The organism is Collinsella sp. BG-O-102, assembly GCF_023656745.1.
Lineage (GTDB): Bacteria > Actinomycetota > Coriobacteriia > Coriobacteriales > Coriobacteriaceae > Collinsella.
This window is the reverse complement of sequence record NZ_JAMOKO010000006.1, coordinates 1-115,343: the sequence shown is the minus strand read 5'-3', so window position 1 is coordinate 115,343 and position 115,343 is coordinate 1. Positions and strand designations below refer to the sequence as shown.

General features: G+C 60.4%; 88 protein-coding genes, 1 tRNA gene, 1 rRNA gene and 1 other RNA gene (1 of these 91 running past the window's edge). 69 read left to right on the top strand and 22 right to left on the bottom strand.

The window, feature by feature from the left end:
• Together NBH09_RS04635 and NBH09_RS04630 are read left to right on the top strand one after the other, a co-directional pair.
• On the top strand, positions 1–886 hold the 3' portion of the coding sequence (locus tag NBH09_RS04635; RefSeq protein ID WP_006235618.1) for a transketolase family protein. 53 nt of this gene lie to the left of the window's left edge; only the last 886 of its 939 coding nucleotides appear in the window; its start codon lies off the left edge, out of view; the stop codon is at positions 884–886.
• Between the two features lie 11 nt (positions 887–897).
• On the top strand, positions 898–1,350 hold the full coding sequence (locus NBH09_RS04630) for a PTS sugar transporter subunit IIA (protein WP_250787211.1): 453 nt from the start codon (positions 898–900) through the stop codon (positions 1,348–1,350).
• Between the two features lie 782 nt (positions 1,351–2,132).
• Here the strand turns inward: NBH09_RS04630 and larE are convergent.
• Positions 2,133–3,011, bottom strand: a complete 879-nt coding sequence (gene larE / locus NBH09_RS04625; protein WP_138113575.1) for an ATP-dependent sacrificial sulfur transferase LarE — start codon at positions 3,009–3,011, stop codon at positions 2,133–2,135.
• 173 nt (positions 3,012–3,184) lie between these two features.
• Between larE and NBH09_RS04620 the strand changes: the two genes are divergently transcribed.
• On the top strand, positions 3,185–3,835 hold the full coding sequence (locus tag NBH09_RS04620) for an HAD family hydrolase (RefSeq protein WP_006235623.1): 651 nt from the start codon (positions 3,185–3,187) through the stop codon (positions 3,833–3,835).
• Positions 3,836–3,948: 113 nt separating this feature from the next.
• Here the strand turns inward: NBH09_RS04620 and NBH09_RS04615 are convergent, their stop codons facing one another.
• Positions 3,949–5,058 (bottom strand): LacI family DNA-binding transcriptional regulator, encoded by a 1,110-nt coding sequence (locus NBH09_RS04615; protein ID WP_250787210.1) that lies wholly within the window; start codon positions 5,056–5,058, stop codon positions 3,949–3,951.
• A gap of 312 nt (positions 5,059–5,370) precedes the next feature.
• Between NBH09_RS04615 and glmS the strand changes: the two genes are divergently transcribed.
• Entirely contained in the window at positions 5,371–7,218 is a 1,848-nt protein-coding gene (gene glmS / locus NBH09_RS04610; protein WP_250787209.1) for a glutamine--fructose-6-phosphate transaminase (isomerizing), read from the top strand.
• 112 nt (positions 7,219–7,330) lie between these two features.
• Here the strand turns inward: glmS and NBH09_RS04605 are convergent, their stop codons facing one another.
• Positions 7,331–8,032: a GntR family transcriptional regulator gene (locus NBH09_RS04605; RefSeq protein ID WP_250787208.1), complete on the bottom strand. Its 702-nt coding sequence runs from the start codon at positions 8,030–8,032 to the stop codon at positions 7,331–7,333.
• Positions 8,033–8,225: 193 nt separating this feature from the next.
• Here NBH09_RS04605 and NBH09_RS04600 point away from each other — a divergent pair, with 193 nt between their 5' ends.
• The 3 genes from NBH09_RS04600 to NBH09_RS04590 all read left to right on the top strand — a co-directional run bounded on the left by NBH09_RS04600 (position 8,226) and on the right by NBH09_RS04590 (position 11,403).
• Positions 8,226–9,260, top strand: a complete 1,035-nt coding sequence (locus tag NBH09_RS04600) for a YeiH family protein (RefSeq protein ID WP_250787207.1) — start codon at positions 8,226–8,228, stop codon at positions 9,258–9,260.
• A 266-nt stretch (positions 9,261–9,526) separates the two neighbouring features.
• The gene (locus tag NBH09_RS04595) at positions 9,527–10,744 is read left to right on the top strand and encodes a helix-turn-helix domain-containing protein (protein WP_250787206.1); all 1,218 of its coding nucleotides are present in this window, start codon (positions 9,527–9,529) and stop codon (positions 10,742–10,744) included.
• A gap of 278 nt (positions 10,745–11,022) precedes the next feature.
• Positions 11,023–11,403, top strand: coding sequence for a hypothetical protein (locus NBH09_RS04590; protein ID WP_250787205.1), 381 nt, complete (start codon positions 11,023–11,025; stop codon positions 11,401–11,403).
• Between the two features lie 55 nt (positions 11,404–11,458).
• Here NBH09_RS04590 and NBH09_RS04585 read toward each other — a convergent pair whose 3' ends face one another.
• Entirely contained in the window at positions 11,459–11,986 is a 528-nt protein-coding gene (locus tag NBH09_RS04585; protein ID WP_250787204.1) for a nitroreductase family protein, read from the bottom strand.
• A gap of 294 nt (positions 11,987–12,280) precedes the next feature.
• Here NBH09_RS04585 and NBH09_RS04580 point away from each other — a divergent pair, with 294 nt between their 5' ends.
• The 4 genes from NBH09_RS04580 (at position 12,281) to NBH09_RS04565 (ending at position 16,879) form a co-directional block, all read left to right on the top strand.
• The gene (locus NBH09_RS04580) at positions 12,281–12,571 is read left to right on the top strand and encodes a CDP-alcohol phosphatidyltransferase (RefSeq protein ID WP_250787203.1); all 291 of its coding nucleotides are present in this window, start codon (positions 12,281–12,283) and stop codon (positions 12,569–12,571) included.
• 147 nt (positions 12,572–12,718) lie between these two features.
• The gene (locus NBH09_RS04575; protein ID WP_250787202.1) at positions 12,719–13,147 is read left to right on the top strand and encodes a MarR family winged helix-turn-helix transcriptional regulator; all 429 of its coding nucleotides are present in this window, start codon (positions 12,719–12,721) and stop codon (positions 13,145–13,147) included.
• A complete protein-coding gene (locus tag NBH09_RS04570) occupies positions 13,147–14,871 on the top strand; it encodes an ABC transporter ATP-binding protein (protein WP_250787221.1) in 1,725 nt (574 codons plus the stop codon). The genes NBH09_RS04575 and NBH09_RS04570 overlap by 1 nt, the downstream gene beginning before the upstream one ends.
• A 1-nt stretch (position 14,872) precedes the next feature.
• On the top strand, positions 14,873–16,879 hold the full coding sequence (locus NBH09_RS04565) for an ABC transporter ATP-binding protein (RefSeq protein WP_250787201.1): 2,007 nt from the start codon (positions 14,873–14,875) through the stop codon (positions 16,877–16,879).
• Positions 16,880–16,990: 111 nt separating this feature from the next.
• Here NBH09_RS04565 and cysE read toward each other — a convergent pair whose 3' ends face one another.
• Complete coding sequence (gene cysE / locus NBH09_RS04560) at positions 16,991–17,695, bottom strand: serine O-acetyltransferase (RefSeq protein WP_250787200.1); 705 nt, start codon at positions 17,693–17,695, stop codon at positions 16,991–16,993.
• Between the two features lie 223 nt (positions 17,696–17,918).
• Between cysE and NBH09_RS04555 the strand changes: the two genes are divergently transcribed.
• Positions 17,919–18,566 carry a DedA family protein gene (locus NBH09_RS04555; RefSeq protein WP_250787199.1) on the top strand — a complete coding sequence of 216 codons (648 nt, stop codon included), beginning with the start codon at positions 17,919–17,921 and terminating at the stop codon, positions 18,564–18,566.
• Positions 18,567–18,855: 289 nt separating this feature from the next.
• Entirely contained in the window at positions 18,856–19,908 is a 1,053-nt protein-coding gene (locus tag NBH09_RS04550; protein ID WP_250787198.1) for a branched-chain amino acid aminotransferase, read from the top strand.
• A 559-nt stretch (positions 19,909–20,467) separates the two neighbouring features.
• Here the strand turns inward: NBH09_RS04550 and NBH09_RS04545 are convergent.
• A complete protein-coding gene (locus NBH09_RS04545; protein ID WP_006235641.1) occupies positions 20,468–21,019 on the bottom strand; it encodes a LemA family protein in 552 nt (183 codons plus the stop codon).
• 211 nt (positions 21,020–21,230) lie between these two features.
• Between NBH09_RS04545 and NBH09_RS04540 the strand changes: the two genes are divergently transcribed.
• The gene (locus tag NBH09_RS04540) at positions 21,231–21,815 is read left to right on the top strand and encodes a TetR/AcrR family transcriptional regulator (RefSeq protein WP_050766158.1); all 585 of its coding nucleotides are present in this window, start codon (positions 21,231–21,233) and stop codon (positions 21,813–21,815) included.
• Positions 21,816–21,817: 2 nt separating this feature from the next.
• Here the strand turns inward: NBH09_RS04540 and NBH09_RS04535 are convergent.
• Positions 21,818–21,907 (bottom strand) — tRNA-Ser (locus NBH09_RS04535).
• Positions 21,908–21,958: 51 nt separating this feature from the next.
• On the opposite strand from NBH09_RS04535, the gene tadA reads away from it, so the two are divergent.
• From tadA to NBH09_RS04515, 4 genes are all read left to right on the top strand, one after another.
• Positions 21,959–23,734, top strand: a complete 1,776-nt coding sequence (gene tadA, locus NBH09_RS04530; protein WP_250787197.1) for a tRNA adenosine(34) deaminase TadA — start codon at positions 21,959–21,961, stop codon at positions 23,732–23,734.
• 120 nt (positions 23,735–23,854) lie between these two features.
• Positions 23,855–23,950: signal recognition particle sRNA small type (gene ffs, locus NBH09_RS04525), an RNA gene on the top strand.
• 339 nt (positions 23,951–24,289) lie between these two features.
• Positions 24,290–26,152 carry an ABC transporter ATP-binding protein gene (locus tag NBH09_RS04520; RefSeq protein WP_250787196.1) on the top strand — a complete coding sequence of 621 codons (1,863 nt, stop codon included), beginning with the start codon at positions 24,290–24,292 and terminating at the stop codon, positions 26,150–26,152.
• The gene (locus NBH09_RS04515; protein WP_250787195.1) at positions 26,153–28,012 is read left to right on the top strand and encodes an ABC transporter ATP-binding protein; all 1,860 of its coding nucleotides are present in this window, start codon (positions 26,153–26,155) and stop codon (positions 28,010–28,012) included.
• A gap of 28 nt (positions 28,013–28,040) precedes the next feature.
• On the opposite strand, the gene NBH09_RS04510 is transcribed toward NBH09_RS04515, so the two are convergent.
• Positions 28,041–29,294, bottom strand: a complete 1,254-nt coding sequence (locus tag NBH09_RS04510) for an ATP-binding protein (RefSeq protein ID WP_250787194.1) — start codon at positions 29,292–29,294, stop codon at positions 28,041–28,043.
• Positions 29,295–29,653: 359 nt separating this feature from the next.
• Between NBH09_RS04510 and bilS the strand changes: the two genes are divergently transcribed.
• The 7 genes from bilS to NBH09_RS04475 all read left to right on the top strand — a co-directional run bounded on the left by bilS (position 29,654) and on the right by NBH09_RS04475 (position 39,874).
• Entirely contained in the window at positions 29,654–30,205 is a 552-nt protein-coding gene (bilS, locus tag NBH09_RS04505) for a flavodoxin family protein BilS (RefSeq protein ID WP_250787193.1), read from the top strand.
• A gap of 810 nt (positions 30,206–31,015) precedes the next feature.
• A complete protein-coding gene (locus NBH09_RS04500) occupies positions 31,016–31,573 on the top strand; it encodes a signal peptidase I (RefSeq protein ID WP_350446085.1) in 558 nt (185 codons plus the stop codon).
• Positions 31,574–31,643: 70 nt separating this feature from the next.
• Positions 31,644–32,402 (top strand): SipW-dependent-type signal peptide-containing protein, encoded by a 759-nt coding sequence (locus NBH09_RS04495; RefSeq protein ID WP_118267911.1) that lies wholly within the window; start codon positions 31,644–31,646, stop codon positions 32,400–32,402.
• Between the two features lie 89 nt (positions 32,403–32,491).
• On the top strand, positions 32,492–33,139 hold the full coding sequence (locus tag NBH09_RS04490; protein ID WP_250787191.1) for a hypothetical protein: 648 nt from the start codon (positions 32,492–32,494) through the stop codon (positions 33,137–33,139).
• A gap of 3 nt (positions 33,140–33,142) precedes the next feature.
• Entirely contained in the window at positions 33,143–38,602 is a 5,460-nt protein-coding gene (locus NBH09_RS04485; protein WP_250787190.1) for a hypothetical protein, read from the top strand.
• Position 38,603: 1 nt separating this feature from the next.
• Positions 38,604–39,173 (top strand): hypothetical protein, encoded by a 570-nt coding sequence (locus NBH09_RS04480; protein ID WP_117655348.1) that lies wholly within the window; start codon positions 38,604–38,606, stop codon positions 39,171–39,173.
• Between the two features lie 2 nt (positions 39,174–39,175).
• The gene (locus tag NBH09_RS04475) at positions 39,176–39,874 is read left to right on the top strand and encodes a hypothetical protein (RefSeq protein WP_117848708.1); all 699 of its coding nucleotides are present in this window, start codon (positions 39,176–39,178) and stop codon (positions 39,872–39,874) included.
• A gap of 703 nt (positions 39,875–40,577) precedes the next feature.
• Here NBH09_RS04475 and NBH09_RS04470 read toward each other — a convergent pair.
• Positions 40,578–42,878: an LTA synthase family protein gene (locus NBH09_RS04470; RefSeq protein ID WP_250787189.1), complete on the bottom strand. Its 2,301-nt coding sequence runs from the start codon at positions 42,876–42,878 to the stop codon at positions 40,578–40,580.
• A gap of 214 nt (positions 42,879–43,092) precedes the next feature.
• Here NBH09_RS04470 and NBH09_RS04465 point away from each other — a divergent pair, with 214 nt between their 5' ends.
• From NBH09_RS04465 to NBH09_RS04445, 5 genes are all read left to right on the top strand, one after another.
• On the top strand, positions 43,093–43,941 hold the full coding sequence (locus NBH09_RS04465) for a nitroreductase family protein (RefSeq protein ID WP_250787188.1): 849 nt from the start codon (positions 43,093–43,095) through the stop codon (positions 43,939–43,941).
• Between the two features lie 158 nt (positions 43,942–44,099).
• Positions 44,100–46,127, top strand: coding sequence for a KUP/HAK/KT family potassium transporter (locus NBH09_RS04460; RefSeq protein WP_250787187.1), 2,028 nt, complete (start codon positions 44,100–44,102; stop codon positions 46,125–46,127).
• Positions 46,128–46,187: 60 nt separating this feature from the next.
• A complete protein-coding gene (locus NBH09_RS04455; RefSeq protein WP_250787186.1) occupies positions 46,188–46,382 on the top strand; it encodes a hypothetical protein in 195 nt (64 codons plus the stop codon).
• Positions 46,383–46,496: 114 nt separating this feature from the next.
• Positions 46,497–48,122 (top strand): sensor histidine kinase, encoded by a 1,626-nt coding sequence (locus NBH09_RS04450; protein WP_250787220.1) that lies wholly within the window; start codon positions 46,497–46,499, stop codon positions 48,120–48,122.
• Between the two features lie 4 nt (positions 48,123–48,126).
• Positions 48,127–48,840: a response regulator gene (locus NBH09_RS04445; RefSeq protein WP_215693931.1), complete on the top strand. Its 714-nt coding sequence runs from the start codon at positions 48,127–48,129 to the stop codon at positions 48,838–48,840.
• A 95-nt stretch (positions 48,841–48,935) separates the two neighbouring features.
• Here the strand turns inward: NBH09_RS04445 and rlmKL are convergent, their stop codons facing one another.
• Positions 48,936–51,494 (bottom strand): bifunctional 23S rRNA (guanine(2069)-N(7))-methyltransferase RlmK/23S rRNA (guanine(2445)-N(2))-methyltransferase RlmL, encoded by a 2,559-nt coding sequence (gene rlmKL / locus NBH09_RS04440; RefSeq protein WP_250787185.1) that lies wholly within the window; start codon positions 51,492–51,494, stop codon positions 48,936–48,938.
• Between the two features lie 75 nt (positions 51,495–51,569).
• Between rlmKL and NBH09_RS04435 the strand changes: the two genes are divergently transcribed.
• Positions 51,570–52,397 carry an HAD-IIB family hydrolase gene (locus NBH09_RS04435; protein ID WP_250787184.1) on the top strand — a complete coding sequence of 276 codons (828 nt, stop codon included), beginning with the start codon at positions 51,570–51,572 and terminating at the stop codon, positions 52,395–52,397.
• Between the two features lie 45 nt (positions 52,398–52,442).
• On the opposite strand, the gene NBH09_RS04430 is transcribed toward NBH09_RS04435, so the two are convergent.
• Positions 52,443–53,234: a DeoR/GlpR family DNA-binding transcription regulator gene (locus tag NBH09_RS04430; RefSeq protein ID WP_117746828.1), complete on the bottom strand. Its 792-nt coding sequence runs from the start codon at positions 53,232–53,234 to the stop codon at positions 52,443–52,445.
• A gap of 359 nt (positions 53,235–53,593) precedes the next feature.
• Here NBH09_RS04430 and NBH09_RS04425 point away from each other — a divergent pair, with 359 nt between their 5' ends.
• The 5 genes from NBH09_RS04425 (at position 53,594) to NBH09_RS04405 (ending at position 57,606) form a co-directional block, all read left to right on the top strand.
• Positions 53,594–54,304 carry a transaldolase gene (locus NBH09_RS04425; protein ID WP_117564350.1) on the top strand — a complete coding sequence of 237 codons (711 nt, stop codon included), beginning with the start codon at positions 53,594–53,596 and terminating at the stop codon, positions 54,302–54,304.
• Between the two features lie 9 nt (positions 54,305–54,313).
• Complete coding sequence (locus tag NBH09_RS04420; RefSeq protein WP_195568982.1) at positions 54,314–54,760, top strand: PTS sugar transporter subunit IIA; 447 nt, start codon at positions 54,314–54,316, stop codon at positions 54,758–54,760.
• 76 nt (positions 54,761–54,836) lie between these two features.
• On the top strand, positions 54,837–55,112 hold the full coding sequence (locus NBH09_RS04415) for a PTS sugar transporter subunit IIB (protein ID WP_022094539.1): 276 nt from the start codon (positions 54,837–54,839) through the stop codon (positions 55,110–55,112).
• 71 nt (positions 55,113–55,183) lie between these two features.
• Positions 55,184–56,575 carry a PTS ascorbate transporter subunit IIC gene (ulaA, locus tag NBH09_RS04410; RefSeq protein ID WP_195568983.1) on the top strand — a complete coding sequence of 464 codons (1,392 nt, stop codon included), beginning with the start codon at positions 55,184–55,186 and terminating at the stop codon, positions 56,573–56,575.
• Between the two features lie 326 nt (positions 56,576–56,901).
• Positions 56,902–57,606: a transaldolase gene (locus NBH09_RS04405; RefSeq protein ID WP_250787183.1), complete on the top strand. Its 705-nt coding sequence runs from the start codon at positions 56,902–56,904 to the stop codon at positions 57,604–57,606.
• A gap of 226 nt (positions 57,607–57,832) precedes the next feature.
• Here NBH09_RS04405 and NBH09_RS04400 read toward each other — a convergent pair whose 3' ends face one another.
• Positions 57,833–59,980: a Tex family protein gene (locus NBH09_RS04400; protein ID WP_250787182.1), complete on the bottom strand. Its 2,148-nt coding sequence runs from the start codon at positions 59,978–59,980 to the stop codon at positions 57,833–57,835.
• A 473-nt stretch (positions 59,981–60,453) separates the two neighbouring features.
• Between NBH09_RS04400 and NBH09_RS04395 the strand changes: the two genes are divergently transcribed.
• Positions 60,454–61,692, top strand: a complete 1,239-nt coding sequence (locus NBH09_RS04395) for an IS110 family RNA-guided transposase (protein ID WP_250787181.1) — start codon at positions 60,454–60,456, stop codon at positions 61,690–61,692.
• A 259-nt stretch (positions 61,693–61,951) separates the two neighbouring features.
• Here NBH09_RS04395 and NBH09_RS04390 read toward each other — a convergent pair whose 3' ends face one another.
• The 3 genes from NBH09_RS04390 to NBH09_RS04380 all read right to left on the bottom strand — a co-directional run bounded on the left by NBH09_RS04390 (position 61,952) and on the right by NBH09_RS04380 (position 65,263).
• Complete coding sequence (locus NBH09_RS04390) at positions 61,952–62,992, bottom strand: Gfo/Idh/MocA family protein (RefSeq protein ID WP_225094016.1); 1,041 nt, start codon at positions 62,990–62,992, stop codon at positions 61,952–61,954.
• 66 nt (positions 62,993–63,058) lie between these two features.
• Positions 63,059–64,315 carry an MFS transporter gene (locus NBH09_RS04385; protein WP_250787180.1) on the bottom strand — a complete coding sequence of 419 codons (1,257 nt, stop codon included), beginning with the start codon at positions 64,313–64,315 and terminating at the stop codon, positions 63,059–63,061.
• 66 nt (positions 64,316–64,381) lie between these two features.
• Positions 64,382–65,263, bottom strand: a complete 882-nt coding sequence (locus NBH09_RS04380; protein ID WP_250787179.1) for an SDR family NAD(P)-dependent oxidoreductase — start codon at positions 65,261–65,263, stop codon at positions 64,382–64,384.
• Positions 65,264–65,495: 232 nt separating this feature from the next.
• Between NBH09_RS04380 and NBH09_RS04375 the strand changes: the two genes are divergently transcribed.
• Together NBH09_RS04375 and NBH09_RS10095 are read left to right on the top strand one after the other, a co-directional pair.
• On the top strand, positions 65,496–66,374 hold the full coding sequence (locus tag NBH09_RS04375; protein WP_250787178.1) for a LysR family transcriptional regulator: 879 nt from the start codon (positions 65,496–65,498) through the stop codon (positions 66,372–66,374).
• A 119-nt stretch (positions 66,375–66,493) separates the two neighbouring features.
• Entirely contained in the window at positions 66,494–67,585 is a 1,092-nt protein-coding gene (locus NBH09_RS10095) for a GGDEF domain-containing protein (protein ID WP_250787177.1), read from the top strand.
• 180 nt (positions 67,586–67,765) lie between these two features.
• Here the strand turns inward: NBH09_RS10095 and NBH09_RS04365 are convergent, their stop codons facing one another.
• The 3 genes from NBH09_RS04365 to NBH09_RS04355 are packed head-to-tail and all read right to left on the bottom strand — an operon-like array spanning position 67,766 to position 71,997.
• Positions 67,766–69,685, bottom strand: a complete 1,920-nt coding sequence (locus NBH09_RS04365; protein WP_250787176.1) for an ABC transporter ATP-binding protein — start codon at positions 69,683–69,685, stop codon at positions 67,766–67,768.
• Complete coding sequence (locus NBH09_RS04360) at positions 69,678–71,501, bottom strand: ABC transporter ATP-binding protein (RefSeq protein ID WP_250787175.1); 1,824 nt, start codon at positions 71,499–71,501, stop codon at positions 69,678–69,680. The genes NBH09_RS04365 and NBH09_RS04360 overlap by 8 nt, the downstream gene beginning before the upstream one ends.
• Complete coding sequence (locus NBH09_RS04355; RefSeq protein ID WP_250787174.1) at positions 71,494–71,997, bottom strand: MarR family winged helix-turn-helix transcriptional regulator; 504 nt, start codon at positions 71,995–71,997, stop codon at positions 71,494–71,496. Before NBH09_RS04355 ends, NBH09_RS04360 begins: the two co-directional genes overlap by 8 nt.
• 211 nt (positions 71,998–72,208) lie before the next feature.
• Between NBH09_RS04355 and NBH09_RS04350 the strand changes: the two genes are divergently transcribed.
• The 3 genes from NBH09_RS04350 to NBH09_RS04340 all read left to right on the top strand — a co-directional run bounded on the left by NBH09_RS04350 (position 72,209) and on the right by NBH09_RS04340 (position 74,901).
• Positions 72,209–73,033 carry a PfkB family carbohydrate kinase gene (locus NBH09_RS04350; RefSeq protein ID WP_250787173.1) on the top strand — a complete coding sequence of 275 codons (825 nt, stop codon included), beginning with the start codon at positions 72,209–72,211 and terminating at the stop codon, positions 73,031–73,033.
• On the top strand, positions 73,026–73,355 hold the full coding sequence (locus tag NBH09_RS04345; RefSeq protein WP_226812458.1) for a TIGR04076 family protein: 330 nt from the start codon (positions 73,026–73,028) through the stop codon (positions 73,353–73,355). The genes NBH09_RS04350 and NBH09_RS04345 overlap by 8 nt, the downstream gene beginning before the upstream one ends.
• A gap of 184 nt (positions 73,356–73,539) precedes the next feature.
• Positions 73,540–74,901 carry an ATP-binding protein gene (locus NBH09_RS04340; RefSeq protein WP_250787172.1) on the top strand — a complete coding sequence of 454 codons (1,362 nt, stop codon included), beginning with the start codon at positions 73,540–73,542 and terminating at the stop codon, positions 74,899–74,901.
• A gap of 157 nt (positions 74,902–75,058) precedes the next feature.
• Here NBH09_RS04340 and NBH09_RS04335 read toward each other — a convergent pair whose 3' ends face one another.
• The 3 genes from NBH09_RS04335 to NBH09_RS04325 all read right to left on the bottom strand — a co-directional run bounded on the left by NBH09_RS04335 (position 75,059) and on the right by NBH09_RS04325 (position 78,367).
• Positions 75,059–75,505 (bottom strand): low molecular weight protein-tyrosine-phosphatase, encoded by a 447-nt coding sequence (locus tag NBH09_RS04335; RefSeq protein WP_250787171.1) that lies wholly within the window; start codon positions 75,503–75,505, stop codon positions 75,059–75,061.
• Between the two features lie 33 nt (positions 75,506–75,538).
• Entirely contained in the window at positions 75,539–76,909 is a 1,371-nt protein-coding gene (locus NBH09_RS04330; RefSeq protein ID WP_250787170.1) for an ATP-binding protein, read from the bottom strand.
• Between the two features lie 195 nt (positions 76,910–77,104).
• Positions 77,105–78,367 carry an MFS transporter gene (locus NBH09_RS04325; protein WP_250787169.1) on the bottom strand — a complete coding sequence of 421 codons (1,263 nt, stop codon included), beginning with the start codon at positions 78,365–78,367 and terminating at the stop codon, positions 77,105–77,107.
• 251 nt (positions 78,368–78,618) lie between these two features.
• On the opposite strand from NBH09_RS04325, the gene NBH09_RS04320 reads away from it, so the two are divergent.
• The 23 genes from NBH09_RS04320 (at position 78,619) to NBH09_RS04210 (ending at position 110,308) form a co-directional block, all read left to right on the top strand.
• Entirely contained in the window at positions 78,619–79,488 is an 870-nt protein-coding gene (locus NBH09_RS04320; RefSeq protein WP_250787168.1) for a hypothetical protein, read from the top strand.
• Positions 79,489–79,567: 79 nt separating this feature from the next.
• Positions 79,568–80,461, top strand: coding sequence for an aldose 1-epimerase family protein (locus NBH09_RS04315; RefSeq protein ID WP_250787167.1), 894 nt, complete (start codon positions 79,568–79,570; stop codon positions 80,459–80,461).
• A gap of 263 nt (positions 80,462–80,724) precedes the next feature.
• Positions 80,725–81,651: a transporter substrate-binding domain-containing protein gene (locus tag NBH09_RS04310; protein WP_250787166.1), complete on the top strand. Its 927-nt coding sequence runs from the start codon at positions 80,725–80,727 to the stop codon at positions 81,649–81,651.
• 9 nt (positions 81,652–81,660) lie between these two features.
• Complete coding sequence (locus tag NBH09_RS04305) at positions 81,661–82,809, top strand: amino acid ABC transporter permease (protein ID WP_250787165.1); 1,149 nt, start codon at positions 81,661–81,663, stop codon at positions 82,807–82,809.
• A 22-nt stretch (positions 82,810–82,831) separates the two neighbouring features.
• On the top strand, positions 82,832–83,617 hold the full coding sequence (locus NBH09_RS04300; RefSeq protein ID WP_250787164.1) for an amino acid ABC transporter ATP-binding protein: 786 nt from the start codon (positions 82,832–82,834) through the stop codon (positions 83,615–83,617).
• A 72-nt stretch (positions 83,618–83,689) separates the two neighbouring features.
• The gene (locus NBH09_RS04295; protein ID WP_250787163.1) at positions 83,690–85,117 is read left to right on the top strand and encodes a M20/M25/M40 family metallo-hydrolase; all 1,428 of its coding nucleotides are present in this window, start codon (positions 83,690–83,692) and stop codon (positions 85,115–85,117) included.
• A gap of 298 nt (positions 85,118–85,415) precedes the next feature.
• On the top strand, positions 85,416–93,581 hold the full coding sequence (locus tag NBH09_RS04290; protein ID WP_250787162.1) for a Spy0128 family protein: 8,166 nt from the start codon (positions 85,416–85,418) through the stop codon (positions 93,579–93,581).
• A 748-nt stretch (positions 93,582–94,329) separates the two neighbouring features.
• A complete protein-coding gene (gene prfA / locus NBH09_RS04285; RefSeq protein WP_055252487.1) occupies positions 94,330–95,397 on the top strand; it encodes a peptide chain release factor 1 in 1,068 nt (355 codons plus the stop codon).
• A gap of 595 nt (positions 95,398–95,992) precedes the next feature.
• Positions 95,993–97,243, top strand: a complete 1,251-nt coding sequence (locus NBH09_RS04280; protein WP_250787161.1) for a N5-glutamine methyltransferase family protein — start codon at positions 95,993–95,995, stop codon at positions 97,241–97,243.
• Between the two features lie 210 nt (positions 97,244–97,453).
• Positions 97,454–98,197, top strand: a complete 744-nt coding sequence (locus NBH09_RS04275) for an L-threonylcarbamoyladenylate synthase (protein WP_250787160.1) — start codon at positions 97,454–97,456, stop codon at positions 98,195–98,197.
• Positions 98,198–98,210: 13 nt separating this feature from the next.
• Positions 98,211–99,752 carry a glycerol kinase GlpK gene (glpK, locus tag NBH09_RS04270; protein ID WP_117877415.1) on the top strand — a complete coding sequence of 514 codons (1,542 nt, stop codon included), beginning with the start codon at positions 98,211–98,213 and terminating at the stop codon, positions 99,750–99,752.
• Positions 99,753–99,875: 123 nt separating this feature from the next.
• The gene (gene upp / locus NBH09_RS04265; RefSeq protein ID WP_040359658.1) at positions 99,876–100,523 is read left to right on the top strand and encodes a uracil phosphoribosyltransferase; all 648 of its coding nucleotides are present in this window, start codon (positions 99,876–99,878) and stop codon (positions 100,521–100,523) included.
• Between the two features lie 281 nt (positions 100,524–100,804).
• A complete protein-coding gene (locus tag NBH09_RS04260) occupies positions 100,805–101,116 on the top strand; it encodes a hypothetical protein (RefSeq protein ID WP_022094264.1) in 312 nt (103 codons plus the stop codon).
• Between the two features lie 3 nt (positions 101,117–101,119).
• Positions 101,120–101,923, top strand: coding sequence for a F0F1 ATP synthase subunit A (gene atpB / locus NBH09_RS04255; protein WP_022094263.1), 804 nt, complete (start codon positions 101,120–101,122; stop codon positions 101,921–101,923).
• Between the two features lie 124 nt (positions 101,924–102,047).
• Positions 102,048–102,242, top strand: coding sequence for an ATP synthase subunit C-like protein (locus NBH09_RS04250; protein WP_022094262.1), 195 nt, complete (start codon positions 102,048–102,050; stop codon positions 102,240–102,242).
• Positions 102,243–102,257: 15 nt separating this feature from the next.
• A complete protein-coding gene (atpF, locus tag NBH09_RS04245) occupies positions 102,258–102,860 on the top strand; it encodes a F0F1 ATP synthase subunit B (RefSeq protein ID WP_006235712.1) in 603 nt (200 codons plus the stop codon).
• A complete protein-coding gene (locus NBH09_RS04240; RefSeq protein ID WP_006235713.1) occupies positions 102,850–103,326 on the top strand; it encodes a F0F1 ATP synthase subunit delta in 477 nt (158 codons plus the stop codon). The genes atpF and NBH09_RS04240 overlap by 11 nt, the downstream gene beginning before the upstream one ends.
• Complete coding sequence (gene atpA, locus NBH09_RS04235; protein ID WP_035138794.1) at positions 103,326–104,924, top strand: F0F1 ATP synthase subunit alpha; 1,599 nt, start codon at positions 103,326–103,328, stop codon at positions 104,922–104,924. The genes NBH09_RS04240 and atpA overlap by 1 nt, the downstream gene beginning before the upstream one ends.
• Positions 104,925–104,929: 5 nt before the next feature.
• A complete protein-coding gene (atpG, locus tag NBH09_RS04230) occupies positions 104,930–105,838 on the top strand; it encodes an ATP synthase F1 subunit gamma (protein ID WP_006235716.1) in 909 nt (302 codons plus the stop codon).
• Complete coding sequence (atpD, locus tag NBH09_RS04225) at positions 105,838–107,292, top strand: F0F1 ATP synthase subunit beta (protein ID WP_006235717.1); 1,455 nt, start codon at positions 105,838–105,840, stop codon at positions 107,290–107,292. The genes atpG and atpD overlap by 1 nt, the downstream gene beginning before the upstream one ends.
• A gap of 3 nt (positions 107,293–107,295) precedes the next feature.
• The gene (atpC, locus tag NBH09_RS04220) at positions 107,296–107,688 is read left to right on the top strand and encodes an ATP synthase F1 subunit epsilon (RefSeq protein ID WP_006235718.1); all 393 of its coding nucleotides are present in this window, start codon (positions 107,296–107,298) and stop codon (positions 107,686–107,688) included.
• Positions 107,689–107,776: 88 nt separating this feature from the next.
• Complete coding sequence (murA, locus tag NBH09_RS04215; protein WP_250787159.1) at positions 107,777–109,060, top strand: UDP-N-acetylglucosamine 1-carboxyvinyltransferase; 1,284 nt, start codon at positions 107,777–107,779, stop codon at positions 109,058–109,060.
• Between the two features lie 12 nt (positions 109,061–109,072).
• Complete coding sequence (locus NBH09_RS04210; protein WP_195247125.1) at positions 109,073–110,308, top strand: LCP family protein; 1,236 nt, start codon at positions 109,073–109,075, stop codon at positions 110,306–110,308.
• A 254-nt stretch (positions 110,309–110,562) separates the two neighbouring features.
• On the opposite strand, the gene pepT is transcribed toward NBH09_RS04210, so the two are convergent.
• Positions 110,563–111,810 (bottom strand): peptidase T, encoded by a 1,248-nt coding sequence (pepT, locus tag NBH09_RS04205; protein WP_250787158.1) that lies wholly within the window; start codon positions 111,808–111,810, stop codon positions 110,563–110,565.
• A gap of 120 nt (positions 111,811–111,930) precedes the next feature.
• Here pepT and NBH09_RS04200 point away from each other — a divergent pair, with 120 nt between their 5' ends.
• From NBH09_RS04200 to NBH09_RS04185, 4 genes are all read left to right on the top strand, one after another.
• The gene (locus NBH09_RS04200) at positions 111,931–112,353 is read left to right on the top strand and encodes a metal-dependent transcriptional regulator (RefSeq protein ID WP_040359600.1); all 423 of its coding nucleotides are present in this window, start codon (positions 111,931–111,933) and stop codon (positions 112,351–112,353) included.
• A 10-nt stretch (positions 112,354–112,363) separates the two neighbouring features.
• Entirely contained in the window at positions 112,364–113,257 is an 894-nt protein-coding gene (locus NBH09_RS04195; RefSeq protein ID WP_250787157.1) for a homocysteine S-methyltransferase family protein, read from the top strand.
• Positions 113,258–113,415: 158 nt separating this feature from the next.
• The gene (locus NBH09_RS04190) at positions 113,416–114,816 is read left to right on the top strand and encodes a phosphoglucomutase/phosphomannomutase family protein (protein ID WP_250787156.1); all 1,401 of its coding nucleotides are present in this window, start codon (positions 113,416–113,418) and stop codon (positions 114,814–114,816) included.
• Between the two features lie 407 nt (positions 114,817–115,223).
• Positions 115,224–115,343 (top strand): 16S ribosomal RNA (locus NBH09_RS04185); the annotation flags it as partial.

Sequence of the window (115,343 nt, the reverse complement as noted above, 5' to 3'; positions counted from 1 at the left end):
CGAGCTGGGCAATGAGCGCGATGACTTTGTGGTTCTCGATGCCGACCTGGCCGCCGCCACGCAGACCGGTAAGTTTAAGGCTGCGCACCCTGAGCGCTTCTACGACGCCGGCATTGCCGAGAGCAACCTGATGGGTCTTGCCGCCGGCATCGCGACCACGGGCCGCGTTGCTTTTGCGAGCACCTTTGCGATGTTTGCCGCCGGTCGCGCCTACGAGCAGGTCCGCAATTCCATCGGCTACCCGCACCTCAACGTCAAGATTGGCGCTACTCATGCCGGCATTTCGGTGGGCGAGGACGGCGCCACGCACCAGTGCTGCGAGGATATCGCACTCATGCGCACGATTCCGGGTATGACGGTGGTCGTTCCCGCCGACGACGTCGAGGCTCGTGCCTGTGTGCGCGCCGCCTATGAGTTTGAGGGCCCGGTTTACATGCGCTTCGGCCGCCTGGCAACACCGGTCATCAACGACTGCGAGGACTATGAGTTCAAGATTGGTCGCGGCGTGGTCGTGCGCGAGGGGTCCGATGTGACCATCATCGCTTGTGGCCTTATGGTCGCCGAGGCGCTTGAGGCTGCCGAGGCGCTCGCTGCCGATGGCATCGATGCCGAGGTCATCAACATGCATACGATCAAGCCGCTCGACGAACGTCTGGTTGTAGCCAGCGCCAAGAAGACCGGTCGCGTGGTCACTGCCGAGGAGCATTCGATTATCGGCGGTCTTGGCGAGGCCGTTGCCTCGGTGCTAGCGGAGCAGTATCCGGTGCCGATGCGTCGCGTCGGCGTGCGCGATGTGTATGGCGAGTCCGGCCCTGCGGTCGATTTGCTGCACAAGTACGGTTTGGACGCCGACGGCATCGAAGCTGCGGTCAGGTCTGTGTTGTAAGGAAGGTTTCCATGGGATTTGTATCTGCCAACCAAGTGACGATAGGGTATACCGCCGCCTCGCGCGAGGATGCCCTGCATTATTTGTCCGATCAGGCCGTCGAGCTCGGCTTTGCTGACGACGCATCTGCCGTAGAGACTGCCTTCATGGCTCGCGAGAACGAGGCCGAGACTGGCCTTGTCGCCGGTTTTGCCGTTCCACATGCCAAAAGCGATGCTATCCACACGCCGGGCGTTGCCGTGCTTAAGCTGGTCGAGCCCGTTGAATGGCCGAGCTTCGATGGTGTGCCCGTCGATGTTGCGCTCGCGCTGTACGTGCCTGCCGGCGAGGCAGGAACCACGCACCTGCGCTTGCTCTCCAAGGCTGCCGTGATGCTGATGGACACCGGCTTCCGTGACAAGGTGCGCGCGAGCACCGATCCCGTTGAGATTGCGGAGCTCATCAATAGCGGACTCGAAGACTAGAACGGTCATCCCGTTCAATCAATTGATCCTTCTCCAAGGAAAAGGGCCGCGACGCCGTATGGGTGTCACGGCCCTATTTGCGTTTCCCCAGATAAAACCTGCCAAAATAAACCTGTCCCTTTTTGGCAGGTTAATCGGGGACTATTTCACCGCAACTTAGGGCACGGTTAGGAAGTGTGCACCTTAAAGAGTGGAGCCCATGATTAGAGAGGTCGCGCTCATCTCGCTAAATGTCTCTCTAAAGAGAAGGTTGGTTAGAGAGATAGCATTAGGCAATCTAGCAGCGAATTCGATACATCTCTCTTAATGTCTCTCTAAAACAAGGCGCTCATCTCTCTAAAGTTAGAGAGATGAGCGCCTTGTTTTAGAGAGACGGAATGCCAAAATTCGTCCGTCAGCTACCATCTGCCAAAAATGACGGATAAAGGGCTCATCGAAGTAATGGGTTCATCGACGAGCCGCAACCGCCGCTATCGGAAGAAGTAGATGCAGCCGAATTGCCCCTCTATCGTCTCTCGAAGTTTGATGGGTGCTAGGGGAGCGACTGCCTCGCGATATTTCCCCAGATAAAACCTGCCAAAATAAACCTGTTCCTTTTTGGCAGGTCAGTTAACGCAGTGCAGGTTGAGCATATGCGAGCGAGCGGGCTCCGGGTGCGGTAAGGTGACGTGAAACAAGCGGGCGCTGACCTTTTGGTCGCGCCCGTGAAGTTGAGCGTCAGATTGCCGTGCCCGGGGCCTGCGCAGCGCCGAGCGGTTACGCCGTTTGTAAAACGGCGTAACTTAAAGATTCATGTTGCCGTGAATGTAGGGGGTGACCTCGGGGGAGATATGGTCGCAGCCCAGTTCGCGCAGCGCGGACTTGATAACGGCGGGCAGCGGGGTCTTGCCCTTGTCGTCGACGGCGGCACCGCCGAGGGTGGCAATCTTGGCGACATCTGCGGGTGCGGCCTCGATATGCATGCAGCCGCCGACCAGGCGCGCGCGTACCTGTGCCAGATCAAGATCGTGCAGGTAATCCTCGCAGGCGCGAATCAGGGAGACCTTCTCGCGCGTAAGCTCCTCGCCCGTGGGGACGCGCGTGGCAAGACATGCTCCCGCCGGCAGGTTCCAAACGGGATAACCCCATGCGCGCAGCAGCTCGCGCTCTTCGTCCTTGGTAAAGCCGACCTCCATAAGGGGTGAGCGTACGCCGAGCTCTTCTGCCGCACGCATGCCGGGGCGGTAGTCACCGCGATCGCTTGCATTGCTGCCATCGATGACGGTGGGAAAGCCGAGCGACTTGGCGTGGTTGACGATGGCGGTAAAGCCAGCGTGCTTGCAGTGGTAGCAGCGATTGGCATCGTTGCAGGCTACTTGGGGGAGCTGCAACTGATCGACCGAAAGATTGAGCACGGGGAGCTTAAAATGCGCCCCTTCATTGGCTTGTCCATCAACGGACTGCTCAAACGAAGCCTGCTCGGGCGTGCCGATGAGCGGCGTGGTGAGATGGACGAGGAGGGTATTGGTAGGCATGATGCGGGCGCATACGGCGGCCAAAAAGCTGCTGTCAACGCCGCCGGAAAACCCGATAGCCACGCGCCCGTATGCCAAAAGCAGCTGTTCGAGCGCCGATAGCTTGTCTTGAAGCTCCTCTGCGGGTGCCGTGGTGTCTAAAATCATGAAACGTTCCTTATCGCTGAGTACTCGATCGAAAACTATAATCCTAATGCGTTACTTGCCATAAGACTTCTATCTGTGTAACGAAAGTGCAATATGGTATATACGTTATATACAAGTTGCCAAATGCGGTAGAGTTGCAGCAACGCGACAGCGAGAGTCGATGGGGGACCGATATGATCAAGGCTGTTATTTTTGACATGGATGGAACGCTGGTCGATACCGAGCGTTTGGGGATTAAGGCCTGGAAGGCAGGCGCCGCTGAGCTGGGGCTCGCGATTGATGAAGCGCTGATCCATCAGTTTATCGGCCGCACGCTGCCCGATGTCATGGACATCCTTGATGAGCATTACGGCAGCCACGAAACCACCGAGGCGGTCTATGTCCGCCACAAGGAGATTCGCGACGAGATGGTCAAGACCGAACTGGAACTTAAGGCCGGCGCCGCCGAGTGCCTAGACGAGCTGCTGGCTGCGGGCTATCACGTTGGTCTAGCGACGTCGTCGCGCCTCGTTACGGCCGAGCGCAACCTTAAGATGGTTGGCCTCTTTGACAAGTTTGAAACGGTAACGTGTGGCGAGGACGTCGTGCACGGCAAGCCCGACCCCGAGATGTATCTGCTCGCCTGCGAGCGCGCGGGCTTTGCTCCCGAGGAATGTGCCGTGGTCGAGGATTCGCGCAACGGCTGCGTCTCGGGCATTACGGCCGGCTGCCATGTCTTTGCCGTCCCCGATATCGTGCCGCTGCCGCAGGACGTGGTGGATGGCTGCGAGGCCGTGCTCGATACGCTGTTCGATCTGGCGGCGGCGGTCAAAGCCGTGCGCTAGACAATTGCGGCGTTGAAACGAGCAATTGCTTACGTTTGCGCTTAAACAAAAGGGGTCCGGCAATGGTCGGGCCTCTTTTGCTTGAGCGGCGACTTAGCATACTTGCGGGCGTGCTATAGATACGCGCCGAGGTTGATGGCCGTGGCGTCGGTCTGGCTGCTTGCCCGGGTGCTGGCGCGTTCCAGCAGGAACGGACGTACCAGTTCTTGGCGGTTGATATCCTCGGCGGCGACTGCGGTGACGGTACGCGCTGCGGAGCCGACACGGATATGCTTGATCTTTGCCGGGGCCTTGTTCTCGATTTGCTCCATCAGCAGTTGGACACCCTTGCGGCCAATCTCGTAGCCCGGGGGCGCTACCGTAGTGAGCGGGACCGATCCGCTCCAAGCGAGCGGGTTGCCGTCGCATCCGGCCACGCGTACTTGCCCGGGGACAGAGATGCCCTTGTCGACCAGTGCCGAAACGACGCCCGAGGCCAACACATCGGTCAGGCCGACGACAAAATCGGGACGTTCGTCCGCGGGGCGCTCGGCGATTTGGTTGCCGATACCATAGCCGTCGGCCGCCGTGTTCCACTCGCCGGCGTCAATGACTTCGATCTTGATATCGGGGTGCAGGGCGAGCGCCTTATGAATGCCAAGGACGCGCAGGGTGAGTTGCATAAATACTGCTCGGCCGACGACGACAATATGGTGCGCGCCGCGGGCGATAGCAAGTTCGGCAATGATGCGACCCTGGGCCTCGTTGTCGGCCGCTACGTAGTAGCCGGGCTCGGAGCAATGGATGTCCAGATGGACGATCGGCACGGGCATCTTGGTCATGGCGGGGTGCCAGTCGGGGGATGCCATGGGCTGAACCATGACGCCGGACATCTGGGTGCCCATAAAGTAGCGCAGGTAATGGTCCTCGAGAATATCGTCGTTATCGGCGTTGGCGATGAGCAAGTCGTAGCCGTGCTTGCGGGCCTCGTTGTGGGCGCCGCTGGCGATTTGGAGCGAAAAGCCGTGATCGAGACGGGGGAGCACCAGGCCAAAGGACTTGGTGGCGCCGCCCGCGAGCTGACGAGCGCTTTGGTTGGGCAGGTAGCCAAGGCGACTGATGGTCTCGTTGATGAGCTTGAGGGTCTCGGGGCGCAGCTTTTCGGGATGGTTGAGCGCGTTGGAAACCGTGCCCAACGAAACCCCGGCTTCGCGCGCGACGTCGCTGATTTTAACCTTTGCCATAGCGGCCCCTTTGATGCGTTTCAAGTACAAGCCAGATTGTAGCATTCCAAACCTTCCAAAAAGGGACAGGTTTATTTTGGCAGGTTTTATCTGGGGAAACGCTGTTGCCAGCGCGACCACCACGAAGGGGGCAGGTACCTTTGTGGTGGTTTGGACCGGCTGGACGTGTGTGCATCGAGTGGTATCTAAGTTGAGATACCACTTCTGGTATATCAGCTTGCGTTTGCGTGAGTACAATACTCGAACGTTGTACGTCTCAGCGCCCTTTGTGCGTGGACGTCTTGCAGTCACGCGAACGAAGGGATTTATCTTATGTGCGGAATCGTCGGCTACACCGGCTCTGATATTGCAAAGAACATCCTGGTCACGGGCCTCAAGCGTATGGAGTATCGCGGCTATGACTCCTCGGGCGTCGCGCTCGAGGTGGGCGAGGACGCCGCGGTGCACCTCGACGTCATCCGCCGCGTGGGCAAGGTCGCGGGCTTGGAGAGCGAGCTTTCCAACATCGACAGCGACGCTACCTGCGGTATCGGCCACACCCGTTGGGCCACCCACGGCAAGCCCTCCGTCGTTAACGCTCACCCCCACACCAGCTGCGACGGTCGTATCGCCATCGTCCACAACGGCATCATCGAGAACTTCGCCGAGCTGCGCGAAGAGTTGGAGGGTCGAGGCCACCACTTTAAGAGCGAGACCGATACCGAGGTCTTCGCGCATCTGATCGAAGAGGCCTATGCCGAGACGCACGACCTGATGGCCTCCGTGCGCGAGGCCTGCACCCACGTGGTGGGCGCCTATGGTTTGGCCGCCGTTTCCGCCGATGAGCCTGGCGTGATCGCCGTGGCCCGCAAGGATTCCCCGATCGTAGTCGGCGTGGGCGAAACCGGCTCCTATGTTGCTTCCGATGTCATCGCGCTCATCGACGCAACCCGCGACGTCGTGGTGCTCGAGGACGGCCAGTTTGCCAAGCTCACGCCCGCAGGCGTCGAGTATACCGACGAGGCCGGCAATGTGATTGAGCCCAAGGTTACCCATATCGACTGGGATCTGGACATGGCCGAAAAGGGTGGCTACCCCGACTTTATGCTCAAGGAGATCCATGAGCAGCCGCGCGTCGTGCGCGATACCCTGGTGGGCCGCATGACCCCCGCCGGTGAGCTCGATATCGATGAACTGGGCCTTTCGCTCGAGGAGCTCAACGATATCGACCGCGTCTACGTGATCGCTTGCGGCACCAGCTACCATGCCGGTCTCATTGCCAAGAACCTTATCGAGGGCTGGGCTCGCATCCCTACCGAGGTTGAGGCGGCCAGCGAGTTCCGCTATCGCAATCCCATCATTACGCCGACGACGCTTGTCGTTGCCGTGTCCCAGTCGGGCGAGACGGCCGATACCCTTGCCGCCATTCGCGACGCGCGCATCAAGGGTGCCAAGGTCTTCGGCATCACCAACGTGGTGGGCAGCCCGGTGGCGCGTGAGAGCGACGGCGTCATCTACACCAAGGCCAACAAGGAGATCGCAGTTGCCTCGACCAAGAGCTTCATCGGTCAGGTCGTGAGCCTCACGCTTTTGGCTTTGCTGTTGGCGCAGGTCAAGTACCGCCTGACCACCAAGCAGGCGCGTATGCTGTTCCGCGAGCTTTCCGATACGGCCGAGCAGATCCAGTGGATTTTGGATACCCAAACCGAGGCCGTTCATGAGGCCGCCCTGCTGTGCAAGGACGCGCAGTCCGCACTGTTTGTGGGTCGCGGCATGGGTGCCGCTATTTCCTACGAGGGCGCGCTCAAGCTCAAAGAGGTCAGCTACCTGCACGCCGAGGCCTATGCCGCCGGTGAGATGAAGCACGGCCCCATTGCCCTGATCGACCTGGGCTTCCCTGTCATCGCTGTGGCCACCAAGAGTGCCACCTACGACAAGACCGTGTCGAACCTTATGGAGTGCAAGGCGCGCGGTGCCAAGGTCATCGTAGTTGCCACCGAGGGCGACGAGGAAATCAACAAGATCGCTGACTGCATTATTCGCGTGCCGGCCGTCCGCGACGTGTTCAGCCCCATCACGGCGAGCGTCCCGCTGCAGTTGCTTGCTCGTGAGGTAGCCATCCTGCGCGGTTGCGATGTTGACCAGCCCCGCAACCTCGCCAAGAGCGTCACGGTAGAGTAGTTGGTTCTGTCGTTCTAGCGACCAAGGCCCGGCTCCACATCAGGCGGAGCCGGGCTTTGTTGCATTTGCCCAGATAAAACCTGCCAAAATAAACCTGTCCCTATTTGGCAGGTTAGCGGAGCTTGCTGGTCTCGAAGTACTCGGGGAACTGGTCCAGGACCTCGGTCTGGTTGCGAAACATCATATGCAGGTGCTTGCTGACCAAAAAGCTCGCCTCGATAGGATCGCGACCGGCGATGGCGCGGCGGATTTGCTTGTGCTCGTTCACGATGTCCTGATTGTCGAGAACCTGCGTGGCGGCGCGCAACCAGCGGAAGCGCTCCAGGTCGGCATTGGTCTCTTCGAGCCACGACCACACGGTGCTGCGACATGCGATGCTAAAGATCATACGGTGCATGAGGTTGTCGCTTAAAAAGAATCCGATGCGATCCTCTTCGGTCATGGCCTTTTCCTGCAGCGCGATGGCCCGGTCGAGTTGCTCGATACCTGCCGAGGTGGCACGGGCGCAGCACTCCACAATCACCTGCTTTTCCAAGTGCTCACGAATGTAGCAGGCACTCTCGGCAAGGGTGAGGTTGATGGGCGAGACATAGGTACCGCTTTGGGGCACGGTGCGCACCAGGCCCTCTTGCGCCAGGCGCACCAGTGCTTCGCGCACAGGAGTGCGCCCCATATCCAGGTCGTCGCAAAGTTGCTTGACGCCCAGCTTTTCGCCCGGCTTGTAGTCCAGGTAGACGATTTTGCGTCGAATGGTGTGGTAGGACTGGTCCTGTAGGCTCGTTTCCTGCTCGCCGACGTGCATCGATTCTTCCATAGCGCCTCGCAACTGTTCTATCAAACTCATATGTCAGTTGTTAATTATGCCGCGAACCAGCTCTCCGCGGTGGGTAATTCGGCTGTTGCCCGAGAACTATTGCGGCATCTTAGTCTGTATTTGCGCAGGGCTGTGCTCAACATTGCCGTATCATAAGCCGTCGCAAACGTGAAATAGAAAGAAGGAATCTCATATGCAACTGGCGAATATCGTACGCGAGCGCTGGAAAGGCGTCTTGTTCTGCCTGATCATCGCCATTCCCGCGACGTTGCTCGGCAAACAAATTGAGGTGGTCGGCGGTCCGGTATTTGCCATTCTCTTTGGCATGGTCCTGGCGCTCGTCTTTCCCAAGAATCGTCGCGAACAGCTCGCCGCCGGTGTCACCTATACGTCTAAAAAAGTCTTGCAGTACGCGGTTATCCTGCTTGGCTTTGGCATGAACCTCTCCCAGATTCTGTCCAAGGGCGCCCAGTCGCTGCCGATTATCGTGGCGACGATCTCGACCTCGCTTGTCATCGCCGTCGTGCTCTGCCGCGTTATGAACGTGCCGGGCAAGATTGCGACGCTTGTGGGTGTGGGCTCGTCGATTTGCGGCGGTTCGGCCATCGCTGCGACCGCGCCCGTCATCGATGCCGACGATCGCGAGATTGCCCAAGCCATTTCGGTCATCTTCCTGTTTAACGTTATCGCGGCGCTCGTGTTTCCGACGCTCGGCGGCATGCTCGGGCTGACCAACGAGGGCTTTGGCCTGTTTGCCGGCACCGCCATCAACGACACCTCGTCGGTAACGGCTGCGGCGAGCGCCTGGGATAGCATGCATCCCGGCGCCAATGTGCTCGAAAGCGCCACAGTGGTTAAGCTCACCAGGACGCTGGCCATTATTCCCATTACATTGGCTCTCGCATGCTGGCAGATGCATCTGGCGCGCAAGGCCGGCGGCGACGCCAAAAGCACGTTCTCGCTTAAACGTGCGTTTCCCATGTTTGTGTTGTTCTTTGTGCTGGCGAGCGTGATCACCACGGTGCTTCAGCTTCCTGCGTCCATTACGGCGCCCATCAAGGAGCTGTCGAAGTTCTTTATCGTGATGGCCATGGCGGCTATTGGCTTTAATACCGATATCGTCGAGCTGGTCAAAAAGGGCGGCAAACCCATCGCGTTGGGCTTTTGCTGCTGGATTGGCATTGCATGCATGAGTTTGGGAATGCAGCACGTGCTGGGAATCTGGTAGAGAAGTAGCTGATTTGCGTGTTGCGTGCTGGCGAGCGCATACCTGCGGTGGAGCGATAGGAGCTCTTGCGGGTATGGCTTGTCCGCAGGTTGATAGGTCCCGAAGAGCTCTTATCGCCCCGCCAGGATGGCGATGCGGGGCAATTCATATACTCGCAGGACGGCGACTTTTGCCCTATAGTGTTTGGTGAGTAATATCGTTCAATTTTGAAACATTCGGTCGTGCGACCGTCGGCGGTTGCACGTCGCCGCGGACAGGGGCAAATCATGGATAGCGATGCCAAGCTGCAGATTCTGATTGAGGCATTGTCCGCAGCCGGAGTATCGGCGCTGGCAGTCGACGAGCGCGGTGGCGTTGTGATCTCGACTATGAGTGACGCGGCACTCGAGCAGGATATCGCCGCTTTTGTTTCCGAGCGTCTCGCTCGCGTGGGCGATGGGGCGCGCCTGGTGATGGGCCACGAGGGCGTGCGGTTGAGCTTGACGGTGCGCCCGACGGCCAAGGAGCGCGGAGCGCTTTGGGTGGTCGTGGCGCATGAGGTGCGCGCCGCTGCGACGCATGCGGGCATCGAGTGGCTCAATGCCGACGAAGTCGAGGCTCGCTACGCGTCGAGCACGTACGGCATCGTCGAAGATGCGGCGGCGGTCGCTGCCCCCGTACGTGGGAGCTATGCGCGTGGGGTGCCCCTTATGCTCGAGGGCGAGCTGGGCGCGGGGCAGGATCAGATTGCAAAACGCCTGTACCTGGATGGACCCTATGCCGATCAGCCCTTTGTGTCCGTTGCGCTCGATGAGCTTACGGATCGCGGCTGGCGCCATCTGCTCAAAAGTTCCGAATCGCCGCTATTCCAAACGGGGCTGACACTTTGCATGGGCGGCTGGCATGCTGTTGGCCCCCAACGTCTGCGCGAGCTCGTGTCCGCAATGATCGACACGGTGCTCGCAACTCGTTGCCATGTGGTGTTGACGGCAAACGATATGCCGGGCGGCGGCGAAAGCGATCAGGCTGCTTTTGTAACCGAGCGTCTGGCCTGTGCAGTGAGTGTGGCGCCGGCGATTGCCGAGCAGGGCGGCGCGTCGGAAAAGGTTGCGCGCTATCTGGGGTATCTGGCAGATATGTTTAAGACGGGTGCCCCCATGTTGTCCGCCGCCGCGGCAGAGACGCTCGATGCGTACCGTTGGCCCCGCAATTACCTGCAGCTGCGTGAAGTCTCTGAACGACTCTATATATTAGTGGGGGCGGGTACGGTGGAGCGTGCCGTGGCGAAAGAGGTGCTTGCCCAGGAGGACGTTATCAAGACCGCGACCTTTGGCGCCCCGGCGCTCGAAAGCGATTTGTACATCTTGCGTCCCCTGGCCGATACCGAGCGCGATGTCGCACGGTTGGTCCTGCAGCACCTTCACGGCAACAGGACACGTGCGGCAGAGGTGCTCGGTATAAGCCGCACGACTTTATGGCGCCTGCTGAAGGACAACGACCGCTGAGCGAGGCGCCGTGACCGCGTGCGGCGCGTGTGATACAGTCCAAAGAAGCATTGTTTCGATTGTGTTACGGCGTGCGGGGGAGTATGGCGGAGACTTCAAAAACGAACCGAACAAAGCGAAGTGCGGCGCCGGTCGGCCGGCGTACGACTTCGCGGACGTGGGGCAAAAGCGCCTCGGGGTTCGACGGCTCGTTCAAGCGCACAAAATATGGCTATCCTTCGGCAAGCGCTCGCTTGGCCATGCAGGCCGAGTCCTCGTTGTGGGGACGAAGGCGCGTGGTGGGCTCAAAGCTCAAGCACGATGGAACGCTTGGCTACATCAGCCGCGGTGCTGCCCGCCGTAGCGGCCTCAATCCTGCAGGCTGGCATCGTTACGTGCCGATCGTGGTCGTTGCCGCGATAATCGTCATCGCGCTCGCGGCGCTCGGATATGCCGGCGACGGCGCGAGTCTGGGCGCGATTTTCAAATCGCCTGAACTTGCGCATGCTGGCACGGAGCTTGTTGAAGGCGCACAAGACCAGACGGGTGTGGCGCCCCAGCGCGGTATGGTCGCAGCTGCTGCCACCATTGCCGATGCTCAAAAGGACGAAGGCGGGCAAAGCGACGACGCCGATGCGAGTCAGACGAGCGAAACGGCAACAACTCCATCGGCAAGATAAGTTGCGAGTGGGGCAGCAAATATGGGACGGGGCCTTTCAGCGGGTCCGCCGTTCGTTAGAACGGCGGAACATACACCACGTTTTCGCGGCGGGGCTTGGCCTCGGGAAGCGTGCCCTCGGCATAGCCCAGGATGCAGTTGCCAACACCGCGCAGGCTTCCGTCGGCGGACAGACCCCAGCTGGCCAGCAGCTCCAGGCCCTCGGGCGAATCGAAAACCTCGTGGGCGCGATGAATCCAGCATGAATCAACGCCCAGCGCATAGGCTGCGTTGAGCAGGTTGCCCATGGCGAGCGAGCCGTCTTCCAGGTGCGTGGGCACGCTGCGGTCGACCAGCACCACCACAACGGTCTTGGCGCCGTAGAAGGGATCTCCCTCTCTGCCCATAACTTGGGCGTTGAGCTGCGAGAGGCGCTCGACGGTCGCCGGATCGGTAACGGCGACAAACGTCACCGGCTGGCGCCCCATGCCGCTCGGTGCATACTGGCCGGCTTCGATAATGCGTGCGAGCTTTTCGGTCTCGACAGGGCGGTCGCTGTATTTGCGGCAGCTGCGGCGGCGGATGAGCGCTTCGATGGTCTCCATGGGTTCTCCTAGCGATGACGTTGCAGATGCTCCGTTCTTACCCGTCGTGCCGTAGCCGTAATCGCGCAGAGGGCCCAAACAGCAATAGCCACCAATCGGAAAAGTCGGCTTGCATAAAACTGCGGCAAGAATGTGAGAAACTGATGAGATGGTTAAACGTTTTATCCCGTCTACCCTGCGGTTTTTTACCACTTGCCTAAAACAGGGGCGCATATCAATTGATAAAGGTTTTACTAAAGGGGTACCAACGTTAATCAATGCGCTGTGGTGGCGCTGGGCCAGGAGGTAACTATCATGTTCCAGGCTGGAGATGTCGTCGAGACTGACTTCGAAGGATTTCTGAAGCTGCTGCGTTCCAAGACGCGCGCTTTCGTGTCGATCAACGATCACGAGTACTACATCACGCACACCGATGGCTATTGGCGTGTTCAGGATTGCGAGACCCTCAACGATAAGGGCCACTTTACTGATTGCTCCGAGCTGGTCAACACGGTCTGCGAGGTCGTCGAGCTACCTTGGATCTGCGGCAAGAGCCTGCACGACAGCTTTGCGGGCGCAACGGTCTACGAGGCCGTCGCTGCCTAACGGGCAAATACATCGCTATTCTCGCGTGACCGCCGGCGCCGCCCCCGCGCCGGCGGTCTTTTTTGTCGATATGCTTATGTAGAGCCGACCATAAACAACGAGCGTATTGACGATAGTCAAAACTCGGACTATCGAATGGTGGGAGAGATGAATAGTGCAGTTAGCCTGGTCGATTTCGACCGGATGCTCGTCGACACGAGTGCAGCGGGCGGAAGCGTTGCCGTGAGTCGGCTGACGAGTGAATGGTTCTACAGCAAACAGACCATCAATTCGGCGATCAAGACGCTTAGGGCGCGAGGGCTTGCGACGTTGGAGTTTGCCGAGGGCAGTCGTAAGAACAAGGTTGTGCGATTGACCGAAGAAGGCGTGCGGTTTGCCAAGCGCTACGCGTTACCGGCGCAAAAAGCCGAGCAACAGGCATTCGAAGCGCTCGAGCCGTGGGAACAGCGCGAGATCATGCGCCTGGTCGGTAAATTCTCCCATGTTCTGAACGAAGAGTGCGAGGCATTTAAACGGCAAGTGGCCGCCGAGAACGAGGCTGACGATAAGGGCGAGGGGGACACATGCGACTCTTAATGAGGTTTATGAGGCCGTACCGCGGTCTGATTGCGGTGACGCTGTTTGCGGTGCTGATAGATAACGTCGGTACGCTGTTGGTTCCCACGATGCTGGCGAACATGGTCAACACCGGTATTACCACGGGCGATGTCGACTATATTTTACGTAACGGCCTGTACATGCTTATCGCGACCGGCATGGCCAGCGGCGGCACGGTGCTGGGCTGCTATCTTTCGGCGCGCCTGGCCGCCAACGTGGCCTGCGATATCCGCAATGCCGTGTACGACAAGTCGCTCGAGCTGTCCGCCAGCGACTTTGAGCGCTTTGGCACGGGTTCGATGATCACACGCTCGCTCAACGACATCAACGTGATTCAGCAAGCTGTCCTTCAGACGATTCAGCTGGTGTTGCCGGTGCCATTCTTGGCCGTGGCAGGCATCATTTTTGCTTGGTTCATCGATCCCGCCATGGGCACGCTGCTGGGCGTGGTGGTTGCGATCGTGCTGGTGGCGGCGGTCTTTACGGTGGCTAACGCCGCGCCGATTTTTATGCGCCTGCAGAGCTTTATCGACCGCATGAACGTGGTGCTGCGCGAGAACATCGTGGGCGTGCGCGTCATCCGCGCATTTAACAAGGAGCGCCACGAGGAGCAGCGCCTGGACGAGGTGTTTAGCGATTACGCGGCCAACGCCATCAAGGTCAACCACCTGTTTGTGGGCCTCGACAGCTCCAGCTTCTTTTTGATGAACATCGCCGAGGTGGCGGTGCTGTGGGTGGGCGGCAACCGCGTGGGCGTCCACGCCATGCAAATCGGCAGCATTTCGGCCGTGTTGGAATACGCGATCCTGATTCTTTTCTTTGTGATGATGGCGCAGATGGTGATTCTGACGCTTCCGCGCGCCGCGGCGTGCCTCAACCGTGCGCAGCAGGTGCTCGAAATCGAGCCGAGCATCGTGGACGGCAAGGCTACGCTGGGCGACGGGGCGCCTGAGTCCGCAGACGGAGCCGACGCGGTCGCCGTGTTCGATCATATGTCGTTTCGTTTTGACGACGCCGACGAGGACACGCTGTGCAATCTGAGCTTTACCTGTCGCCGCGGTCAGACGACCGCGATCGTCGGCTCGACGGGCTCGGGCAAATCGACGGTGGCCAAGCTCCTGCTGCGCTTCCACGATGCCACCAAGGGCGCCATTCGCCTAGACGGCGTCGACCTGCGCGAGCTTTCGCAAGGCGAGATACGCGGGCGCATTGCCTATGTGCCGCAAAAGGCATGGCTGTTCTCGGGCACCGTGGCAAGCAATCTGCGCTTTGGCAATGAAGACGCAACTGAGGCCGACATGCTTCATGCGCTCCAGGTTGCCCAGAGCACCTTTGTGCTCGATCAGCCGCAGGGGCTCGATACGCCGGTATCCCAGGGCGGCACGAACTTTTCGGGCGGTCAGCGCCAGCGTTTGGCAATCGCCCGTGCGCTCATGAAGCATGCCGATCTGTATATCTTCGATGACAGTTTTTCGGCCCTGGACTTTAAGACCGATGCGGCACTGCGCCATGCGCTGCAGGACGAGACGCGCGATGCCGCGGTGCTCATCATCGCCCAGCGCATCTCGACGATCTTGCACGCCGACCAGATCGTCGTGCTCAAGGACGGCGAGGTTGTGGGCTTGGGCACGCATGGCGAGCTTATGGAAACCTGCGAGGTGTACCGCGCCATCGCGGAATCGCAGATGAAGGGAGGTGAGTAGCATGACCGAGGAGCTCAGGAAGCAGGCCAGCGTTGATGACGCCGTTGCCGCGGGACTGGTTGAGGAAACGGCTGCCGTAGCACCCGAGCTGGACGAGGCCGCCAAGGCTGCAGCCGAGCGCGAGGCTCGCCGCCAAGCGCTCTACGAGGAAAACGAACGCGCCGAGGACGAGCGCGCCCGCGCTGAGGCAGAGCGCATGCGCGATGTGGACGACGAGGACGAGGACGAGAAACCCCGCGACACCTGGGCGACGGTGCGCCGCCTGTGGAGCGAGGCTGCCGGTGACCATTGGCGCTTCTATATCGTGTTCGCGAGCATCGTGTTCTATGCCATCTTTAACACCGCTGCGCCGGCATATAGCGCCCGCGTGATCGATGAGCTGTGGGGCCACATTCAGGTGGCGTTTGCCAACGACACCACCTTCAACATCACCTGGGAGAACTGCGGCAGGACCATCTTCATCTACTTTATGATCTGGACGGCCGCTGCCTCGTTCTACGCGCTCCAGAGCTTTTTGATGTCGAGCGTGGCCGAACGCCTCAACCTGCACCTGCGTAACCGCATCGCTCAAAAGCTCAACCGTCTGCCGCTTGCCTTCTTTGATGCGCATCGTCCCGGCGAGGTCGTTAGCCGTGCGACCAACGACTTAGACAAGATGTCTGAGAGCATGCAGCGCGGCTTGCTGCAGCTTCTGGTGTCGATCGGTACCGTGGTGGGCGCCGTGAGCGTGATGTTCGTGTTTAGCGTGCCGCTCACGCTTGTCTTTTTGTTCTTTACGGCGCTTTCGCTGCTGGTGACGAAGGTCGTTTCGCGCCGCACGCACGATGTGACGGGCGAGCGCCAGGAGTGGGTGTCCAAGATTACGAGCGCGGTCGAGGAAGGCTACTCGGGCCGTCTGGTGATTCGTGCGTTCAACCGTGAGCGCCAGAGTTCTGCCGAGGTGCACGAGGCTTCGAAGGAGCTGGCGCGCGTGAGCACCAAGGCCGACTTCATGATTAACGCCGTCGGCCCCGCGGTGCGCTTTATCGGCCGCCTGGCGCAGATCGTGATTGCGCTGGTGGGCTGCAGCATGCTGGTTGCTGGCCACATGACCGTCGGCGTGTTCCAGGCGTTCTTCCAGTTTATCTACGAGGCATCCGAGCCCATGACGCAGCTGTCATTCACTTTCAACTCGCTGCAGAGCGCGCTGGCGAGTGCGGAGCGCGTGTTCGACCTGCTCGATGAGCCCGAGATGGAAGCCGATCCGTTGCCGGCGGCCGCCGCCAAGCTGCCGGGCAAGGTGGAGGGCCGTATTGCCTTTGAACACGTGCGTTTTGGCTATGCGCCCGACAAGCCGCTCATGCGCGACGTGTCGTTTACCGCCGAGCCGGGCCAAAAGATCGCGGTGGTGGGAACCACGGGTGCGGGTAAGACCACGCTCATCAATCTGCTCATGCGCTTCTACGAGATCGACGGTGGCCGCATTACCCTCGACGGTGTGGACACGAGCCGCATGGACCGCGGCGAGCTGCGCCAGCAGTTTGGCATGGTGTTGCAGGACGCCTGGCTGTTCGATGGCACCATTGCCGAGAACATCGCCTATGGCTGTCCCGAGGCGACGCGCGAGGAGATTGTCGCGGCCGCACGTGCCGCTCAGGTCGACTTCTTTGTGCGCACTATGCCGCAGGGTTACGACACGCGTGTGGCTAACGATGCCGAGAGCATCAGCCAGGGCCAACGTCAGCTGCTGACCATCGCGCGTGTGCTGCTCAACAACCCGGCGATCCTCATCCTGGACGAGGCGACGTCGAGTGTGGACACGCGCACCGAGCTCGCCATCGGCCGTGCTATGGACGCGCTCATGCGCGGGCGCACGAGCTTTGTGATCGCGCACCGTCTGTCGACGATCGTCGATGCCGACCTCATCCTGGTCATGGACCACGGCAATATCATCGAGCAGGGTACGCACAAGGAGCTGCTGGCTGCCGAGGGCGCTTACGCCGACCTCTACCTAAGCCAGTTCGCATAAGGTGACAAAGGGGCAGTCCCGCATGCCACATCGAAAAGAAGGCGCGCCGGGGGCGGATTCCCCAGCGCGCCTTTTGTGTTGGCGTTCATGCTGTGGCGGCTGCCCGCGGCCTTAGCGCTCGTCCACGAGCTTGGCGACGAGGGCTTTGAGCTCGGCCACCTCTTGCTCGAGTTCCTTGACGCGACGGGCGTTTTCGGTGATGCCCTGACGGTTGAGGGCGCTCTGCTCGGCGGCATCGTCGGGCATGTACTCGCGATGCTGCTTGGCGTCGAAGCTCTCCTCGAACACGCGGCAGCCGTTGCGCTTGATGATGCGCCCAGGCACACCCACGACGGTGCAGTTGTCGGGCACGTCCTTGACGACGACCGAGTTGCCGCCGATCTTGACGTTGTTGCCGATGCGAATGTTGCCGAGCACCTTGGCGCCCGTGCCCACGGTGACGTTGTTGCCCAGGGTGGGGTGGCGCTTGCCGGTCTCGTTGCCGGTGCCGCCGAGCGTAACGCCCTGGTAGAGCACGCAGTTGTCGCCCACGACGGTGGTTTCGCCGATGACGACGCCCATGGCGTGGTCGATAAAGAAATGCTTGCCGATTTGTGCGGCGGGATGAATCTCGACGCCGGTGATGTGGCGGGTGATTTGCGAGAGCACACGGGCGAGCGAGCGATGACCGTGCTCCCAGAGCCAGTGCTCGGGCACGTGGTTCCACTTGGCGTGCAGGCCAGGATAGGAAAGGAAGATGACCAGACCGCTTTGTGCGGCGGGGTCCTGCGCCTGGACGGTCTTGATGTCCTCGCGAATGGTATTGATAAAGCTCACCGGCCGCCCTCCCTTAGCGCCATGGCAATGCGATTCAATAAAGTATAGCGATTCGCTAGGGATTAGGAAGAACAATCTTGGCGGCTTTGCGCGACAGGTGTCAGTTATGCAAACTTGCTGGTAATGAAGTAAGACTTTTGAGGGGTTTGGCCCGTGCTCGCGCCGCAACCGTATACTGGTCAACTTGGACGTATCCGCGCCCACAACTGAGAGGTTTTACTTCATGGGTTTCATCAATTTCATTGCCGAGCTGCTTAAGGATCCGCGCGCTGCGATCGCCAGCTGGATCGCCGCCGGCCCGCTTATGGCCTACGGCTGCGTGTTCCTGATCATCTTCATTGAGACAGGCGTGGTGTTCTTCCCGTTCCTTCCCGGCGACTCGCTGCTGTTTGCCTCGGGCTTCTTTGCCCACAACGGCGGCTTTAACATCGTGGCGCTTCTGGCCACCGCATGGGCCGCAGCCATCCTGGGCGATCAGTGCAACTTTATGATCGGCCACTTCTTTGGCCGCAAGATCATCGCCTCGGGCAAGGTAAAGGCCATGACGCCCGAGCGCATCAAAAAGTCCGAGGATTTCCTGGATAAGTGGGGCCATCTGGCCATCTTCCTCGGCCGCTTCTTCCCGTTCATCCGCACCTTTGTGCCTTTTATCGCCGGCATGGGCGGCATGCATTGGCGCAACTTCGTTGTCTTTAACGTGCTGGGCGGCATTACCTGGTCGACGGTCTTTACGCTGCTGGGCTACTTCTTTGGCGGCATTCCCTTTGTGCAGGAGCACTTTGAGCTGCTGATTATCGGCATTGTCGCCGTGTCGATCATCCCGACCGTGGTCGGCTTGGTTAAGGCTAAGCTGGGCAAAAAGAACGCATAGCTCGAGCCGGCGCACAAATCGTGTCGTTGAGGCCCGTCACCGTTTACGGTGGCGGGCCTCTTTAGTTTCGGTCAAATGAAAATACTTTAGTTAGTTAAAGAAAAACGTTTTATCCGACGCGCGTGCGGAGTACAATCTCGTGCATGCGAATCGACGTGCCATTGGCTTTGATGCCGTTCGCGTGTCCCGTCCGGCTCTACGCTCCGGGCGTGCGACGTTGCGACGCGGTCGGCCTCGGTCCTTGCGTGCGAGTTCGCGAGTATGCAACTGTGTATGTAAGGAGCGACATATGACTGTCGAGAAGAAGGATATCGATTGGGGTAGCCTCGGCTTTGGCTACATGAAGACCGATTACAGCTACGAGGCTCATTGGAAGGACGGCGAGTGGGACGAGGGCGGCCTGACCACCGACCACACCTTGCATGTCTCCGAGTGCGGCGGCATCTTCCATTATTGCCAGGAGGTCTTTGAGGGCCTGAAGGCCTACACCGCCGAGGACGGCAGCATCGTCTGCTTCCGTCCCGACATGAACGCCGAGCGCATGTATAACTCTGCCCAGCGCCTCGAGATGCCCCCGTTCCCCAAGGATAAGTTTGTTGAGGCCGTCAAGCAGGTCGTTTCTGCCAACGCCGCTTGGGTTCCGCCCTTCGGTTCTGGTGCGACCCTGTACGTGCGTCCGTTTATGATCGGCTCCGGTGACGTGATCGGCGTGGCTCCCGCTCCTGAGTACACGTTCCGCATTCTCGTGACCCCGGTCGGTCCGTACTTTAAGGGCGGCCTCAAGCCCGTCAAGCTGCGCGTTTCCGAGTACGACCGCGCCGCACCGCACGGCACCGGCAATATCAAGGCCGGCCTGAACTACGCCATGTCCCTCAAGCCCACGATGGAGGCCCATCGCGAGGGTTATGCCGAGAACCTGTATCTCGACTCCGAGTCCCGCACCTATGTCGAGGAGACCGGTGGCGCGAACGTTCTGTTCGTGAAGGAGAACGGCACCCTCGTCGTTCCTCAGTCGCACACCGACTCCATCCTGCCCTCCATCACCCGTCGCTCGCTCGTTCAGGTTGCCGAGGATTTGGGCATGACCGTCGACCAGCGTCCCGTCGAGTGGGCCGAGGTCAAGGCCGGCACCTTTGTGGAATGCGGCCTGTGCGGCACCGCTGCCGTCATCTCCCCGGTGGGCGAGATCGACAACAAGGTCTACGGTGCCGATGAGACCGTGACCTTCCCGGCTGGCTGCACCGAGATCGGCCCCGTGATGAAGAAGCTTCGCGAGACCCTGACTGGTATTCAGTCCGGTGCTGTCGAGGATAAGCACAACTGGGTTTACACCGTCGCATAAGCTGCCTTGTATGTCCGGCCCGAGGGCAACCTACCTTTCCGGCGCGTCCTCGGACATGAAAGAACCTCCGCTGCGCACTTCGTGCGGCGGAGGTTCTTTCGTCCTGCGGAGTGCGCCGGAAAGGTAGGTTGCCCTCGGGACTGCGTTACCTCGGTACTGCCGTTACGGGCAATATAGATCTGAATTAAAGATGGTACGCGGCCTTTTGGCCGCGCTTTTGTTTTGCTTCGAGCCATGTGGGGGGTGGTGGCGACGTGCATTTTTGCGAGTATTCTGCAATCGAAGGCCCTTGCATACCGACCTCGGGCGAAAAATCGGGATTTATCGATGTTTTCTACGAATGATGGGCGGGGCTATGGGCTGATAGCGTTTGATTTGCAGGAATATTCGCGGTCTTTGGCATTTATCGTGGCGCTCGAAGCTGTCGGGCATGCTGAATACTCACAAAAATGCACGGCGCCTTGAGGGGGACCTTCGCGACAAAGGAAACCGCCCCGTCGAAGTATGCATTCGACGGGGCGGTTTATGCAAAAACGGTTGTGGATGCGTCAACGGCTCACTAGAACTTGACGGTTGGTGCCTGGCGGGCGGCCTCGGCGGCCTCGAAGCCCTGGCGCTCCTTAAACTGGAAGATGCCGGCAAAGATAACAGCCGGGAACGTCTGGATGGCGTTGTTGTAGCTGAGCACGCAATCGTTGTAGCTCTGGCGCGCGTAGCTCACCTTGTTCTCGGTGTCCTCGAGCGTGGACTGGAGCTGCGTAAAGTTGGTATTTGCCTTAAGGTCGGGGTAGGCCTCGGCGACGGCAAAGAGCTGGCGCAGCGCACCGGTCAGCACGTTGTCCGCTTCCATCTTGGCCTCGGGGGTGGTGGCGCTCACGGCGGCGTTGCGCGCGTTGACTACGGCGGCGAGCGTGTCCTGCTCGTGCTTGGCGTAGCCCTTGACGGTCTCGACCAGGTTAGGGATCAGGTCGTTGCGGCGCTGCAGCTGCGTGTCGATGTTCTGCCAGGCATTATCGATGCGATTGCGCTTGGTGACCATGTTGTTGTAGATGCCGGCGATGGCGCTGGCGATCACAACGACAACAACGATACCGATGATGACGGGAAGCATGATGTCTCCGTTTCGAATGGCAGCGGCGTTTTGCGCCGGCTGCCGTTGGTGTAACGCTACTAGTATACCCGCAACCTTTGGCGATACCGAACTTTCCGGTAAGCGTTATGTTTCCGCCAAGGAGGGGCCGCCAATATGGAACGGGTGGTACAGGTGTAAGATATGCGACAAATTAAGGAATGCTGTCTACACCTTGAGGATGGCGATATGGATGGACCTTCGCATCAAGAAAACCTATCGTGCCCTGTTCGATGCTTTTACCGAGCTCTTGGAAGAGCATCGGTTTGAGGATTTGACGGTTGCCATGCTTTGCGACCGGGCCCTGATTCGCCGCACGACGTTCTATAAGCATTTTCGCGATAAAAACGATTACTTTGCCTTCTATATCGATGAGCTTATGACGGGCTTGCCGCAAAACCGGACCGATGCAGCGGACGCGGAGCCGCTTGATGACGTACGGGCGCTTCGCCATGAGGTCTTTGACGATGCCATGAATATGATTCTGGCGCATGAGCAGCTCATGGATAACCTTTTGGCCAGCAGCATGTCGGGCATGCTGACCGGCATGATTTGCGACCGCATTGCGCGTTCCATCCGCGAGCGTGTGATGAGCTCGCTTGCCGAAGATGCCCTGGCGCCCGTTTCGCTCGAGACGACATCGGAGTTTATCGCCGGTGGCATTATTCGACTGTTCACAAATTGGTGGGAGTCGGGTCACGATCTTGAGCGTCGACCCGAGATAGCCGACGTGGTCGATGCGCTGTTTGAGCGCACCATGACGCCGGTGAATCACTAAGGTGGCGGAGAGAGGGGGATTCGAACCCCCGGAACGCTCTCGCGCTCAACGGTTTTCAAGACCGCCGCATTCAACCGCTCTGCCATCTCTCCGTGAGTCGTAATGATAGCATCGTTTTGAATTTGCAACAGGGAAGGCGAACGATGACGATCACCGAAATCGACGAGAAGTTCATGCGCGAGGCGCTGGCGGAGGCGCGCGCCGCCGCTGCGGTGGGCGAGGTACCGATTGGTGCCGTGGTAGTGCGCGCGGGCGAGATTGTCGCGAGGGCGCATAATCGCCGCGAGCTCGACCAGGATCCTTCGGCGCATGCCGAATTTTTGGCCCTGTGTGCCGCCGCTCAGACGCTTGGACGCTGGCGCCTTTCCGATTGCACGGTCTACGTGACGCTCGAGCCCTGCTGTATGTGCGCGGGGCTTATGGTTAACGCGCGCGTGGGGCGTTGCGCGTATGGCGCGACCGATGCCAAGGCGGGCGCGCTGGGTTCGCTGTACGACCTCAATGTCGATTCGCGCCTGAACCATCGGTTTAATGTGACCGCCGGCGTGCTGGCAGGCGAGTGCCGTGAAGTGCTGAGCAGCTATTTTGCTGGCCTGCGCGGTGTCGACGGCGTCGGTTGCGGTTTGAACCTTGAGGCGCATGCGTCTCACGCCGAGGCGCTCGCGGGTGTTGGAGATCTCACCGACGAGACGGTCGACTTTGGCCCCGTGCAGCGGCGGCCCCGCCGTGTGCTGCTGGCGATCGACTCCTTCAAGGGCAGCGTGTCGAGTGCGCAGGCGGAGGAGGCCGTTGCCGAAGGCGTGCGCCGTGTGTGGCCCGATGCCGAGCTGGGCGCTTTGCCGCTGGCAGATGGTGGCGAGGGAACGCTCGACGCCATCGCCGCACGCGGTGGCGAGCTTTCAACCTGCGAGGTTGCAGGTCCCTTGGGCGACCGCGTGTCTGCCCGGATGCTGGTGGACGGCGAGCACGAGTCCGCGGTCATCGAGATGGCCGAGGCGGCGGGTATTGGGTATTCACCTTGCACGGAGTCGGCGGCGTTGGCGGCCACAACCTATGGCGTGGGCGAACTGATGCTTCGTGCGCTTCGCGCGGGTGCAAAGACTATCTATATTGGTCTGGGCGGCAGTGCCACCAACGACGGTGGCGCCGGCATGCTGCGGGCGCTGGGCGCCCACCTTGTCGATGAGTGTGGCTGCAATATCGCCCCCGGTCTCGCGGGCCTTGAACACGTGACGAGTATCGATTTGGCACCGGCGCTTCGGGCGCTGAATGGCGCGCGTATCATCGTGCTTTCCGATGTCGAGAATCCGCTCGTGGGGCGTCGAGGCGCACTGGCGGTGTTTGGCGGGCAGAAGGGTCTGCCGACGGGTGATGCCGAGGTGCTGAGCAGGTACGACAGCTGGATGGTCGGCTACGGCCGCCTGCTCGATGCAGCGATTACCGGGGCGCGGGCTCAGGGGTTGTTGCGCGTGCCCGAGGGTGCACGGACATTTGGCTCGGTGCTCGGCGTGCCCGGTGCCGGTGCTGCTGGCGGCCTGGGTGCCGCGCTGCTGGCGCTCGGGGCGGAGTTGCGTTCGGGCGTTGAGACGGTGCTCGATCTCGTGGGGTTTGATGAGCGCGTGCGTGATGTCGACCTGGTCATTACAGGCGAGGGCAATATGGACGAGCAATCCGCCGCCGGTAAGGCACCGGTGGGCGTGGCGCGTCGCGCCAAGCGATATGGCAAGTCGGTAGCCGCTGTCGTGGGCGGTCGTGCTGACAACCTGGATGCGGTGTATGGGCAGGGCATCGACCTGGTTTTGCCAGTCTGTCGCAGACCCATGGGCCTTGAGCTGGCGCTCGATTCCCAGGAAGCCATAACCAACCTCATCTGCGCCGGTGAATCCGCCGCCCGATCCTACGACCTCGGCCGACTCTAGTAAAATGATCGTTCGGTTTAGCTTGGATAGCCAAAAAGTAGTCAAAAAAGCCCTGTCCCAAACTAGCTATCTTGCCGTGGCGAGCGAGAGCGGGTAAGATATACCGAGCGCCTAGCGCGTTCGATGGGTTCGGATGACGACATGTTCCGAATCTGGTCAGGTCCGGAAGGAAGCAGCCATAAGGAGCCTCTGTCGGGCATCCGAATCCATCGAGTGCGCAGGCGCTTTTTGGTGCCGCGGCTACCCGCGAGTGCCGGCAGGGCGCTTGGTGTCTCGCTGGTCCTCGGCTTCGCCTGCGGGATCGCGCGACTACCAAGCGCCCTGCCGGCACTCGCGGGTAGCCGACCAAAACCGCCTGAAGGGTCACATTTATCTGATAATTGAATCCCTGGCGTTATGCCGCTCGCTGGCGTTGCCAAAACATCGGCTGCTACATGCCTTGGGCGCTAGCGAACGTCGCCCTTACATCTGTAACGAGTTGCTTACGCATCTCCAGGGCTCTCCGTACTATCATGAATCAGATTGAAGAGAGATGATGATAGGGAGCGCCTATACATGATTGAGCTGCTCAGGCGTTTTGGTGGCAAGTTTCGCCGGTATATGGTGATCGGCCCAGCGTGCAAGCTGATCGAAGTGATCTTTGACCTGCTGACGCCGCTGGTGATTGCCCAGATGATCGATAAAGGTATCGGTGCGCACGACGTGAGTGCCGTCGTCCACTATGGCATGGTACTTGGCGCCATGGCTGTGATCGGTATCTCGTTTACGCTCGTCTGCCAAAAGATGGCGGCGCTGACCTCGCAGGGCATGGGTACTGATATCCGCGGCGCGCTCTACCAGCACATCAACAAGCTGAGCTATGCCGAACTCGACCGCTTCGGCACGCCGTCGCTCATCACGCGCATTACCAACGACATCAACCAGGTTCAGCTCGCCGTGGCGCTGGGCGTGCGCATGCTCATCCGCTGGCCCTTCCTGGCGGTGGGCTCTATGGTCGCAGCCCTTGCCATCGACCTTAAGCTCGGCATCATCTTTTTGATTTGCACGCCCGCCATCGGCCTGGTGTTCTGGTTTGTCATGGCACGCTGCATTCCGTACTACAAGCAGCTGCAGGCAAAGCTCGACCGCATTGCACTCATTTGCCGCGAAGGCCTTTCGGGCGCTCGCGTGGTCCGTGCGTTTGTGCGTGAAGATCACGAGCGCGAGCGCTTTGCTCAAGCCGCCGATGACCAGGCCAATACTGCCATCGCGGTGGGCAAGCTCTCGTCGATTCTCAACCCCGTCACGTTTCTTGTGATGAACCTGGGCGTGTGTGCCATCCTGTGGGTGGGCGGCATCCAGGTCAACGTGGGCGAGCTCACGCAGGGCCAGGTCATGGCGTTTGTGAACTATATGACGCAGACCCTCACCTCCATCGTGTACGTGGCCAACCTGGTCGTGGTCTTTACCAAGGCGAGCGCCAGTGCGTCACGTATCAACGAGGTGCTCAATTGCGTGCCGAGCATCACCGACGAGGGCAACCAGCCGGTCGCGCTGCCCGAGCCGGGCAATGTCGCTCCGACCTCCGCGCTGAGCTTGAGCCATGCGAGCTTCTCTTTTGGCGCCGGCGCTGCCAACGCCGTCAACGATGTGACCCTGGAACTCCCGCTGGGCAAGACGCTCGGCATTATCGGCGGCACGGGCAGTGGCAAGTCCACGCTCGTTTCGCTTATCCCGCGCCTGTACGATGCGGGCACCGGCAGCGTGAGCGTAATGGGCGCCGACGTGCGCACCTGGCCGCTCGATCAGCTGCGCCACGTGGTCGCGACCGTCCCGCAGCGCGCGTCGCTGGTGAGCGGCACTATTCGCAGCAACCTGAACTGGCGCGATGAAGCCGCGACCGACGACGAGCTCTGGGCGGCGCTCGATATGGCGCAGGCAAGCGAGTTCGTGCACAACAAGCCCCAGGGGCTCGACGCCCCGGTCGAGGCGGGCGGCAAGAACTTCAGCGGCGGTCAGCGCCAGCGCCTGACTATCGCGCGCGCCCTGGTGGGTTCGCCTCAGATATTGATCATGGACGATTCCGCCTCGGCGCTCGACTTTAAGACTGATGCGGCGCTTCGCCGTGCCATTCGCGAGCGCAGCATGCGCGGTGCCGCCGCGGGCGGGCTGCCGCTCACGACGGTGATTGTGAGCCAGCGCGTCTCGACCGTGCGCGACGCCGATATGATCTGCGTACTCGACCACGGCTCGGTTGCGGGCCTGGGCACGCACGATGAGCTGTACACGACCTGCCAGCTCTACCGCGAAATCTGTCAGTCGCAGCTTCGCCGTGAGGAGCTCGAGGGTCAGCAGGGGAGCGCGTCGCCCGCCCCCGCCCCAGGCGCCGCGCCCGCCTCGACTGCCCCCGCATCCGTCTGCACAAAGGAGGGCTGCTAGATGAATCCGTATACTTCCTCCGGTTCGGTCGCCACGATGACGGCCAACGTGTCCGGCAACGATAACCTTAACGACCTGGGCGACGGTCCGCGCCAACCCGGTGATCCCGAGCGCTATCCCGTGGGTGCGGTGACCCGCCGCCTGCTGGGCTATGTTCACCCGCACCGCGTCTCGTTTGCGGCTTCGTTTGTGAGTGCCGCCATCTCCGTTATCCTGCAGCTCTACACGCCTATTCTTATCGGTGAGGGCATCGACCTCATCGTCTCGGCGGGTCGAGTGGACTTCGACGCGCTGCTGCCGCTCGTCACCAAACTCGCGCTCGTCGTGGTGGGGGCCGCTGCCTTCCAGTGGCTGCAGGGCTACTGCGTCAACCGCCTGTCCTACGAAACGGTGCGCGACATGCGCGTGGAGGCGAGCGACAAGCTCAGCCGCATGCCGCTCAGCTTTGTCGACAGCCATGCCCACGGCGACCTTATGAGCCGCGTGGTCAACGACGTCGACCAGGTCGGCGACGGTCTGCTGCAGGGCTTTACCCAACTTTTCACCGGCGCCATCACCATTGTGGGTACGCTTGCGTTTATGCTTTCCATCAATCTGACCATGACGCTCGTGGTGGTACTCGTCACGCCGCTTTCCATTTTTGCAGCCGGCGCCATCGCCAAGCTCTCCAACAAGAGCTTTACGGCGCAGCAGCGCATTCAGGGTCAGCTTGGCGGCCATATCGAGGAGTATGTGGGCGAGCAAAAGCTGGTGGATGCGTTTGCCTACGGCCCGAACGCCCAAGCGCGCTTCGACGCGCTCAACGCCGAGCTCTATGCGGCAGGTGAGCGCGCGCAGTTTATGGGCTCGCTCTCCAACCCCGGCACGCGCTTTATCAATAACATCATCTATGCCGTGGTCGCTGTGATCGGCTGCGCGGGCGTGATCACGGGCGTGCCTGCGGCGCTCACGGTGGGCGGCGTGCAGATCTTCCTGTCCTACGCCAACCAGTACACTAAGCCGTTCAACGAGGTCACGAACGTCATCACGCAGATCCAGACTGCGTACGCCTCGGCGCGCCGCATGTTTGCACTGCTCGATGCGCGCGAGCAGGAGCCCGATGCGCTAGATGCCGTGGAACTTGCCGCCCCGCAGGGTGAGGTGACCTTTGAACATGTGGACTTTAGCTATGTGCCCGACCGCAAGCTGCTGCAGGATGTCTGCATCGAGGCTAAACCCGGCATGCGCTTTGCCCTGGTCGGTCCTACGGGCTGTGGCAAGACAACGCTCATCAATTTGCTGCTGCGGTTCTACGATATCGACGCCGGTCGCATTGCGGTCGATGGCCGTTCCTCGCGTGACTACACGCGCGCAAGCCTGCGCCGCGCCTTTGGCATGGTGCTGCAGGACACATGGCTGTTCGAGGGCACGGTGGCGGACAACATCGCTTACGGTTGCCCAGGAGCCGCGCGCGAGCAGGTTATCGAGGCCGCCAAGCGCGCGCACGCGCACAAGTTTATCGTGCAGCTGCCAGGCGGCTACGATACGGTAATCGGCGAGGACGGCGGCACGTTTAGCCAGGGTCAAAAACAGCTGCTGTGCATCGCGCGCGTCATGCTCACCGATCCGGCGATTCTGCTGCTGGACGAGGCGACGTCGAGCATCGATACGCGTACCGAGCTGCAGGTGCAGGCGGCATTCGACGAGCTCATGGCCGGTCGTACGAGCTTTGTCGTGGCGCACCGCCTGAGCACCATCCGCAACGCCGACTGCATTCTGGTGATGCGCGACGGCGAGATTATCGAGCGCGGCACGCACGACGAGCTGCTAGCGGCAGGTGGCTTCTACGCCGAACTCTACCGCAGCCAATTCGCCCAGTGAGCAAGCCCGTGGGGCATGTAACGCAGCGCTAGGGCGCGAGTGTGTCAACGGGGGCAACGATAATGCCCTCGGGCGTTGTATGGGCCGGCATGCCGAACCCGATGACGATGAGCTTGGCCGCGGGTGGTCTCTCGCCACGCTCGACAAGTTTGCGCTCGAGCCGAAGCAGGTTTGCAGATGCCTCGGGGATCTGCGGACTTCCGAGTTTTACTTCCACGGCAATCCAAGTTCCATCGCGCCTATGTATAACGGCATCGACCTCGAGATCGTCGGCGTCATGGTAGTGGGACACCGATGAGTCATTTGCGGCTGCATAGACCTTAAGGTCGTGCAGGACGAGGGATTCGAAGAGCAGTCCCAGCGTCTTCGGGTCGGATGCCAATGACTCCGGATTTGCTCCGAGCAGTGCGACGGCAAGCGAAGGGTCGGCGAGGTGCCTTTTCGCACTTTGCCGCAGCTTTACCGGAGACCTGAGCGCCGGATGCCAGGCCGGGATATCATCGATGATGTGTATTCTGCGCAAGGCATCCGTATAGCGCCGCAGCGTACTTCTCGATACATCACCGCCGAGGTCTTTCTCAAGAGACTTTTCGCCGGCAAGAGTGGATTCGTTGCGCGCAAGCGAAGACAGAAGAGCTCTGACTTTCTCCGGGTCACGCTTCACGCCGTCAACCCTCGAAACATCCGATTCGCAGACACCGTCGATGTAGGCAGCGGATATACGCATTGCATCGGCAGTCGTCTTGCCAACCGCCTGAGGCCAACCACCACGACATAGCAAATCGGCAATATCGGCGATGCCGTTGATGGATCCAAGTGCCGCTTTGATGGGGCATCCGTTAAGCAGCGATTCGAGCGAGACCGCCCCTGAGGAAACCCCGAGTTCGGCCAGAGTCATTGTTTCCATGCGCAAGCGTGATATGCGCCCGATGCCGCTGTGCATCGGTTGGTCGGCGTCGTTTGGTGTTGCTGACCCCGTAAGCAAAAACTGCCCTGGCTCACCGGTCCGACGATCGCATTCGAAACGTATCGCGTCCCACAGTTTTGGCTCTTCCTGCCACTCATCGATGAGTCTCGGCGTTGCGCCGACTATTGCTTGAGCTGGATCGATCCTGGCAAGCTGCAGTGCGGCAAAGTCTCCGGCAGGGTCGGAGAGAGACAGCGATGATTCAGCGAATCGCTGGGCCGTAGTCGTCTTTCCGCACCACTTCGGTCCCTGAATGAGCACGGCACCAAAAATGCCAAGATCGCGTTCGATTGAGCGATCGATACATCTACTCATATACCTAGTCATCCTACTTCCCGCCATTCAAAGAAACATCTCGTTTTATAGCATCTTACCAGCGCGTAAAACATTTTGACGAAAAACCATGACACAATTTGACGGTATTTCGTGAAACAAATTTACGATATTATATGAAACAATTTGACGGCGTTTTGTGAAACAGTTTTTCGGCCATTCGTGAAACGTTCTGTGGCGGTTTCAATCCGAAGTACATACTGTTCGAAATCTGTCCAAAGATGTCGTCTGCGTCGCCAATCGACAGACGGTGGTTTACATCTGTCACGTTAGTACTAAGATATTCATCTAATAAATTGCATTAGTGGCTTTAGTTTTGGGGGAAACGAGGCAACGTGACTATGACGTGCTCTTTGGTGGTTAACAGCAAGAGCGGTAATACCAGGATGGTTTCGGGCGCGATTAAGCGCGCTCTGCAGGCTGCGGGCGTTGAGTTTGTCCATGCCGCGGCGTTGAGCGACGATGCGGATGCAGATCAGGTTGCGCTCGAGGCGCAGGGCGCCTGCGCGGCCGACATGGTGCTCGTCGGTTTTTGGTGCGACAAGGGCGCGTGCGCGCCTTCGGTCGCGGCGTTGCTCTCCGCCTTGCACGGCAAGCGCGTGTTCCTGTTTGGCACCTGCGGCTTTGGCGCCGATCAGAGCTATTACCAGCAGATTATCGATCGCGTGACCTCCAATTTGGCCAATGATGCCGAGCTTGCGGGCTGGGCGATGTGCCAGGGCAAGATGGGCCCTGCGGTCAAGCAGCGCTACGAGGCCATGCTCGAGCAAGATCCCGACAACGCCCGATTTAAGATGCTGCTCGACAACTGGGTTGCCGCGAAGGACCATCCCACCAAGGAAGACCTGGATAACATGGCTGCAGCCGCCAAGAAGGCCGTGCTGGGAGAGTAGCTTCGCCGTTCGTGGTCCTTCGTGCAAAACAATACAAATGTGAAAGCCTCGAAGTTCTCGAGGCTTTTTTCGTGACACGAGGGCGCCCCTTTATTGATGGAAGGCCTAATAAGCTGATTGCTCTATGCCCGGATGTGTGCGGAGTGGGATGGGATTTCCGGATGGGTGGAGTTGCGGAAGCTGCGTCCCGGAATTTGTCTTTGGAATGGGATGCAGTTTCCGGTTGAGGGGCTCTGCGGAAAATGCATCCCAGTATTCGGTCGAGAAATGGGATGTAGTTTCCGGTTGAGGGGTCTGGCGGAAAGCGTGACCCGGAATTTGCGGCCGAGGTGGGATGTGGCTTCCCAACGGGGCCGCAAGCGGAAACCACATCCCACCTCGCAAGCGAATTCTAGGACACGGTTTCCAGCGGGTTATGGGCTGCGAACTAGTTGGGGCAGCCATGAAACTCAGATAGGGGGGTTAAAAACAAATGGTACATCCGGCAGTTAATTTTAATGTGGGGGGGGGTACGATTCTTTTGGTTGCGCAAAATATCGGACCTCCTATTGAGGAATTGAGTAGCGGGTCGATCACAGGTATTGGATAAAGCAGGTCATTTTGGGGATAAATGACCGCTTACGCCAAAATTAGTAGCATTAGGCGATGAGATATTGATAAAACTGTAGGACATCACTATGTTTTCTTAATAAGAAGAGATTCCAAATTGGCTTATTTCGGACTCACTTTTCAAGCGCCTTGCGGTTCCTGTTGAAACTTGCTGACCTTTGGATGGGTCGAATAAGGCCTCAAGGGGGATGAATTATCACTTTGACGGCGCGTAGACTCAAACGATTTATTGCACTTTTGAGTAGCTTGGCGTTCGCGCTTGTCATAGCCCTTGCCGTTGTTTCTTTTGTTCCTCGTGCATTTGGATACATGCCCTTTGCTGTGCTCTCGGGCTCTATGGAACCCGAGCTTCCCGTTGGCTCCATGGTGTTTGTTCGCCAGGTTGAGCCAGCGGATATTGCCGTGGGTGACAATGCAACCTTTTACCGATCGGATGGCGCCGTGGTGACGCACCAGGTGTACGAGATCGACCCTGCCGCGCAGATGATCGGCACGCAGGGCATTGCAAACAAAAATGCAGATGGAAGCATCATGCACGATGCCGAGCAGACGCCATTTTCGCGCGTGATCGGCACTGTTTCTTTTTGTGTCCCTTACCTGGGCTTCGTCAACGCTTATTGCACGACGATGCCCGGTTTGCTTGTTGTGGTGGCCGTTCTGGCGCTGCTGATCACGGCGTCGATAGTGCTCGATCGGATGGTTCCCGACGAGCCTGCGGGCAAGCATGCCCGCGTGCATGCGAGGGAGCGGCGTTCATAGCGGCAGGGAAAAGCGTCGGCGGCGGTAGGGGCCGTTGCCGGGGAAAACGATTCTCGAAAGGAAGAGAACGATGGAAAACAAGAAGAAAAAGCGCTACGGCATCATTGCCGCCCTGCTGCTGTTGGTACTGGCTGCCGGTGTGGGTACCTATGCATGGCTGACGGCGCAGGAGCACATTGACAACGTGTTCACGGTGGGTAGCTTTGGCCACCCGGAAAACAAGCCTGATCCGACCGATCCCGAGAAACCGGACCCCGATAATCCGAACACTGAAAAGGCCTACCTGTTCGAGACCCAGTGGGTTGCCAACTCCAAGATGGTTCCTGGCGCCACTGTGGCCAAGAACCCCAATGTCGGCATCAAGGCTGGCTCTGATGATGCATACGTATTCATTTACGTAAAGAATGCCATCGTCAAGCCTGGCACCAGCCTTGAAAAGACCCCGTACTTTACGCTCAAAAATACGAATTGGAAGCCCGTTGAGGGTCAAGTCAAGACCAACCAATCTGACAACTCTGGCAACCAGTACGTGAGCGGTCTGTTTATGTACTCCAAGAACTCTGCCGCAGAGAACCTGCCTGCAAAGCTCGAAGCCAACAAAGCAGCGCAGGACGTTTATACCGATGAGCTTTTCACTGCCGTGACGATTCCCTCTGCCATGAACAACACCGATGTTGTCGAGACTACTACTGACCCGAAACAGGCTCCCACGATGACGGTCTCTGCCTACATCTTTGGCGCGGGCCAGAATGGCACCGAGCAGGGTGAAAATGCTGACGCGCAGAATGCCCTTAAGCAGGCCAAGGAATGGGCTAAGACTCAGGCTTAATCCCCCTCCACCGAGATCCCGGCCCGCTCCCCATCCCCATTTTCGGGCCGGGATCTCGATCCCCTTTTTATCGACGACTGGCGAACGTAATGCTCAACAATCTTTCCGACAATCAGAAACGCACCTTGGCGCTTGCCGCGATGGCGCTGTTGGCCCTGGCGTGCCTGTGCGGCACGCTGGCTTTTACCGTTGATATGGTTCCGGCGAACAACGTTCTATCGTTTGGCAGCGTGAAGGTACGAGTCTGCGAATACACCCTCAACGAGCAGGGCGAGGAGATTCCGTTTGAGCCCAACGAGCACGGGGACTATCCCGACACCAAGGCCGGGGGTTCTGACATCAGCCGCATTGTGCGCGTGGAGAACGTCGGCACGCAGCCTGAGTACGTTCGCGCGCGTCTGCACATGACGTCAGTGGCACCCGACGGCTCGTGCGCGGATGCCTCGGGCAACGTTGCGTTTCATGTGGACGCGGGCGAGGGGTCCCCGTGGATCGATGGCGGCGATGGGTGGTACTACTACCGTGGATTGGCCGGGCGTGGCGGCACGCTCGACCCCGGCGCCATGACGGAAAGCCTCATGGACTCGCTGCGCTTTGTGGACGACTACCACGATGCCGCGCGCGGCGGCTCCTTCAGGCTCGATATCGATGTGCAGGCCGTGCAGGCCAAAAACCAGCAGGAAAGCGATACCGTCCTCGACGTGCTTGACGTCGCGGGCTGGCCGGAGGCGAACTAGCCTATGAAGATCAAGAACATGAACCGGGGCGTGCTTAGCAGGCTAGTTGCCGTCGCGGCGATTGCCCTTTGCTGCGTTATGGCGCTGCCGACGGCGGTGCATGCCGAGGATGTGCCCGAGGCCAAAACCGAATTCCACATCAAAAACGAGGCTGACTTTTTGGTGTACGTGGCGCTGTCGCGCGAGCGCGATACGTCCGGCTGGCACGTTTATCTCGATAACGATATCGTGCTTAATGATGACGACATGAAGACCATTGTCTCGCACACCGTTAAGCATCTGTCGTTTGGCAACAAGGAGCATCCGTTTAAGGGCGTGTTCGATGGTCAAAACCACACCGTTGAGGGCCTGAACTACGATAAAGACGCTTTTGACCCCGAGCGCGATACGGGATTTTTTGCCGAGACCAACGGTGCCACCATCAAAAACTTCCTGGTCAAGGACGCCAACGTGTGGGCGGACTTCCGCGGTGGCATTATCGTGGGCAAGGCCGTCAATACGCGCTTCGAAAACGTTATGGTCATGGAGAGCACGCTGCACGTGACCTGCGCCAACAATGCTCTCAACCTCATTACCAACGCAGGCTTTGAGGGCGGTCTCATCGCCGGCGAGCTCGACGGCTGCACCCTCTACAACTGCGAGGTCCGTGGCGGCCGTGCCGTCAACAATACGACCTCGGGCGTGCAGGCGCTCGGCGGTGAGGGTCTGTATATGGCGGCGTTTGCCGGCTACGTTAAGTACTCGACTATCGAGTACTGCCGCGTGACGCCGACGCGTAAGGACGACGGCTCGATTGCCGAGAAGGGCATGACCGACGTCACCAATAAGTACGACGTGGCCATTGGCGCCCTGGGCGGCAACAACGTGTACGCCTCGGGTTTTGTGGGCTGCATGGCGGGCGAGGCCAAGATTATCGACTGCTTCTCGACGGCGCAGTGCTACAGCTATGCCGCGTCATATGTGGGCGTCGTCGCCGTGACGCGTGCGTGGACAGGCGGCCTGGCGGGCCGAATTTTGACCGCCGAGGGCAACGAGCTCGTCCGCAGCCATTTTGCGGGCGATTTGAGTTCGCGCCAGTACAATCCCATCGCCGTGATCCCCATCATTCAAAACGATGTGAACCTGGGCGGCATTGCCGCGCGTGCCAACAAGGATGATGCCACGGTCACCGAGTGCTACTTTAAGCCGAGTGTGAGCCTTTCTGGCAACAGCCAGGGCAACCCTGCCAAAAAGAAAATCCCCTCGTTTGGTGGCGACGGCACCACTAAGGGCGATGGCTATGGTCCGTGGGATGACGAACGCTACACCACGCGCGAGCTGTGGGAAGAGCACGACTACGACTTCTGTGCCGGCACCATGCGCTCGACCGCTAACGACAAGGCCCTGGGTGCCCCGCACCCCAATGAGTGGGCGATGGATTACAAGCTGAAAATTCCCGTGCATGGCCAAAGCGTTAAGGCGACGATCGATTTTCCCGGTGCGGGCACCGCGACAATTACGGCAACCAAACTCGGTATTGATCAGGCGACCTCGGATCCGTATGCCTTTGCCGTGAGCGCCGTGCTGGCGGGAACGGCTCAGGGTTTGGCCCAGGGCGATACATCGGTAACGTTTAAGCAGGATACCTCCGCAAAGCCTGATGGCCTGACCAAGGAGAACGGCGGCTACCGTTTTATGGGCTGGTTCCGCGAGCCCGGGGTTAAAGTGAACCGCATCGATCATGACAACAGCTGGTTTAACGGCAAGACCGATGACCCTGCGGTGGCTGCCGGCAAGCAGGTCCAGAAGAGCGAGGCGCACGAGAAAACGTCAACCTATACCGCCGATAATGCCAAGGGGGCCGACGGTTTTAAGGGCAACGACCTGTTTATCGCTTCGTACGAGGCGCAGGTGCTGTTCTATAACGTTAAGGGCGAGACGCTTGATTGTAAGAGTGGCGCCGCGCACGACAAGTCGACGGATTGGTATCGCTATGGTGTCGGTTTAAAGCCGGCTGCCCCTGCGGACCGCGGTACTCTGTCTGCCAGTGCCACCTTTATCGGCTGGACGACGCAGCCGAGTGACGAGGCTGGGATGAACGGCGGCTATGCGGCCATTACCTCGACCCAGCTCGCCGAGCTAAAAAATGCCGGCGCGTTCTATCCTGCCGGTACCGAGATTACCGTGCTTGGCCCGACCGACTTCTATCCGGTGTACAGTGACTACGTCTCGAACATCATGACAGTGTTCGAGGGCAATGAACAGGATGAGCTTGAAGATAAGACCCAGCGTGTCGGCGTGGGCAACACCCATGTCGATGTCCAGACTTCCGAGGATGGCGCCAGTGTCTATACAGTGCAGGTGCGCGGTGTAGACAATAAGCCCTTGTCCGATGGGGGCGCGTTGCCTGACGGCTACCGCTTCCTGGGCTGGTACGAAAACAAGCAGACTGCCGATGGGTCCGAGGTCGAGGTGCGCGTAAGCCGCGACCCCAGTTACACGCTTCCCGACAATGTGGACCTGACCGTTCCGCATACCTATACCGCGCGCTTTGAGTACCGCGTGGATTATTACGTCAAGTCTATGACGAACGATGCCTATAAGGAATCCAGACTCCTCTGCTCTGTGTGGAACGGGTACCAAACCTCGTTCAACGAGCAGGTCGGATCGAGCTACGTGCGGGAGAATATCGTGCACTGGGGTCCCGAGCACGTCTATCACGGACTGAAGGAAAACTATAAGGACGAATGCAATGAGGGGCGCTTTGGGGCAGAGACACTCATCGTGGCGCCTTTGAAGGCGTATTCGCATACGGTCAAAAACGATACAGGTGCGGATACCCGAAAAAATGTCATTGCCGATACGGATTTCCCGGGTTCGGGCACGCTGGATGACGAGTGGGTCGCAGGAGCGCTGAAGTTTTACTTTAGGCCGGCGAGCGAGCGATACCGCTTAAATTTCTGGACCCTCGAGCGTCAAGGCGGATACTGGACCTGCGTGGGCAACCCCGTTCAGAGCGAGATTGGCATCGATTCGGAGTATTACATGCGCGCCATGGTGACGACAAGCGTCAGCTTTTATGGCAAGGGCGGTGCCTCGGTTAAGAGTGTCACGCGACGCTATGAGGCCCCGTTGCTGCTGGGCTCCGATAGCACCTACACCTATAAATATCCGTTTATCCATACCAATCAGACGGTAAACGACAAGCCCGAGGGCGGAAAGAAGGGCGACGTCAATCCCAATCTGACGCTTGAAGCCTCTCCGACCGATGCCGACATGGCCGTGGATGGCTATAAGTTCCTTGGTTGGATTTCGACCGCCGAGGTCCAGAAGGATTCTGACGTCTGGAACTATATCTATGATGTTGCCGGTGACCCCTATGTGACAAGTGATCCGGAAAAAGCGACGCCGTACTTGGCGACCAACGCGTCCAAGGTTACCCAGTGGCAGGATGCCTATCCCGTGTACATAAAGTACGACGTTAGCTACACCACCAACCTGCACCGCAAGGGCTTTGACGGAACTAATGGGGTTAACGTACCCAACTGGGATATCAAGCCCACGCTGACCACGCAAGACGACGGGTCTGTGGTGGCTACGGTGAGCCCCGACATTACGACGACGGTGTATGCCGACGGTACTGGTGGCGCCTATCAGCTTAAGAAGCTCGAGATCGAGCTTTCCGACGGAACAGTAAAGAAACTTGAGCCGACGGGCGAGGGCGGCAATGCCTATTCCTATCCCGTGGAGCCCGGAAAGCCCTATACGTTTGTGGCCTACTACACGCCCATTGCGGTGGTGTATCATCTCAACGACTCCGACGTTGACGGCAAGCTTGCCCAAGAGGGCGATAAGCTCGGTGACCTTAAAGATGGCATGCCGCTGCCAACGTATAACATTGGAGACATCGATGCTGCAACGGGCGCATACAACGCCTTCGTAGGTTGGACGGATAATAAGCCAGAGCCTAGCAGCGGTTATGTCGTTTGGTCGGACGGCGTTTCCATGGTGACTAAAAACACGGTGGTCAACGCCCCCATGGAGCTGTACCCGGTCTACCGTGCCAGCGCGGTAATTGTCCAATCGAATATCGATGCTAATCTGGATGATCCCTATGCCGTGCGTTCTCTTTCGCGCACCGACTCTGGCGATCAAATTTCGCTGGAAGTAAGAGCTACAGCTGAGGTTGTCGACAAGGATGGCACCAAGTACGACTTTGTCGGCTGGTCGCGTGACTATGAATCCGATAGTAAATACACTCTGATGACCGAAGACGATAAGTATCCCCTCGAGGGTAGTGAACCCTTTAAGGGCGCGACGTATACCGCGGTGTACAAGGTCACGCCGTATAAGGTGCGCTATCACAGCGTCGACGGGGCGGTCATCTTTACGGCGACGGTCGACTCGGGCGACGAGCGCGCGCAGGACGGTAAGCCTGGCTTTGTCTACACGGTCGATGTTCCCAAAATGGACGAGAGCGGCAATCCTGTGATGGAGCAAAAATCCGTGGCGTACGACCCGGACGCCCACTCCAAGATCGTCGCGCTGCTCGATGAACAGGCTGCTGCCAATGGCGATAAGCGCGAGCTCTTCTTGGAGTGGCGATATGTGGGTGCCGATGGCACTGCAAAGTCTTGGGATGAGTTCAAGGGCGAGCCAGTCAAGGGTGACATGGACCTGTATCCTGTGACGTATCGCGTGGTTGCCAACGATACGTCTGATCCCGCGAGCCCCGTAACTATGACCGCGCAGCTTAAGTGGCTGCTCGATCCCGCCGCGGCCAACACCGTCGGTGACAGTGCCGACAATGCGCCGTTTAAGGTCTGCTTTGCCAAGCCGTTTATGGGGACGCAACTGACTGTTACGGTAACGCAGGCAAGCTACGGCCCTGGTGCAGAGGGCGTTTCTGCGGCGGAAAAGCCTGTGAACGGCAAGTTAGTCTCGCTCTACAGTCTGGGTTCGGGTGGCGGCTCGTTCGACCTGGTCAACCGCCTGGAGTCCAAGAAGACAGGCGAAGGCGAGCAAGGTCCCGGTAATGCCGTGTTCAAATTTACCCAGAATCATGCGCTGACGATCGTTAAAAAGACTACCGACGCCAGCGCAATGGGGCAAACGTTCCGCTTTAAGGTAACGCGAAAGGCGTCGGAGGGTTCTCCTGCCGAGACGCGCATGGTCGAGGTGAAAGTTAGCGAGCAGCGCGACGAAAACGGTGAGGTCTGGTATGTCGGCAGCGTGCAATTTGCTGCTCCGGCGGGCACCTATACCGTCGAGGAAGACACGGCTTGGGCATGGCGCTACGAGGGTGAACTGAGTACGCCGGGCAAGGCGCCCGGCAAATCTGCCGAGCTCATCATCTCGTCTGCCTCGAGTGCGGGCGACACCGTGGTGACGTGCGTCAACACGCGCGCGAATGACAAATGGGTCGATGGTGGCTCGCGTGCCAAGAATGTTTGGAAAAACGGCACGCTGAAGAAGGAGGACTAGGATGACTAAGCGCAAGCAAATCGTCGCCCTCCTTGTTGGCGTTCTCCTGTTGGCTGGCGCTGCCGGTACCTTTGCGTGGCTTTCGGTTACGGGCGTGCTGGTCAACGAGTTTGGTTTTGGTTCGGTGGCGCCCTCGGTAGATGAGAAGCTCGATGGCAATGTGAAGAGCAACGTCATGATTACAAACAACGGCTCGGCCCCGGCATACCTGCGTGTTGCGGTGGATATCTACTGGCAGGACCAGAATGGCGCGCGCCTGTGGGATGAACCAGTTGCCGGCACCGACTACGTCATTGCGTGGGGCAGTGTGTCCAAGGCATCTGCTTCTAACACCGCCTCGTCTTGGGTTGTCGCGTCCGACGGGTACTACTACTGGACGTCTCCCGTTGCTCCGATGGGCAAAACCGATGTGCTCATCAAGAGCGTGACTGAGCAGAAGGCAGATGGGAAGAACCTGGTCGTTGACATTTCGACCCAGGCAATTCAATCCACGCCCGGCGATGCAGCTGCAGAGGCATGGGGCTGTGCAGTCAAGGATGGCGTGCTGGTGCCGCCGCATGGAGGTGCGTAAGTATGGCCTCTCCGATTCGTAAAGACGTTGCGTGTTTCTTGCATTGCGTGATGGCGGCAATCGTCTGCCTTATCGCGCTCGCCGTTCCTGCACGTGCGTTTGCTGACATTCCCACGATTGCCTATGACGGAAATGCACGCCAGCTAACGGTATCGGGAGCGACGGACTCCTCGGGGGAGCCCGATCTGTTTCCAGCCTTTAAAGATCTAATGCCCGGCGATGTACGCGAGCAACAGATTGGGGTTCGTGCCACGGGTGTAAAGTCCCAGGTACGTGTGTTTGTGCGGGCTGTTGTCGATCACGAGACGGCACATCTGCTGTCGCCCATTACCCTAACGGCGTCGGCGGCCGATGCGTCTGCCGGTTGGCTCCAGACGGGAACGCCGGGCAGCGTGTTTGCCTATCCCACGCAGGTCGCAACGTTTACGAGCGATGGCAGCACGGTACTCAATTTGCAACTAAGTGTCCCGACGTCGGTGGGCAACGAGCTTGCCGACGCAAACAAGGCAATTCGCTGGGAAATCACCGCCGAAGACGATGGCGAGAAGATCCCCGTACAACCTGCTGGCAGCAAGAAGCCCGGCTTGCTTGGTCTGGCGGCAACGGGCGACAACACGCTCGCTTTGCTTTTGGTGTTGCTGGCGCTTGCCATCATCGCTTTTATAGCCGCGCTTCTTTTGTCCCGGAGGAACAAGCGCTAGGTCCATCTTCTAAACGCAACGCCCTCCCGGGCGGCGGGCACGAAGTTCCCTGCTCTACAGTCCTGCGCAAGACGAAGGCCACATTAAGTGGCCTTCTTTGCGTGCGGAACTCGCGATGAACTTCGTGCCCGCCGCCCGGGAGGGTGTCTCTTTATTGATAGAAGGCCTAATAAGCTGATGATTTTATGCCTGGATGTATTCGGAGTGGGACGGGCTTTCCGGATGGGCGGGGTTTCGGAAAGTGTGTCCCAGAATCGGCGCTCAGAGTGGTCCCCACTTTCCGTTTGATGTCTTGTCCGGAAACTACGTCCCGGAATTAAGGCTTGGAATGGGATGCACTTTCCGCTTGAGAGCCTTAGCGGAAAGTGCGACCCGGAATTTACTCTTGAAGTGGGATGCGCTTTCCCGACAGGCCCTCAAGTGGAAACTGCGTCCCATTCCGAAGGCAGATTCCGGGATACACTTTCCGAATACAAAGAAGGCCACTTAATGTGGCCTTCAACTTATATATGTTGCGGATGCTTTCATGACAAGCCGCGCTTCAACACCGAGGCGTCTGCCCGGCGACGCGGAATGTAAGGTTCATCGCGAGTTCCGCACGAGCCGGAGAGCACTTAATGTGCTCTCCGTGCGAGCAGGACTGTCCGAGCAGGGAACCTTACGTTTCGCGCCGCCGGGCAGACGAACCAGTTAAGACGTGTCGCTACTTGATCTTGGTCGTACCCGGTGCCAGGTTGGGGTCGGTCTCGTTGGCCTCGGTCTGGAAGTGCTCCGTATAGACGTTCTTGCCGTCGCGGAACATCTCGTAGTACTGCATCTTGGCGTAATCCTCGCGTGCCTTGGTGGCAGCCGCGGCGGCGTCGTCGTCACCGGTGACGTTGGAGGAGAGCGCCCAGCGCAGGCTGGCGTCCTCGTAGCCGACGGAGTTGATGGCGGGCAGCGACTCGCGCAGCGTCATGTGCGCTTTCTGGTAGTCGGAGAGAGGTGCGCCGATCAGCTGCATCAGCTGGGTGGACAGATAGTTGGTGGACAGGTCGTCGACCTCGCTTGTCTGGTCGCAGCCGGCAACGTCGTAGTTGGCCCAAATGATGTAGTCGGTCTGCCACAAGCGCTCCTGGTGGGTGGCGTCATCCTCGTCGGTAAACCACTTGTCGTTGAACTTGGACGGGAAGAACGGCTGATGGTCGCCCCAGAACACCACGACCACCTTGCGATCGAGTTTGTTCAGGGCGTTGAGGAAGTAGCGCAGCGCCTGGTCGGACTGCTCAATGCACGAGACGTACTCGTCGACATCGGACAACGTGCCGTCCTCGACAGTCTTGGCGTCCAGGTCGGTCGTGTCGATGTTCAGGTGCATCTGCTTATCTGCCGGCAGTAGACCCGTATCGTAGCCCGAGTGGTTCTGCATGGTCACGTCGAAGATAAACTGCGGATCGGCGTTCTGGTCGAGCAGCTCAAGAATCTTGTCGTAGGTAGCCTGGTCGGTCACCATACCGCGCAGGGTGTCGGCGCCCTGGAAATCGTTGATAGACAGGAACTGGTCAAAGCCAAAGTCCTTGTAGACGTTCTCGCGGTTCCAGTTGGTCGCGTGGTTGGGGTGCATGGCCGTGGTGGAATAGCCGAGCGATTTGAATTGCTCTGCCAGGTTCCCGGTCGTTTCCATGTTGTAGATGGTGTAGGGGTACACGCCCGAGCCCAGGTTGGCCATGGAGTTGCCGGTCATAAACTCAAACTCGGTATTGGCGGTGCCGCCGCCGTAGGCGCTCACGTAGAGCTTACCGCGGCTGAGGCAGTTGGGCAGGTTCTTAAAGTACTGCGGGCCCTCGTAGCCGGCGCGCATATTCTGGTAGATCGACAGATCCGAGAAGGTCTCGTTCATGATGGCGATGACCGTGGGCTTCTCGCTGTCGAACTGCTCCTTTGCGGCGGCGCGCTCGTCGCTCTTGGCCGCGTCGGACTTGTCGTAGGCCTTGGCGTACTTTTTGAGCGTGGCCTTGGCATCGTCGACGGAGTAGTCGGCGGGTTTGGGCGGCTTGATGGACTGCGCTGCGCTAATGAAAGCGGGCAGGTAGCCCTCGCGCCAGTAGCTCTCGAGCGGGCGCCAGGTGTAGACGGTGATGCCGAGGGTGTTGTAGTAGTCGATAAGCGTGACGTGCGCGGTCACGCCGCCCAGGCACAGCACGGCGACGAGCAGGTTGGTGAGCAGCATGCGCTTGGCGTTGGCGGCGCCCTTCTGACGGTGCGGTGCCACCAGGCCGGCGTACTCGCATAGCAGCATGGCGATGGCGGTAAAGCCCATGGACAGCACGCAGAACAGTGAGATCGAGAAGGTGTAGCCGGTGCCGGCGACCGCGGCGGCGGTGGAGATGGCCGAAAGGTCGCCCGGCTGGATGGGCATGGATTTAAACGTGATGACGAAGAACTCGGCAATGCCCAGGACAAAGAGGGCAAAGGCCAGGACCGCGGGAGCTGCGCCGTGGCGCTGGAACAGGAAGAACAGGCCGACCATGAGCGTGGTGATGATGGCCCACTCGAGCAGGATGCACAGGGGGTAGACCCAGGTAAAGTCGTGGTTGGACGAGACCTCCATGCCCAGCAGCGCAAAGACGCCGGCGAGCAGCAGGCACAAGACGGCGGCGACGAGCGGTTTGCCCACAAAGGCGCCGCGCAGGCGGGCGAGCTTGCCGGTGGGGGCGGGGGCGTCGGGCCCGGCGAACGCAAAGACGCGCGGGGCGATGCGGTCGCGGGCGATGCTGGCCCAAGCGCAGCCGGTGAGGATGGCGTTGGTCAGGATGAGCATTACGAAGGCGAGCGGCTCGTTTTGCGCGACGAGGCCAATGGCGCTCCAAATGGTCAAAAAGAGCTGGAACAGGCCGAAGGCGACGCTCCACCCAAGAGCGCTTTTGGCAACGGTGCCCGACTGAGCGCGAATGGCCTTGGCCTCGCGCAAAACAAGGTAGACGGTCGCCGCAAGACCGACGAGCGAGATGGCGGCAGCGAACATGCTGAGACTCCTCACAAACTTAAAACCTACGAAAGCGGGGGTTTACCCGATTGTTACCAAGATATGCGCTGCAATTGGTGGCTGCGCACAACAACCAGCCATATTAACGCGCACGTGTGGCGGTGTGGCGCAATGTAGTGGCGACCTGCGCGATAATGGACGGGAATTACACGGAAACGTAAAGGCTTCTTAAAGAAATGGCAGGGATGAGGCTATGAGCGAGCAGGTTTGCACCAAGGCTGTGGATACGCACGGCTATCCGGTCGAGACTACGGGCAACGTGGTGCTGGACATCTTGGAGCATCGCTCGTCTACGCGTGCCTTTGCGCGTGATGACGACGACCGCCCCGTGGCGGTGACCGACGAGCAGCGTGCGGCGATCCTGCATGCGGCGAGTCGCGCGCCGTCGGCGGGCGCCATGATGATGTATTCCATCGTAAGCATTCGCGAGCAGGCTACGCTGGACCGTCTGGCCGACCTGTGCGACCACCAGCCCATGATCGCCAAGGCGCCCTGGGCACTAATATTTGTGGTCGATTATGCCAAGTGGATCGATCTGTTTGAGCACGTGGGCTGCTTTGAGCCCGAGTTTGTCGAGCGCACGGGCAAGGCGCCCCGCCGCGCGCCGGGTTTGGGCGACTTTGCCATCGCGGCCCAGGACGCCGTGATCGCTGCGCAAAACGCCGTGGTTGCCGCCGAGGCCCTGGGCCTGGGGAGCTGCTACATTGGCGACATCGTGGAGAACGCCGAGGAAGTTGCCGAGCTGCTCGATCTGCCGCCCTATACCATGCCGCTGTCGATGCTCATCATCGGCACGCCCCGTAAGGAGCGCCCGGCGATCGCGCATCCCGTGGTGAACCTGGTGCACGAGGAGCGCTATCGCCGCGCCGATGCCGCGACCATGGATGCGCAGGTGGCCGAGATGGACGCGATGTTCCGTCCGCATGCCCGCGAGGTGGGCGAGCGCGTGGTGGATATCTACACCCGCAAACACACTAGTCCCTTTATGGCCGAGATGAGCCGCTCCATGGAGTGGTGGTTCAAAAACTGGCTCGGAAAATGACGAATGTGACAAGGGGACAGTCCTTTTGTCACATTTCATATCGCCGCGGTAGCCTAAAGACTGTATAAATCTTTATCTAGCTGGGAAAACAGTGCATTAAAACATGGGCCGATTACCTATAATCCCTTCGAACGTTAAAGTTGGGAGGAAACCGGCTTATGGAACAAAAGGCCAAGGAGGCAGCCTCGCACGCTGCGATTCCTGTGAGCATCTCGGCGATGCTCGTCACGCTGGGCGTGGTGTACGGCGATATCGGCACCAGCCCTATGTATGTAACCAAGGCGCTCGTTGCCGGCAACGGCGGCATCGGAAGTGTGACGGAGGAGTTCGTGCTTGGCGCGCTCTCCCTTGTCGTGTGGACGGTCACGCTGCTGACCACCATCAAGTATGTGCTCATCTCGCTGCGCGCCGATAACCATGGTGAGGGCGGCATCTTTGCCCTGTACAGCCTGGTCAAGCGCTGCGGCAAGTGGCTTATCATCCCCGCCATGCTGGGTGGCGCCGCGCTGCTCGCCGACGGCATCCTGACGCCGGCCGTTACCGTTACCACGGCCATCGAGGGCCTGCGCACCATCCCGGCGGTCCATGCCGTGCTGGGCGATGACCAGGGCCGCGTCGTCGCCATTACGCTCGCCATCATCATCGCGCTCTTCTTGGTACAGCGCATCGGTACGGCCAAGATCGGTCACGCCTTTGGCCCCATCATGACGCTGTGGTTTCTGTTCCTGGGCGGTACGGGTCTGTTCTTTGTCTTCCAACACCCCGCCGTGCTGCTGTGCCTCAACCCGGTGCGCGGCATCGCCTTTTTGCTAAGCCCCAACAACCACGCGGGCATCATGATTCTGGGCAGCTGCTTCCTCGCCACCACCGGTGCCGAGGCGCTCTACTCCGACATGGGCCACGTCGGCCGCGGCAACATCTACGCCACCTGGCCGTTCGTTAAGTGCTGCTTGCTGCTTTCCTATATGGGCCAGGGTGCTTGGCTTATGAACAACGCTGCCAACCCCGAGCTCATGGGCATTGCCGACCTCAACCCGTTCTACCAGATGCTCGCCCCGGGCCTGCGCCCGTTTGCCGTAGGCCTTTCCACCGTCGCGGCCATCATTGCCTCGCAGGCGCTCATCACCGGTGCATTCTCGCTGGTGTCCGAGGCCAGCCGTCTGGACCTTATGCCGCACATGCAGGTCTTCTACCCTGCCGAGACCAAGGGCCAGCTCTACATCCCCATGGTCAACAACGTCATGCTTGTCGGCTGCGTCATCGTGGTGCTGCTGTTCCAGAACTCGGCGCATATGGAAGCCGCCTACGGCCTTGCCATTACGCTGACTATGATGTGCACCACGCTGCTGCTCTTCTTCTACCTGCACGAGGAGCGCAAGCTCAAGGTTACTCCGTGGATCTTCGCTGCCTTCTTCCTTTTGCTCGAAGGCTTCTTCTTCGTAAGCTCGCTCACCAAGTTCTTCCACGGCGGCTACTTCACCATCCTCATGGCTGCACTCATCATGGGCATTATGGTGTGCTGGTACAACGGCACGGCGGTCGAGCAGCGCCAGTTTACGCTGCTGCCGCTGCGCAGCTACCTGCCGCAGCTCAAGCGCCTGCGTGACGACGACCGTTACGAGCGCATGAGCGACAACGTCGTGTACCTGACCAAGGACGCCCATACCGACTACATCGACCGCGATATCGTCTATTCGATCTTGGACAAGCATCCCAAGCGCGCCCGCGCCTGGTGGTTTGTGAATGTCGAGACCATGGACGAACCGCACACCTTTGCCTATTCGGTCGAGACGTTCGGCACCGACTACGTGTTCCGCGTGCATCTGTACCTGGGCTACAAGATCAACCAGCGCGTCAATGCCTACCTGCGTCAGGTTGTTCAGGACCTGGCTGCCACCGGCGAGCTGCCGCCGCAGACGCATGACTACTCGGTCTACAAGGATCCGGGTAACATCGGTACGTTCAAGTTCGTCCTGATCCGTAAGCTTCTGGCGCCCGAAAGCGATGTGGAGCCCAGCGAGCGTACGGCCATCACGCTCAAGTACATCATTCGCCGCGCCGCCGGCACGCCTGCACGCTGGTACGGCCTGGAGAACTCCAACGTGAGCTTTGAGTACGTGCCGCTGTTCACCAAGTTCAAGGCCGTGAACAAGATGCAGCGCCTGGCTCCCAACGAGCGGCCGTAGACGTCGGCGGCTACACGGAGTTGGTTTTTGATGGATAAGCATGAGGCCGGGGAGGTAAACATGGATACAAAGGCGCTCGATGGCCGTGAGGCGGTGGTCGAAATGATGCGTGAGGCGCGTGTCGACGCTGCCGAAGATCGGTTCTTTACGAATCGGGCCAACATGGACATGGCCGATCGCGTAATTTCGATCGTGGCACTGGTATTTGGAGCGGTGTGCGTGTGTGCCCTGCTCGCGCACGTGCTGTTTGTCTAGCGACTGCCGGTCGTAGAAGGCTTTACACTTAGAACCACCACGAGGGAAAACCACCACAAAGGTGCCTGTCCCCTTTGTGGTGGTTTTTGTTTTTGAGGGAGGGGTACGGTGTCTATGGACGTCCGTGCGGACGGCGATATTGCCGATAACTTTTGGTGGCGGCGCACAACGCTGACGCGCCGCACTCCTCTGTATGACGCCTGCGTATCGGCGGGGCTGCTGGTCGCAGCGACGATTGTGGGCGCGCTGCTCGACCATCCGGGTCTCGCGCCGAGCATCATGATCGTCTATGTGTTCGCCGTTCAGCTGTGCGCATTCTTTACCTGGAGTCGCCTGTATTGCTTGCTGAGCTCGGCTGCCGCCGTGGCGCTCTACAACTTCTTGTTTGTCGACCCACGCTACTCGCTGTCGCTTATCGACCGCGTCTATCCCGGCATGTTCTTCATCATGTTCGTGGTCTCGCTTGTGTCGAGCTCGATTGCGTTGGCCCTGCGCCGCGCCTTGGCGCAGGCTGCCGCCAGCGACCGTCGCACGCATATGGTGCTCGAGACTAACCGCATGCTGCAGCGGTGCGCCGACCAGCAGCAAATTATCCATGCCATGGCAACGCAGCTGGCGCGTCTTTCGGGCTGTCCGGTCGTGTGGTACAGCGCCGACGCCGACGATGATGACCTGCTGCCGCGTGCGACATACACGGCCGTGGGCGATGCCGCGCCGGTGCACGAACTGGCGCCGCAGATGCCGCCGCGGCTCTCGGCGTCCGCCTATGTGGGAACGCCGCTCGATGCCACCTATGGCGGCTCGGCGTTTTATGGCATCTACCTGACGGTCCGCACAGGTGACGGCTTCGTGCGCTCGGGCGACCCCGCCTCGGTGGTGGGCGTGCTGGCTATCGTTGCCGAGCCCGACGTGCTGACGCACGAGGAGCGGACACTTGCCGATGCCATCGTGAGCGAAGGCGAGCTGGCGCTCGACCGCGCCCGCGCCATGGAGGCCCGCGAGGAAGCGGCGGTGCTCGCCAAAAACGAACAGCTGCGCGCCAACCTGCTGCGCTCCATCTCGCATGATCTGCGCACGCCGCTTACCAGTATTTCGGGTAATGCCGACGTGCTGCTCGACCAGGGCTCGACCGGCACCGCCGTGCTCGATAGCCAGACGCGCCGCGGCCTGCTTCTATCCATTCGCTCGGATGCGCTGTGGCTCAACGCCACCGTCGAGAATCTGCTTGCCATCACCAAGCTCGAGGGTGGCGGTATGCGCCTGTCGACCACGCTCGAGCTCATGGACGATATCGTCGAGGAGGCGCTGCGCCACGTGAACCCTGCCGTGCGCGAGCACGACCTTAAGGTGGTGGCGTGCGATGATCCGGCGCTCGTCAACGTCGATGCACGCCTGATGGTGCAGCTGGTGGTCAATCTGGTGAACAACGCCATCACCTATACGCCCGCGGGCTCGCATATCATGATTTCGATTAGCGTCGACGATGGACGCGTGGCGTGCTCGGTGGCCGATGATGGTCCGGGCATCGCACCCGAGGATCGCGAACGGATCTTCGAGTCGTTCTATACCGCCAACCATGGTCTGGCCGACAGCCACCGCAGCGTTGGCCTGGGTCTTTCGCTCTGCCGCTCCATTGCGTTGGCACATGGCGGTAGCATAGAAGTTGCCGCGGCGGACCCGCACGGTTCGGTCTTTACGATTGAACTTCCCGCCGCCGACGTTTCGTTTGATAAGGAGTAGCGCTGTGTCGAACTCTGCCGTAAAACCGCTCATCTTGGTCGTTGAGGACGACCCCGCCGTTCGCAATCTTATTGTTGCCGCGCTCGAGGCGCACGGCTTGCGCCATATGGCTGTGGAGACCGCCCATGCCGCTATCGCCGCCGCCTCGTCGCAGGCGCCGAGCATTGTGCTGCTCGATCTGGGCCTGCCCGATATGGACGGCGTCAAGGTGGTGGAGTCGGTGCGCGCATGGTCGGGCATGCCGATTATCGTGGTCTCGGCGCGCAGCGAGGATGCGGACAAAATCCGCGCGCTCGATGCCGGTGCCGACGACTATCTGACCAAGCCGTTTTCGGTCGAGGAGCTGCTCGCGCGCATTCGCACGACGCTTAGGCGTCTTTCGTATGCGCAAACGGGTGGCGTTGCCTCCGAGGGCTCGTTCGATACCGGTGAGCTGCATATCGATTTTGATGCCGGCATCGCCACGATGGATGGCGAGGAGCTGCATCTGACGCCGATCGAGTACAAACTGCTATGCCTGCTGGCGCATAACGCCGACAAGGTGCTGACGCACCAGTTTATCCTGCACGAGATTTGGGGTACGGCGACCAAGAGCGACCTGGCGAGCCTGCGTGTCTTTATGGGCACGCTGCGCAAGAAGATCGAGTCCGACCCCGCGCACCCGCGCTATATCCAAACGCACGTGGGCATCGGTTACCGATTGGTCACCCAAGGCTAGATCGCCAGCCACCATCCCAATATGAGTTGCGGTGAAATACGGTCTAAAATTGCCTAATTCCAGGCAAAACAGTCCGTATTCCACCGCAACTTTGTTTACTTGCCCTTGGGCTTGCTGGCGTAGAACTTCTTCTTTTTGGGCTTGCCTGCGCAGGCGGGCTTGCCGTCGCCGCGCGGCCCTCGGTCGCCGGCCTGCGCGTGCGTGGGCGCTGCTGCACGGGGCTTGCGGGCCTCGGGGTTGCGCAGCTCCTCGACGCGTTCGGCAATTTCCTCGGCGCTAAAGCCGACCTCTGCCATGGCGTCCTCGATGGGCAGGCGGCGCACGATATAGCAATGGTGCACCTTCTGGTTGCGTGCGAAGTCCTCGGGGATGGTCTGCGCCGTAATGTCCTCCAGCACGACGCCCGCGCGCGCGAGCTTACGCGTCTCGGGGCGGAAACCGCGTAGGTTGCAGCTAAAGATGGCGTGGCCGCCCTGTGCGAGCAGGCGAGATACGCCGGCCAAAAGCTCAACATGGTCGCGTTGGACATCCCAGGTGCGACGGCCCATCTTGGACGAGTTCGAAAACGTGGGCGGGTCGACAAAGATTAGGTCCCAGCGGTTGCGCGTCTGGCGCTGGTCGCGAATCCAGGCGAGCACGTCACCGCGCACAAAGTGATGCTGCGGCCCCACAAAGCCGTTCTGTCGCATGTTGCGCTCGGCCCAATCCAGGTAGGTGTTGGAAAGGTCGACCGTCACAGTTTCCTCGACGCCGCCGTCTGCCGCATAGCAGGTGGCGGTGCCGGTGTAGGCGAACAGGTTGAGGAAGCGGCGCGCCTGCTTGGCGTGCTCGCGCACCAGGTTGCGGGTGACGCGGTGGTCCAGGAAGATGCCCACATCCAGGTAGTCGTCAAAGTTGACGGCAAAGGTGAGTCCGCCCTCTTCGATGAGCGGCAGGCGACGGCGCGCGATGTTGGCGCGTTCGCCCGATCTGCCCTTGCCGGCACCCTGCTTGCCGTACTGCGAGCCGCCGCGCGAACGCATGCGGGCCTTGGCGTGCACATGCTCGGCGGGAACATCTAGGATGCGCGGCGCGATGGCCAAGATGTCGAGCATACGGGCCTGGGCCAGCGCGGGGTCGATGGTCTTGGGCGCGGCGTATTCGGCGATGACGAGCCAGCGGCCCGGCGTCTGTGGGCAACCCTCGTACAGGTCGATGGCGGCGGAGTAGTCGGGCAGATCGGCATCGTAGACGCGGTAGCAGCTCACGCCCTCGCGATTTGCCCACTTGCGACGCAGGCGGGCGTTCTTGCGCAGGCGGTTGGCGAACTGCTCGGACTCCGGGATGAGCACGGGCAGCGGCTTGCCGTCGCCCAGGTCGAGCGTGGCGGCAGGTTCGGGCATGGGGGTGTTGGCGGTTTCGTCTTCGGCTTCCGCGGACTGTTCCTCGGTGTTTGCGCTGGTTGCAGCTTCGAATGTCGCGGCGGCGTGGTCGAGCGAGAGCCAAACCTCAATAGCCGCCTCCTCGTTATTGGGCATGACGGCGATGGAGCGCGCGGGCTCGGCATGGAGCGCGCGGGCCATAAGTCCATCGCGGGTGAGCGCGGCGACCGGCGCGGCGGTAAGCTCGGGCGCGCGGCGCAGCTCGCCGATGAGTGTCATGGCGTCGTGCATGAGCGAAAGCGGGGTCTCGGTGGTATCTGCGACCACGGCGGCACCGGAGACGGCGCCCGCATGGTCCAGCACGGTGGCGGGCTTGGCGGCGCAAAAGTCGACAAAACGCTTGTAGCCGGCGCACTTGACCATGCGCTCAGCGGTCTTGCGGGCGGCGGGGTCGATGTCTACGGCCACGATGCGCGCCTGCCGCTCGCGTGCTGCCGCCTCGCGCTCGCGCGCCTCGGCAAGCAGCTGCTCCCACAGGGCGGCATCATGCAGCTGCCAGCCCTCAAAACCCCAGTGCTTGCGTGCAAAACCCGGGGCGCGGTCAGTCAGGATATTCACGGCCTCCAGCAGCAGACCGCCGCCGGCGCACGAGGCATCGATCAGCGTGGGCAGGGCTTCATTCTCGTAATCATCGGCCGTCAGCTCGCGCTCGCACAGTGCGGTCCAGCCGACCTGCGCCAGCACCAGAGCGGCGTAGTCGGGGCGCAGCACGTGCGCGCCCTCGCCGGCACGGGTCACCGCGGGCGGCAGGCGCTTGAACAGCGGGTCGCCCGAAAGGTCTAGGCTTATGCTCGCGCGGCGCTGGCGCAACGAAAGCAGTAGGTGAACATCGGGGTCGGCGGCATCGACGTCGGCGCGACGGCCCGTGGTCTCGGCCAGGCGGTCGCACAATGCGTCCTTGGCGCGCAGGGCCGAGAAGCGCGTGTTGCGCAGCTGCTCGGTCACGCCGCGGGCGGTAATGGCGATGGTGGCGCCGGGGCGGATGATGGTCTCCCAGGCGATGTCGTAAACGCCATCGTACAGCTCGTCGGCATCCTGCGCCTCAAAGCGCCCGAGTACCACGAACACGCGGCTCGCCAGGCGCGACCGCAGACAGGCGCGGTAGCCTTCTTCGAGCTCGCCCTCAAACGTGGCGCGGCCCTTCAGCCGGCGAACATGCGAAAGCCCGAGGCGTTTAAGCTCATCGGCGAGTGCGGACTCAAAGCCCTCGGGGCAGCTTGCGTAAAATTCCATGGGTGACCTCTCTGGTTGCGTCGCTCCATTATATGATGGATGCTTCGTTTGCCCTTATCCTCGAAAGGAACCCATATGATTGATGCGTGCCCCGAATCCGCTGTGCTCTTTTTTGACGTGGACGGCACGCTGGCGTCGTTCGATCCCGACGATATGACCGATAAGGACTTCAATGCAGTCCATCCATCGAAGTCCGTTATCGATGCATTTGGTCGCCTGCGCAATGCGGGTCACCGGGCATTTATCTGCACGGGTCGCCCCTTGTGGCTGATTGCCGATGGCCTGCGCGCGCTGAACCCGGCGGGTATCGTTGCCATGGCGGGGGCGACGCTCGAGGTCGAGGGCCGCGTGGTGCATGAGGACTGCTTTGACGAAGACATTGTTGAGGAGCTTGCACGCCGTATGGCCGCGGCAGGGATTGAAGCCTTTTTCGAGACCAACGTGGCTACTTTTGCCCTGGAACCCGCGGGTGTTGAGCAGTCATCTCTGATCGGCACTTCTGTGGTGCACAGCGCCGAGGAAATGCGCGTCGACGGCAGTCTGCGCGTGGGCAAGGTAGGCATCGTCGCGAGCGACCTGGCTCGCGTAGCCAACGATGATGGCTTTATCGATCGCGAGTTTGAGCTGTGCAACACCGGTGGTCAGAATCGCGAGCTGAGCCCCAAGGGCATCGACAAGGGCGTGGGCGTGGCGCGAGCGCTGGAATACCTGGGTCGCACCGGCAACGCGCGCACCTTTGGCTTCGGCGATTCGGGTAACGACCTGGGCATGCTCGCTGCGGTCGAGACGGCTGTCGCCATGGGCAACGCCATGCCTGAGGTCAAGGCGGTCGCCGACTACGTGACCGATGACGTCGCACACGACGGTACCGTCACGGCTATGCGCCACTTTGGCTTGATTTAATACATGGCCGGGTCGCCTGCATTGGGGGCGACCCGGCCATGTGAGCTATTTTGCAATATAGAGTTTGGGATGACTGTGGCTGCTCTCGATTGCCGCTGTCATGATACCTTCGCTGTCCCCATCGATGATGATGCCGTCGAGGTCATCGATCTGTGCGGACTGATAAAAGCTCGTCTTATTGAACTTACCCTGGTCGACCATCATGTAGCTCAGGTTCGAGTTGGTTAGATACATGCGCTTGATCATGGCAGAGAAGTCGTGCTCAACGGTAAAGCCGTGGTCGGGATGGAATCCGTCGGCGCTGACAAATGCCTTGTCGGCATGAAGCTTGCTCATGCAGTCGAACGTCAGCGCGCCCGCGAGATAAAGGTGGCCCTTTCGCACGGAACCACCTAACAGCACTACCGAAGCGTTGGGCAGATTGAAGCTGGCATAGTTTGCGATGGCAAGATCGCCGGTGATGATGGTGATGTCGCGCTTGTCTATGAGGGCTTTAGTGAAGTAAAAGCCCGTGGTGCCGATGTCGATCACCAAAACGTCACCATCGTCAACAAGAGTTGCTGCGGTCGCGGCGATAGCCTCCTTGGCTTCGACTTGGACATTGATGCGCTCTTCGGGATACGAGATTGCAGTGGAACGTGAAAGCGATACTGCTCCGCCGCGTACACGACGCAATTTGCCTTCCGATTCCAGTGAGACGAGGTCGTGTCGTGCGGTGACTTCCGAAACCGAAAAGCGACGGACGATGTCGGATACCGAGATATTCGGCTTTTCCGCCAGCCAGTTCATGATAAATCGCTGACGCTCGGCGGGTGAAAGGTCTGAAGTAGATGCCATGTGTCGCTCCTTATGAACGAAAGGCGAAAGAAATGCCTTTCGTAATCGAAATATAACGTATCGATATGAAAAGAACAAGGCAAAATCGAGTGAACGAGATGAATGACACGCTTTGCTTTTATTTGTGTTAGTAGTTGGCCTGACATGCAGAATGCCTGTAATAGCCAGTAAAGAGTCTTGCCTGGAAGGTGTTCACAAAAAGTGAGGTACGCTCGCGCCCGATAATCGACCGTTCGCGGAAAGTTGGCAATTGAGCTTTCGATATCTTTTGAAATAGTTTATAAAAGAAAACCGAAAAGCTTTTGAAACAAAGAAAAAGGCTTTCGATAGCAATAGTGCTAGATGAGAAAGGACCGAACATGGCAATCAAGGTGTTTGCCGACGGCGCTAACCTCGAGGGTATGCTTGACATGCACGACAACGGCAACGTTCAGGGCTTCACGACCAATCCTTCCCTTATGAAGGCCGGCGGCGTGACCGACTACCGCGCTTTTGCCAAGACGGTTCTTGAGCACATCACCGATGTGTCAGTCTCGTTCGAGGTGTTTGCCGACGACGAGGCGGGTATGGAGGCCGAGGCTCGCGAGATCGCAACCTGGGCGGACAACGTCTACGTTAAGATCCCGGCGCTCAACACCAAGGGCGAGTCCACCGCAGCGTTGGTCAAGCGCCTTTCTGCCGATGGTATCAAGGTGAATGTCACCACCATCTTCACGCCCGAGCAGGTCGACGAGTTCGTCGATGCCGTCTCTGCCGAGACCCCCTCTATTCTGTCCATCTTCGCCGGCCGTATCGCCGATACCGGCGTCGATCCGCTGCCCCTCATGGCAGAGTCCGTAAAGAAGGCTGCCGTCAAGCCCGCCGCCGAGGTTCTCTGGGCATCCACGCGTGAGGTACTCAACATCTTCCAGGCAGAGTCTGTTGGCTGCCAGATCATCACGGTCCCCAATGCCCTTCTCGCCAAGCGCAAGAATTTCGGGAAAGATTTGCTCGAGTACTCGCTTGATACGGTCAAGGGCTTTGCCCGCGACATTCAGGCGCTTGGTTTTCATATCCTGCCCGAGGAGTAGGGAGCTGTCATGCTGACCGATCTTCTTAAACCCGAGCTTGTTGCCTGCCATGTCCAGGCCTCCGATTGGGAGGAAGCGATTAGGGCATGTGGCAAGCTGCTCGTTGACGCGGGCAAATGCGACCAGAGCTATGTCGACGCCATGATTTCATCGGTTCACAAATTTGGCCCCTATATGGTTCTGGAAGAGGGTATCGCCATGCCCCACGCCCAGGCCGATGGCAATGTGAGCGAAGCGGGAATCTGCATCGTCACGCTTGATCCTGCGGTTGCATTTGGACACGAGGATTTCGATCCGGTTCACGTACTCGTGGGCATTTGCGCGCCCGACCCCAAGGCTCATCTTGGTTGCTTGGCGGAGCTTTCGCAGATGTTCGAGGACGAGGACTGCGTTGCCAAGCTCAGCGCGTGCGGTACGCCCGAGCAGGTTTTGGAGACCATGCGTTCATTCTTTTAGGCCTTAATGGCACGGCGATGCGTCGCCGCTTTTGGATAGACGGAAAATCCGTCACGTGTAGGAGAGGAAGGTTGCCATGCATATCATCACCGTATGCGGAAACGGCATCGGGTCCAGCCTGATGCTCGCTGGCAAAGTCGAGGAGCTTTGTGAGGAGGAGGGCATCAAGGCCGACGTTGAGTCTATGGACCTGAACGGTGCTTCTTCCGCAAATCCGGATCTGTTCATTACCGTTAAGGAGCTCGCTCCCGAGCTTCACGGTAACGTCGTGATCGTTCGCAGCTACGTGAACAAGAAGAAGATCCGCGAAGACGCCCTCGAGGCAATCAAGGCGGCCGCCGCTAACGCCTAAAGCGGCACAAAAAGGGGCGGTTCCCTGTGGAAGAGGGAAACGCGCCCACGTTAAAAAGAAAGGAAGCCCAGATGCAAGTCATCCTTCCCATACTTGAGTTTATCCAATCGATTCTGACCAAGCCAGCATGGATTATGGGTCTGTTCGCTTTTGTGGGCCTTGTCGCGCTTAAGCGTCCCGCCCACAAGGTGATGACAGGCACCCTGAAGCCGATCCTTGGCTACATCATGCTGTCTGCCGGCGCCGCTGTTGTTCAGGAGAATCTTGCTCCGCTGGGTACCTTCATCGAGACCGGTTTCCACATCACCGGCGTCGTGCCCAACAACGAGGTTGTCGTTTCGATGGCTCAGAGCGTCCTCGGCGTTCAGACCATGATGATCCTGATTCTCGGCTACGTCGTGAACATTATCATTGCCCGCTTTACCAAGTTTAAGTACATCTTCCTGACGGGCCATCACAGCATGTTCATGGCTTGCCTGCTGTCTGCCGTTCTGCAGGCATCTGGCTTCCAGGATGTCCAGCTTGTCATCGTGGGCGGCATGTTCCTGGGCCTCGTGAGCGCTATGCTTCCCGCCGTTGGTCAGCGTTTCACCGAGAAGGTTACCGATGGCGATGAAATCGCCATGGGCCACTTCGGTTCACTCGCCTATTACATCTCCGCTGCAGTCGGTACGCTTTTTGCTAAGGACGCCGAGGAGAACAGCACCGAGAAGATCGAGGTTCCCGAGAAGTTCTCCTTCCTGCGCGACACCACCATCTCCACGGCTCTTACCATGGCCTTCTTCTACCTGGTTACCGCTTTCGCCGCTTACATCGCAGATCCTGCGGTCGTTACCAAGACCGCTGGCGGCGACAATGTAATCGTCTACGCCCTGACCTGTGCCCTGTCCTTCGCCGTCGGTGTCACTATCGTCTACAACGGCGTTCGTATGATCCTTGCCGACCTGGTCCCGGCTTTCCAGGGCATCTCCAACAAGCTGATCCCCGGCGCCATCCCCGCCGTCGACTGCGCCGTCTTCTTCCCCTATGCTCCCACCGCCGTCATCCTCGGCTTTGTTGCCTCCTTCATCGGTGGCGTGGTCGGTATGTTCATCGTGGGCGCTACCTTGGGCATCTTCATCATCCCGGGCATGGTTCCCCACTTCTTCTGCGGTGCTACCGCAGGCATCTACGGCAATGCTACCGGCGGTCGCAAGGGCGCAGCTCTTGGTGCTTTCGTCAACGGCCTGCTCATCACCTTTGCCCCGGCTCTGCTCCTGCCTGTTCTTGACGTCTTTGGCTTCAAGAACACTACGTTCGGCGACTTCGATTTCTCCGTCATTGGTATTACGCTTGGCCGCGCTGCCGAGGCCTTCGGTACCACCGGTGTCTACGCGATTCTCGCTGTCCTTCTGGTCGTCGCCTTCGTCCCCAACTTCATCCACACCAAGGGTGCTGTGATTAACCACGTTGAGGAAGAGTAATCCAGGCATACGTTAAGCCCTAATCGGGCGGAGCTCCGATAACCGGCTCCTACACGAAAAGGCGGCGTCATCTCTTGTGAGGTGCCGCCGCCTTTTTTCTTGAAGCGAGTGTGGATTCGATTGGTTTTGCTGTAAATAAGCGCCGTGAACGGAAATGGCGCAGCGCGCCGAAAAACCGTTTTGCCGCTGGAAAGTCTTTGATAAAAGTGGTAAAGATGCTAAACCGTTTACCGATAAAGCTTAAAAGCTGCAGCTCAAACCTAGGTAAGCATGGCTAAAGTGTTTACCAGCTCAATGGCCTTATGCAAACGAAAGGAATCAGGCAGATGGCAATCAAGGTGTTCGCTGACGGTGCAAACCTCGAGGGCATGCTCGACATGTACGAGAACGGCAACGTTCAGGGTTTCACGACCAACCCGTCCCTTATGAAGAAGGGCGGCGTGACGGATTACCGCGCGTTTGCCAAGGAGGTCCTGGCACACATCACCGATGTGTCCGTGTCGTTTGAGGTCTTTGCCGACGACATCGAGACCATGGAGGTCGAGGCGCGCGAGATCGCTACCTGGGCCGAGAACGTCTACGTCAAGATTCCGTGCGTGACCACCAAGGGTGAGTCCACCGCCGAGCTGGTCCGCAAGCTTTCCGCCGACGGCATCAAAGTCAACGTCACCACCATCTTTACGCCCGAGCAGGTCGACGAGATGGTCGAGGCTGTTGACGCCGAGACGCCGTCCATCATTTCGCTCTTTGCCGGCCGTATCGCCGATACCGGCGTCGATCCCATTCCGTTTATGACGGAGTCGGTCGAGAAGGCCGCCGCCAAGCCCAACTGCGAGGTCCTGTGGGCGTCCACGCGCGAGCTCATCAACATTTACCAGGCCGAGGCCTGCGGTTGCCAGATCATTACAGTGCCCAACAGCATCCTGGCCAAGCGCAAGAACATCGGTCGCGACCCGTACGAGGTCTCGCTCGACACCGTGCGCGGCTTTGCCAAGGATATCGCGGCGCTCGGTTTCCATATCCTGCCGTAAGCAAGGGTACCCCCGCCTGCGACGTGCAAAATTGAGAGTATTCAGCAAGGTAAAGGCTTTTACCAGCTAGATAAAGCACGGAACAGCCCCCGTTTTGGCTCTGACGACGCTAAAACGGGGGCTGTTTGTGACTTTATTGCCTCTGAGGGGCATCCGGAACGGCGGAATTTGCAGAATACTCGCGATTCTGCACGTCGCGAGAGGGGGGACCCTTGCTTTAGGCGGTTTACTTCCCCTGCACCATGGTGAGCGAGATCTTCTTGCGGTCGCGATCGACTTTTTCGACCCACACCTTCACCGTGTCGCCGACGCGCACGACATCACTCGGGTGCTTAACGAAGCGGTTGGCCAGCTTGGAGATGTGCACGAGGCCGTCCTGGTGCACACCCACGTCGACGAAGGCGCCAAAGTCGACGACGTTGCGCACCGTGCCCTTGAGTTCCATGCCGGGCTCCAGGTCGTCGATGGAAAGCGCCGAGCGGCTAAAGACTACCTCGGGCGCGTCGTCGCGCGGGTCGCGGCCGGGCTTTTTGAGTTCGTTAACGATGTCGATGAGCGTGAGGGTGCCGCAGTCTAGGTCGCTTGCCAGCGCCGAGATGCTGCCCAGGCGGCGCTCGATATCGGGTACGCCGCCACGGCTGAGTTCGCTGGCGGCAACGCCGGCGCGCTCCAGGACGGCCGTGGCCACCTCGTAGCTTTCGGGGTGGACGCTCGTCGCGTCGAGCGGGTTCTTACCGCCGCTGATGCGCAGGAAGCCCGCGGCGTTGAGGTATGCCTTGGGCCCCAACTTGGGGACCTTTTTGAGCTGGCGGCGATCGGTAAAGGCACCGTTTTCCTTGCGGTACGCCACGATGTTCTTGGCCACGCTCGGCGTGATGCCCGATACGTATCCCAGCAGGCTCGCGCTCGCGGTATTTACGTCGACGCCCACGCGGTTGACGACGTCTTCCACCACGTGACCCAGCGTGCGCGAAAGCTCGGCCTGGTCAAGGTCGTGCTGGTATTGGCCCACGCCGATAGACTGGGGCGGGATCTTGACGAGCTCTGCCAGCGGGTCCTGCAGGCGGCGGCCCAGGCTCATGGCACCGCGCACGGTGACGTCCAGGTCGGGATACTCCTGGCTTGCGAGCTCGGAAGCGGAGTACACCGACGCGCCGGCCTCGTTGACGATGGTGTATCGCAGTCCGGGTGCCTGCTCGGCAATGAACTCCGAGACGACTTCCTCGGTCTCGCGGCTGGCGGTGCCGTTGCCGATGACGATGGTGTTGACGCCGTCCTTCTTGACGAGGCGGGCGAGCTCGCGCTTGGTGCCGACGACGTCGTGGCGCGGCTTGGTGGGGTAGACCACGCCGTGGTCGAGCAGCTTGCCGGTCTCGTCCATGACGGCGACCTTGCAGCCGGTGCGGTAGCCCGGGTCGAGCGCGAGCACGCGGGCGCCGCGGACGGGACGGGCCGAGAGCAGGCCCTCGAGATTCTTGGCAAAGACGTTGATGGCCTCGGTCTGGGCGCGGACGGTGAGCTTGGCACGGGCCTCGCGCTCCAGCGAGGGGGCCATGAGGCGCTTGTAACCATCAGCGATGGCGGCATCGAAGATGGGAGCAAACACGCCCTGGCGGCGGGGCCAGCGGCTGCCGAGGCGTGCCGTGGCAGCGGCGCCGTCGACGTTCACGCGCACGCGGAGCTTGCCCTCGCGCTCGCCGCGGTCGATAGCCAGCACGCGGTGGTTGGGGATGCGGCGCAGCGGCTCGTCAAAGTTGTAGTAGGGCTCGTAGGGAGTCTTCTCGGCGGGGTCGGTGGCCTCGACGACGATATCGGCGGTGTTTTGCGTAAAGGCGCGCAGGTCGGCGACGTTCTCGGGGTCCTCGGCCACCGTCTCGGCCACGATGTCGGCGGCGCCGGCGAGTGCCTTCTCGGGCGTGTCGAAGCCGGCGTCCTCGTTGACGTAGGCCGCGGCGGCGTCGAGCGCGCTGCCCTTGGCGGATGCCTGCATGATGATCATGTTGGCGAGCGGCTCCAGGCCGGCCTCGCGGGCCTTCTGCGCGCGGGTCATGCGCTTTTTGCGGTAGGGCTTGTAGAGGTCCTCGACGCGCTGGAGCTGCGTGGCCTCGCGAATCTGCTGCTCGAGCTCGGGCGTGAGTTTGCCCTGGGCGTCGATGAGCAGGATGACGTCCTCTTTGCGCTGCTCGAGATTGCGCAGGTAGGACAGGCGCTCGTCGAGCGCGCGCAGGGCGACGTCGTCCATGCCGCCCGTTGCTTCCTTGCGGTAGCGCGAGATAAAGGGGATGGTGTTGCCCTCGTCGATGAGCTTGACGGCCGCCTCGACGTTGGCGGCCTTAAGGTTGAGCTCGCGGGCGAGCTGGGCGATAAGATCCATGGGACTCCTTGCGTTTAAGGTGCGTTTGCAGCACAGGGCTACCAAGGATACCACCCGTCCCAAAAGACTGTTTTGGGGTTGCGCCACGAAAGGGGCCTATCTACTACGTTTGAACCGTATGGGTCGACCATCCCCCGGTTTTCCGAAAATCGGCAAGCCGTCTACCTGCACTGATAATTGTTCTCGGGGGAAGCGGGCACTGCGGGGCGCGGCAACGGCGCGCGATTTCCGCGTCGCAGCGCTACCCTGATGCTGAATGCCGGGACGATGACCCACTGACCTGCTGACGCCTCTTCGGCCGTCCTCAAATCCGACCTGTCTCGCCCCGGCATCCGCGTCCCGGAGTCCTGCCATGACCTAATAGGAGCATGAGCGCGGACAATCGGACAAGCCAATTGGATTGTAGCGCTCCCGTCAGTGCAATGTCTGGGAGACCCGGGCGCGGAGCAGGCGGCAGACCGAGGGGAGCGAAAATGGAAGGCGAAACGGTCATCGCGGGCGTCGACACGCACGAGGACGTGCATGTCCTGTGCCTGCTCGACGGCCTCGGGAGGAAGATCTGGAGCGGGAGCTTCGGGGCCGACCCCGAGGGCTACGACAGGCTGGCGGAGGCGATAGGCGACCCGGGGAGCTGCATGGTCGTCGGCGTCGAGGGCACGGCATCGTACGGGGCCGGGCTGACGAGGAGGCTCGTGGAGCTCGGGTACAACGTCGTCGAGGTGCTCAGGCCCAAGAGGGACAAGGTGAGGCCCGGCGAGGGGAAGAGCGACCCGCTGGACGCCGAGCGCGCGGCGCGCAAGGCGGCGTCCGGGAGGGGCTGCTCCGTGCCGAAGTCGCAGGACGGCTGGGTCGAGGCGGTGCGCCAGCTCTACGTCGCGCGCAGGCTGGCCGTCGCGACGTCCACGTCCTGCGTGGCCTGCGCGAAGTCGATGCTCACGACGGCCCCGAGCGCCCTGAGGGAGCGGTTCAGGGGCCGCGAGCGGCCGAAGGACCTCATGCCGCTGCTCGCGCGCGGGAGGAAGGCGGGCGACGCGCTCGAGGAGAGCGTGCTGGCCTCGCTGCGGTCCGTCGCGGCGGTCTGGAAGGAGGCCCGCAGCCAGGTCGAGTCCCTCGACGAGCGCATCCGCGCGCTGCTGGAGGCGAACGCGCCCGCGCTGCTCGGCGTCGAGGGCTGCGGCACCACGACCGCCGCCGCCCTGGTCGTGGCCGCCGGCGACAACCCCGGCAGGCTGAAGGGCGAGGCGGCGTTCTCGATGATGTGCGGCGCCTCCCCGATCCCCGCGTCGAGCGGGAAGACGGACCGGCACAGGCTCAACCGCGGCGGCAACCGGCAGGCGAACTGGGCGCTCTACGAGATCGCGATCAAGCGCATGGCGTACGACGAGAGGACGAGGAGGTACGTGGCGAGGCGGACCTCCGAGGGGAAGTCCCGGCGGGAGGCGGTCCGCTGCCTGAAGCGCTACATAGCGCGGGAGGTGTACCACGTGCTCATGGACCCGAACCCCGACGGCGCCGCGCCGGAAGGCCCCGAGCTCGCGAAGATGCGCAAGGCGATGCGGGTGACTCAGAAGAAAGCCGCCGCGGAGCTCGGCCTGTCCGCAGCCACACTCGGGCACTTGGAACGGGGGAAACGGCGGTCGACGAAACTGGAGAGGAGGTATTACGAGCTCCTGTGCGAATTGGAGAGAACGCTCCCGCAAACTGCCTCTTGACAACTTATAGGAGCGTCGGTTTTAATTTCGCGAAATTCGGCATGGTTGAGGGTAATCGGTTAAACGTAGTAGATAGGCCCATTTGGTGGCGAACGAATCAAGCCGAGGTACAAAATAGCCCCCGCCCTAGAAAAATCGTCGGCAAGGTAGCAAAAAGCCCCGCGGGCAGGAGGCTGCTCGCGGGGCAAAGAAGAGGGGCTTATTGGTGGCGGACCGAGGGGTTCGGCATGGGGTATCTGCCGCGGCCGCTCTTAAGGCATTACAGCTCGACGAGCTGGCCGGTCTCGGCGGCCTCCTTGATGGCGTTGAGAAGCGTGAGCGTCTTAACGTTATCGGCGGGGGTCACGACGGGCTCGACCTCGCGGCGAACGACCTTCACAAAGTGCTTGAGCTGCATCTTGTGCGGCAGCGCCGGGTCCACGGCCGGGATCTCCATCTGCAGCGGCTTGTGCCAGTTGGAGGCGCCGTCGTAGGAGAACCGGTGCAGGCGGGGCAGCGAAAGGGCGCCCTTAGTGCCGCCGATAAAGTAGGCGTCGGCGTCGAAGGGGCGGTACTGCGGATCCTCGCGAGCGGTGGCCTCCCAGTTCCAGGGGCTGGCGGTGGCGTCAGAGATGGTCATGCTTGCGAGCGCGCCATCGGCAAAACGGACGTTGACCACGGCGGAGTCCTCGGTCTCAAAACCGCGGGCGGCGCTGGACTGCATGCCCTGGACGGCAACGGGCTCGCCCAGCAGGTAGCGGAGCAGGTCGACGTCGTGCACCAGGTTGACCAGGATCGGGCCGGCACCCTTCTTGCGGCGCCACTCGACATCGAAGTACTCGTCATTCTTATAGATCATGTAGTGGAAGCTCGACACGGTGAGCTTGCCCAGCTCGCCGGACTCGATGATCTCCTTGGCCTTGTTGACGAAGGGATTGTGGCGACGGTGCTGACCCACGAGTACGGGCACGCCGGCGGTCTCGGCCTCGGCGGCAAAGGCCTGGGCATCCTCGAGGTCGTTGGAGATCGGCTTTTCGACCAGCGGCACGATGTTGCGCTTCACAGCCTCGCGGGCAACGCCCAGGTGTAGGTCGTTGGGCGTGGCGATGATGACGGCCTCGGGCTTGACCTCGTCCATCATCTGGGCGGGATCGGTATAAAACGGCACGCCGGCGGCCTCGGCCGTGGCGCGGGCGCCCTCAAAGGCGTCGGCGATGGCGACGAGCTCGGCCTCGGGCTCCTCGGTGACAAAGCGGATGTGGTTGCGGCCCATGGCGCCGGCGCCGATAACGGCAATGCGGACGGGGTTGAGCTCAGACATTTCGACTCCTTAATACTGGTGGCGGTGGAATGCGGCAAGGGGGCGGTCCTTGTCGCATCGGTAAAACTAGGCGGACTTCTTCTTGCTGTCGGAGACCATCATGTAGACGGTGAGCACGACGGCGATGGCGGCGATCACAATGGCGCCGTAGAAGGACTGCTGGTAGGCGGCGCTGCCAGCCTCGGCGTGATACAGCACGGCGGTGATGGGCTGGCTGATCCAGGTGGAAGCGGCATAGCCCAAAAACATGATGCCGTAGTTGACGCCGATGTTGCTGGTGCCGAAGGCGCCACCGGTGAGCGGCGGGTAGATGACGAGCAGGGCGCCAAAGCTAAAGCCGAGCAGGGCGAGCGCCACAAAGAACATACTCTGCGTAAAGCTCATCGACATGATGACGAGTGCGACGATGGTGACGACAAGGCTGATGAGCAGCGACTTATAGGCGCCGAGCTTGTCGATGATCTGGCCAAAGGACAGACGGCCAACCAGGTTGGCGCAGGTGTTGACGGAGACCACCACACCGCCGAGGGCGACGGCCGCGGCGCTCGTGGGGTCGGCGAAGAGCTGGACGGCGGCGATGGAGGCAACCTTGCCCACGAGCAGGGTGCCCGCGGTGGCGGCAAAGGCGAAGGTGACGATGAGAACCCAGAAGCGCGGGGTCTTGACCATCTCGCCCGGGGTGAGGTCGCCGAAGGTACCGGCATGCGCGCCGCCCTTGGGGGCCTCGAAGCCCTCGGGCAGCCAACCGGCCTCGGGGGCCTTCAGGAACAGGGCGGAGGCGGTGATCATCACAAAGAAGATAACGCCGAGCGCCTTAAGGGCGCCAAAGATTCCCAGGCTTGGGATGAGCAGCGAGGCGAGCACCGGGGACAGCACGGCGGGGCCGGCGGTCGAAGCGGCCAGGGTGATGCCGGAGGCAAGGCCCTTCTTGTCGATGAACCACTTCTGACCCGTGGTGAGCGCCGGGTTGTAGCCCAGGCCGTTGCCGATGGCGGCGACGAGCGAGAACCACAGGTAGAACTGCCACGGCTCGGTGACGGTGCCGGACATGAACCAGCCCACGCCGTAGCACACGGCGGCGGCGATCACGACGTTGCGCGGGCCGATCTTATCGGAGATGCGGCCGGCGAAGATGCCCGTCACGGCCATGATGGTCTGGAAGACCGGGAAAGCCCAGGTAAGGGCGCTGGACCACTCGGGGTAGACGGCGAGCAGGTTCTTGCTCACGACGGAATACAGCGCGATGGAGCTGATGAAGAACATGGTGACGCACGCGGCGGAAAGCACGACGGCGCGACCCTTGTTGGAGTTGGTGGAAGCCATTGGACTCTTTCTAATCGATACGGAGGAGGAACAGGCGTGTCCGCGGGTCCTCCCTGTCGGGTTGGTTTACTGGTCAGTCGGCTTGGCGACGCCGGACTCATCGGACCAAAGCTCGACACCCTTGTTCTTGAGGTAGTTGTCGGCATAGGCGCGACGGCCGCCGGGCTTGGCGGTGAGGTCGCCCATCATATTGGAGAAGCCACCATCGACCTTGATGGCGTCGCCGGTGGTAAAGTCCGAGCGCTTGGACGCCAGGAACATGACGGCGTCGGCGATATCACTGACCTCGCCGATGCGACGCGTGGCGATCAGGCGGCTGCGGCTCTTTTCGACCTCGGGGTCGGCGTAGAAGTTGGCCGACATCGGGGTCTTAACGAAGCAGGGCTCGACGCAGTTGGAGCGGACGCCGTAGGGGCCCCACTCGGCGGCGAGCATCTTGGACATCATGTTGACGCCGGCCTTGGTGGAGCTGTACACGCCCGAGAACGTCTCGGGGGAGTGGCTGGCGACGGTCGAGATATGCACCAGGCGGCCCTGGCCGGCCTTGATCATCTCGCGACCAAAGCGCTGCGAGGTGATGAAGTAACCGGTGAGATTGACGTTGAGCACCTGCTCCCAGTCGCTCAGCGGCAGGTCCTCCATGGCGGCGAAGCGCAGGATGCCGGCGGTGTTGACGAGAACGTCGACGCGGCCGAAGTCGGCGATGGTGGCGTCGACGGCGGCCTGAACCTCGGCCTCGTCGGTGGCGTTCATCTTGTAACCCTCGGCGTGGATGCCAAACTCGGCGGCGAGGTCGGCGGCAGCGGCCTTGACCTTTTCCTCGTCCAGATCGAGCAGGACGACGTTAGCGCCGTTGCGGGCGAACTCGCGGCAAATCTCGACGCCCATACCGCCGAGTGCGCCGGTCACGGCGCAGACATCGCCCTCGAGCTTAAGCCAGTTGCTCATAGGAACTTCCCTTCTTGTGCCTCCCGGTGGGTCGCTCCCATTAACCGACCCACGTGGTTTTCGCTGGTTATCGTATGCTTTGCATTTGCGCAGGTGAATTGCATATTTGTTAGAATGGCGTTAACCGTAGGTTTACACCGTGCGATGCAGTTTTTCTCAATTGAGCGCGTGACCTGCGAAAACAACCCCCTGTGGCATCATGTGGCCACAGACGCGAAAACGGGAGATTGACGTGTACGATCGACGACTTGAGGCCATATCGGCCGCCGCGGAGCTGGGAAGCTTCTCGCGTGCGGCGGCAAAATTGCGCGTGTCGACCCCGGCGCTCGTCAAGCAGGTGTCGGGTTTCGAGGCCGAGTTCGGCATCACGCTGTTCGAACGCTCGCACTCGGGTGTCAAGGTGACGCCGGCCGGCGCACTGCTGGTGGATGACGCGCGCTCGATCATGCGGCAGTCCGAGGACGCGCTGCGCCGTGCCCGACGCGCGGCGGGCGATGGCGGTGCCGTGCGCCTGGGCGTGTCGATGATGTGCCCGGGGCGCCAAACGCTGTCGATGTGGACGGGCATCCACGAGATGGAGCCATCGCTGCGATTCGAGATCGTGCCGGTAAGCGATCTCTACGACGAGCGCGAATCCGTCATGCGCAGCCTTGGCCGCGAGGTGGATGTAGTGCAGTCGAGTTTTTCGACTCCGCGCTGGGGCGATGCCTGCCAAAAGCTCCGCATCGTTAACGTGCCGTTTTATATCGACCTGCCGCGCACGAGCCCGCTGGCGCGCAAGACGCGCATCACGGTTGCCGACCTGGAGGGCATGCGTCTGCGCGTGCTCCGTCACGGCAACGACGCTATGGACAGCCTGCGCATCGACCTGTTGGCCGACGGCGGCGTGGACGTGATCGACGTGGACAGCTTTGACTTTGCGCTCTTTAACGAGGCAGAGGAAAAGGGTGACGCGGTGCTCACCTGCGGGGCGTGGTCGGGGGTGCACCCAGCCTTTGTGGGCGTGCCGTTCCTGTGCGGCCGTGAGGTGCCGGTCTTTTTGCACTATCCGCTCGAGCCCACCCTCCAAGTCCAAAAATTCGTCAACGCCATGGCCCAACTCCTCAAATAGCTATCGTGTCGATGATTCTTTAATCCCCGTCCTAGAAAAATCATCTGGTAGAGTTGACCTCACGTGAATTTCAGCACACTGTGTGCTACCTGCACTTTTGTCATTTGAGGAGTGAACTTGTGAATACTTCTGTCGCCAAGAAAGCCAGCCGGGCGATGCGCCTGCTCATGATGGTGCTCACGGCAGTTCTCATCTTCTTCTTCATTAATGTTATGCTGCTCGTCTCCGATATCCAGGGCACGGCGCGCGTGGTCAACTACGCCGGTCTGGTGCGCGGTACCACGCAGCGAATCGTTAAGCTCGAGGACGCGGGCCAGCCTCAAGATGACCTGCTTAAAGCCGTGGATTCATACATCAACGGTTTGCGTTACGGAAGCGACGACCTCAACCTCGTCCGTCTCGACGACGACGAGTATCAGGCAAAGATGACCGAGCTTGCAAATTATTTTGATGAGCTTTGCGTCGAGATCATCCGTGTGCGCGAAGTCGGCTACGAGAACACCGACATCATCTCCATGAGCGAGGAATTCTTTGGCATTTGCGACGATGCTACGCGACTCGCAGAGGACTACTCTCAGGAGAAGGCGTCGGCGCTCAACTATCTCGAGGGCTTGGTGATCATCGACATCGTGGGCTTGGTGGCGACCTTTGCGGTCGAACTTGTTCGCGCGGTGCGCACTGCCGCGCTCAACCGCGAGCTGCAGAGCAAAGTCTATCTCGACGAAGCCACGGGACTGCCCAACAAGAACAAGTGCGAGGAGATCTTGGGGCAGGAGCGGCCTGTCTCCGCGGAGGCGCCCGTTGCGGTGTGCGTCTTCGACCTTAACAATCTGCATACGGTCAATAACAACTTCGGCCACGAGAAGGGCGACGAATACATCCGTTCTTTTGCCCAGCAGCTGGGGTGCGTGGCGTCCGAGACCTGCTTTGTGGGCCGCGACGGTGGCGATGAGTTTATCGCGGTGCTGTGGGATGCCGATCGAGCTGCCGTGGAGTCCTGTCTCGATCGGGTTCGTGCGAACGTGAACGAGTATTCCGAGGCTCATCCCGACATGCCTATTAGCTATGCGGTGGGTTACGCGCTTTCCAGTGATTTTGATGAACCGCCTACGATGCGCGAGCTCTTTTCCCAGGCCGACAAAAACATGTACATCGACAAGAACCGCGTAAAGACAGCCGAGGCGGCCGGGCCGCAACGCGAGGAACGATAAGCTTGTAACAAAGGGCATAGAAAAGCCTCCGCAGCTCGTGTGGCTGCGGAGGCTTTATGCGTTGCGGTGCATTGTGTTTGGGTCGTTGAGATGAGTCGATTTGCCCCGAAAGAGGAGGGCATTGACCTTGGGGTCATGCCCGACGAATGAGCGGCAAATCGGCCATCTCGGCGAGCCGAACTACTCCAGCTCAAACGCTCCGGTATAGAGCTGATAGTAGTATCCGCGCTTGGCGATCAGCTCGTCGTGGTTGCCGCGCTCGATGATGCGGCCGTGGTCCAGACAGATGATTGCGTCGGAGTTGCGCACGGTGGAGAGACGGTGCGCGATGACAAACGTCGTGCGGCCTTCCATGAGCTTGTCCATGCCGGCCTGCACGATAGCCTCGGTGCGGGTATCGATGCTCGACGTGGCCTCGTCCAGAATCATTGCCGGCGGATCGGCGACGGCGGCGCGTGCGATCGAAATCAGCTGACGCTGGCCCTGCGACAGCTGCGCGCCGTTGCCGGTGAGCATGGTGTCGTAGCCGTCGGGCAGGCGGGTGATAAAGTCATCCGCGCCCGCGAGCTTGGCCGCCGCGATGCACTCCTCGTCGGTAGCGTCCAGGTTGCCGTAGCGGATGTTATCCATCACAGTGCCGGTGAACAGGTTCACGTCCTGTAGCACGACGCCCAGCGAGCGGCGCAGGTCGGCCTTGCGGATCTTGTTGACGTTGATGCCGTCGTAGCGGATCTTGCCGTCGGCGATGTCGTAGAAGCGGTTGATGAGGTTGGTGATGGTCGTCTTGCCGGCACCGGTGGCGCCGACAAACGCGACCTTCTGGCCCGGCTTGGCAAACACGGACACGCCGTGCAACACCTCGTGGTCGGGCGTGTAGCCAAAGTCGACGTTGTCCATGACCAGATCGCCACGCAGCGGCACGTACTCAATTTCGCCGGTCGCGCGGTGCGGATGCTTCCACGCCCACATGCCGGTGTGGTGGTCGGCCTCCTCGAGCTGCCAAGTGTCGGGGTTGACCTGCGCGTTGACAAGCGTCACGTAGCCCTCGTCGGCCTCGGGCTCCTCGTCGAGCAGCTCAAAGATGCGCTCGGCGCCGGCAAGGCCCATGACCACGGCGTTGATCTGCTGCGAGATCTGGCCGATCTGGCCGCAGAACTGCTTGGTCATGTTGAGGAACGGTACCACGACGGCGATGGAAAGCGCCGTGCCCGAGATGCTCAGGTTAGGCACGCCCAGCGCCAGGAAGATGCCGCCGGCCAGCGCGACCAGCACGTAGAGCAGGTTGCCCAGGTTCATAAGGACGGGCATGAGGATGTTGGCGTACATGTTGGCCTTCTGCGAGACCTCGAAGAGCTTTTCGTTGCGCTCATCGAAATCGGCCTCGGCGGCGGACTCGTGGCAAAACGCCTTGACGACCTTCTGACCGTTCATGACCTCCTCGATATGACCTTCGACCACGCCGAGCTCGGTCTGCTGTGCAATGAAGAAGCGCGCGGAGTTGGAGCCGAGCAGCTTGGTCATAAAGGTCATAAAGGCGACGCCGGCAATGATGACCAGGCACATCCAAACGCTGTAGTACAGCATGATGAAGAACACCGTGACGATAACGATGATCGTCATGAGCAGGTTGGGCAGCGACTGGCTGATCATTTGGCGCAGCGTGTCGATGTCGTTGGTGTAGTGGCTCATGATGTCGCCGCGCTGATGCGTGTCGAAGTAGCGGATCGGCAGGTCCTGCATGCGGTTGAACATCTTCTCGCGCAGCTTCTCGAGCGAGCCCTGCGTGATGACGGCCATGGCGCGGTTCCAGAAGAGCGAAGACGCGACGCCCACGGCGTAGATGCAGCCGAGGGTAGTCACAAGCTTCAGAATTTTGGGCTGCGCGGCCGTCCAGTCGCCCGACTGCCATGATTCGCTGATGACCTGCAGCGCGCTCTGGAGAAACGTCGCGCCGATGGAGTTGATGATGGCGCAGAGCACCACGCCGGCGACGACGAGGGGCAAAAGCACCGGGTAGAAGCCAAAGAGCATCTTGATGAGGCGCGTCATGGTGCCGCCCTTGCGGTTGCGTGCGTGCTCGGCGGTAGCGGCCTTACTCATGTGCCTCGCCTCCTTCCTGGGTCTGGGTTTGCGATGCAGATGCCTCGGTGCCGGCTGCAGCGGTCTCGCCCGCGTCCTCGCCCTCGGCGCTCATCTTGTTCTGCGAGGTAAAAGTCTCGCGGTAGATCTCGCTCGTCTTGAGCAGCTCGTCGTGGTTGCCGATGTCCTTGATGCGGCCGCCCTCCATGACGATGATGCGATCGGCATCCTGCACGGAGCTAATACGCTGGGCAATGATGAGCTTGGTCGTGTTGGGCAGATAACTCGCCAGGCCCTCGCGGATCTTGGCGTCGGTCTTGGTGTCGACGGCGCTCGTGGAGTCATCCAGGATCAAGATCTTGGGGCGACGCAGCAGGGCACGCGCAATGCACAGGCGCTGCTTCTGGCCGCCGGAAACGTTGGAGCCGCCCTGCTCAATCCAGGTGTCGTAGCCCTTGGGGAAGCCGTCGACAAACTCGTCGGCGCAGGCCAGATGTGCTGCCTCGCGGACTTCCTCGTCGGTGGCGTTCGGGTCGCCCCAGCGCAGGTTTTCGGCGATGGTGCCGCTAAACAGCACGTTTTTCTGCAGCACCATGGCTACCTGGTGGCGCAGCGCGTCCAGATCGTAGTTGCGTACGTTCACGCCGCCGACGCGCACGGTGCCTTCGGTGACATCGTACAGGCGGGCGATCAGATTCACGAGCGTCGACTTGGCCGAGCCGGTGCCGCCGATAATACCGATGGTCTCGCCGCTCTTAATATGCAGGTCGATATCGTCGAGCGCCTGGCGCTTCGCGTGCTCGGAGTACTTAAAGCTCACGTGGTCAAAGTCGATGGAGCCGTCGGCAACCTCGAGCACGGGCTCGGTCGGGTTGGCGATTGTGGGCTCGGCGGCAAGCACCTCGGTAATGCGGTGTGCCGACTCGTCGGCCATGGTCACCATGACAAAGATCATCGACAGCTGCATCAGACTCATCAGAATCTGGAAGCCATAGGTAAAGATGGAGGAGAGCTGGCCCACGTCGAACAAGGTGCCCTGGCTCGTGATGATGAGCTCGGAGCCCAGGTAGATGATGACGACGAACGCGCCGTTGACGCAGATGTTCATCATGGGGTTATTGAAGGCGAGCAGCTTTTCGGCGCGGGTGAAGTCCATCTGGACGTCGCGCGCGGCGGTGGCGAACTTCTCTTTCTCGTAGTCCTGGCGCACGTAACTCTTGACCACGCGCATGCCGGTGACGTTTTCCTCGACGGACTCGTTGAGCGCGTCGTACTTGCGGAACACGCGGGCAAAGATCGGGCGCACCTTATAGATGATAAAGAACAGGCCAAAGCCCAGCAGCGGAATGATGACCAGGTAGACCATGGCGACGCTGCCGCCCATGGCGTAGGCCATGGCAAAGGCAAAGACCAACACCAGCGGCGCGCGCACGGCGATGCGGATGAGCATCATAAAGGCCTGCTGCACGTTGTTGATGTCGGTGGTGAGGCGGGTGACGAGCGAGGAGCTCGAGAACTCATCGATGTTGGCAAAGCTGAACGTCTGGATCTTGTAGAACAGGTCGTGACGCAGGTTCTTGGCGAAGCCGCAGCTCGCATGACTGCAGGTGACGCCGGCAGCGGCACCAAAAGCGAGCGACGTCAGTGCGATGAGCACCAAAAAGCCTGCGGTGGGAAGCATCTGGGCGACGGTGGCACCGTCTTTGATGGCGTCGATCATGTCGGCGGTGATAAATGGAATCAGCATCTCGCAGAGCACCTCGCCAAGCACGAGCAATGGCGTGGCAACGGTGACTTTCATGTAGTCGCGGATGCTTCCCATGAGGGTTTTAATCATCCAGTTCCTCCCAGGTTACGCGGATTTTTTCGAGCATCTCGGCGAGCTGTTCGCGCTCGTCGTGCGTAAGGGCGCTAAAGGCCTGTTCCCTAAAGCGAATGCGGGCTGCCTGCTCAACACGGGCCTTTTCCCATCCCGCTTCGGTCAGGCGGATGGTGAGCTGCCGACGGTCTTTGGGATTGCGACTGCGCTCGATAAGACCGCCCAGTTCGAGCTTGGACAGAATCTCGGAAAGGGACCCTGGCTTGAGGTCGAAGTGCATGCCGAGCTCCTGTTGGGACAGCTCGCCGGTCGGCTGCTTGGCGAGTAGGCAGACAATAGGCGCCTTGCCAGATATGCCGCCGCCGTGAAAATGCATGTAATGGCCGCAAAAGCCCAGGCCGCTCAGGATGCGCTTGGCGAGTTTGTCTTCGGCGCTGACCGCTTCGGGTATGTCTACCGGTTGCGACGGGTCACCGCCGGGCTCATGCGGAAGGACGAGTGGTTCAACACACATATCTAAGCTTCGCTCCTTTCTTTAGTTAGGTAGTGGAATTGTTTTGTGCCTAACCAATTTAGGAGCGTGAGAAATCAATGTCAAGGTACCAAACTTATAGTTACGGCGTTTTACCAAACGCCGTAACCGCTCGACGCTGCAAACGCTCCCTGCGCTACACTTAGTCGCACTGTGGCGCTGCTGCGCCGTGCCCGAACCAAGGGAGACCCTCATGAAGAACACTCAGCTGCTGCTGATCAACGATATGTGCGGCTACGGCAAGGTCGCGCTTTCCGCCATGCTGCCGGTGCTGTCGCACATGGGCTACCGCATCCACAACCTGCCGACGGCACTTGTGTCCGATACGCTCAACTATCCCAAGTTCTACATCCACGACACCACCGAGTACGTGCGCCAGAGCCTCGCCATCTGGGAGGAGCTCGGCTTTGAGTTCGACGCCATCTCTACCGGCTTTATCGTGACCGAGGAAGAGACGCGCATCATTTCGGACTTCTGCCACCGTCGCGCGCAAAAGGGTACCAAGGTGTTCGTCGACCCCATCATGGGCGACAACGGCAAGCTCTACGCCGGCGTGCCCGAGTCCACGATCGGTCTCATGCGCAGCCTGCTCGAGTGCGCCGACTATGCGGTGCCAAACTACACCGAGGCGTGCCTGCTCACCGATACGCCCATTGCCGAGCAAATCACGCCCGATGAGGGCCGCACTCTTGTGGATGCCGTGCGTGCCCTGGGCGCCAAGTCGGTGGTCATTACGAGCGCTGTGGTCGACGGTGCGAATGTCGTCATCGGTTACGACCATGTGGCGGGGGAGTGCTTCACGATTCCCTTCGAGCTGATTCCGGTCTACTTTCCGGGCACGGGCGACACGTTCTCGGCGGTGCTTGTCGGCCGCGTTATGGCCGGTTGGAGCCTGCAGCGCGCGACGAGCGATGCCATGCGTGTGGTAGCGGAGCTCATCGAGCGCAATGCCGACCAGGAGGATAAGTCCGCCGGCCTTCCCATCGAGGCCTGCCTGGATGTGATTGACCATGAGTAACGCCGACGAGAGCAGCACCGAGGCGGCGGGCGAGAACAAGCCGCTCGGTGCCCCGCGCGGCAGGCGCCCACGTATTCGCATTAGCTGCGTGGACCAGCTGGGCACATGCCGCTGCCATCACGGGCACAAGCCGGGTGACGTCTTCGACTTCGACCGAGACCGCGGCAAGATGTGTGCCATGGCCTGCCATGTGGGATTTCCCTATATCGATATCCTGCGCTATGGCGGGACCGTGCCCGGCAACGAGCCAGGCACGGCAAAGTTCTGCTGTCCCGAGGTCGATACGCTGAACGTCTGGCTTGCTGAGATCGTCGACGAGTAGTCGAGCGCAATGTGACAAAGGGACAGTTCTTTTGTCACATTCGCCGGTGGTGCCCCTTCTATTATGCTTGTAATCTCAAATCTCTGCATTTCATCCGATTTTAGGTTCTAAAAATTCTGCGTTTCATCGATAATCAAGCGTATAAAACTTTGCATTTCATTTGATGACACTGAGGGGAGAGCCTATGCTGCGCAGGAAAATAGCTGCAGAGCTGGAGCGCTGGCTGAAGTCTGCCGAGCAAAAGGCCTTATTCATTACGGGTTCTCGCCAGATTGGCAAAAGCTATTCGATTCGCGCATTTGGCAAAGCCAACCATGCAACCTACATCGAGCTTAACCTCATGGAAAATCGCCAGGCAAAAGATGCTCTTCTCGAGGCGCGGGATGCCGATGATTTCATCAGCAGGGTGACGCTTCTTTCGGGAAAGTCGATTGCACCAGGCAAAACGCTCGTGTTTATCGATGAGGTCCAAGAGGCCCCCGACATCATGACGATGGCAAAGTTCCTTGTTGAGGACGGGAGATGCCGCTGGGCGTTTTCGGGGTCAATGCTCGGGACCCAGTTCAAGGGCGTCAGGTCCTATCCCGTGGGGTATGTCCACGAGCTTAGGATGTTCCCGCTCGATTTTGAGGAGTTTTGCTGGGCAACCGGAGTGAGCGAGGGGGCTCGCCAAACGATACGTGACGCGTGTATCAGCGAGAGGCCCATTCCTGATTACATTCATGACGCGATGATGGCAAACTTCAGGACCTATACCGTTGTCGGCGGAATGCCGGAGGTCGTGCAGCGTTTCCTTGACACGCAGGGCGACCTTGCCTCTGTTCGTCAGCTACAGTTAGAGCTCAACGAACAGTACCGACGGGATATTTCCAAGTATGCAAGCGGGCGTGCCCTTCAGGTGCAGAGCATCTACGATCAGCTCCCCATTATGCTTGAGGGCGAACACAAGCGTTTCGTGCTCAATTCCATTGACCCCAAGGCGCATTATGAGAAGTACCAGCGAGATTTTGTCTGGCTTGTCGATGCCGGCGTTGCTCTCAAAGCCGATATCGTAACCGAGCCAAAGTCGCCCCTGCTCAAGACGGCACGGCCATCGCAGTTCAAGCTATACCAATCGGATACGGGCATGTTGATGGCGCGCTACCCCGTTGGAGTCGCCCAAGCGGCGTATCTTGATAGCAAGGAGCCCAATCTGGGCGGCATTTACGAAAACGTGGTGGCCCAGCAGCTGGCTGCCCAAAATCGCCAGCTTTACTACTATCAGACAAAAAAGCGCGGTGAAGTGGACTTTGTGGTCGATGGGCCGGATGGGACGGCTGTTCCGATCGAGGTTAAATCGGGCTCCTATTACCACGCGCACGCTGCGCTCGGTCATGTGCTTGATACGGCTGAATATGGCGTAAGGCTCGGGATTGTTTTCTCGAGAGGCAACGTTGAGCGCAACGGAGCGGTTCTCTATTTGCCGCTATATGCGACCTGGGCCCTTTCGGATGTTTTGGGCGACTCCTGCGTCGAGGGGATAAAGCTGGAGGTCAAGCCGGTCTAGGGCCAGTCCCGGATGTGGCAAAGGGGCAGTCCCTTTGTCACATTCATGAGCGTGGATTTTCTCCCGTTTAGAGCGCACTCGAGCGCTCAAAGTGGGAGAAAACCCACGCTCGTTTTATGCCGATGGCGTGGCCCGTGTGCCCGCGCCGCCCGAGCGCCTACAGCTGCTCGAGCATGGCGGTGCAACCGGCGAGTACATCGCGGTAGGTGGCGTCGAAATTGCCGGTGTACCAGGGGTCGGCCACGTCGCCGGGGCGATCGGTCCAATCGAGCAGGCGCGAGATCTTGCCATCGGGGTCCTTCCCAAAAAATCGGTACAGGGCGCGGGCGTTCTCGTCGTCCATATAGACAATGTGGTCCCAGTCGCCATACTCCGCGCGACGCACCTGACGTGCGCGATGTGCGACGACGGGAATCCCGACCTCGCGTAGCTTGGCAACGGTACCGTGGTGTGGCGGGTTGCCGATCTCCTCGGTCGAGGTCGCAGCGGAATCAATGACAAACTCGCCCGCGCGCCCGGCGCGCCGCACTAGCTCGGTAAACACGGACTCAGCCATCGTCGAGCGACAGATATTTCCATAGCAGATAAAAAGAATGCGTTGCATGAGCGGCTTCCTTTCTAGGCGGTCGCGCAGGGCTTACAGACTGCTCTTGAGGCAGTTTGCTCCAATAAAGCCCGCTGCGTACAAGGGGAGGTGGCGCAGCTCGCGCCCGTCATCGGTTTCGCTGCGGGAAAAATTGTTCTCGGACAAAATGTAGGCATATGGCGATCGGGCTTTGTCCATAAACGACCCGAGGGTTCTCGCGCGCACGTTACGTGCGGACTTTACTTCGACGGGCACAATTTCCATACGGTCGGTCTGAAGTAAAAAATCGAGCTCGCCGGTCGTCTTCCAAGACGACGGCGGCACCCAGTAATACGTCTGCAAGCTATTGCCCGAAAACGCTTGCATGACCGAGTTTTCCGCCAGGGCGCCTCGGAAATCGGAAGATAGCGCTATGGCGGAATCCTCTTTGAGGTCGAGCCAGAGCCGCGGGTTGATGCCGAGTTTGTAGAACATGAGGCCGGTATCGAGAAGATAGACCTTAAAGAAACTTCCATCTTCGTCGTCGAAGGGAACGAGGGGAGGCTCGATGCCTTCGGTCAGGTTGTTGACCGATATGATGCCGGCGCCTTCGAGCCAGTCGAGCGGCTCGATAAGCTTGGCGCGACGGCCTCCGCGTTCGACCTCGGAGTACTTGAATTTTTTTGTGGACGATCTCAGCAGCTGGGACGGAATGGAGCGCCAGACCTTGCGCGCCGCCACGCCGCTGATCCCGTTTTCGGGGTCGGTCATATCAGCGGTATAGGTCTCGTCGATTTCGCGCTGCTCGACGCGCGCATCCTCGATGGATAACGTCTTGCGATATGCGTTGACGGCGGCGGGCATGCCGCCCACGATCTGGTATCGATGAAACAGGCTGAGCGCGGCTTGGTGCACGGCGTAGGTCTCGAGCGTGCCGGCGTGGGTACGAATGGCATTGACCATCTGCTCCTCGTCGAGCGCCCAGAGAAACTCCTCGAACGACATAGGATGCATGGTCTCTTGACGAACGCCGCTGGGAAAAGGCAACTTGCGCTTGCGCGTGGCGACGCCGAGCTGACTGCCGGTCGCGCATATGCGCCAGCCCGAACCCGAAAAAAAGCGAAGCGAGTTGAGCGCCCGTTCGCAGAGCTGCACCTCGTCAAACAGGATGAAGGCGGTTTCTTTGCGAATGGGGGTGCGTTTATAGTCTGAGATTCGCGCCACGATGGCGTCAACGTCGTCGGTGGGACAGTCGAACAGCGGAGCGATCAGCTCAAGATCGGTCTGAAAGTCGAGTTTGACAAACGCATCGCCGGCGATCCGTCTGCCGATTTCCTCGGCAACGTACGTTTTGCCTACGCGTCGCGCACCACGGATGAGGAGGGGGCGCGACGCGTCCTTTGTCGCCCATGATTCGATAACGGATTCGATTGATCTGCGCATGGGGCCGCCTTTCCAATTTCGTGTACTTCAGATACATAGTTTAGTACGATTTCATGTACTTGGAATACACGAAATAGTAGAAAAGTGTGTATCTGAAGTACCCGAAATTGCACTACTGGAGCTTGCAGGCGGATAAACACTACTCGTATGGGACGGTTTTCACCGGTTGCTCGCCACCTTGGGCTATGTTCGCCCCTATGCCTGCATCCGGGGCTGTGCTGATTGACGACGGCGCTCCCAGCGAGCCAACTTAATCGTCACCAGCGTGAGCGCCCAGGCCACAAGCGAGAACACGGCACCGACCGCGCCTACATATGCAATGCCAACTCCGCTTACCACGGCGCCGCCCACTGCGGTGCCAAACGAGATGCCGACGTTAAACGCCATGGGCTCAACCGAACTTGCGAGTACCATCGACTTGGGGTGGCGGCTGCGTGCCACATCCATAAAGTGTGTGATGCACGACACCGAGAACAGGTACATGAGCAGCGCCAAGCTAAAGACAAAGACCAGCGCGAGCGGCATGGTGCCGCCCAAAGCAAACAGCCCGAGTAACGCCGCAGCCTGCAGCACAAACGTCACAAGCAGCGCCTTCATGCCAAAGCGCGCATCGATCCACCCGCCCAGGATGTTCGAGATCAGGCAGAACACGCCGTAGGCCATGAGCGTGGTGCTGGCTTCGACCGTGCCCATGCCCAGCACCTGCTCAAGATAAGGCGTCACGTAGCCGTAGAACACATAGACCGAGCCCACGCCAAACAAAAAGATGAGCATGCCGGTGATGATGCTCGGCTCGCGTAGCAGACCCGCCTGTTCGCGAAAGGTGGCAGGCTCGTCGGTTTGCCCAGCGCGCGGCATAAACGCCACGAGCGCTCCGCAGATCAGAACGGCAAAGGCCAGCGTGCCGTACATGGCCACGTGCCAATCGAGCGTGTCGGCCACAAACTTGCCGATCGAAGTGACAAAGACCATTGCCACGGAAAACGCACCATATACCACCGAGATGGCAAGCGAAGTTTGCTGTGGGGACAGCAGCTCTGGGATGTACGTCACGCCCACGGCGAGCAGTGCGCCCGAGACAGAGCCCAAGATGATGCGCGAGATAAACAGCGCCTGGAAGTTGGGCGCCAACGCCATGACCAGGTTGCCGAGCACAAAGACGATGCTGTAGCACACGAGCAGCTGGTAGCGGCGGAATCGCCCCGTGCTGAGCGCGAGCACAGGCGTCGCGATAGCGTAGATCAGTGCGAACACGCTAATAAGTTGGCCTGCGGTGGCAAGCGATACGCCGAGTTCCGTCGCCAAGTCACTTTCGATGCCGATGACCACGAACTCGGAGCAGCCGAGCGAGAATCCCAACAGCACGAGCAGCGCCAGGCAGAGCTTGGTGCGCGCGGGGGAGAGCGCGGCGGCGGTTGACTTACTTTTTGGCGTGGTTGCGGCGGTCAAGGTTGTCACTCCAATGTCGCGTGAATAAGCGGGATTCAATCCCTGCAACTCTAACAGAATGTGACAAAGGGACAGTCTCTTTGTCACATTCGCGGCGTGGCTGCCGCCTAAACCGTCACAACATTCGATGAAAATCTCGAAAACGAGGAAAAACGTCGAATGTTGTGACGGTTTTCGTGTCCGGCGCGGGTGAGCTTCGGTGCCGTCTGGGGGTATAAGACTAGCGAGTGTTTATTTGCGAGGCCTAAGGGGCGCCCCGTATGGATATCGATAACTTTGAATGGTGGTATAGCGAGGGCGAGGCTCCGGACGAGGAGTGGGACGAGCCCGCGTCGCGTGACGTGTCGAGCGACGAGGACGAGACCGGCAACGATGCCGCTGTCGAGCCTGATGCCGCCTCCGATGCCGCCGAGCCCCTGACCTTTGAGCAGGCTTGGGCCCAAGCCGAGGCCGATGAGGCTAAGGCCGATGCCACGGCCACACTCGGTGAGCCGGCGGACATGTCCATCTCGCCGGCCAAGACCCCGCAGCCGCGTCACACCATCGACCCCGACAGCACGGCATCCTTCAGCATTCTCGACGTGCCCGCGCAAGGCGCCCAGGCGCCTGCGCCCACACATCGCCCCGACCTGGCTCGTGAGGAAGACGCGGGCCGCCGTTCTCCGCTCGGCCCCATCCTCATCGCCTTCATGGCCGGCGTTATCGCCTGCTCGGCAATCGGTAGCGTTTGGAGCCATGTCGAGCAGCAGCGTCAAGACGCCGCCAAGGTCGAGATGTCTGTCGAGCAATCGCTCAGCCGCACGCGCTCGGTACATGCGTCGGTCGAGGTCAAGGACGGCGCGACGTGGGACACCGCGCGTGGCGACAGCCAAATGCTCATCCACATCGTGGGGCGTACGCTCAAAGGGCAGACGATTGACGAGTATCAATACGTCAATTCCGCTGGTGACGGCATCGAGCTCAAGCCCGGCGACTACGAGCTCACCGTCGACGAACCGCCCGTCGCCACCGACGGCACGCGCTTCCGCGCCTCAAAGCGCATGGTTCCCGTGAGCTTTAACTCGCAGGCGCCCGATACGGTCGATAGCACTCCGCAGGGCGGGTTTGACCTTTACGCTATTGCTCAATAACTGCGCCTGTCGCTCAACCCCGCCGCCAAGAGTGGGACAATAGCCCTCGACACTATTGTTTACTTTTGGAGGAAGTAGCATGTCTACCGTCACTACCATCAAGCGCGGCAGCCTCACCGCGGCCATCGATTCCATGGGCGCCCAGCTCACGAGCCTTGCCCTCAACGGCAACGAGTATCTGTGGCAGGGCGACCCCGCCTTTTGGGGCAAGCATGCGCCCATCCTGTTCCCCATTGTGGGCTCGCTGCGCAACAACACGGCGACGTCTGCGGCTGGCACCTGCGAGATGCCGCGCCACGGCCTCGCGCGCATCGTCGAGCACAAGCTGGTCGAGGTTTCGGAGGACGGCTCCTCGGTAACGTACGAGATCACCGACACGCCCGAGTCGCTCAAGGCCTTTCCGTTCCACTTTAAGCTCAACATGACCTATGCCCTGACTGGTGACGCCACCCTTACGCAGACCTTTGCCGTCACCAACACCGGCGACGTGAACCTGCCGTTCTCGGTGGGCGGCCACCCCGCATTTAACGTGCCCGCCCCGGGCGCCGAGGACGAGGCGTTCGAGGATTACGAGCTGGCGTTTACCGAGGCTTGGACTAACGAGGCCCCCGTCATCACGCCCGATGGCCTTATGACGTTCGAGGGTAGCTACAAGGCCCCCGATAACTCGGACGTGCTGCCCATCACGCACCGCAGCTTCGATAACGACGCCATCATGTTCACCGATACCCCGGGCTCCACGCTCACGCTGCGCGGTCGCAAGTCGGGCCACGGCGTCAAGATCGACTTTGAGGGCTTTATGTACATCGGCGTGTGGTCTGCCGCCAACGACGCTCCGTTTGTTGCGCTCGAGCCCTGGACCGGTCACACCACCATGGACACCGAGGACGACGTCTTCGAGCACAAGGTCAACACCATCACCTTGGCTCCCGGCGCCACCGACAAGCGTACCTTTAGCGTTACCTTGCTCTAGAGGTTCCGCCGCTCGGTCGATGCTGTGCGCCGTCCAGAGCGATAATTTGTCATTCAAAAGGCAAGGCATAGACCTTCTGGTCATGCCTTGCCTTTTTCATGCCACTTGTTCGCTCTGGACGTCGCTCGCCGGCATTGCCAAAACATCGGCGTCCCCAATGACTACTGTGTGTCTATTAATTTTTCGAGCTTGTGCTGCGCTGCTGGTCGCTGGCGTATATCCTGTTAAGTCGTCAGCATACGATTCAACAGGGAAGGCAGATTATGCATTCTCCCCATCAGCGCGACGCGCATCCACAGCCGGTATGCAGCCGTCGCATCTTTTTGGGTAGCGCTCTCGCTGCGAGCGCTTCCGTCGTCGCCGGCGCGCTCGCCGGCTGTCAGCGCCCGTCCACGCTCAAGGTGGTTCAGCCCACGACGGGCGGCGGTCGCGACGACCTGTCCGATTCCGTTATCGGCAAGGACAAGATCCGCATCGGTATGGAGGCAGCCTACGCCCCGTACAACTGGCAGGTCTCCGAGGCCAGCGAGTACACCATCCCCATCGACAACGTGCAGGGTGCCTATGCCGACGGCTACGACGTGCAGATCGCCAAGATCGTCTGCAAGGCCCTCGGCGGCGAGCCCGTTGCCGTCAAGCAGAGCTTCTCGGGCCTTATCGATTCGCTCAACAACGGCCAGATCGACCTCATCATTGCCGGCATGAGTGCCACGCCCGAGCGCGAGGAGTCCGTCGGCTTTTCCGACCCGTACTTCATTGGCTACTTTGGCCTGTTCGTAAAAGAGGGCTCGCCTTACCAAAACGCCACCAAGCTCAGCGACTTTAGCGGTGCCACGGTCCTCGGCCAAAAGGACACCATGCTCGATACCGTCATCGACGAGATTCCGGGCGTTGTGCACAAAAACCCGGTCGATTCGGTTCCCACGGTGTTTTCGAACCTGCTGCAGGGTACCAGTGACGCCGTGACGTACAACACCGAGAACGAGAAGGGCTATATGGCCCAAAATCCGGGCATTGTTCCTATTCATTTTGCCGAGGGCGAGGGCTTTAAGCAGGAGGTCGCGGCAAACGTCGGCTGCCGCAAGGGCTCGGACAAGCTGCTTAAGCTCATCGACAAGACACTCAAGGGCATCAGCCAAGAGGAGCGCGACCAAATGTGGGACGCGTGCCTCGACCGTCAGCCGGCATAGGGAGGCAGCATGAAAACCATCAATCGTCTGGCCTCCTTTATCAAGGCCGACCACCGTTATGTGTACCTGGGCACGAGCGTCATCGCGGCGCTCGGCCTGGCGTTTAGCCAACGCAACCCCACGCCGCTGAGCTTCTTGGCGCCTACGGGCGTGTTCCAAGACTGCCTCTGGGCAATCCTTTGGGCCTGGCTCGTCGTGTCGGCGGCGGCGCTGGTCACCAAACTCATGCACTGGAATGACTATCGCGAAAAGTCGTCGTTCGCATCCGAGCGTTTCCGTCGTGGCGCACGCTTAGGCAGCTACGTCGTGGTCGCCATCGCGGCGGTCTTTTTCGTGGACCGTTGCGTCATGTCGTTTATCGACCTGGTGCAGGTGAGCATTGTCTCGGATTCCAACCCCAGCGACTTTTTGTCGAGCCTGGTCTACATGACCTACAAGAGCGGTGACTTCTTCATCCGCGGCATCGAGATCACCATCGCACTTGCGACCTTCGGCACCGTCATCGCCTTTTTCCTGGCGCTGCTCCTTGTGTTTTTGCGCATTCAGACGTTCGACCGCGTGGATAACGACCTCACGCGCTTCTTTAAGAGCATCGGCCGTGGCTTTGCGACCGTCTACTCTACCATCGTGCGCGGCACGCCCATGATGGTCCAGGGCCTGCTCATCTATTACGCGGGCTTCACCGTTTTGCGCGGCATGGGCTTCGAGACCGCCCAGGCCAACCAGATTTGGAGTACCTTCACCGCCGGCCTCGTCACCATCTCGCTCAACTCCACTGCCTACATGATGGAGGTCCTGCGCGGCGGCATCGAGTCCATCGATCCCGGCCAGGCCGAGGCGGCGCGCTCGCTGGGCCTGTCGCAGTGGCAAGCCATGCGCAAGGTCGTGTTCCCCCAGGGCATTAAAAACGCGATTCCGGCGCTCACCAACGAGCTCATCATCAACATCAAGGATTCGTCGGTGCTCTCGGTCATCGGCGTGTTCGACCTCATGTACGCTACCACCACCGTCGCCGGCGTGTACTACCGCCAGATGGAGGTCTACTGCGTGGCGCTCGTGGTTTACCTGATCCTGACGCTCGTGGCGAGCCGCCTGCTCGAGGCCTTTGGCAAAAAGCTCGGCGCCGAGGCCCCGGCAACGCTGCCCAGCTCCAACTAGGCTCAAGACGAGGAGAATCATCATGGCAGATATCGCCACTACCGGTACCGCGGCCGCCGCACAGACCAATGGGCCGCTCATTCGCGTCGAGGGCCTGCGCAAGAGCTTCGGCTCGCTCGAGGTGCTCGAGGGTATCGACTTGTCCGTCAATCCCGGCGAAGTCGTTACCATTATCGGCGCTTCGGGTTCGGGCAAATCGACCTTTCTGCGCTGCCTCAACCTGCTCGAGACCCCGGACGCGGGCCATATCTGGTTCCATGGCCAGGACCTCACGGCCGAGCGCTGCAACATTAACAAGCTGCGTGAGGACATCGGCATGGTGTTCCAGGGCTTTAACCTGTTCAACAACATGGACGTGCTCGACAACTGCACGCTCGCGCCCGTCACGCTCAAAAAGATGAGCAAGTCCGAGGCTGAAAAAATTGCGATGGAGCATCTGACGAGCGTGGGACTCGAAAAGTTCGCGCACGCCGCCGTGGGTCGCCTGTCCGGTGGTCAAAAACAGCGCGTTGCCATCGCTCGTGCCCTATGCATGAACCCGCAGATCATGCTGTTCGACGAGCCGACCTCCGCGCTCGATCCCGAGATCGTGGGAGAGGTGCTCGAGGTCATGCGCAAACTCGCTGCCGACGGCATGACCATGGTCGTCGTCACGCACGAGATGGCCTTTGCCCGCACGGTGTCCGACCGCGTGGTCTTTATGGACAAGGGCGTGGTGCTCGAGGATGCCGCGCCGGCCGAGCTCTTCGGCAACCCCAAGCACCGGCGTACCCGCGAGTTCCTCTCGCGCTATCTCGAGGACAAATAACCGACCGCAAACGCTTATGTGGCAGGGCCGCTCCGGTGGGGCGGCCCTCGTCATCACAATCGAAAGGATGTCATGGCCGAGGTTTGGCGCTTCTTTGCGCATGAGGATGATTTTGCTGATTTGGACAAGGCCGGCGCATGCGAGCGCCTGGGCCGCGTGCTGTCGTTTCCGACCATTTCGAGCATGGATGCCGAGGCGGTGGACTGGCAGCCGTTCGACGACCTACGCGCCTATATGCAGCAGGCCTGGCCGCGCGTGTTCGCGGCGGGCGAGGTCGAGCTCATCGATCATTCGTTGCTGGTGACGCTTTCCGGCTCCGACCCTGCCCTTAAGCCCGTCATGCTCATGGGGCACATGGACGTGGTCCCCGTGGTGCCGGGCACCGAGGACGATTGGACGCACGACCCCTTTAGCGGACAGGTGGACGACGCCTACATTTGGGGCCGCGGCGCCGTCGACATGAAAGACCAGGTCGCAGGTATTCTCGAGGCGGTTGAGTATGCGCTGGCGCACGGCTGGCAACACGAACGAACCCTGCTGCTGGCCTTTGGCCAGGATGAGGAGACCACGCAGTGCGGCGCGGGTGCCATTGGCCGCGTGCTCGAGGAGCGCGACGTTGAGCTTGAGTACCTGATTGACGAGGGCGACTATCGTATCGTTGAGGCTGCCGAGTACGGCGCGGGCGAGGGCTGGCTTATGCATGCCGATCTCGCGGAGAAGGGCTACGCCGATATCGTGCTCAGGACGAAGAGCGAAGGCGGGCATTCTTCCAACCCTTACGGCGGCACGTCGCTCGAAGTGCTCAGCCGCGCTATTGCCGCGATTTGCGATATCGAGTGGCCGGCGCGTGTGACCGACCTGCTTGCCGCGCAGCTCGTCGAGCTGGGGCTTTATACCGCAGACGAGATTGCTGCCAGCAAGGATGCCATCGTGCGCGACTGCCTCGCCAGCAAAAAGCTGTACCCGCTTGTAACCACCACCTGCGCGCCCACGCAAATCGAAGGCGGCAGTACCGGTGCCAACGTAATGCCGCAGGATATGTGGGCCAATATCAACTTCCGCATGCTCGAGGGCACGAGCGTGGCCGATGTCGTGGCCTGCTGCCACGAGGCCGTTGCCACCGCTGGGCTCGCTGGCCGAGTCGAGGTCGAGCTGGGCCCCGGCAGCTCCGAGCCCTCGCCGTCCCCGCGCGTGGGCGGTCCGGGGCTCGAGACCGTTCGCGCCATCGCCGCCCGCTATTTCCGTGATCCCAAGGGGACGGAGGAAAACGGATCGTCTGCGGTGGGCCAAGAGCCGATCAGCATCGTGCCCTCGACCGTGATTGGCGCAACCGATGCCGCCAACTACCAGCGCATTTGCCGCGAGTGCATCCGCTTCTCCGCCTTTGTGGTCGACGATGACGAATGCGACCGCGGCGTCCACGGCACCAACGAGCGCATCACCCGTCGCGCCTACCTCCAAGGCACCCGCTTCCTCATCGCCCTGCTCCGCACGCTCTAGAATGTGACAAAGGGACTGAGCCGATTTCATCGGTAATGAGACAAAAACTGTAATAGAAAAAGGCTAAGATATCTTAAGAGACATATGCTGGGGTTGGTATTCCTTGAACGACCGCGGGCATGTGCCAGACCGCCTCGGCCCCCGGGGAGCGCCCGGGCAGGTCGCCGTGTGACTGGGGAGGAAATTATGCAGGAGCTCAGAGAGATGACGTCTCGACTCGTGAATATTGCTACCGGGGGGGGGGTGTCTAAGCAGGGAACTTCCTGGTGAACACCGGCCGCGCGAGCGGTGGTCCGTCATGTCTTGTGGCCGTCGTCGCGGGCTGCGCTCGGTCTCGCCATATGCGATTGTTCTGGCCCTCGCCATCGCGCTGACGGCGAGTTTCTTCCTGCCGCTTCGTGCCGAGGCGGCAATTTCGGACCACACGGTTCCGACGATTTCGCCTTCGGGGACAACAATCAACCTGTTTGATTACTGGGTGAATCCCGATAACCATCTGTCGGTTTCCGGCAACGGCGGCATCAACAAGAACCACCGCTTCCAGTTCAAGGATCAAGGAGCCAGCGAGGAACTTAACCAGTATACGGGTGGCTCCCGGGTCCGCACCGGCATCGTGAACAATGTTCTTGCCGGTGGTTACCCGATACTCACCGACCGCTGGGAGGGAGAATCCCTCGGCTACCTGTTTGATTCCTCCGTCCAGACGGGCAAGATATCCCATATGGGTGTGACGGGTCTGTTGCAGGCCAAGGGTGGCTACTACGAGTATGACAGCTCGCGGAACTACGCGGCGTACAACGCCAATAAGAATGCATTTGATGTCTACAATGCTGCCGGCGTTATGCAAGCGGGGGCTGAGCCTCATTCAGTAGGCCAGTTCTTCCCCTTCGATGCGGCCGATGAGGTATTCAAGGAAGAGGACGGCAAACTCGTCCCGAACGGCATTACGTCGCAGAACAACGGACCCCTCAACCATTATTTCGGCCTCTCCATGTCGTCGCGCTTCGTGCAGCCGAAGGATGGCAAAACGAACGCTGACAAGCCCATGACCTTTGAGTTCGCCGGAGACGACGACGTCTGGGTGTTCATTGACGATGTCCTCGTGGGCGACATTGGCGGTATCCACACCAGTGCTGATCTGACCATTAACTTCCAAACGGGCGACATCAGCGTTAACAATTCCGCAAATGGCACGCTGAAAAGCAAGTTCAAGGATGCGGGGCGGGATATTTCGGGCTTCAACGGCAACACCTTCGCTGACGGCACCAGCCACACGCTCAAGTTCTTCTACTTGGAGCGTGGCGCCACCGACTCCAACATGAAGCTCAAGTACAACCTCGTGACGGTTCCCGAGTCCGACATTATCAAGTTCGACCAGGATGGCGGTCTGGTGGAGGGCGCTCAGTTCGCGCTGTACAAGACAGACGAGCGCTTCACTGACACGACCACTGATCAGAAATACCTTCTTGGCTCCGGCACCACGGACGCGGATGGACAACTGACGCTCACGAATGACGATGACAACGGCGTCATCAACTTCGACGATCTTTACAAGCTAGGTTGCCGGTACTACCTCCTGAAGGAAACGAAGGTGCCCGAGGGATACCGCTCGAGTCTCACGGCGACGGATGGCAGCATGCAGTTCGAGTATGTGCCCACGAGCGACAAGGGCGGCGCGGGCGGCGTCATCATCAACCGCGGCGGTATGGACCAGGACAGCGTCGTGTGGAAGAACGGTGCGTTCGCTGGCGCGAAGGAGACCATCACCGCGCCGTCGACCGTGTACCAGGCGGACGATGACTCGATGAAGCCAGGCAATACTGTTGATATGAAGCGCGGCACCCTGTTCGCAGTAGTTTTCAAGCGCGATAAAAGCAAGAACGCCTGGCACGCCGTGTCGGGCGACCCGACGAAGGGGTATACCCTCGCCGGCGCCCAGGGCATGGCCGGCGCCATCGAGGCGGCGAAGAAGGACCTGTACGCCTTCACGCTCAACACTAGCGGCCAGTACCAGGTAGAGATTCCGTATCTGCCCGGTGACATCTCCAAGTACTACTACTTGCTGAGCGGTGATGCCCGCAAGAATGCCGAGTACGCGGTGGCCATCTACTACACAGCGGCGAGCTCCATCGCCGACGCGAATACGGACAACACGGTCCATGTGTTCAGTGATGACCTCCCCGGTGACCAGGTGAACTTTAAGCGGCAGTTCGCCACGAGCCTGCTCGTCACGAACATCCAGAACCGCCTGTTCGTGCAGAAGACCGATACCGAGGGCAACCCCGTAGACGGCGCGAAGTTCGGCTTGTACACGGACGGTCAGGTGACAACAGACGCGAACGGCAAAGTCGTGCTCAACGGCGACCAGATCCCCTACGACACCTTGACGACGGGGCAGGTCAGCAACCCGATCCAGCTCGAAGGGGCGGGCATATTCCCGTGTACGAGCGACGGCAACAAGCCGCTCGTGAAGGGCGCCTACTTCCTAAAGGAGGTCTCGGCGCCCAAGGGCTTCCTGCTTAACGACACGCTCACCAAGGTGATTGTGGACGATTACGGCGTCCATGCCGATGCTGGTACGGCCGATGACGGCGTCTCGACGTTCGTGGGGCCGGGCACGCTTATGAAGAGTCTGGGCCAGTTTGGCGCAGAGGGCGACATCGACAACACACTCACGTGGATCAAGGGTATGCGGCAGACATCGGATGGCGTGACCGATGGCGGTAATCTTTCGTGGAGCGATGTCGATTCCGCCGGTGCCGGCGACACGGTACACCTCAAGTACGGCGCCAACGGACGTATCTACCAGTATGGGCCCACCAAGGCGGGCGAACCCTACCGCCTGGAGACCGAGACGGGCTGGATACGTATGGGCATCACGCAGGATGAACCTGGTGTCACTAATGCGAAGGGCGCCCGCGCCGATCTGGGCGACATGAACCTGAATGCCCTGTTCACGGGCGCCACCTGCGTGCGCGTGGCGAACGAACGCGAGGCGAGCCTCGAGGTGACGAAGAAGGTTGACGTGCCCGATGGCCTGACGGGCAATAAGGACGCGGGGTTCACCTTCAAGTTCACCGTGCCCGAGGGGAAGACCTACAAGGCTGCAGTGTTCGAGAAGGCGGGGACTGCGGGCGAGCGGCGGGTCGGCAACGTGTTCAACCTGACGAACGGCTATTCACAAACCATCAAGGCCGACGAGACGATTCGCGTGTACGGTCTTAGCGAGGGCGACGAGTACACGGTGCAGGAGCTGACCGGCGCAGACCAGATGCCCGCGGGCTATAAGCTGACCGGCCGCAAGCAGGGTGACAAGAATCTGACTGAAGAAGGCGATAGCATCTCGGGCAGGATTGCCCCGCAGAATTCCGACGGCACGGTGGCCAAAGACAACAAGCTGGTGTTTACCAACACTTACACGGCGGAAGCCAGCGACAAACTGACCCCACAGGTAACGAAGAAGATCTCCGGCACCGAGAGGACGGACAAGAAGTTCTCGTTCACGCTGGCTGCCACGTCGAAGACGAAGGATAAGATTGACGCCGGCGATCTGGAGGATGACGGTCTAAAGGGTGACACACCCTCGGAGTCCAAGACCACGAAGGGGGAGATCACCGGCAAGGACGGTCAGCCCCTCAACTTCTCCGACATGACATTCAACAAGGCAGGCGACTACACGTTTACGCTCACCGAGGCCTACGGGGAAGATGACGATCCTAATACGACTGGTGTGCAGAACGCTGGTTGGACGATGGACGATTCCACCTACACCGTCACGGTGAAGGTTGAGGACAAGAATGCCAAGCTGACTGTCACAGGCGTGGCGGTGGAAAAGGACGGCGATGACAAGAGCGAGACGCTTGAGGTCAAGAAAGGCAAGGTGAACCTCGCCACCTTTACCAACAGCTATGCTGCGAAGGGTTCCGTGACCCTGGCGGCGAAGAAGCACTTTACGGGCGGTGCGCTCGCGGAGAACGATTTCTCGTTTGCTCTGTACAAGGGTGACAAGGCGGAAGGCACGCCCCTTGAGATCGTCACGAACGACGAGAACGGCAACATTACCTTCCAGCCCATCAACTACACCGAGGCCGGTGACTACGACTACACCATCAAGGAGGTGAAGGGCGCCGACCTGACCGTCGTCTACGACGGTCAGGAAGTGAAGGTCAAGGTCAGCGTCACCGATAACAAGAACGGCACGCTGGGCGCAACCGCCACCTACGGCGGCGATGAGGCCGTTCCGACCTTCACCAACTCGAAGCCGACGGCGGACGTCACCGTTGAGGCCACGAAAGTTCTCGCGGGCAAGGACCTGACGGCCGATGCGTTCACCTTCGGCTTGTACGACCAGGACGGCAATGAGGACGCTCGCGGCACCAACGATAAGAATGGCAAGGTCAAGCTGACCGTCAAGGGCCTGAACCTGGGCGAGTACGACTACACGCTCAAGGAGGTCGCTGGCAGCGATTCGACCATCACCTACGATTCCACGGAGGTGAGGGTTCACGTCTCGGTGAAGGCGGAGGGCGACAAGGCGAAGGCGACCGTCACTTACGACGGCAAGAACGATATCCCGACCTTCAAGAACACGTATCAGCCCGCCGAGACCTCGGTGACGCTCGCGGCGAAGAAGGCCTATGTGAAGTCCGACAGCACGCCGGCTGCGCTCAAGGGCGGCGAGTTCGCCTTCGGCCTGTACGAGGGCGATCTGACGGCCGAGCAGCTGAAGGGCAAGCAACCCATCCGGAGCGCCAAGAACGGCGAGGACGGCACCGTCACCTTCCCGGCCATCAACTACACCAAGGCCGGCGAGTACAAGTACACCATCGTGGAGAAGAAGGGCGACCTGTCCCACGTGACCTTCGACGACGCGGTGCACCATGCCGCGGTGAAGGTCATGGACAAAGCTGGCAAGCTGGACGCCGCCGTTGCCTACGATGGTGACAAGGACGATGCCCCCACCTTCACGAACACCTACACCGCAAAGGGATCCGTGGAGCTGACGGCGACCAAGGTCGTTGCGGTCGCGCCGGGCTTCACGCACGACACCAAGCTGAAGGGCGGCGAATACACGTTCGAGCTGAAGGACGCCGACGGCAAGGTGCTCGACACCGCGAAGAACGAGGCCGATGGCACGGTGAAGTTCACGCGCGACTTCGAGCTCGCCGACCTGGGCGGCGCCGCGAGCAAGGACTTCGCCTACACCATCGCGGAGAAGCCGGGCGCGGAGGCCGGCATGGTCTATGACAACCATACCCTCTCCTATACGGTGACGGTCACAGACGATGGCGCCGGTACGCTGACGGCCACACCGCAGGTAACGAGTGGAGACAAGACCTTCACGAACACGTACCGCCCGAAGGAGACCTCGGTAACGCTCAAGGCGACGAAGCGCTTCACGGGCGGTGAGCTCGCGGGGAGTGACTTCACGTTCCAGCTGCTCGACAAGGACGGCAGCGTGGTCCAGACTGTCCAAAACGAGAAGGACGGCAAGGTCGCCTTTGCAGCCATCGACTACGCTACGCCGGGCGACCACGACTACACCATCAAGGAGGTGAAGGGCGCCGACTCGACCGTCGTCTACGACGCGAAGGGCGTGAAGGTCCACGTCAAGGTCACCGACGAAAAGGGCGAGCTGAAGGCGACCGTCACCTACGACGGTGAGAAGGCCGTGCCGACCTTCACCAACACGAAGCCGACGGCGGACGTCACCGTTGAGGCCACGAAAGTTCTCGCGGGCAAGGACCTGACGGCCGATGCGTTCACCTTCGGCTTGTACGACCAGGACGGCAATGAGGACGCTCGCGGCACCAACGATAAGAATGGCAAGGTCAAGCTGACCGTCAAGGGCCTGAACCTGGGCGAGTACGACTACACGCTCAAGGAGGAGAAGGCCGGCCAGTCCGTCGACGGCGTGGCCTACGACGCCAAGGAAGTCAAGGTCCACGTCAAGGTAGAGCAGAACCAGGACGACAACAACAAGACGAAGGTGACCGTCACCTATGACGGTACCGCTACGGCTCCCACCTTCAACAACACCTACACCGCAAAGGGATCCGTGGAGCTGACGGCGACCAAGACCATCAAGGTTGCGGACGGCTTCGATCACACGACGAAGCCTGCGGACGGCGAGTTCACCTTCGACCTGAAGGACGCTGCCGGCAACGTGATCGCCACCGCGAAGAACGATGCAAACGGCAAGGTCTGCTTCACGCGCGAGTTCCAGCTCTCCGACTTGGACGGCGCCGCGAGCAAGGACTTCACCTACACCATCGTGGAGCAGCCGGGCGCGGAGCCGGGCATGGTCTATGACAATCATGCCCTCACCTATACGGTGACGGTCACAGACGGCGGGAACGGAGCACTGAATGCGAAGGCGATCGTGATGAGCGCATCCGGCTCGGATACCTTCACCAACACCTACCAGCCGGCCGCGACCGGTCTGGCCCTCGGTGCGCAGAAGAGCTATGTGAAGAAGGACGACAACACGCCGATCGTCCCCAAGGACGGCGAGTTCACCTTCGATGTGTACGAGGGCAAAATGACTGCTGAGCAGCTTGCCGGGGCCAAGCCCGTCCGGACCGCGACCAACGGCGCGGACGGAAGTGTTAACTTCGATGCCTTCTCCTACGCGAAGCCGGGCACGTACGAGTACACTATCGTGGAGCGGAAGGGTGATCTGGCCTACGTGACCTACGACGACGCGGTGCATCATGCCGTGGTGACGGTTGTGGACAATGCCGGCACGCTGCAGGCGAGCGTCGCCTACGACGGCGCGGACGCCACGAAGCCCACCTTCACCAACACCTACAAGGCGAAGGCGACGAACTCCGGCGCGATCGCCCTCACCAAGAGCGTTGACGTGCACGACGGCAGCTATCAGCTAAAGGCGGGAGACTTCGCCTTCGAGCTGGTGGGGTCTGACGGTACGGTGCTCCAGACCCAGAAGAACGACGCCAAGGGCAAGGTTTACTTTAACGAGCTGACCTTCGACCATGCGGGCACCTTTCCCTTCACGGTCCGTGAGGTGCAGCCGACGGACGGCGCGCCGGGCGTGCCGGGCGTGACCTACACCGGCAAGACGTACACCCTGACCTACGTGGTGAAGGACAACAACGACGGCAAGCTGGTGGTAGAGAGCTCTACGGTGAAACCGAGCGAGGGCACCGAGAACGGCGTCACCCCCAATACCATGACGTTTGCGAACAGCTACCAGCCGGGTCAGACCTCCTACCAGATCTCTGGCACCAAGGTGCTTGAGAATGCCGACCCGGCCACCACGCGGACGCCCGCCGATGGCGAGTTCACATTCGCGCTGATTGACGTGGCCACCGGGCAGGAGATCGACCGGACCACGAACGTGGGTAAAGCGTTTACCTTCAAGGCCATCTCGTACACCGCAACTGGTTCGCATGCGTACCAGGTGAAGGAGGTTGCGGGCCAAGATGGCACCATCACTTACAGCGATGCGGTGCTGGACGTAACGGTGAACGTGACCGATGACGGCAGCGGCCAGCTGACCGCGACGGCGAACAAGACGGCTGCGGATCTGACCTTCACCAACACCTACACGCCGACGGCAACGACGGTGACGATTACCGGAACGAAGGCTCTGACCGGCCGCGACCTGGCCGAGGGTGAGTTCTTCTTCGACCTGAAGGACGCCGACGGTAACGTGGTGCAGACGGTGCAGAACGGCGCCGACGGCACGTTCGGCTTCGCGCCGCTGCAGCTGGACAAGGTGGGGACGTACGTCTACACCGTGTCCGAGCGGGCAGGGGCGACGGCGAACGGCGTCACCTACGACACGACGGTCTTTACCGCGACGGTGACGGTGACGGAGAATGCGGAGACGCACGCGCTGGAGGCGCAGGTTGCCTACAGCAAGGGCGGCAAGGCTGCGGATGCGGTGGCGTTCAGCAACAGTTACGCGCCGGCCGCGACTGAGGTGAAGCTGGGGGCCTCCAAGGTGCTGAGCGGCGAAGACCTGAAGGAAGGGCAGTTCTCCTTCCAGCTGAAGGATGCCGACGGCAAGGTGCTGCAGACCGCAAAGAACGCGGCGGACGGCACGGTGGGCTTCGAGGCGATCTCGTACGACAAGCCCGGAACGTACGCCTACAGCATCTCCGAGGTGGACGACGGTCAGAAGAACGTGACGTACGACGCGGCCGAGCACCGGGTAACGGTGACGGTGACGGACGACGGTGCGGGCCATCTGGTGGCGACGGTAACCTATGACGGCGCCGTGGCGCCGGTGTTCAAGAACACGTACACGCCGCCGACCACCCCGCCGACGGAGCCGCCCACCAATCCGCCGAGCAAGTCACCGGTGCCGAAGGAGGAGAAGCCGGGTCTGCCGTATACGGGCGATACCAGCTTGTCGCCGATGGCCCTGGGTGGCATCGCGGGCGGCGCGGTGGTGCTGATCGCCGCAGGCGTTATCCTGCGGCGCCGGAACCGGTAGCTACGGCGGCCGAGAAGGGCTTTGATTGAGGGCGGGTGGTCGCAGGGCGCGGCCGCTCGCCCTTTTTGGTGAAAGGCTATGTTAACCCGCCGTTTGCACGTCCGGCTCCAGATGGAACTCGTACTCCGGCTCCATCATCTTCTTCCGGATCTTTTCGTAGCGCCCGTCGTCGAGCTGCTCGCGCATGAGCGACGTCCTGTCCCCGACGCGTGCGGCCTCGCGCAGCCATCTGAACCACATCAGGCAGCTGTGGAGCCTGCGGGTCGATACGCCCTTGAACCTCTCGAGGAAGTGGCCGAGCGAACCCTGCGCTTCAGCATCCTCTGGACCGTGTCCCGCTCGTACCCGGTGAGCCTGCCGTGGGTCCTCGGGACCGCCCTCGCGGCGCCCTTCCCGCCCTTTCCGGACATGGCGTCCTCCGATCTCCCGGGGCCGGCCGATCCGGCCCTCAGGGTATCGGATTCCCAAATTTATCCGTATATGTGCGGATGAATGCGGGAGGCGTTCGGATGAAGTTGTATTCAAGGAAAGAGACTGACCCTTTGTCGCATTCCGTGCGGGTTATATGCAGGTATGCCTGCGCACGCTATCATGTATGGGTTAGACCGCAACTATGTACCTCATACGCGAAGGGATGCGCATGTATCTGAAGATCGACATGTTCTAGCTGGGCTTACCCCCGCAGTGGCGCCATACGCCCTATCAATTCTGCCGATTTTCACCTTCACGCATATAAAGGAGTCCTGCCATGCGCGACAAGCTCGAAAAGATCATCAAGGCCTACGAGGAGCTCGAGAAGAAGCTTTCCGACCCGGCCGTCGCCTCCGACATCAAGGAGTTCACGCGTCTCAACAAGGAGTACGCGCACCAGTCCGACCTCATCGCCGCCTCGCGCGAGTACATCGGCGCGCTCGACGACATCGAGGCTGCCAAGGAAATGCTCCACGATACTACCGATGCCGATGAGAAGGAGATGCTCCAGATGGACATCTCCGAAAACGAGGCCAAGCTTCCCCAGCTTGAGGAAGATATCAAGTACATGCTCATCCCGAGCGACCCCAACGACGACAAGAACACCATCGTCGAGATCCGCTCCGCCGCCGGTGGCGACGAGGCGGCCATCTTCGCCGGCGACCTGTACAAGATGTACCAGCGTTTCTGCGAGTCGCGTGGCTGGAAGACCACCGTACTCGATTCCAGCCCCAGCGAGGCCGGCGGCTTTAAGTCCATCGAGTTCAAGGTCGAGGGCGACCGCGTCTACTCCGTCATGAAGTTCGAGTCCGGCGTGCACCGTGTCCAGCGCGTTCCCAAGACCGAGTCTCAGGGCCGCATCCAGACCTCCACGGCAACCGTTGCCGTGCTTCCCGAGGCCGAGGAGATCGACGTTCAGATCAACCAGTCCGACCTGCGCATCGACACTTACTGCGCCTCCGGCCCTGGCGGTCAGTGCGTTAACACCACCTACTCCGCCGTGCGTATTACCCACCTGCCCACCAACACCGTGGTGCAGTCGCAGGAGCAGCGCTCCCAGATTCAGAACCGCGAGGTCTGCATGCAGATGCTGCGTGCCCGTCTGTACGAGATGGAACTCGAGAAGCAGCAGGCCGAGCTCGGCGCCGAGCGCCAGAGCCAGATCGGCCACGGCAACCGTTCCGAGAAGATCCGTACTTACAACCAGCCCCAGGACCGCGTGACCGATCACCGTATCGGCTTCAACTCCACCTACAACGGCGTCCTTCTGGGCGATCAGCTCGGCACCGTGATCGAGGCGCTCGCCGCCGCCGAGCGTGCCGAGAAGCTGGCACAGGCCGTTTAAGTTACGGCGTTTTACCAAACGCCGTAACGGCTCGACGCTGCAAACGCCCCTAAGCGGCAATCTGACGTTCAATCGTCGGTCGCGTACCGAAGTACGCTTCCCTCCTCTTTCACGTCACCTTGCTCGCTTAGGGGCGTTTTCGCTGGCTTATGCTCAACCTGCGGCGCCTTAGAGGTAGTCATCGGGGACGTTCTTAAATGACTAGGTTGGGCACATTGCTTTGAGATGTTATTCAATCCGTCTTGATGGCCTTTAGGCTGTTTGCCTGCTTATAGCAATTGGCGGCATGTATCCGCTGTCGAAAATATTGCTCGAAAAATCGTCCAAGAAGTCGTGGGGTGATTTTTGACGCGTCGTGCGTCAAGCGATGTGGCAAGCGTTTGGTTAGATGTTGGTCAGGTTAGGGGCAACCTTGCCAAAAGCTTGACGGATGCAGATATGGACGTCGACAAATGAGCACTTTGGACGGGGCCAAACCAAAAATCTGGGCTGATTCTCGATAATCGCTTTCAATCGTCCCTTGCCAAGCGCTGGCCTCGCGTACAATCTGCTCCGACATTCGCGCGCCGCCCGGCGCTTAAGAGGGGAGGACCCCATGGCAAACGAGATCTGGACCATCAAGCGTTGTCTCGAGTGGACCAAGGAGTACCTGGCCGAGCGCGGCGAGGAGCACCCCCGTCTTTCTGCCGAGTGGCTGCTGTGCGCCGCCACGGGCCTGGCACGCATCGACTTATATATGCGCATGGACGAGACGCTTAACGCGGCCCAGCTCGAGACCATGCATGCGGCCGTCGTTCGCCGCGCCAAGGGCGAGCCGCTGCAGTACATCACCGGCAGCACGCAGTTTCGCATGATCGACGTCGCATGCGCCCCCGGTGTGCTCATTCCGCGCCCTGAGACCGAGATGCTCGTCGAGGAAGTCCTCAATTATCTGGATGCCGAGGTGCTGAGCCCCGAGGCTGCTGCCCGTCAGCGCGTTGAGCTGCCCTGGAACGACGAGGTCGAGCAGGCGCGCAAGGTCGAAGCCGCATTGGCCGACGAGCGAGCGACGGCCGAGCGCCGTGCCGCTAACCTCACGGCTGCCGATGAGGCGGCGCTAGGCAGCGACGTACTGGGCAGCCGTGCCTATGCCGAGGAACTGGCCGACCGCGAGGCCGAGGAAGCCGCCACGCAGGCAGCAGAAGCCGAAGCCGCGGAAGCCGCCGAGCCCGAGCTTGACGAATACGGCATTGCCATCGAAGGTGCCGACCAGGAGGCTGCCCTAGTGCGGGATGCCGCTGCGCCTGCCCCAGCCGAGCCCCGCACTGCCCGCGTTCTCGAGGTCGGCTGCGGCACGGGCTGTATCTCGCTCTCCCTTGCCTGGGAGCGCCGCGGCCACGTTACCTGCACCGCCACCGATATCGAGCCGCGCGCCATCGAGCTGGCCACCAAAAACCGCGACGCGCTCGGGCTTACGTCCGATGAGGTCGCCTTCAGCCTCACGAACCTGGTGAGCTCCATCCCCCGCGAGGAGTGGGGCACCTTTGACGTGCTCGTCTCCAACCCTCCTTACATTCCGACCGACGTCATGCGCGCGCTGCCGCACGAGGTCAAGGACTTTGAGCCCGATTTGGCGCTCGAGGGCGGTGCCGATGGCCTTGATATCTTCCGCCGCTTGCTCAATGCGGTGCCCTATATGCTGCGCGCCGGCGGCCTGTTTGCCTGCGAGCTCTACGAGGGCGCCCTCGATGTCGCCGCCGAGCTCTGCCGCCAGGCGGGTCTCTCGGACGTGCGCATCGTCCGCGACCTCACCGATCGTCCCCGCATCGTTCGAGCCATCGTCACCGAGCCCAAACAGCGTCAGTAAAGTACGAAGCGTATTGGCGGCGCGGCGGACAGAAGCGCTGCGCCACCAATACAAAGAGACTTGTTGCTGCGCAATAACCCCTCACTTTCACCGACTACTAGAGCCGCTCACCAAACCAACATGCGCTCTGGGCAAATAGGTTGAACGTTTCGTGCGAGAATGCCCCACAGTAAACAAACTTGCACCAGAGCGTAAGGGGCTGGCATACACATGCAGACGGTCTATCGGGTATTCGAGGGAGCGCGCGAGCCGCATCGGCTCGCCGTTGAGCGTACGGCCGAGGTACTCCGCTGTGGCGGCTTGGCCCTGATCCCGACCGAGACCGTCTATGGTGTCGCCGTGGCAGTCAACGCCTTCTCGGACGCCGTGCCCCAAGATACAAGTGAATTCCCATCGTGGCCGCGCGATCCGCAGGCTGCCGTTAACGGCGCCGCAGTCCCTGCGCTCGGCACCGGCTATCGCCGTATCTTCACTCTCAAGCAACGTGAACTCACGCAAACCGTCGCTTGGCTGGTCGATGGCGTCGAAGCGCTCGACCGTTATGGCGTGGATATCCCGGAAGATGCCCGCGTGCTCGCCCGACGATGCTGGCCGGGCGCCCTGACTATCGTGGTCAAGGCGGCCCCCTGTGTGCCGACCTTTATGCGCGCCGCCGACGACACGGTGGCCCTTCGCGCATCGGCCTCGCCCGTGGTGCAGGCGCTCATCCGCGCGTGCGGCAGCCCTCTTGCCTGCACGAGCGCCAACACGCACGGCGCGCCTTCGCCGGCAAGCTTTGCCGCCGTCGAGGGTCGCATCCTGGAGGGGGTCGATGTTGCCGTCGACGCCGGTGAGACCCCGTGTCGCGACGCCTCGACCATCGTGTCGTTCCAGCACGGCGGGCTCCAGATCCTGCGCCAAGGCGCACTTCCCGCATCAGAGATCGAGCGGGTCCTGTCCGACCCGATGCAATAGAAGGGTGTAAGCGATGTCGTTGAATCTGGGCAGCCTGGGCATGGAAGATGCCTCGTTTAACTTTGGCGGTTCCTACATCATGGCGCTCGACTGCGGCACTACCTCGGTACTCGCGGCCATTGTCGACGAATACGGCTGCATCGTTGCCCAGGCGCGTCGTAGCGTCAAAACCAGCTTCCCGCGCCCCGGCTGGGTGGAGCAGGATCCCACGGAGGTGCTTGCCAGCCAGATCGGCGTGATGATGGAGGTTCAGTTTAAGAGCGGTATCCATTCCGACCGCATCGCCGCCATCGGCATCTCCAACCAGCGCGAGACCACGGTGGTCTGGGACCGCGTGAGCGGCCAGCCCATCTATAACGCCATCGTATGGCAGTGCCGTCGTACCGCGCCGGCGATCGACGCGTTGGTTGAACAGGGTTGCGAGGAGCTGGTGCGCTCCCGCACGGGACTTACGCTTGACCCGTATTTCTCGGCCTCCAAGGTGCAGTGGATTCTCGACAACGTCGACGGCGCACGCGAGAGCGCGGCGGCGGGCGACCTCATGTTTGGCACCATCGACACCTGGCTCATCTACAACCTCACCGGCGGCCAGGTCTTTGCCACCGACTACACCAATGCCAGCCGCACGGCACTCTTTAATATCCATACGCTCGATTGGGACGACGACCTGCTGGCGCTCTTTGACGTTCCACGTTCCATGATGCCCGAGGTTCGCTGGAGCTCGGGCGACTACGGCCGCGTCGCGAGCGACATCATGACCAACATGCCGCCCATCATGGGTGTGGCGGGCGACCAGCAGGCATCGCTGTTCGGTCACTGCTGTTTCCGTCCCGGCCAGACCAAAAACACCTATGGCACGGGCTGCTTTATGCTCATGAACACCGGCGACGAGATCGTCGAATCCAAGAATGGCCTGGTCTCCACCATCGGTATCGCTGCGGACGGCAAAGTCAGCTATGCGCTCGAGGGCTCTATTTTTGCCGCCGGCTCAACGATGAACTGGCTTCGCAACAACATGGGCATCATCTCGAGCGTGAGCGAGTCGGCACAACTCGCCGCTTCGATTAGCGACAACGAGGGCTGCTACTTCGTTCCCGCCTTTGCGGGTTTGGGTGCTCCCTGGTGGGACCCGCATGCCCGCGGTATTGTGTGCGGTCTGACCGGCGCCTCGAGCCGTGCGACCATCGTACGTGCCGCCTGCGAATCCATGGCATATCAGAGCTACGACGTGCTGCGCGCCATGGAGCAGGACGTGGGGCTTTCGATTGAGCGCCTGTCCGTCGATGGCGGTGCCTCGCGCAACGAGTTCATCATGCAATTCCAGGCCGACCTGCTGGATATCCCCGTGCTGCAATGCGAGACGGTGGAGACCACGGCAATCGGTGCCGCGTACTTGGCGGGTCTTGCCGTCGGCTATTGGGAAGACCTGGAGGAGCTGGAGCAAAATGCCCAGATCGTTAGGACCTTCCTTCCCCACATGTCCGCCGAGCGCCGCGAGCAAAACCTTGCGGGCTGGCGTGATGCAGTCAGGCGCTCGCTCAGCACCGCACAGTAGGGCTGCGATGGGCTGCTCGATACAACAAACCGCTAAACTAATGCATGGCGTGCGGCGGCAACATTGCTGCACGCCTTGTCAGCAAGGCCGTTTTGCGGCCGCAACGAAAGGGGCAATCAATCCATGACCGTCACCTACGATGCGTCCCGTGTGACGCTTGTCGACCACCCGCTCGTCCAGCACAAGCTGTCGATCCTGCGCGACAAAAACACCGGCACCAACCAGTTCCGCCAGCTCGTGCGCGAACTCGCGCTTTTTGACGGCTACGAGGCCATGCGCGACCTGCCCATGGAAGACGTCGAGGTCGAGACCCCCATCACTACCGCCACGTTCAAACAGCTTGCCGGCAAGAAACTCGCCATCGTGCCCATCCTGCGTGCGGGCCTTGGCATGGTCGACGGCATCCTCGACCTGGTGCCCTCCGCTCGCGTGGGCCACATCGGCATGGAGCGCGACGAGGTCACCCACGAGCCGCACGAGTATTACTGCAAGATGCCCAAGGATATCGACCAGCGCATCTGCCTGGTCGTCGACCCCATGCTCGCCACGGGCGGTTCGGCCGAGATGGCCATTAGCTACCTGCGCGAGCGCGGTGTCAAGGACATCCGCATGCTGTGCATCGTCGCGGCCCCCGAGGGCCTCAAGTCGCTGACTGAGAAGGATCCTGATGTGCATATCTATACCTGCGCCATCGACGACCATCTCAACGAGGCGGCCTACATCGTTCCCGGCCTGGGCGACGCCGGTGACCGCATCTACGGCACGCTCTAGTCGCTGGGCTAAGACGGCCGCGGCTGCAAATACGAAGAAACGGTGCGCGCGGATGAACAAAAGGCGACCGCGCGCACTCCTGTTAACGGATGTTTTGCCCTGCAGGGTTCGAGAAAAACGTATTACCGTACCTGCGGCATAAAGAAGGTCTTAAGAAAACGAACAGGTGCGTATTAACCGATGCTTTTTCGGTTGTACTTTAGCGATTGGCTCGTACAATAGTCACCAATGTTTGGCGGGAACTGTTCTGTGAAGCGTTAAAAAGGAAAGTGAGGACGCCAGTGTTTCAGATAGCCGATCTGCTCGCTATCGTTGCAGGCGCCATCGCGGGCGCAATTGCCTTCCTTCCCTTTGTCTTTACGCTCAAGCCGGTTCTTGACGATAAACAGAATGCGGACATGCTCAAGGGTATGGTGAGTCTGGCGGTCTCGGCAATCGCCCTGCTCGTCTTTACCTTGGTTGTGTTTGTGTTGTTCGGAGAGGCATTTCGCATGTTCCTCCTGGGCGAGGCGATCGGCTTCGTGGCCTTTATGGCCGCCTGCACGGTTCGCGTCGCCAAGGCGCTGCGAGATCCTCATGAGGTCGAAAGGTAAGTCGTGGAAATTTTTGAAAAGCTGCCTGATGAGATTAATCATCTGGTCAGCGAGTTCAGCTCCACCCCTGTCGTGGGCGATCTGAGCTGCGGCATCACGCAGTACTCGTTTTGGCTGATCGTCTCCACGATCGTGCTCCTGATCGTCCTGGCCGTGTTCAAGAAGAAGCAGACCCTGGTTCCCAAGGGCTTCTTCGTCAACGGTTTCGAGTACATCATCGAGTACGTCGAGAACGATATCGGCAAGGGCGTCGTGGGTGAGAACTGGAAGAAGCACTTCCCGTTCCTGTGCTCGCTTTTCCTGTTCATTCTGATCAACAACATGATCGGCCTGATCCCGGGAATGAAGCCCGGCACCGGCGCAATCGGCTCCACCGCCGCGCTCGCCATCTTCGCCTTCGTGTACTTCATCTACTACGGATGCAAGGCTCACGGCGTGATCGGCTACATCAAGAGCCTCGCTCCGCAGGGCGTGAGCTTCCCGATGAACGTGCTCGTGTGGGTCGTCGAGCTTTTCTCGACCTTCCTGCGCCTCATCACGCTCGCCGTCCGTCTGTTCTGCAACATGTTCGCAGGACACGTGGTCATGGGCTCGTTCGCCATCATGGCGAGCATGTTCATGCAGCCGCTGCTTCAGCAGGTTTCCGCGGCCCACGCCGTCGGCGCCCTGCCTTCGCTGGCCTGGCTTGCCATCCTCATCCTGATCTATGCGATCGAGCTTGTGGTCGGCGCCATCCAGGCTTACGTCTTCACGGTCCTTACCGCCGTGTATGTCTCCGAGGCAGAGGAGGTCGCGGAGGAGGAGTAGTCTTCCGTTCGCGCCTTAAAGGTAAGGTAATTCGTTAAACCGCCGGTGCCCGTACCCATGGAGCCCGGCAGTTATAAAAAGGTTATCCTGCGTGAAATAAGACACGCACGACAAAGGAGGAATCGTGGGAGTTATCGGTTACGGTCTCGGTGTTATCGGCGCTGGTCTTGCTATCGGCCTGTCTGCTCTGGGTGCTACGGGTGCTATGGCCCGTCAGCCTGAGGTCCAGGGCCGCGTGTTCACCGTCTTCATCATGGGCTCCGCCTTCGGCGAGGCTCTGGCTCTGATCGGCTTCGTTGTCGCGCTGATCGTTAAATAGCACGGAGCGTCAAGTATGAATCTTTCATCCCAGAAGAGCGCGATCGCACTCTCCGCGTCCGCGGCCGCGCTGCTCATGCCGGTTTCCGCGTTCGCTGAGGACGGCGCTGCCGGTGCGGACATCCTCATCCCTAAGATGGCGGAGTTCATCCCGGCGCTTATCGCCTTCCTGATTATCTGGATCGTGCTGGCCAAGGTCGCCCTGCCGGGCATCATGAAAACCATGGAGGAGCGCGGCAAGAAGATTGAGGAGAGCCTCGACGAGGCCGAGAAGACCAAGCAGGAGGCTATCGCCAAGCGCGCTGAGTCCGACTCGATCGTCACCGACGCCCGTCGTCAGGCTGCCGACATTGTTCTCGAGGCCCGTAAGGACGCCGAGTCCGAGCGCGCCCGCATTATCGAGGCTGCTCACAAGGAGGCCGAGGAGATCATCGCCAAGGCTCATACGACCGTCGAGGACGAGCGCAAGTCCATCTACGCCGGTGCCGCGAGCTCCATCGCCGACCTGTCCGTTGCCGTCGCCACCAAGATCGTGGGCGAGGCACTCGAGGACGATGCCGAGCAGAAGAAGCTCATCGAGCGCTACATCCAGGAAGCAGGTAGCCTGAATGCCGACTAGCCGCTATCAGGACAAGGTGCTCGAGACCTACGCGCGCTCCCTTCTGGAAGCCGCTAAGGCCGAGAACCATGTGTTCGAGGACCTCGAGATGATCGAGCGTCTGGCTAGCGCCAGCCCCGAGATCATCGCCGTGCTCGACACCATGTCCAAGCGCGACCAGCTCGACCTTCTTCCCAAGGTGGCAGCTGCCTTTAAGTATGTTGCCGAGGAAGACGAGGATGTAGTGGGCGTGACCGTCACCACGGCGATCCCGCTCGACGACGAGCTGCGTCAAACCATCACTAAGAAATGCGAGCAGGACTTCGGCCGCAAGGTATTCCTTATCGAGCAGGTCGACCCGTCTATCGTGGGCGGCCTGGTGCTCGAGGCCCGCGGCGAGCGTCGTGACATTTCCGTCAAGACGCAGCTGCGCATCGCGCAGGAGACCCTCGCAAACTCTGCTAATTCGTACGGAGGTGAAGCCTAATGTCCGAAACCCTCAATGCCCAGGATATCGCCAAGAAACTGCAGGAGCAGCTCACGAGCCTCTCCGCGACGGTCGATACGCATGAGGTTTCAACGGTCGACGAGGTAGGCGACGGCATCGCGCGCGTCTCCGGCCTCAAGAGCGCCATGGCAGGCGAGCTTCTGGAGTTCAAGAGCTCCGATACCGGTGAGACCGTCTTCGGCCTTGCCCAGAACCTTGACCGTGACGAGGTCGGCGCCGTTCTGTTTGGTGCCGTCGACTCCATCAAGGAAGGCGACGAGTGCCGCACCACTGGCCGCATTATGGATATCCCTGTGAGCCGCGCCATGCTCGGCCGCGTCGTCAATCCGCTCGGCCAGCCCATCGACGGCCTGGGCGACATCGTCGCCACGCACCGTCGCCCCATCGAGTTCAAGGCCCCCGGCGTCATCGACCGTACCCCGGTGTGTGAGCCGGTTCAGACCGGTCTGCTCGCTATCGACTCCATGGTGCCTATTGGTCGCGGTCAGCGAGAGCTCATCATCGGCGACCGTAAGACCGGTAAGACCGCCATTGCCATCGACGCTATCCTCAACCAGCGCGGCAAGGGCATGGTCTGCATCTATGTCGCCATCGGCCAGAAGGCCTCCACGGTTGCCAACATCCGCGAGACCCTCGCTCAGCACGGTGCGCTCGACTACACCATCATCGTTTCGGCCACCGCTGCCGATTCCGCCCCTATGCAGTACATCGCGCCTATGGCCGGTGCCGCTATCGGCGAGTTCTTCATGTACAACGGCGAGGACGGCAAGCCCGCCAGCGAGACCAACCCCGGTGGCCACGTGCTCGTCATCTACGACGACCTGTCCAAGCAGGCTGTGGCCTACCGTCAGATGTCGCTGACGCTGCATCGTCCGCCCGGACGCGAGGCCTATCCTGGCGACATCTTCTACCTGCACTCTCGCCTGCTCGAGCGTGCCGTCAAGATGTCCAAGAAGAACGGTTACGGCTCCATGACGGCTCTGCCGATCATCGAGACCCAGGACGGCGACGTCTCGGCCTACATTCCGACCAACGTCATTTCCATTACCGATGGTCAGATCTACCTGCAGTCCGAGCTCTTCTTCCAGGGCCAGCGCCCGGCAGTCGACGTGGGCATTTCCGTGTCCCGCGTCGGTGGCGACGCGCAGACCAAGGCTATGAAGCAGGTCGCCGGCAACCTCCGCCTGGACCTCGCTTCGTACCAGGAGCTCGCCGGCTTTACGCAGTTTGGCTCCGACCTCGACGAGGCTACTCAGAAGCAGCTGACCCATGGTGCCCGCATGACCGAGCTCCTGAAGCAGCCGCGCTACAAGCCGTTTGAGGTTGGCGAGCAGATCGTTACGCTGTTCGCTGGCAACGAGGGCTTCCTGGATGACCTGGAGATCGCCGACGTGCTGCCTTTCCGTGCCGAGCTCATCGAGTACATGGACAATGGCTTTGGCTCGCTGCTCGACAAGGTTCGCGCCAAGAAGATCGATGATGACACCAAGGCTGAGCTCTTGCGCGTCATCGGCGACTTCAAGCAGCAGTTCATGGCCAAGCACCATTCGGATGTTTCTGGATCAGAGGAGAACTAAGCCCCATGGCCAACCTTCGCGACATTAAGAAGCGAATCTCCTCGGTTACCACGACCAAGCAGATCACGCGCACGATGGAGATGGTCTCTACGGCCAAGATCCGTCGTGCCCTCGATCGCTCCAAGCAGGCCGAGCCCTATAAGGAGGCGCTGACCGACGTCATGTTGACGGTCGCCGGCGACGCCTCCTGTTCGGGCACCGATCCCATGCTGCAGAAGCATGAGAGCGTCAAGCATGGCCTGATTGTCGTTATTGCCTCGGACCGCGGCCTTGCCGGCGGTTTCAATACGACGGTGGAGCGCACGGCCGAAAAGCTCGCCGCTTCTTGGGCGAACGACGGCATCGAGTGCGAGATCATCGCGTGCGGGCGTAAGCCGGCCACGTATTTCCGTGACCGCGCAAACGTCGTCATGCACTTTGAGGGCAACTCCTCTGAGCCCGATTTCAATCAGGCCCGCATGATCTCCTCTCATATCTGCGATGCGTATCGTGCCGGTGAGCTTGACCGTGTCGAGCTTGTCTACCACCACGCCAAGAACCGCGTGGATCAGGAGCTTCGCGTCGAGCATCTGTTGCCGCTCGACCCCGAGATGATCGCTATGGCCCACGGTCCGCGTAAGAACGAGACCGACGCCCCTAAGCGCATCTCGTCCACGTTCGAGTTCGTGCCCTCTCCCGAGCATGTTCTCGGCAAGCTTGTGCCGTCTTATATCCTGACGGTCATCTACCAGGCCCTGATCGATTCGGCGGCTGCCGAGCAGGGTGCACGCCGCAAGGCCATGCACTCCGCGACGGAAAACGCCACCGCGATCATCTCGACCCTTACCCGCACGTATAGTCGCGTGCGCCAGGCTTCGATCACGACCGAGATTAACGAGATCGTCGGCGGAGCCTCAGCATTGGAGGAACAGTAATGGCTAATAACACCGTAAAGCTTGCGGTCGAGGAAGCCACCAAGAAGACGACTGCCGGTGATGGTCGCATCGTGCGAATCATCGGCCCTGTCGTCGACGTCAAGTTTGACGGCGCGGTGCCCCCGATCTACAACGCGCTCACGGTCGAGGCCGAGACCCCGATCGGTCATCTGAGCACGATCCTCGAGGTCGAGAGCCAGCTTCCGGGCGGCGTCGTCCGCACGGTCGCCATGTCCTCGACCGACGGCCTGCAGCGCGGCCTCATCGCCACCGATACCGGTGAGCCCATGAAGATGCCGGTCGGCCCCAAGACGCTCGGCCGCATTTGGAACGTCATGGGCAAGCCCGTCGACGGCAAGCCCATGCCCGAGGTGGAGGAGTTCTACCCCATCCACCATGCAGCGCCCCGCTTTGACGAGCTCACCACCAAGACCGAGATCTTCGAGACCGGCATCAAGGCCGTTGACCTGCTCGAGCCCTACATCCGTGGCGGCAAAACGGGTCTGTTCGGCGGCGCCGGCGTCGGCAAGACCGTTTTGATTCAGGAGCTCATCAACAACCTCGCCCAGGAGCACGGCGGCACTTCGGTGTTCACCGGCGTCGGCGAGCGTACCCGCGAGGGCACCGACCTGTTCCTCGAGATGAGCGAGTCTGGCGTTATCGACAAGACCTGCTTGGTCTATGGTCAGATGAACGAGCCGCCCGGAGCGCGTCTGCGCATCGGTCTGGCCGGCCTTACCACCGCTGAGTATTTCCGTGATCGTGGCCAGGACGTTCTGCTGTTCATCGACAACATCTTCCGCTTCTCCCAGGCAGGTTCCGAGGTTTCCGCACTGCTGGGCCGTATGCCGTCCGCCGTTGGTTACCAGCCCACGCTGGCAACCGAGATGGGCGACCTCCAGGAGCGCATTACCTCGACCAAGACGGGTTCCATTACCTCCGTCCAGGCCGTCTACGTCCCTGCAGACGACCTGACCGACCCGGCGCCTGCCACGACGTTTACGCACCTCGACGCCACTACGGTCCTTTCGCGTAGCATTTCGTCGCTCGGTCTGTTCCCGGCTATCGACCCGCTCGCGTCTTCCTCCGACGCTCTCGATCCCTCGATCGTCGGCGAGGAGCACTACCGTGTCGCCGTCAAGGTCCAGGAGCTCCTGCAGGAGTACTCCGACCTTCAGGACATCATCGCCATTCTGGGTATGGACGAGCTGTCCGAGGAGCAGCGCCTTACGGTCAACCGTGCCCGTAAGATCCAGCAGTTCCTCTCCCAGTCCTTCCACGTTGCCGAGAAGTTCACCGGCAACCCCGGTGTCTACGTCCGCGTCGAGGATACCGTCCGCTCTTTCGCCGAGATTGTCGACGGCAAGGCCGATGACCTGCCCGAGCAGGCTTTCCGCTATGCTTCCACGATTGAGGACGTGCGCGAGCGCGCCCGCAAGATGGGGGAGAAGTAGGTTATGCGTATCCGCATCGTGTGCCCCGTGAGCTGCGCCTATGAGGGCGACGCTGCGTTTGTGTCGATTCCGTCCACGGATGGCGAGTTTGGCGTTCTGCCTGCTCACTCCAGCGAGATCTGCACGATCGACCGCGGTTACGTTCGCGTTTCCGATAAGGCCATGGGCACTGTCGACCACACGTTTGCCGTGGCCGGCGGCTATGCCCAGGTTGCGGACGATGTCGTGACCGTTCTCGCCGAGCGCGCTTGCGATTTGGCGACCGTCGATGCCGACAAGCTTAAAGCTGATATTCAAGGTTTTGAAGAGAAGCTGGGTAATTTGTCGGAGGATGATGCACGCCGCGCCTACCTCTATAATGAAATCGCATGGTGTAAGCTCAAGCTTGCCCAATAGTCAAACGATTTAGCGTTCGACCATTTGCGAACACATCATGCCCGGGATGGCCCAGCCATCCCGGGCATGCTTTTTGAAAGGGTAGACCTTGGATATTATCCGCGTTGAGGGTGGCCACGCCATCGGAGGCTCCGTGCCCGTCTCGGGTGCCAAGAACTCCGCACTCAAACTCATGGCGGCAACGCTTCTGGCGCCGGGCAAGACGACGCTGCAGAACGTGCCCGATATTTCCGATGTCCACGTGATGGGCAAGGTGCTCAAGGGCATGGGCGCTACGATCGATGTTCTCGACGAGCACACGCTCGAGATTGATACCTCTCAGGTCGATTCTTGGGAGGCCCCCTACGAGCTCGTTGCCAAGATGCGTGCTTCCACCGCCGTGATGGGACCCCTGCTGGGTCGCTTCCATCGCGCCAAGATCGCCATGCCGGGCGGCTGCAACCTGGGTGCTCGCAAGATCGATATGCACATTCTTGGTCTTGAGGCCCTGGGCGTTGAGTTCGATACCGCCCACGGTTACATCAACGCTAATGCGCCCCAAGGTCTGCGCGGTACCACCGTCACGCTCGAGTTCGCCAGTGTCGGTGCGACCGAGAACCTCATTATGGCATCCGTGCGCGCGCAGGGCACCACGGTTATCGACAATGCCGCCCGCGAGCCCGAGATCGTCGATCTCGCCAACATGCTCAACGAGATGGGCGCCAAGATTGTTGGCGCCGGTACGCCTGTCGTGACCATCGAGGGCGTGGAAGAGCTGCATCCTGTTACCCATCGCGTGGTGGGCGACCGCATCGAGGCCGGTACCTTTATCGTTGCCGGTGCGTTGATGGCCGACGATCGCGGTGTCGATATCACGGGCTTTTGCCCCATTCACTTGGGCATGGTGCTCAAGAAGATGGAGCTCATGGGTATCGACTGCGAGCGCGTCGAGGATGGCGTCCATGTGAACCGTGTCGAGCGTATCAAGCCGGTCGACATCCAAACGCTTCCGTTTCCCGGCTTCCCGACGGACATGCAGGCGCAGATTATGGTACTCTCCGCCCTTGCCGACGGCAGTTCCGTTATTACCGAGAACATCTTCGAGAATCGCTTTATGTTTGCCTCTGAGCTGGTGCGCATGGGTGCCGACATTCGTATCGAGAGCCATCATGCCATGATTCATGGCGTCAAGGGCTTCTCGGGTGCACGGGTTACCTCGCCCGATCTGCGTGGCGGAGCGGCCCTCGTCGTAGCGGGCTTGATCGCTGACGGGACGACCGAGGTTTCGGCTATTCATCACATCAAGCGCGGCTACGAGCAGTTTGTCGAAAAGCTGCGGGCGCTCGGCGCGCATGTCGAGCATGCTACCGTCCCCGATCCCGTCATCTACTAATACAGGTTGCCTATGTTTAATAAAAAGCCCCTCGCGGATACCACCGCCCGAAGACCCTCAACTGGTGCGCAGGCCAAGATCTACAGTCGCGATAACGTGGCTCGCTATTCCGAGCGCGCTCGTCAACGTCGTCGTAGCCACACGATTCGTCACGTCGCGCTCATTGTCGTGCTTGGCGTGCTGCTGAGTGCCACTACCGCTGCCGGCCTGTGGTTTGCCACCATTATGGGCAAGCTCGGCGATTCTAATGTCATTACCGACAATCTGCGTCGGGTTCTGGTTGACACCGATGAGGCAAAGGATCCGTTCTACGTGCTGCTTCTTGGCACCGACGGCCGTCCGGGCGAGGATACGTACCGTGCCGACTCGATTATCCTGGCACGCATCGACCCCACGCAAAAGCAGGCGACGCTCATTTCCGTTCCGCGCGACACCAAGGTCGAGTACAAGGGCGAGACCATGAAGATCAACGCCTGCCATACCGTTGGCGGCGCCGAGGCCATGGTCGAGGCGGTCAACGAGCTGTGCGGTGTTCAGATTTCCCACTATGCCGAGGTCAGCTTCGACGGTATGCAGGCGCTGATTGATTCGGTTGGCGGTATCGACATTAACGCAACCGATGATGTTGACGACCCCGAGCACCTGGATATTAAGATTACCGCTGGCCAGCAGCATATGGACGGTGCCACCGCCCTTACCTATGCCCGCTGCCGCTACACCTATGCCGACGGCGATTACACGCGCATGCGCCACCAGCGTCAGGTGCTTGGCGCCCTTGCCAACCAGATTCTCAATAACTTCGATGCCACGAAGATCTTTGGCCTGGTTAATTCGCTGTCCGATATGCTTGTAACCGATATGAGCGTTCAGGATATCGTGGCTACGGTCAACGCCATGCGCGGTATGGATGTCGACGGTATCTACTCGGCCAACCTGCCCTCGTACGCCGACGACAGCACCATGATCGACGGTGTGAGCTACGTCTTTGTCTACGAGGACGAGCTCAAGGAAATGATGGAGCGCGTCGATGCCGGCAAGGATCCCAAGGGTCCCAACACCATGGGTCTTTCCGACGGTTCCAGCTCTACGATTGGCGACCTGAACAACAACACGTCTGACGACTACGCAAACGGTACCGCAACCTCATCGATCAGCTCTGACGATTCCGATGACTCAAGCGATTCGAGCGATTCGGACTACTACGAAGAGCCCACCGGCGACGGTAACGGCTACGAAGCCAACTACTAAGTTACGGCGTTTTACCAAACGCCGTAACGGCTCGACGCTGCGCGCCGCCCAAGGCGACAATTTGTCATTCAAAAGGCAGGGCATGACCAGAAGGTCAATGCCCTGCCTTTTTCATGCCAACTTGTTCGCCTTGGACGGCGCTCGCTGACATTGGCTCAACCTGCGGTGCTGACTACTCCCCTTGCACCAAAAACCGCCCCGTTCTCGGTTTTTGAGGACGGGGCGGTTTTGCTTACCTAGATTGTTCGAGTTCCTTATGCAAAGCGGGCGACGAGCTCCTGGAGCACGTCGGTCATCTTGACGAGCGAACTGACCGGGACGAACTCGTTGACGCCGTGGTAGCAATAGCCGCCGGTGGAAAGGTTGGGGCAGGGCAGACCGCGGAACGACAGCTGCGCGCCGTCGGTGCCGCCGCGAATCGGCAGCACTTGGGGCTCAACGCCGCAGGCAAGGTAGGCTTCCTTGGCAACATCAATAAGCTCGGGATAGTCACGAACGATCTCGGCCATATTTCGATACTGCTGCTTAATCTCGACCGTCACGCGCTCCTCACCCAGACGCAGGTTGAGCATCGAGGCGGCGGCATCAATAAGGTCGAGTTTCTGCTGGAACTTGGCGGCGTCATGGTCGCGGACGATATAGCGCGCTGTGGCGTGATCGACGGTCGCAGATACGCCCTCAAGGTGATAAAAGCCCTCGTAGCCTTCCGTATACTCCGGGCGCTGGACGTAGGGGAGCAGTGCGTTGAAGTCGCAGAACAGATTGCCTGCGTTGACCATACGGCCCTTGGCGTCGCCCGGGTGGATGGACTGGCCCTCAAAGCGGACGGTCGCCTCGGCGGCGTTAAAGCACTCCCACTCCAGCTCGCCGATGGGGCCGCCGTCGACCGTGTAGGCGTACTTGCAGCCAAAGGTATCGATATCCAACAGCTCGGCTCCGTGGCCGATCTCCTCGTCAGGGCAGAAGCAAATGCCGAGTGCGGGATGGGGCAGAGAGGGGTCCTGAGCGATACGCGCGATAAGTGACATGATCTCGGCGACGCCTGCCTTGTCGTCCGCGCCCAGCAGCGTGGTGCCATCGCTGCAGACCAGGTCCTCACCCGCGAGGTCGTTCAGGGCGGGAAGCTTGGCGGTACTCATGGCAACGGGCTTACCGTCAACCGTGCCGCAGACCAGGTCGCCGCCTTCGTAGTGTACGATGTGCGGTTTCACGCCGGCACCCGGTGCAACTTCAGTGGTGTCGAGATGGGCGATCAGGCCCAGGGCGGGCTTGTCCTCAGCGCCCGCACTTGCGGGGATATGCGCGCAGACATAGGCGTGCTCGGTCACGTGGGCATCTTCCGCACCAAGCTCGCGCAGCTCTTCAGCCAGCACGTTGGCAAGGTCAAACTGAACGGCGCTCGAGGGTACCTGGTCGCAGTTTGCATCCTCGGACTGCGTGTTGATCTGGACGTAGCGCAAAAAGCGCTCGAGGACATCGGGGTTCGTGGTGGTGTTTTCCATAAAGACCGCTCCAATCTTGGTCGTCGTGTGCAACAAGAACTCTAGCACGGTATGCCACGGCATACCGCGACGCTTGGATGGGGTAGAATCAGCCATTGAATGCAGAAGGGACGGAAGATCATGGATACGACAAATAGCTCGCGCGAACTACATCTGACGGTGGCGAACGAAGACTACTTGGAGTGCATGGTTCGCATTGAAAGCGAAGAGGGGGAAACCAACGGTGTGCGATCGGTCGACATCGCGCAGCGCCTTGGCGTCTCCAAGGCATCGGTCAATAAAGCGGTTTCGGCGCTCAAGGCATCCGAGCTTGTCGAGCAATCGCACTACGGCAAGGTAATCCTGACCGATCGCGGCCGCGAGGTTGGCACGGCTATCTGGTACCGTCATCGCCTCATCCGCACGTTTTTGGTTCAGGAGCTCGGTGTCGAATTTGAGCGAGCCGATTCCGAGGCCTGCATGATGGAGCATGCGCTATCCGAGGACACGATGAGCCGCTGGCTCGCCTATCTCGAAAAGCAGGGAATCAGCGTCGAGGAATAGCGGGATATATATGGATACGAGTTATTACAACCGCTTTGGTGCCGAGGAACTTGCGCGCCGCTTGTCGAGCGAGACCTTGTTGGCGCAGGGCCCCATGGGCAGTGTTTTGTTGAGTGAGTACGATGCCGCCGACATTCCACCGGCGTTTTGGAATCTGGCGGAGCCGCAGACCGTTTCTCGTATCCATCGCTTGTATGTCGCCGCTGGCGCGCAGGTGCTCATTACCAACACCTTTCAGGCATCGAGCTATGCCCTCAAGCACGACCAGATTGCGCCGTCCGTGGCGGAGGTCAATCGCGGGGCCGTCGACGATGCCCGCCAGGCGCACCCTCAGCTGCTGCTGGGCTCGATGGGCCCGATCGGTATTGAGTGGTTTGCCGAGGACTCTGCCGAGTATCGTGAAATCCGAGGCATTGCGCGCGAACAGGCGCACGCCTTGCTCAACGCCGGCGTTGACGGTCTGCTGATCGAGACGGTGACGTCTATCCGTAATTTGCAGCCCATGCTTGCCGGCGCCCTAGATGCCGCCGACGGCATGCCTGTTCTGGTGAGTTTTGTCGTTGACGATAAAGGCGACCTGTTGGGCGATGGCCTCAACATCGAGGCAGCCGATTTGTACGCCGAAAAACACGGCGCAAACTCGGTTGGTGTTAATTGCTGTTCGCTTGCGGCCGCGAACGCGGCGGTGCCCAGGATGGTTGCATCGGCGACTACTCCCGTCACGGTGCGTCCCAACGTGGGCGATCCGGTCCAGACTCAGGATGGCCCCGTATGGCACGAGAACCCCGAAGCTTTCGCGCGCGCATGCAACGAATGGAGGCATGCCGGTGCCGCAATGGTGGGCAGTTGCTGTGGAACCACGGCAATCACTACGGCAGCGATGGCCGAGGCGCTCGATATATAAAGGGCAAAACCGCTCCATACGGGGCGGTTTTTTTATTGCTTGCATGTCCTCGGCAGCATTTGCCCAAATGGTGAATGCTGGTGCCGGCAGGTTGCTGAGTGCGTGTTGCGGGTATACCTCACGCGTACCATGATCCAAACACTGTGAGGTGTCTGCGCGTGTGCGCGATAATTCATTTTGGAACTGACGGTTGGCGCGCTCGCGTCGATGAGGACTTCACTGCCGATAACGTTGCCCGTATCGCCGATGCCGTCGGCGAGTTGTGGCAAAAGACCAATCCGGGCAAAACGGTATATATAGGGTTCGACACCCGGCCCCTGGCGAGCGAGTTCGCTGAGCTTGCGGCGGGCGTGCTAGCAGCGCACGGGCTGGACGCCGTGCTCGCTTCGCGACCTGTTCCGACCCCTGTCCTTACGTGGGCGGCGGCTTATGACGGTGAGGCGTGCGGCGCGCTCATGGTGACGGGGTCCCATCATCCGCAGGGTTATCTGTGCCTCAAGATTCGCATGGGTGACGGCTCGACCGCCAACCAGGATGTCATCGAAGAGCTCGAAGAGACCATGGCTCCCGAGCCAATGGGGATCGAGGGGCAATATCGCACCGCGGATATTATTCCTGACTATATGCAGGCGGTGGCATCGTTTGTCGATGCCGAAGCCATCCGCGCCGCGCACCTGCGCGTGGTTGTCGATCCCATGGGCGGCGCAGCCCAGGGCTATCTAGCCGACTTGCTGCGCGAGCTTGGCGTTGAGGTGCACGAGATTCACGCCGGGCAGGCGTCTGACCAAGAAGATATCTGCCCCGACCCCGTTGAGCCTTGGGTGGACGCTTGCGAGCGCACGGTTATCGATGACGGAGCTTGCGCCGGCCTGGTGACCGACGGCGACGCCGACCGTATCGGTGCGGTTGACGAGCGCGGCAGATATATACATCCGCATCAGATCATGGCGCTCGTTTTGGGCGATTTGGTCCAATTTCGTAATTTGGAGGGGCGCGTCGTCGTCAATCTTTCATGCTCGACGCTCGTGCGTCGCATTGCCGAGGCGCTTGGCTGCCGCGTGACCGTCAAACCAGTCGGTTTCAAATATATAGCGGCGGAGATGAAGAAGGGCGGCGTCCTCATAGGCGGTGAAGAAGCCGGTGGTATCGGCATCGCCGCGCATATGCCCGAGCGCGATGGAATCCTCGCCTGTCTGATTCTGTGTGAGCTTATGGCTAAGACGGACGCGCCTTTGGGCGTTCTGGTCGACCAACTCGAGGACAGTTTTGGTAAGACGAGTTACGGTCGACGGGATTTGCGCCTTGAGGCCGAAGATGCCGAAACGTTACGAACCCTGCTGCCGGGCGTAAACCCCAAGTCGATTTGTGGCAAGGTGCCGCAAAACGTTAGTCATATGGATGGCTTGCGTTTGGCATTCGAGGATGACACGTGGCTGCTGGTTCGTCCTAGCGGGACCGAACCAGTGGTGCGCGTCTACGCCGAGGGGTTCTCGGTGGAAGAACGTGATGAGTTGCTCGATGCTGGCTGTGCTTTAGCTAGGGGGACGTATCCGCTTTAACCATGAGACTGCCTTATATAAAGAGATGCTCGGCGAGCGGTAGGTAACGGCTGGCAAACGTTAGTCGGGTCCCAAGATGTGTAGGAAATGTGTACGCCCAGATTCCCGCCCCCGGGGCCCCTTCGGTCTGGCAATATATCTCCTTGCCGCGCGGCCCGGTCGGACCGGATCAGCCGCAAAGCGTGCACCTTGAGAACCGGATACTGCGAGGATGGGCACTTTCGAGTGTCGCATCCGGGCAGACATCGAACCATTTGAAATGGTCTAACTTGGATTTGTTTTTCGCAAGGCCGCCGAGAGGCGGCCCCGAGAAATTCCTTTTCCTATCTAATAGAACCATATGAATCGAACGGAACCGATCAGCGAATGACTGAGAGGACCGGACGGGCTCGAAGCCCATATATTTTTGGACGGAGAGTTCGATCCTGGCTCAGGATGAACGCTGGCGGCGCGCCTAACACATGCAAGTCGAACGGCACCCCTCTCCGGAGGGAAGCGAGTGGCGAACGGCTGAGTAACACGTGGAG

Excerpts from the sequence above, each read along its gene's own strand:
- NBH09_RS04450 (WP_250787220.1), top strand. The coding sequence starts at position 46,497 with ATGGACGTCCGTGCGGACGGCGATATTGCCGATAACTTTTGGTGGCGG.
- NBH09_RS04355 (WP_250787174.1), bottom strand. The coding sequence starts at position 71,997 with ATGTGTGTTGAACCACTCGTCCTTCCGCATGAGCCCGGCGGTGACCCG.
- NBH09_RS04565 (WP_250787201.1), top strand. The coding sequence starts at position 14,873 with ATGACCGAGGAGCTCAGGAAGCAGGCCAGCGTTGATGACGCCGTTGCC.
- NBH09_RS04395 (WP_250787181.1), top strand. The coding sequence starts at position 60,454 with ATGGAAGGCGAAACGGTCATCGCGGGCGTCGACACGCACGAGGACGTG.
- NBH09_RS04425 (WP_117564350.1), top strand. The coding sequence starts at position 53,594 with ATGGCAATCAAGGTGTTTGCCGACGGCGCTAACCTCGAGGGTATGCTT.
- NBH09_RS04475 (WP_117848708.1), top strand. The coding sequence starts at position 39,176 with ATGGCCTCTCCGATTCGTAAAGACGTTGCGTGTTTCTTGCATTGCGTG.
- NBH09_RS04350 (WP_250787173.1), top strand. The coding sequence starts at position 72,209 with ATGAAGAACACTCAGCTGCTGCTGATCAACGATATGTGCGGCTACGGC.
- atpF (WP_006235712.1), top strand. The coding sequence starts at position 102,258 with ATGAATCTTTCATCCCAGAAGAGCGCGATCGCACTCTCCGCGTCCGCG.
- NBH09_RS04315 (WP_250787167.1), top strand. The coding sequence starts at position 79,568 with ATGTCTACCGTCACTACCATCAAGCGCGGCAGCCTCACCGCGGCCATC.
- NBH09_RS04360 (WP_250787175.1), bottom strand. The coding sequence starts at position 71,501 with ATGATTAAAACCCTCATGGGAAGCATCCGCGACTACATGAAAGTCACC.
- NBH09_RS04300 (WP_250787164.1), top strand. The coding sequence starts at position 82,832 with ATGGCAGATATCGCCACTACCGGTACCGCGGCCGCCGCACAGACCAAT.
- NBH09_RS04515 (WP_250787195.1), top strand. The coding sequence starts at position 26,153 with ATGAATCCGTATACTTCCTCCGGTTCGGTCGCCACGATGACGGCCAAC.
- pepT (WP_250787158.1), bottom strand. The coding sequence starts at position 111,810 with ATGGAAAACACCACCACGAACCCCGATGTCCTCGAGCGCTTTTTGCGC.
- NBH09_RS04400 (WP_250787182.1), bottom strand. The coding sequence starts at position 59,980 with ATGGATCTTATCGCCCAGCTCGCCCGCGAGCTCAACCTTAAGGCCGCC.
- bilS (WP_250787193.1), top strand. The coding sequence starts at position 29,654 with ATGACGTGCTCTTTGGTGGTTAACAGCAAGAGCGGTAATACCAGGATG.
- NBH09_RS04615 (WP_250787210.1), bottom strand. The coding sequence starts at position 5,058 with ATGGCAAAGGTTAAAATCAGCGACGTCGCGCGCGAAGCCGGGGTTTCG.
- NBH09_RS04495 (WP_118267911.1), top strand. The coding sequence starts at position 31,644 with ATGGAAAACAAGAAGAAAAAGCGCTACGGCATCATTGCCGCCCTGCTG.
- NBH09_RS04485 (WP_250787190.1), top strand. The coding sequence starts at position 33,143 with ATGAAGATCAAGAACATGAACCGGGGCGTGCTTAGCAGGCTAGTTGCC.
- NBH09_RS04420 (WP_195568982.1), top strand. The coding sequence starts at position 54,314 with ATGCTGACCGATCTTCTTAAACCCGAGCTTGTTGCCTGCCATGTCCAG.
- NBH09_RS04430 (WP_117746828.1), bottom strand. The coding sequence starts at position 53,234 with ATGGCATCTACTTCAGACCTTTCACCCGCCGAGCGTCAGCGATTTATC.
- atpC (WP_006235718.1), top strand. The coding sequence starts at position 107,296 with ATGCGTATCCGCATCGTGTGCCCCGTGAGCTGCGCCTATGAGGGCGAC.
- NBH09_RS04275 (WP_250787160.1), top strand. The coding sequence starts at position 97,454 with ATGCAGACGGTCTATCGGGTATTCGAGGGAGCGCGCGAGCCGCATCGG.
- NBH09_RS04585 (WP_250787204.1), bottom strand. The coding sequence starts at position 11,986 with ATGGAGACCATCGAAGCGCTCATCCGCCGCCGCAGCTGCCGCAAATAC.
- NBH09_RS04600 (WP_250787207.1), top strand. The coding sequence starts at position 8,226 with ATGCAACTGGCGAATATCGTACGCGAGCGCTGGAAAGGCGTCTTGTTC.
- NBH09_RS04295 (WP_250787163.1), top strand. The coding sequence starts at position 83,690 with ATGGCCGAGGTTTGGCGCTTCTTTGCGCATGAGGATGATTTTGCTGAT.
- NBH09_RS04365 (WP_250787176.1), bottom strand. The coding sequence starts at position 69,685 with ATGAGTAAGGCCGCTACCGCCGAGCACGCACGCAACCGCAAGGGCGGC.
- NBH09_RS04405 (WP_250787183.1), top strand. The coding sequence starts at position 56,902 with ATGGCAATCAAGGTGTTCGCTGACGGTGCAAACCTCGAGGGCATGCTC.
- NBH09_RS04555 (WP_250787199.1), top strand. The coding sequence starts at position 17,919 with ATGGGTTTCATCAATTTCATTGCCGAGCTGCTTAAGGATCCGCGCGCT.
- NBH09_RS04200 (WP_040359600.1), top strand. The coding sequence starts at position 111,931 with ATGGATACGACAAATAGCTCGCGCGAACTACATCTGACGGTGGCGAAC.
- NBH09_RS04575 (WP_250787202.1), top strand. The coding sequence starts at position 12,719 with ATGAATAGTGCAGTTAGCCTGGTCGATTTCGACCGGATGCTCGTCGAC.
- glpK (WP_117877415.1), top strand. The coding sequence starts at position 98,211 with ATGTCGTTGAATCTGGGCAGCCTGGGCATGGAAGATGCCTCGTTTAAC.
- NBH09_RS04595 (WP_250787206.1), top strand. The coding sequence starts at position 9,527 with ATGGATAGCGATGCCAAGCTGCAGATTCTGATTGAGGCATTGTCCGCA.
- NBH09_RS04335 (WP_250787171.1), bottom strand. The coding sequence starts at position 75,505 with ATGCAACGCATTCTTTTTATCTGCTATGGAAATATCTGTCGCTCGACG.
- NBH09_RS04460 (WP_250787187.1), top strand. The coding sequence starts at position 44,100 with ATGGAACAAAAGGCCAAGGAGGCAGCCTCGCACGCTGCGATTCCTGTG.
- upp (WP_040359658.1), top strand. The coding sequence starts at position 99,876 with ATGACCGTCACCTACGATGCGTCCCGTGTGACGCTTGTCGACCACCCG.
- NBH09_RS04345 (WP_226812458.1), top strand. The coding sequence starts at position 73,026 with ATGAGTAACGCCGACGAGAGCAGCACCGAGGCGGCGGGCGAGAACAAG.
- atpA (WP_035138794.1), top strand. The coding sequence starts at position 103,326 with ATGTCCGAAACCCTCAATGCCCAGGATATCGCCAAGAAACTGCAGGAG.
- NBH09_RS04580 (WP_250787203.1), top strand. The coding sequence starts at position 12,281 with ATGTTCCAGGCTGGAGATGTCGTCGAGACTGACTTCGAAGGATTTCTG.
- NBH09_RS04490 (WP_250787191.1), top strand. The coding sequence starts at position 32,492 with ATGCTCAACAATCTTTCCGACAATCAGAAACGCACCTTGGCGCTTGCC.
- NBH09_RS04305 (WP_250787165.1), top strand. The coding sequence starts at position 81,661 with ATGAAAACCATCAATCGTCTGGCCTCCTTTATCAAGGCCGACCACCGT.
- NBH09_RS04290 (WP_250787162.1), top strand. The coding sequence starts at position 85,416 with ATGTCTTGTGGCCGTCGTCGCGGGCTGCGCTCGGTCTCGCCATATGCG.
- NBH09_RS04210 (WP_195247125.1), top strand. The coding sequence starts at position 109,073 with ATGTTTAATAAAAAGCCCCTCGCGGATACCACCGCCCGAAGACCCTCA.
- NBH09_RS04390 (WP_225094016.1), bottom strand. The coding sequence starts at position 62,992 with ATGTCTGAGCTCAACCCCGTCCGCATTGCCGTTATCGGCGCCGGCGCC.
- NBH09_RS04605 (WP_250787208.1), bottom strand. The coding sequence starts at position 8,032 with ATGGAAGAATCGATGCACGTCGGCGAGCAGGAAACGAGCCTACAGGAC.
- NBH09_RS04550 (WP_250787198.1), top strand. The coding sequence starts at position 18,856 with ATGACTGTCGAGAAGAAGGATATCGATTGGGGTAGCCTCGGCTTTGGC.
- NBH09_RS04240 (WP_006235713.1), top strand. The coding sequence starts at position 102,850 with ATGCCGACTAGCCGCTATCAGGACAAGGTGCTCGAGACCTACGCGCGC.
- NBH09_RS04280 (WP_250787161.1), top strand. The coding sequence starts at position 95,993 with ATGGCAAACGAGATCTGGACCATCAAGCGTTGTCTCGAGTGGACCAAG.
- NBH09_RS04630 (WP_250787211.1), top strand. The coding sequence starts at position 898 with ATGGGATTTGTATCTGCCAACCAAGTGACGATAGGGTATACCGCCGCC.
- NBH09_RS04570 (WP_250787221.1), top strand. The coding sequence starts at position 13,147 with ATGAGGTTTATGAGGCCGTACCGCGGTCTGATTGCGGTGACGCTGTTT.
- NBH09_RS04470 (WP_250787189.1), bottom strand. The coding sequence starts at position 42,878 with ATGTTCGCTGCCGCCATCTCGCTCGTCGGTCTTGCGGCGACCGTCTAC.
- NBH09_RS04480 (WP_117655348.1), top strand. The coding sequence starts at position 38,604 with ATGACTAAGCGCAAGCAAATCGTCGCCCTCCTTGTTGGCGTTCTCCTG.
- glmS (WP_250787209.1), top strand. The coding sequence starts at position 5,371 with ATGTGCGGAATCGTCGGCTACACCGGCTCTGATATTGCAAAGAACATC.
- NBH09_RS04465 (WP_250787188.1), top strand. The coding sequence starts at position 43,093 with ATGAGCGAGCAGGTTTGCACCAAGGCTGTGGATACGCACGGCTATCCG.
- NBH09_RS04510 (WP_250787194.1), bottom strand. The coding sequence starts at position 29,294 with ATGAGTAGATGTATCGATCGCTCAATCGAACGCGATCTTGGCATTTTT.
- NBH09_RS04310 (WP_250787166.1), top strand. The coding sequence starts at position 80,725 with ATGCATTCTCCCCATCAGCGCGACGCGCATCCACAGCCGGTATGCAGC.
- atpD (WP_006235717.1), top strand. The coding sequence starts at position 105,838 with ATGGCTAATAACACCGTAAAGCTTGCGGTCGAGGAAGCCACCAAGAAG.
- NBH09_RS04545 (WP_006235641.1), bottom strand. The coding sequence starts at position 21,019 with ATGCTTCCCGTCATCATCGGTATCGTTGTTGTCGTTGTGATCGCCAGC.
- NBH09_RS04415 (WP_022094539.1), top strand. The coding sequence starts at position 54,837 with ATGCATATCATCACCGTATGCGGAAACGGCATCGGGTCCAGCCTGATG.
- NBH09_RS04320 (WP_250787168.1), top strand. The coding sequence starts at position 78,619 with ATGGATATCGATAACTTTGAATGGTGGTATAGCGAGGGCGAGGCTCCG.
- NBH09_RS04195 (WP_250787157.1), top strand. The coding sequence starts at position 112,364 with ATGGATACGAGTTATTACAACCGCTTTGGTGCCGAGGAACTTGCGCGC.
- NBH09_RS04435 (WP_250787184.1), top strand. The coding sequence starts at position 51,570 with ATGATTGATGCGTGCCCCGAATCCGCTGTGCTCTTTTTTGACGTGGAC.
- NBH09_RS04520 (WP_250787196.1), top strand. The coding sequence starts at position 24,290 with ATGATTGAGCTGCTCAGGCGTTTTGGTGGCAAGTTTCGCCGGTATATG.
- NBH09_RS04380 (WP_250787179.1), bottom strand. The coding sequence starts at position 65,263 with ATGAGCAACTGGCTTAAGCTCGAGGGCGATGTCTGCGCCGTGACCGGC.
- atpG (WP_006235716.1), top strand. The coding sequence starts at position 104,930 with ATGGCCAACCTTCGCGACATTAAGAAGCGAATCTCCTCGGTTACCACG.
- larE (WP_138113575.1), bottom strand. The coding sequence starts at position 3,011 with ATGATTTTAGACACCACGGCACCCGCAGAGGAGCTTCAAGACAAGCTA.
- NBH09_RS04340 (WP_250787172.1), top strand. The coding sequence starts at position 73,540 with ATGCTGCGCAGGAAAATAGCTGCAGAGCTGGAGCGCTGGCTGAAGTCT.
- NBH09_RS04330 (WP_250787170.1), bottom strand. The coding sequence starts at position 76,909 with ATGCGCAGATCAATCGAATCCGTTATCGAATCATGGGCGACAAAGGAC.
- prfA (WP_055252487.1), top strand. The coding sequence starts at position 94,330 with ATGCGCGACAAGCTCGAAAAGATCATCAAGGCCTACGAGGAGCTCGAG.
- tadA (WP_250787197.1), top strand. The coding sequence starts at position 21,959 with ATGACGATCACCGAAATCGACGAGAAGTTCATGCGCGAGGCGCTGGCG.
- NBH09_RS04540 (WP_050766158.1), top strand. The coding sequence starts at position 21,231 with ATGGACCTTCGCATCAAGAAAACCTATCGTGCCCTGTTCGATGCTTTT.
- NBH09_RS04385 (WP_250787180.1), bottom strand. The coding sequence starts at position 64,315 with ATGGCTTCCACCAACTCCAACAAGGGTCGCGCCGTCGTGCTTTCCGCC.
- rlmKL (WP_250787185.1), bottom strand. The coding sequence starts at position 51,494 with ATGGAATTTTACGCAAGCTGCCCCGAGGGCTTTGAGTCCGCACTCGCC.
- NBH09_RS04455 (WP_250787186.1), top strand. The coding sequence starts at position 46,188 with ATGGATACAAAGGCGCTCGATGGCCGTGAGGCGGTGGTCGAAATGATG.
- ulaA (WP_195568983.1), top strand. The coding sequence starts at position 55,184 with ATGCAAGTCATCCTTCCCATACTTGAGTTTATCCAATCGATTCTGACC.
- NBH09_RS04620 (WP_006235623.1), top strand. The coding sequence starts at position 3,185 with ATGATCAAGGCTGTTATTTTTGACATGGATGGAACGCTGGTCGATACC.